We start from the raw sequence: 115,030 nt of genomic DNA, 5'->3' as shown, positions 1-115,030 counted from the left end.
AACCCTGCATCTTCCCTCGGCGCCTACCCGAGCGCACTGGCGTCTTAAACGCTGGTTCAGAAAACGCTGGGATAACAAAATGCAGCAACGCGGACAGCGCTATCGCCGCCGGGAACCCGAGCCATAAACCGGACCAGGCGCAGGCTGCTCACAAAAGCCTTGGCACCACGATAACAGGCCCTAGGCAAAGGTTTCCACGTAGCGCAGCGTATGCCGGTAATCCCCCGCCAGCGCATCATCAATTTTCGGTGCGACCAGCGATACCAGTTTTTTACCCACCAGCGGCACCGAACTGCTTATTTCCACTTCGGTGTGCTGAACCGCTTCCTTGTCATCCCCGGTGAGCACCATGACGCCACTGATTTTCATGGGGACGTTGCCCAATTCAAACCGGTACTCGGCCTGATAGCGACCAGCCTGTGTGGTGGGAGTCCAGAGAAACTCTGTCAGTAAATCGGCGCTTTCCGGCAAGAAACGGCGTGCCATGGACGGCACCTTGTCTGTGCGTATTTCGATGGGCTGGATCAGCTGAATCAGCTTTCCCCGCGGGGTATCCTCAAAGGCCCCAAAACGGTAATTGTCCACCTTGCCCCACTCGTAGCGGGTCTCATAAAACGCTTTGCTCGTCAGGATTTCGTAAAGCCGGTCCACACCGATGGGGTACTGGCGGTCAACCATCACTTTCATACTGTCTCCTGCCCTGAGGCCACCCGCTTCATCAACTGTAACAGCGGTGCCAGCTGGCGTTTCAAATCCGGCAAGGCACTGACAACGGGACGGGATTTCCCCGCACGCAACAGCGCCAATGCCTGTTCAATCGTTAATATGGGGGCCGCGTCATCCACCGACAAGGTGGTGTCAGCATCATCACTGAGTACCGCACCCGGCCCCAGGGTACGGGCCTGTTTCAACTGTTCATCCAGCGTCAGTTGTACCTGACGCGGCGTCAATCCCGCATGAGCGGCCGGGGTCTGGATAATCACGGTCAGAGGCAAACGCTGCACCTTGCCACGGAACTGGAAGGCCAGCTTTTCGCTGACTTTCAATGCCCGTTCCACAAACCGTTTGGCACCCGCCGGGCCGGCACTGGGTAGCAACACAGTAAATTGCGCCACGCTGCTGCGTGCCAGGGAGTCCTCCTTGCGGATCACCCCACGCAGTGATTGCGCAAGCTTCAACAGCACCATATCCGTTCGCTTTTTACCAAGCTGTACGAAAAGTTGATTGAATTGGTAAATCTCCAGTTGCACGACGGATAGCTTGTACTGCTGACGCGCGGCCAATGCCAGCTCCTGGCGCAAGCGGTGCTCCAGGTAACGGCGGTTGCCAAGCCGGGTCAGCGGGTCAATCATTGCCTGCTTGGCCAGTTCCTTGCGCTCGTTCTGGTAATTGGCATGGGCTCTGGCCCGGGCCAGCAAATCCGTGGAATTAAACGGCTTGCTGATAAAATCCGTTCCCCCCAGGCGCAGTGCTTCAGCGCGGGCCTCTTCATCATTTTCCGCACCGGTGACAATGATTACCGGCAAGCCAGCGATACCTTCATCTTCGCTGGTGCGAATTTTTTTCAGCAATGCAAAGCCATCCATCTCCGGCATGGCCAGGTCAGAGAACACCACACTGATGGACGGGTTGTTGGTAATCATGGTCCAGGCCTGGAGACCATTTTCAGCCACCTCGACACGAAACTCGCCACCAAGCATCTTGTCTGCCGCCAGGCGCATTACCTTGGAGTCATCCACAAACAGCAGTAAGGGTTTAGGCGCCTTATCCATGATTGCCGGTTTCCTTTTCCAAAAGCGCCAGCGCACCCTGCGGCCCGGGCTCACGCCCGCGCACATAGCCATAAAGCCGTGACCGGCGCTGACAGAAGTCCCCCCGCACAATAGCAGGCAAATAGTGTTCGTTGAGAAGGTGTCCAGGCCGGGCTGCCATGCAGTAAACCGTACCTGCGGTGCTATCAAGATGGGAAAGGATGCCCAACTGGGCGAGGTAATCGCGTCCGTTGGCAAAGTGCTCCACATACGGCACCGGGTGCCCCGCTGCCAAAGTCAGTTGCGGATCGATATCCAGGCTGTCAGCCACGCCGCCGATGCAATACAGCTCCAGCTTCTTGACCAGAGGGCGGGTACTGGGATGGCGCAACAGTTTGCGAACGATGTAGCTGGCAACAATGGAACCTTGAGAGTGGCACACCAGCACAACGCGATCATTGTTTTCCAGTGCATCCACCAGAATGTGCATTGCCGGCCGTGACAACTTGCCATCCTTGCGCAGTGTTCTGGCGGTAATCGATTCAGCTACATCACGCAACAGCCCCCAGGTCGGGGTGTGGATCAAATGCACGGGGCGCCCGAACAAGCGGGCGATTTCCGACGCATTCAGTAGCGCCACCGGCCCCGCGGTTCCCATTCCATTAATGAAAAACCAGCGACTGCGCGTGTTCTCACGCACCGCACGGGGCGGGTGACACACCAGCGTGCCCTGACTGATGGATTCCCGGGTAGCAGGAACCAGCAGTTGCAGCAAGGAAAGCAGGGCTTCACCACGACTGGAATAGGACGACCAGGAAAGTTCGGAACGAATACCAGGCTCATCCCCTGCCGGCATGACCATGCGGGGAATGTCGGTGAGGTGATTCAGGCTGAGGCGCAGATCCCGACGGATGGCGGAACGGTTATCTATGATGTGGCGTAACCACTGCCGGGGACGGTGCAACATCTTCCTGCCCTGCCTTTCTGTTCTGTTTTTCTTATGTACCGAGCGTGTGTGTCTGCGCTCATGTCGGAGAATGCGCCCGGGGAGGCACTAACGCCGTCGACACACGACAATACGACAATACGACACAGTACGACGAAATCAGCAGATCAAGAATAGCAGGAAATCAGCAAAGAGAGATCACAGAAGTGCAAAGCCAGGGAAAAATCCAGTGAATGGTCAGCGCTTTTGCTTCACCGCACCCTGCGTAACGCTGCCTGCGGCCCGTCGTTTACAAACCGCAGGCAAAGCCGGTCAAACGAAGTACATCAACAACCATTCAGCGGCCAGCGCAGGTTTGTCTTCACCTTCAATATCGACCGTAAAGGCAAACTTGAGCAACCACTGCCCTTCCCGTTTCTCGGTGGTTTCCAGCAAGGTAGCACGCGCACGAATACGCTTGCCTTCTTTCACCGGGGCCATGAATCTCAGCTTGTCGAAGCCATAATTCATCGCCATTTTCATGCCTTTTGGCATCAGGAAATCGTCGATGGATGCCTGTAGATACGGTAGCAGTGACAAGGTCAGGTAACCGTGGGCGATGGTGGTGCCAAACGGTGTACTGCGCGCTTGCTCCGGGTCCACGTGGATGAACTGGTGATCCAGAGTGGCATCAGCAAAGGCATTGATGCGCTCCTGATCGATCTGAAACCAGTCTGAAGTACCCAATTCCTTGCCAACGTAATCGGCCAATCCTGCCACTTCAACCACTTTCATTATACTGCTCCCCTGACGGAATCTGTCTCGATTTCTTCCGAGGATAACCGCACAGCTTCACAGCACCATGACCGATTAAAACCGGATCAATGCGTACCCTGGTGGTTTTGGTCAGTCTTCAATGATTGCATCCGTGGCGCAAAGAAAATCGTTAATGCTGGCGGCTACGCTTTCCGGTGCTTCCATGTGCAAATGATGGCGCCCTGGCAATCGCACAATCGAAGCGCCCTCCAGCCAGCCCAACCGGTGATCGAACATGCCATTCCCTCCCATGCCCTGCTCGCCAATGATCAGACAGGTCGGCGCCTTGATGGCACGTATAAAGCCTTCGACCTGTTCTTCGGTCAGGCGCAAAAAAGAGGTGAGCCGCAGGCGGCTGTCCGCCCGCCAGGTCCACCCCCCTTCCACCGGCATCAAGCCCCGCTCGCTCAGGAGCGCAGAGGCTTCATGGTTCAAACCACCAAACCCTTTAGTACGCGCCTCAATCGCATCATCGACACGGGCATACACCGGCTTGCGCTTCCCGGCCAGGGAAGCAGAATCATCCAGCGCTTTACGCAGGTTGGTAGCCACATCCTTGCCATCAGTGCTGGGCGGCCCCAACCCTTCAATCAGCACTAATCGGGATACCCGTTCCGGGCAGGCCGCCGCGAACAGGCAGGCAATGCCCGCTCCCATGGAGTGCCCCATCAGGGTAAAACGCTCCCAGCCCAACTGGTCCACCACGGCCAGCACATCACGAACGTGATCCACCAAATGGGTGACCACACCATCAGGACGGTGGTCGGAATGGCCATGGCCGGATACGTCCAGCGCCAGCAACGGCCGTTTCAGGTAGGTCGATAGTGGCGAGAATGAGGCCGCGTTATCCAACCAGCCATGCAAGGCCAGAACGGGCTCAGCGGTGCCACCGTCGTCACGGCCCGGCCATTCGAGCGCGCTGAGCGTCTGGCCGTAGACACTGAATTTTCGTTCGATGGCGTCCATTCATCAGGCTCCCTTCGGTTGCAATTCATCCAGCAATTCCCGAAACAGCGACAGGGTCTGCTCGGGTTTTTCCAGCGGATACATGTGCGAACCCTCCGCGATGCGATGCAGCATGCGGTGGCGTTTCACGTGGCGTTTGGCACTGTCATGGAAGGGTGACGGCGAATCCTTGCCGGTTACGATAGCGCCCGGCACTTTCAGCCGCGGCAACCGGGTTGCGTTTGTGGGGGTATGGCGGAAAATTTCCACTTCCACTTCCGGCCGAAAACGCAGCCGCCAGCCGTCTTGCCAGGGTTCCACACCGGCTTTCAGGTAATCGGACAAACAACGGGGATCGAACGCCTTGAACAGTCCGCGAGAAGAAAAATAGCTGACCACGGAATCCCAATCAGACCAGTAATCCAGGCGCCCACGGCTTTTACCTGCCGGGGTCACTTTATCGATTTGCCCCGTCAGTTTCGCTGCGTGCATCAACGCCCCATGCAAACCATTCATCATCGGTGGGTCGAGCATGATCAGGCAGGAAAACCAGTCCGGATGGCGCTGAGCCACCAGGTACATCAATACCGACCCCAGCGAATGCCCTGCCCCCACGATAGGTTTGGGCAACGGCGCCAGCTGAGCCTCCAGTTCCAGGCTAAGGCTGTGCCAGCCATCATCCACCGGGAAGGCAGGATCGTGCCCGGCGCGGTCCAGTATCACCAGCTGATAATCCTCTGCCAGCGGTGCCAGAAAAGTGTCGTAACTGTGCCCGGGTATGCCATTGGCGTGAGCAAAGGCAAGCACCTGACGATGACCTGATTGTTCAGGCATGAACTCTCCCTGGGGCCTGGGTGTCCGGCCCAAACAAAAGGCACATCATAGCGGCACTGGCAACAGCGACACCATGGCCGATAACGCCATACATCCTGGCAAGGCATATGCGGCCGGTGCTTTTCAGGTAGTGTACAATGCCGGCACAAAGGAGGCGCTATGACCCTGATTTCATTCAACATCAATGGCATTCGTGCTCGTCTGCATCAGCTACAGACGGTGATCGACAAGTACCAGCCCGCATTGATCGGCCTGCAGGAAACCAAAGTCCACGATCCGGAATTCCCGGAGCAGGCGGTTCGGGACATGGGCTATCACCCCTATTTTTTTGGCCAGAAAGGCCACTACGGGGTGGCATTGATTACCCGTGAACCACTGGAATCTGTGCAGTACGGTTTTCCCACTGACGAGGAAGATGCCCAGCGGCGCATGATCATCGGCACCCTGAAACATAGCGACGGCAGCTTGATCACCGTACTCAATGGTTATTTCCCGCAAGGAGAAAACCGCGAGCACCCGACAAAATTTCCGGCCAAGAAAAAATTCTACGAAGACCTGCAGCATTATCTGATCAATCATCACCAGCCCAGCGATCAAGTCGCGGTGATGGGGGATTTCAATATTTCCTCCACCGATCTGGATATCGGCATTGGCGAAGCCAACCGCAAGCGCTGGTTGCGCGAAGGCAAGACCAGCTTCCTCCCGGAAGAGAGAGAATGGTGGGAACGACTGGTGGGCTGGGGCCTGACCGACACTTACCGTCACCAGAACCCCTCCACCGACGATGTATTCTCCTGGTTCGACTACCGCTCCAAGGGCTTTGATCGCGAGCCCCGGCGCGGGCTGCGTATCGACACCGTGCTCGCCACCCAGCCGCTCATGGCCAAGCTGGATACCACCGGTGTGGATTACGACATGCGCGGCATGGAAAAACCTTCGGACCATTGCCCGGTATGGGCGCGTTTCAACGGCTGAACAGGGCCTCCCATGAAGATCAGGCTGCACCCGGAAAAGCTGAAAGCCAACCTGGATACCCTTGGCTTTATCATCGACCTGGGCATGATTGTGCTGGTCATCGCCAATCTGGGCCTGATCCTGTTCGACTGGTTGTTTCAGGTTCCTCCCGTTCAGGAACTGCTGGCGTCACTGACGCCGGCATTCCATGATTTTTACCGGGACACCATTCACAACGATTTCCTGTTCTACGATCTCTGCTTCGTGGCGGTTTACCTGACCGAATTCACTATTCGCTGGATCGTCGCCATCGCCCGGCGCACGTACCACCGCTGGTTCTTCTACCCCTTTGCACACTGGTACGACTTGCTTGGCTGCATCCCCGTGGGCAGCTTCCGCTGGTTGCGTATTCTGCGCGTCATCAGCCTGCTGTTCCGGCTGCAGCGCATGGGCATCGTCGACCTGTCGCAAACCTGGCTGGGGCAGACGATCCTCAAATACTACGGCATCGTCGTGGAAGAAATTTCCGACCGCGTGGTGGTCAATGTGCTAAGTGGCGCTCAGCGGGAAATTGGTGGTGGCAGCCCCCTGCTCCATCGTATCGAATCCCAGGTCCTGGCTCCGCGCAAGGAGCAACTGGTGAGCTTTGCCGCCGCCCGCATCGCCAACGCCACCCAGAAAAGCCATGGCCAGTATCGCGATCAACTGGCCGAATACTTTTCTCATCTGACAGACGAATCCCTGGTGCGCACCCAGGCAGGCCGGCGCCTGGCCGCCGTCCCTGTTGCTGGCCCCCGGGCCATCGCCCTGCTGGGCGATGCCGTGCGTGAAACCGGCAGCGCCTTCGTGGACCAACTGGTGGATGACCTGGCTTCCCCCGCCAATCGCCCGCAGCTGGAGCAACTGCTGCACGACCTGATCAACGCCGCCGGCGGTGAAGGTGAGCAACTGGATGCGTTGGTTCGCGACACCCTGCTGGACGTTCTCGAGCAGGTGAAAAACCAGGTTGCCGTTCAGCAGTGGAAGCTGGAAGAAGGAGACGAATCAGTAAAAAGTTGATACGCTCGTATCAGCTTAAAGTATCAACTCAGGCACGGTACGGACCACAGCATGAACAGCATCTCCCCCACTGGTGACGACGACCTCCAGCTCCCCGCTTCCCGGGTGCTTCTGGTGGACGACACCCCACAGAACCTGGTCGCCCTGGAAGTGGTGCTCGAGGACCTGGATTGCCAGGTGGATAGCGTTAGCAGTGGCAACGCAGCCTTGTCCAAACTGCTCAAGGAAGACTACGCCCTGGTCCTGCTGGATGTGCAGATGCCCGAGATGGATGGCTTTGAAGTCGCGGGCATCATGCGTTCTCACAAACGCACCCAGAACGTGCCCATCATCTTTGTTACCGCGATCTCCAAGGAAACCCGCTTTGTGCAACAGGGCTACCGCAGTGGCGCGGTGGATTATCTGTTCAAGCCCATCGATCCCCAGCTACTACAAAGCAAGGTGTCGTTTTTCCTTGGTCTTGATCAGCAGAAAAAACGGCTGGAAGCCAAATTAGCGCGCGCACGCCGATCAGAGGCAGAAATGAATGCCCTGTACGGTGAGCAACCCGAATAGCCCCCGGCTATACTGCGACGGTCAGGACGACCTATAAAAAATATCATGGCCATTTCAATTCCCGGATACAGATTGACCAGCCGGCTGGGCAAAGGCGGCATGTCCCATGTGTTCCTTGCCACCCAGCACTCCTTTGAGCGGCAGGTTGCCATCAAGATTTTGACGCCGACGTTGGCGCTGGAACCTCGCTTCGCCGAGCGCTTCATGCAGGAAGCGCGCACCGTTGCCAGCCTCAACCATCCCCATATCGTGCCGGTTTACGACGTGGGGGAACATCAGGGCTATTATTATCTCACCATGGAATACGTGACCGGCGGCAGCCTCAAACAGCGCCTCGCCGACGACGCCCTTGATGAGAGTCATGCCCTGAGCATCCTGCGCCAGCTGGCCGGCGCGCTGAACTATGCCGGCGAGCACGGTTTTATCCATCGCGATGTCAAACCCGATAATGTGCTGTTCCGCGCCGACGGTTCCGCTCTGCTGGTGGATTTCGGTATCGCCTCCAACGTGCTGCGCGATACCAGCGTGACCCAGTCCAATGCCATCATGGGCACGCCCAAGTACATGAGCCCCGAGCAACATCGCTCCCAGCCGCTGACGCTACAATCGGATCTCTATTCCCTGGGCTGCGTGTTCTACGAAATGCTGGCGGGCAAGCCCCCGTTTAGCGCCCCGGACGCACGCAGCATGGGCCTGGCCCACCTGCGCGACCCAGTCCCCCTGCTGCCAGTGGCATTGCGCCGCTACCAGCCACTGATCCGCCAGTTACTGGCCAAAGACCCGGCAGACCGCCCGGAAAGCGGCAGTGCCCTGATTGCCCAACTGGATAATCTGGAGCCCGGCCCGGGGCACTATACCGCAGACCGCTCCCGCTACCGTCCCCAGGAACAGGGCACCACAACGCCACTGGCCCCGCGTTTGCGCCTGAAAGAGTCCAAGCTGGGTCTGAGCTGGCGAGGCAACCTGTACCAATACGACATCTACCTGGTGGCTGATGATTTTGAGCAGTTTCAGGCTCACTTTCCGGTCATGCGATCCGCACTGATGGACTGGTTCCAGCAACGGGGCGCACGCGGCAAGGCCGTCAGCATCAAGGCAACACTGCACCCCTGGATCAGCGGCCGGGTTAAGCAATATCTGAAAGAATTAAGAAAAACAGAAGGGCTGGAATTTCTGGCCCGCATTCCCATGGCCATCAACCTGGTGGGTTCCGATGGCGACCCCATCGAGAAACTGGCCTGGGGCCCCATGGAAAACAGCACTACGGATACGCAACAGCCCTGAACCACCCCGTAGAAAACAGACAGTAACGATTCAGATCCCGGACCGCTGAACGGCATAAAAAAAGCACCAACCGATGGTTGGTGCTTAATTCGACCTAAGCCTCACGGTGCAAGGAGACACCATGATTTCCCCCCTCAGGTGTGGTTCCGGTGACACGGTTCAGGAGTCTGCCATGCGTTCGTTGTGTCACCAGATTCAGGCTACGACGCCAATCTCTCGTTGCAAAGACCGGATCGGTGAACGGTGCACAGGGGGCTATCAAGGGTGGTGAATCACCGATTAAGGCTAGTGAGCTCCTCGCCAGGACTGCATAACCATAGCAACTGCGCTCCGTCAGCGGCGGTCACATCCACATCGAAACAGGCAACCGTCCCCACATTGAAGCCCACCCGCTCTGGTACCCCGGTCCATTTGGCGGTCAATTGCGACACCAGCGGCATATGACTCACCAGTACCGTATTCGACGCTGGCGGGTTAGCCAGCAGCCAGTCAAACAAGGCCTGGGGCTGGCTATCGGGGGTCAGGTAGGGGCACTCTTGCCGGGATAAGCCACTGTATACCTGGGCAATACAATCTGCGGTCTGCTGGGCGCGCAGGTACGGGCTCACGATCAGGCCATTGATCTGGACACCACGGCCTTGCAAGGATTGCCAATGCGACAGCAGTGCCGCCCGTCCGGCTTCCGTTAGCGGCCGCAGGGCATCCGTGGCCGCCTGGGACACGGCCTGCCCGTGGCGGCTAAGGTAGAGTTTCATGAGCTGAATGCACCCAGCTGAAATTCCACATCGTGTTTGTACTCACCACTCATTAGATTCTGGATTACCAGTTCCAGCGGCTTGCCGTGATAGACAACCTTGTACAACGCGGTGGCCAAAGGCATATAAACATCCAGTTCCGCCGCCTTGTCAGCCACCAGTTTGATGGTATTAATCCCTTCGGCAGTCTGCCCAAGGTGCGCAATCGCTTCCTCCAGGCTTTTACCTTCGCCGAGCTGGAAGCCCACCTGGTAATTGCGTGACAGCGACGAGGTACAGGTAGCAATCAGATCCCCCACCCCGGACAGGCCCAGGAAAGTCATCGGATTGGCGCCAAGTTCCACCGCGAAGCGGCTCATTTCTGCCAGCGCACGGGTGATCAGGAAACTGCGACTGTTCTCACCTACCCCGATGGCAGCGGCCATGCCTGATGCCACCGCATAGATATTTTTTAACGCCCCGCCAAGTTCGACACCATAAATATCCGGGTTGTCGTACACGCGGAAATAGTCGCAGCTCAGCGCGTCCTGCACGGTCTGTCGCAGCTGCTCATCGGGGCTGGCGATCACCGTACCGGTGAATTTCTGCTCCACCACTTCCTTGGCCAGATTGGGGCCACTGAGCACGCCAATACGGGTATGCGGCCAATACTGATGCAGCAGCTCGCTCATCAGCAGGAAACCCTCCGCATAGATCCCCTTGGTACAACTGATCACCAGGGTATTGTCCGGCACCCATTGACGGGCCTGCTCCAGCACCTCGGCAAACGCCTTGCTGGGAATCGCCACAAAAACCATGGAGGCGTGTGTTAAGGCTTCTTCCAGGTTGTCAGTGGCCGTCACCCCTTCCGGTAATTCGGCACCGGGAAGGTAGCGGCTGTTCTCGCGATCAATATTGATCGCGGCCGCAGTTTCCGGATCGCGCACCCACAGGTTCACGCTGTGGCCGTTGGCCGCAAGGATGCTGGCCATGGCAGTACCGAAACTGCCCCCGCCAAGAATGGCGGCATTATGCTTGTTCTGCGTCATAGGAACGCCTTGTTTACGCTTTCGGGCATCATAATTGAAGCCGTGGACAGTTGACAGTTAAGGAGCCGCTGAAAGATTAATCAAAGCACCAGCCAGCCACTTTGCAGGCTTTCGCGTCAGGCGCCCAGCTTCTGGCTCTCACTGCGAAAGATCGGTCAGGCAACCCCGCTCAAGGCCTTGTCACTTTCTGCGTCGCGCCATGAACGAAAACGGCCCCACTTTTCGGGAAAAAGGGGGCCGTCCAGCTTTGCGCGTTCAGATGTCTGCCATCAATTGCTGACTGTCTTCACCAGCATTTCATGCATTCGACGCGCGGTTGCCGCCGGGTCCTTTGGCAGCTGGCCTTCCGCCAACATAGCCTGGTCCAGCAACAGTGCAGCCAGATCATCAAAGCGCTCCCCCGCGTCGATGCTGCTCAGTTTGGCCAACAAATCGTGGCTCAGGTTTACCTCCAGTACCGGCTTGTTCTCCGGAACAGGCTGACCTGCCGCTTCCAGCATTCGACGCATCTGCGGGCCGAGCTGGTCTTCCGCCAGTACCAGACAGGCCGGGGAATCCACCAGACGCGTCGTCGCACGCACCGCTTCCACATGCTCGCTCAGGCTCCCGGACAGGCGTTGAATCAGCGGATCATCGTTGTTCGCCTGTTCATCATCGCCCAGGTCCAGCTCACCACGGGCAGCATTGACCAGCTTCACATCCTTGTAGCTTTCCAGATAGCCCACCATCCATTCATCGACGGGATCACTGAGCAGCAAGACTTCAATGCCTTTTTTGCGGAACACTTCCAGGTGCGGGCTTTGTCGCGCGGCCGACGGGGTGTCCGCCAGCAGGTAGTAGATGCTGTCCTGCTCTGCAGGCTTGTTGTCCAGATAGTGATCCAGGGAGGTAGTCACCGAATCCGGGTTACTACTGGTGGCAAAGCGCAACAAGGCAGCGATGGCTTGCTGGTTATCACGGTCTTCGGCCACCCCTTCCTTGATCACCTGGCCAAACTGGGCCCAGAAGGTGGCGTACTGTTCATCATCATTGCTGAGTTTCTTCAGCATCTGCAGCACACGCTTGGTCAGCGCAGCACGAATCTTCTGTACCGGGCCATAATCCTGCAGCAACTCGCGGCTCACATTCAGCGGCAGATCCGGGGCATCAATCACCCCCTTGATGAAGCGCAAGTACTGGGGCAGGAATTGTTCTGCATCATCCATGATGAAAACGCGCTGGACGTATAACTTCAGGCCACGGTTGGCTTCACGCTGGTACAGATCAAACGGCGCACGGGCCGGAATATAAAGCAGGCTGGTGTACTCCAGCTTGCCTTCCACCTTGTTATGGCTCCAGGTCAGTGCGTCCTGAAAGTCATGACTGATGTGCTTGTAAAAGTTCTGGTATTCCTCATCCGTGACTTCGCTTCGCGGCCGTTGCCAGAGCGCGGTGGCGGAATTCAGCGTTTCCTCTTTGCCCTCGTCATCACCGTCCGGGGCTGTCACCAACACAATCGGGAAAGCCACATGGTCGGAATACTGACCTATCACCTGGCGAATCTTAAAATCATCAAGAAAATCACGGGCGTCGTCACGCAGATGCAGAATCACCGCTGTGCCGGACTCATCACGGGTAAGCGGCTCCACGGAAAACTCACCTTTCCCGTCACTCTCCCAACGCACGCCATCAGCCGCGGCTTCGCCGGCCTTGCGGGTTTCCACGGTGACGGTGTCAGCCACGATAAAGGCCGAATAAAACCCCACACCGAATTGACCAATTAGCTGAGCATCTTTCTTTTGGTCACCGCTCAGGTTGGCGAGGAATTTTTCCGTTCCGGAACGGGCAATCGTGCCCAGGTTATCCACTACCTCATCCTGGCCCATGCCAATGCCGTTGTCGGTAATGGTCAGCGTGCCCGCGTCCTTGTCCACTTGCAGGGTAATGCGGGGTTCATCACCCTGCTCCAGCAGCGCAGGATTATCCAGCGCCTGGAAACGTAGCTTGTCGCACGCATCCGATGCATTGGATATCAACTCCCGCAAAAAGATTTCACGGTTGCTGTAAAGAGAATGAATCATCAAGTGAAGAAGGCGGGATACTTCCGCCTGAAACCCATGGGTTTGTTTTTCTGCTGACACGATTAACTCCTGAACCTGCGGGTAATGTTGAGGAACAGATATGGGCAAACCGTTTTTTTTCAAGGGGGCGAGCTAACGCCTGATCAGATGAGACAGAGCGGAATCCAGGTCCGGAAATCGGAAAATGAAGCCCTGCTGCTCCAGGCGGCGGGGATAAACCCGCTGCCCGCCAATCAGCATGGCCGATTGCTCGCCTAAGCCCGCCTTGAGCGCCGCGGATGGCACACGCAGCAGCGCCGGGCGCTTCACTTTTCGGGCAAGGGTGTGGTGGAACTCGCGTTGGGTCACCGGCGCCGGCGCACAGGCGTTGAACACGCCGTCCACACCCGGGGTTTCCAGCGCCCGCACCAGCACCGCCACCATGTCGTCAATATGCACCCAGCTCAGCCACTGGTTGCCGTCACCGAGCATGGCGCCAAGCCCAAGCCGATATACCGGCAGCAACTTGCTCAGCATGCCGCCATCGCTACCCAGCACGATACCCGTGCGCACCAGGCATAACCTTACCCCCTGGCGCGATACCGGCCGGGCGGCCTGCTCCCAGGCGTCGCAAAGCAAGTAACCGAAATCACGCCTGCGCGCCGGGCTTTCTTCAGACAGTTCGGCGTTATCCGCGTTGCCATAAAACCCCACGGCTGATCCGGAAACCAGCACCGCCGGTTTACGATCCAGCCGGGACACCAGCCCCACCACGCCTTCCGTGACACCGACCCGCGACGCAAACAGCGTTTTCTTGCGCCGTTCAGTCCAGCGGCCGGCAAACAGGCTTTCGCCCGCCAGGTTGACGATGCCGTCAATCGCTGCATCGTTCTCTATGTCATCCAGAGATGTCACCAGGCGCGCCCCTTCCGGCAGCACGCGAGCGGCTTTACGGGGTTTGCGGGTGAGAACGGTCAGCTCGTGGCCGTGGGCAGCCAGTCGCCGGCAAAGATGCTGGCCAATGAACCCACTGCCACCGGTTATCAGTACCTTCAACGGGCAGCCTCTATGTGGCGAATACTGTCGATATCGTAGAAGTACTCCATATTGCCCGCGCCCAACGGCACACTCAAGGTCAGGTGATCGTCAGCCACTGCCTGCAAAATCCCCGTGCGCCGGGGACCCTCATTGGCCTCAATCGTCACGTTTTTCCCTACCAGTGCCTTGAGTTCACTGCTCGCAGCCGGAGTTTGTTCAGCGGGCACGGTCTCTGCGGTATGGCTCGGGGCAGCCGCTGGCTCTGCCGGCTCAACCCCAACGGCCTCCGGCTGATCGCCCTCAGACGCCGTCAGCACCACTTTCTGACCGGAGGACAGAGTCAGGGACTTTAATTCATCCGCCCCCACACTGCGCTCCACATTGCCACTGCCCACATTCCTTACCAGCCACAGGCGATCGCCACCCACCTTGCGCAAGACGCCTTCCAGAGTTCGCCCTCCGGTAGTTTCCAGCACCACCGACTGGTTTTCGTACGCCACCAGTTCCGGGAACGTCTGCGTAATCGGTTCTGGCGCAGCCCGTTCTGGTTCAGCCGGCTTCTCGGCACTTGGTGCCACCAGCTCCAACCCGCCCTCTTTTGCGGCGGTGGTGACACGGGTTTCCATGGAGCCAGCAACCACTGCCCAGCCCACGTCACTCTTCTCCAGACGTACCGTGCGTTCCTGCACGGCACCATTACTCAATTCCACCACGGCCATGACCTGGCCGCTGTTTTCCGTGCGGCGCAGGGTCACATGGCGGGCCTCAATCGTGCTCACGGCCCCTTCTGGAAATTGGGTTCGCAGAAACTCCTCCGCCACATGGGCCAGGGTATCTTCGTGATCAAAGTACAGGTCGACCTGGCCGTTGCGGTAACGCAGATGGTTGGTATGGGCGGTGAAGTCCCCGGTCAGATAGCTCTTGAAACTGTCCGGCATGACCAACACAAGGGAACCGGAAAGCTGCCCGGTATCCAGCGGTGCCAGCGCCAACTCCATACGATAGCCGCCGTCGAAAATACGGGTTTCAGGGTAGTCCTGGTTCTCCGGCTTCCAGGACAGATGCACCACAGGGCCATCCTCATCAGACGGGCCCACAATCAACGTTCGACGTTCGGTAATGTCTTCCGGGTTCCAGCCCAGCAGAACGCGCACTTCCAGATCGGCCAGAAAGCCTTCGCCCTGGCTCAGGGTCAATACCCCATCAATGAGAGCAACCCGGTCGTAGCGGAATGTCTCACCGTGCAAACGCCCGGTCAGGCGCTTACCCTGCCCAGCCACGACCAGCAGAGCGGACTCTTCCGAGGAAACAAAGGCCGTGCTGCTGGCTTTTTTCTCACCACGCAGTACCTGGCCACTCTGGCTGGATACCGGTTGCGCAGAAACGTCCCCCGCCAGGCTCCCGCCTGTGACCACGAACAGGCCTATGCCAACCGCAGTGGTCAGCACCGCTGCCACACGGCCCAGCGCCCACCAGCGATAATATTCCCAATGGCTTTGCACCTGCCCCAGGCTTACCAGCGGCACCAGAAAAAAAAGCGAGCTGTGGCCCCGGCTACCGGCTTCATGCATCAGCCCCAGCGTGGTGATGATGAGCGCGCTTACCCCAACAATAATCAGCAGTTCTGCCATATTCTTATTCTCTCCACGGGTCGTCGCCCTACCGATAACCGGCGAACTTCCCCCACTTTACAAAGCCTTTTGCGGGCATTCCAGCACTTAAGTTACTGATTTTCCTATTAGAGTGAAGGGCATGATATGCATCACATTTAGCCTTCCCGAACCGCCCGCTGCAAGCGGTTATTCATCATTACGCAGACCTTCTGCCCGGACGTTCAGCGCCACTCATCATTGAAAAGAAAAAAAAACTTGTCAGGCTGAAAGTCAGAGGATATACAGGCGCTGAGGACATCGGGAAACCGGGGAACCGGACCCGATGGGCCCGTGTAACAGGTTGTTTGAGGAGGTCAGGAAGGAGGCCACCATGAGTAACCATCGTAATGAGCAAGACCTTGATTCGGAAGATCTGCTGATGAACGAAGATTTCGATATCCTGGATGACAATGTGGATGAGGAAGAGCAGGAAGAGCGTAGTGCTCGCAGCCGCTCCTTCAATATGGACATGCGCCATCGCATCGAAGATCGGCTGGAAGAGCGCCGCCTGAAAAAGGAACTCAATGAATACGAGTCCTTTGACCTGGACGACGACCTCCTCCACTAAGCCCACAAAAAAGGCCGGCAAATGCCGGCCTTTTTTGTATCGCTAACGGCGGTTTTACCAGCCAGTCGCTTCTTTCACGGCTTTGCCGATTTCTGCCGGGTTGCGCACGGTCTTCACACCCGCCGCTTCCAGAACCGCAAACTTTTCATCTGCCGTCCCTTTACCACCGGCAATGATGGCGCCAGCGTGGCCCATGCGTTTGCCCGCCGGAGCCGTTACGCCCGCGATGTAGCTCACCACCGGCTTGGTGACGTTCTCCTTGATATAGGCAGCCGCTTCATCTTCTGCGGTACCGCCGATCTCACCCACCATCACAATGGCTTCGGTCTGCGGGTCATTCTGGAACAATTCCAGCGCATCAATGAATGTCATGCCCGGAATCGGGTCACCGCCAATACCAATACAGGAAGACTGACCAAAGCCCAGCTTGGTGGTTTGGTTAACCGCTTCATAGGTCAGGGTACCGGAACGGGACACGATGCCTACCTTGCCCGGCTTGTGGATATGGCCCGGCATGATCCCGATTTTGCACTCACCCGGAGTAATTACCCCGGGGCAGTTCGGGCCGATCAGACGAACGCCGTCCATTCGGGAGATATACTCTTTGACGAACAGCATATCCAGTGCAGGAACCCCTTCGGTAATGCAGACGATCAGTTCGATGCCGGCGTCTGCGGCTTCCAGAATGGAGTCCTTGCAGAACGGTGCGGGCACATAGATCACGCTGGCGGTGGCGCCGGTTTCAGCCACGGCTTCTGCCACGGTGTTGAATACCGGCAGGCCCAGGTGGGTCTGGCCGCCTTTACCCGGGGTGACACCACCCACCATCTGAGTGCCGTACTCAATGGCCTGTTCAGAGTGGAGTGTGCCCTGGCTGCCGGTGAAGCCCTGGCAGATAACCTTGGTGTTTTTGTCGATCAATACGCTCATGCGGCACCTCCCACTGCTTTCACTACCTGTTCGGCAGCATCATCAAAACTTTGTGCGGCAATGATGTTCATGCCGCTTTCTGCCAGCTTCTGGGAACCCAGCTCCGCATTGTTACCTTCCAGACGAACCACAACCGGGACCGTCACGCCCACTTCTTCCACAGCACCGATAATGCCTTCGGCAATCAGGTCACAACGGACAATACCGCCAAAGATGTTCACCAGAACGCCCTTTACCTGATCATCAGACAGGATGATTTTGAACGCTTCGGTAACGCGCTCTTTGGTAGCACCACCGCCCACGTCGAGGAAGTTGGCCGGCGCACCGCCTTTCAGCTTCACCAGGTCCATGGTGCCCATGGCCAGGCCCGCACCATTCACCATGCAACCGATGTTGCCGTCCAGCGCCACGTAGTTCAGGTCCCATTCGGCAGCACGACGCTCACGCTCGTCTTCCTGACTGGGATCGTCCAGAGCCTTGATGTCCGGATGACGATACAGCGCGGAGCCATCCACGTTGATCTTGGCATCCAGGCAGTGCAGATCGCCCTCATCGGTAATCACCAGCGGGTTCACTTCGATCAGCGCCAGGTCCTTGTCGATGAACAGCTTGGCCAGGCCTACAAAGATCTTGGCAAACTGGTTGACCTGTTTGCCTTCCAGGCCCAGCTGGAACGCAATTTCACGAGCCTGGTAGGGCTGTGCCCCCACCAGCGGGTCGATTTCCGCCTTGAGAATTTTCTCCGGGGTTTCTTCTGCGACCGTTTCGATGTCCACGCCACCTTCGGTGGAGGCCATGAAGACAACACGGCGGCTGGCACGGTCCAGTACCGCACTCAGATACAGCTCTTTGGCAATATCGGTGCAGGTTTCCACCAGGATTTTTGATACCGGCTGGCCGTGTTCATCGGTCTGGAACGTCACCAGGTTTTTGCCCAGCCACTGCTTGGCAAACGCCGCCGCGTCTTCCGGGGTATCCACCAACTTCACACCACCGGCTTTACCGCGACCGCCAGCGTGCACCTGGGCCTTCACGACCCACTTGTCACCACCGATCTCTTTCGCCTTTGCTGCTACCTCTTCCGGGGTATCACAGGCAAAGCCGGTAGAGACTGGCAACCCATAATCAGCAAAAAGCTGTTTTGACTGATACTCATGGAGATTCATGCCAATACTTCCATCATCAATGAATTAGTGGCGCCCTGTTCAAGCGCCGTTATCGCTGCCGTTCAAATGCCGCGCTATTTCTTGCGACGACGCTGCGCCACATGGATTGCTTTAAAGTCCGTGGCCAAGGCTGCTTCATGAACGGTTTCTGACAGGCTTGGGTGACCAAACACCATCAGCTGCAAATCTTCCACGGTAGCCCCAAACTCCATGGCTATAACGCCTTGCTGAATCAGCTCGGACGCCTGCGGGCCTACTACGTGCATTCCCAAAATACGGTCGGTCTTTTCGTCGGCTACAAACTTCACCATGCCACCGGTTTCACCGGCCGCCATGGCTCGCCCATTGGCCGCAAAGGGTACGGCTCCGGTCTTGTAAGCATCACCGGAATCCTTTACTTCTTCTTCGGTCTTGCCGACCCATGCCACTTCCGGGTGGGTATAAATCACCCCGGGAACGGCGTCGTAGTTCACCTGGGTGCTTTCGCCCATGATCACTTCCGCGACCATGACACCTTCTTCGATGGCCTTGTGGGCCAAGGCCGGACCACGCACCAGGTCACCAATGGCGTAAACGCCGGGGACATCAGTGCGGCACTGGCTGTCCACGTAAATATAATTACGCTCATCCAGGCTGACACCGGCGTCCTGGCTAAGCAGGCCTTCGGTATAAGGACGACGGCCCACCGCCACAATCAAGCGATCGAAGGTTTCTTCCTGCTCGCCATCCTTGTCGGTGAAGCTCACCACGACCTGATCCTTCTTCACTTCGGAACCGGTGACGCGGGCGCCCAAGCGAATATCCAGCCCCTGTTTGGTGAACTGCTTCTGGGCATCCTTGGCAATCTGCTTGTCCACTGCAGGCAGGAAGTCATCCACCGCCTCCAGCACAACAACCTCACTGCCCAGACGGCCCCATACACTGCCCAACTCCAGGCCGATCACGCCGGCACCAATCACACCAAGGCGCTTGGGTACCTTGTCAAAATCCAGTGCCCCGGTGGAATCCACAATTACTTTTTGGTCGACGGACGCCACCGGAATATCCACCGGCACAGAACCGGCAGCCAGAATGACGTGCTCGGCCTGCAAGGTCTGTGTGTCACCTTCCAGAGGCTGGAATTCCACCTGCTTGCCGCTTTTCAGCTGGCCTGTGCCCTGCAGCCAGGTCACCTTGTTGGCCTTGAACAGCTGGGCAATACCACCGGTCAAATTCTTGACGATGGTGTCCTTGCGTTTGAGCATGGTCTCAAGGTCCAGGTCTGCACCCTTGATCTTGATGCCATGATCCGCCAGAGCCGATTCGGTTTCGTGGTATTTCCATGAAGAATCCAGCAGCGCCTTGGACGGAATACAGCCCACATTCAGACAGGTACCGCCCAGAGCCGGCTCATCCTGTTTATTGATACGCTTTTCGATACAAGCCGTGTTCAGCCCCAGTTGCGCACACCGGATCGCGGCCACATAGCCACCAGGACCACCACCAATGATGATGACGTCGTAGTTGTCACTCATGCTCTATTCCTTCTATCGCTGGCACGCTTCACGCAACACGCTGGCACGCCATGTCGCGTGTGCGTGCCAGCATGAAGCGTGCAGGCGTACATTCAGATATCCAGCAGCAGGCGCGCCGGATCCTCGATAAAGTTCTTCACTGCAACCAGGAACTGCACCGCTTCCTTGCCATCGATAAGGCGATGATCATAGGACAGGGCCAGATACATCATTGGCAGGATTTCCACTTTGCCGTCCACCGCCATGGGCCGTTCCTGGATCTTGTGCATACCCAGAATCGCCGTTTGCGGCGGGTTCAGAATCGGCGTGGAAATCAGTGAACCAAACACCCCGCCGTTGGAAATGGTGAAGGTGCCGCCGGTCATCTCTTCAATGGACAGCTTGCCCTTCTGGGCTTTCTGGCCGTACTCGATGATCTGCGATTCCACTTCCGCCAGGCCTTTCTGGTCCGCATCGCGAAGCACAGGCACAACCAGCCCCCGTTCGGTGGAGACAGCCACACCGACGTCGTAGTAACCGTGATAAACGATGTCTTCACCGTCGATGGAGGCGTTCACCGCCGGGAAGCGTTTCAGGGCTTCCACACAGGCACGGGTAAAGAACCCCATAAAGCCGAGACGCACGTTATGGGCTTTCTCGAATTCCGGCTGGTAATGCTTGCGCATATCCATAATCGGTTTCATGTTGACCTCGTTGAAGGTGGTCAACATGGCCGAATCCTGCTGGGCCGACACCAGGCGCTCGGCAATCCGCTTGCGCAAACGGGTCATTGGCACCCGACGCTCTTCACGCTCACCCGGTGCTCCCGGTACGTCCAGAGTCGCCGGTTGTTGCGGCGCAGGCTGGCTGGCACGTTTCTCCGCTTTCTCAGTGATGACCTTTTCCACATCACCCTTGGTAATGCGGCCACCACGGCCTGTGCCTTTCACCTGGTCTGCGGCGATACCATGCTCGCTCATCAGCTTACGGGCCGCCGGGCCCGCCTGATCGCCGGCACTGTCATCGTCGTCAACAGGCTCGGACTTCGCGTCCGCTTTCTCTTCCTGCTTGTCGCCCTTCTTGTCCGCAGAGTCATCATCACTCTCTGCCTTTGCCGGCTTCTCATCGCTCTTGCCGGCACTGCCGCTGGCCCCTTCATCGAAGGTGCCCAATACCTGCTGGCTTTCTACGGTTTCACCCTCGGCCGCCATGATCTTGCTGACCACGCCATCGGCCGGTGCCACCACTTCAAGCACAACCTTGTCGGTTTCAATATCGACCAGCAGCTCATCACGCTTCACCGCTTCACCTTCCTGTTTGTGCCAGGTGGCTACGGTGCCGTCTGCTACTGATTCCGGGAACTGCGGGGCTTTGATATCAGTCGCCATGCCTAATCCTTAACTGTTACTTAATCTCGAAGGCGTCCTGAACCAGACGCTGCTGTTGTTCCACGTGCAGTGACATTGAACCTGCCGCCGGGGCGGCCGCCATATCGCGGCCAGCGTAATGCACAGGCCCCACGCCAGCTTTTGTTGCTACACGGTACATATGATGCTGAGAGCAATACCAGGCGCCCTGATTCATGGGCTCTTCCTGACACCAGACCAAATGTTCCAGGTTCGGATAGCTCTCAAGAATCTCCTGCAAGCGCTGCTCCGGGAACGGGTACAACTGCTCAATGCGTACCAGCGCGGTATCGCTCAGATCATCGCCATCGCGTTTTTCCAGCAGGTCGTAGTAGACCTTGCCGGAACACATCACCACGCGCTTGATCTTCTTGCGATCCAGATCAGCCAGGTCATCCAGCACCGAATGGAAGGTGCCATGGGCCAGATCTTCCAGTGCAGATGTGGCCTTTTTATGGCGCAACAGGCTCTTCGGACTCATTATCACCAGCGGTTTACGCAGTGGCCGTACAGCCTGACGGCGCAGCAGGTGATAAATCTGACCGGGAGTGCTCGGCACACAGACCTGCATGTTGTGCTCTGCGCACAGTTGCAGGAACCGTTCCAGCCGTGCAGAAGAGTGCTCCGGGCCCTGCCCTTCATAGCCGTGGGGAAGCAGCATGGTCAGGCCACACAAACGGCCCCACTTGGCCTCGCCGGAAGAGATGAACTGGTCAATTACCACCTGGGCACCGTTGGCGAAATCACCAAACTGGGCTTCCCAAATCACCAGGGATTTTGGCGTGGTAGTCGCGTAGCCATATTCGTACCCCAACACCGCTTCTTCAGACAGCAATGAATCGTAGATATCGAAGCGCGGCTGATCCTCGTAGAGGTGTTGAAGCGGCACATACTGCTCACCGTCTTTCTGGTTGTGCAGCACCGCGTGGCGGTGTGAGAACGTGCCGCGGCCACTATCCTGGCCGGTCAAACGAATGGCAAAACCCTGATCCAGCAGCGTCGCATAGGCCATGGTTTCCCCGTAACCCCAGTTCAGCGGCAAGGCACCGGCGGTCATTTTGCGGCGGTCTTCAAGAATTTTCTTCACCTGACGCTGAACGACCACCCCTTCCGGCGGTGTTTCCAGGCGGGTAGCCAGATCCTGCAACTTCTTCAGCGGGTACGACGTATCCCAGTCATCTTCCACCTTGTGGCCGATGTAGGGAGACCAGTCCACGAACAGTGCCTTGTTTGGCTCACGCACCAGGGATTTCACCACATGGTTACCGGCGTCCAGCATGTCGCGGTAGTCATCCACGGTTTTCTGGGCTTCCTGTTCACTGATCACTTTTTCGTTGATCAGCTGCTCGGCATACAGGGTGCGGGTGGTCGGGTGGCTTTTGATCTTTTTGTACATCATCGGCTGGGTCGAGGACGGCTCGTCCGCCTCGTTATGCCCCGAACGGCGATAACAGATCAGATCAATCACCACGTCTTTCTTGAACTGCATGCGGTAATCCACCGCAAGCTGGGTGACGAAATACACCGCTTCCGGATCATCCGCATTCACGTGGAAGATCGGCGCCTGCACCATTTTTGCCACATCGGTGCAGTACTCGGTGGAGCGGGCATCATCACGCCGGCTGGTGGTAAAGCCTACCTGGTTGTTGATGATCACATGCAGGGTACCACCGGTGTGGAAGCCGCGGGTCTGGGACATCTGGAATGTCTCCATGACCACGCCCTGCCCGGCAAAAGCCGCATCACCGTGCAATATGATCGGAACAACCTGCTCGCCACCTTCGTCATCACGGCGATCCTGACGGGCACGTACCGACCCTTCAACCACCGGAGACACGATCTCCAGGTGTGAGGGGTTGAAGGCCATGGCCAGATGTACTTCACCGCCAGACGTTTGTACGTTGGACGAGAAGCCCTGGTGATACTTCACGTCACCGGAGCCCGTTTCGTTGAAGCTCTTGCCGTCGAATTCTTCGAACAGGTCTTTCGGGCTTTTGCCCAGGGTGTTGACCAGCACATTCAAACGGCCACGGTGGGCCATTCCGATCACCAGTTCCTTGGCGCCATAACTGCCCACGCGCTGGATGATTTCGTCCATCAACGGAATCAGCGATTCGCCGCCTTCCAGGCCGAAACGCTTGGTGCCGGGGTACTTGCTGCCCAGGTATTTTTCCAGGCCCTCGGCGGCGGACAGGCGCTCAAGAATATGTTTCTTGATGTCCGTACCGTATTCCGGGTGACAGCGCACGCCTTCCATGCGCTGCTGCAACCAGCGTTTTTCCGCGGTGTTGACCATGTGCATGTATTCCGCACCCACGCTGGAGCAGTAGGTACTGGTCAGGCAGTCAACGATATCGCGGAGGGAGGTCTCGGGCTTACCAATAAACAGGTTGCCCGTTTGAAATACGGTATCCAGATCAGCCGTGCTGAGACCGTGATGCGCCAGTTCCAGGTCTGGAACGGCTTCGCGCTCCATGATCCCCAGCGGGTCCAGCTTGGCCACCTGGTGGCCACGGTTTCGGTAAGCTGCAATCAAGTGCAGCACACGGACCTGACGACGCTCATGCTCAGTGCTGACCGCACCGGCACCAAACTTCTGCACACGCGAGCGATTCTTCGCCTGCAACAGGAAGTATTCACGCACGGCGGCGTGGGGCACGTCGGATTCAACGGCGGTATCAACACTGGGGAGTTTTTCGAAATAAACGCGCCAGTCTTCCGGCACGGAATTAGGATCGGTCAGGTAGGATTCGTACAGTTCATCGACATAGGCAGCGTTGGCTCCCCCGATATGGGAGGACTGCCATTGCCGCTGCATGGAACTGTCTTGCATGTTAGCTCGTTCCTTCGGCGGGAGGTTGTCACACTCTGTGGTATGAGTAACTGCGACCACAGGGGGGCGACCCTGTTCCCGTACGCTCGTATTTTTCGGAACAACGCCTTTTAAGCCCTGTTCCACCCATGAGATGCAACCTGCTATCTCGCCCATACCGGGTCGGGTCTGGGTAGAAGCTTGCTACCTCTCGTCGAGGGATTACCTCGAACTGCTATCTAGTGTAGCCCTTTTAATTCGGTTTTGTTAGGCACCGAATTCATAAAGTAACTTATGACTCTTTCCGAATGTTTCTGCCATTGGCAAAACGTCGAATAGACAGCACAAAACGCCATCATCGACTTTATTAGATACAAAAAAGGCGGCCTGATGGCCGCCTTTTTTGTTTCGGGTCAGATGCCCCGCTCCAACAGCATGGAACGGATATGGCCGATGGCCCGGGTCGGGTTCAACCCTTTCGGGCAAACGCTGACGCAGTTCATGATGCCGTGGCAGCGGAACAGGCTGAAGGGGTCGTCCAGTTTGGACAGACGCTCTTCAGTCACTGTGTCGCGGCTATCCGCCAGGAAGCGGTAGCTCTGCAACAGGGCTGCCGGCCCCAGGAACTTGTCCGGGTTCCACCAGAAGCTCGGGCAGCTGGTTGAACAGCAGGCACAGAGAATACACTCGTACAGGCCATCCAGCTTCTCGCGCTCTTCCGGGCTCTGCAGGCGCTCGATGGCCGGAGCCGGCGAGCTGTTCTGCAGGTACGGCTGCACTTTTTCGTACTGGTTGTAGAACATACCCATGTCCACCACCAGATCGCGAATGACCGGCAGACCCGGCAGCGGGCGCAGGATCAACGGCTTTTTGCCTTCCAGTACACCCGGCGCCACCTGGGACAGCGGAGTGATACAGGCCAGGCCGTTCTTGCCGTTCATGTTCATGCCGTCGGAACCGCAAACACCTTCACGGCAGGAGCGACGGTAGGACATGGATTCGTCCTGCTCTTTCACCAGAGCGAGAATGTCCAGCACCATGAGGTCTTTACCCTGGGTATCGACCTCATACTCCTTCATGCTCGGCTCGCGATCCGTTTCCGGATTGTAGCGATAGATACTGACTTTCATCGTTAGCTCCCCTTAGTAGGTCCGCGCCTTGGGCTGGAAGGTGTCAACGGTCTTCGGCTTGAAGTTCACGTCACGCTTGCCCAGCTTCTTGGCTTTGGGGTCGAAGATGGAGTGGCACAGCCAGTTCTCATCGTCACGATCCGGGTAATCGTAGCGGGAATGCGCGCCACGACTCTCGGTACGGCCTTCGGCCGCGATGGCAGTGGCTTCCGCCACTTCCAGCAGGTTATCCAGCTCCAGCGCCTCAATACGCGCGGTGTTGAACGGCTTGCTCTTGTCATCCAGGTGCGCCTTGGCAATCCGCTCGCGCAGATCGGCCAGCTTGGCCACGCCTTCTGCCATCAGATCGCCCTTGCGGAACACCCCGAAGTGGTTCTGCATCACACTCTGCAGTTCCTTGCGCAGCGCGGAGACAGATTCACCACCCTTGGAATCGTCCCAACGGCGAACCCGTGACAGCGCTTCATCAATGTCCGCATCGCGTGGCTCGTATTGAGTCATGCCCTGACGCAGTGCATCTTCAATGTATAAGCCAGCTGCGCGACCGAATACCACCAGGTCCAGCAGCGAGTTACCGCCCAGACGGTTGGCGCCGTGTACGGATACACAGGCCACTTCGCCCACCGCGAACAAGCCGTTAACGAACTCGGCGTCACCTTCATGCCCACCGGTCAGCTTGAGCGCCTGACCATGAACATTGGTGGGGATACCGCCCATCATGTAGTGACAGGTCGGCACAACCGGGATCGGCTCTTTTACCGGATCGGTCTGCGCGAAGGTAATGGCCAGTTCACAGATGCCCGGCAGGCGGCTGTGCAGCACCTCTTCACCCAGATGATCGAGCTTCAGATAAACGTGATCGCCATCCGGACCGTCGCCACGACCATCCAGAATTTCCATCATCATGGAACGGGCAACAACGTCGCGGGACGCCAGATCTTTGGCGTTCGGCGCGTAACGCTCCATGAAGCGCTCGCCATCCTTGTTGATCAGATAGCCACCCTCGCCCCGGCACCCTTCGGTTACCAGTACACCGGCGCCGGCGATGCCGGTGGGGTGGAACTGCCACATTTCGATGTCCTGCACCGGCAGACCAGCACGCAGAGCCATGCCAACGCCGTCACCGGTGTTGATCAGGGCATTGGTGGTGGAGGCGTAAATGCGACCGGAACCACCGGTGGCAAAGACGGTTGCCTTGGCCTTGAAGAACACAGTCTCGCCAGTTTCGATGTCGATGGCGATCACACCACAAACATTGCCTTCAGCGTCTTTGACCAGTTCTGCGGCGTACCACTCATTGTAGAACTGGGTGCCGTTCTTCAGGTTTTGCTGGTACAGCGTGTGCAGCAGCGCGTGGCCGGTACGGTCAGCGGCCGCACAGGTACGGGCTGCCTGGCCACCTTCACCGAAGTTCTTGGACTGGCCACCGAATGGACGCTGGTAAATACGCCCTTCTTCGGTACGGGAAAACGGCAGGCCCATGTGGTCCAGCTCGTAGACCGCTTCAGGGCCCACATTACACATGTATTCGATCGCATCCTGGTCACCGATGTAATCGGAACCTTTCACGGTGTCATACATGTGCCAGCGCCAATCATCGTTGGGATCGGCGGACGCGATCGCACAGGTAATACCGCCCTGGGCGGATACAGTGTGCGAACGAGTCGGGAAGACTTTGGAAATCAGCGCAGTCTTGAAACCGGACTGGGCCATTTGCAGTGAGGCGCGCATACCGGCACCACCACCACCTACGACGATAGCGTCAAACGTAATAGTGCGAATGGACATGGATTACGCCCCTCCCCAGATCAGAACCAGACCCCAAAGCAGGTACACAACCAGCGCCAGAGCAATTGCCAACTGGGCAATCAGGCGCACGCCGGTGGCGGCTTTACCAAAGGTCAGGCTGGTCAGGTAGTCCGTGGTTACGCCCCACAGGCCCACCCAGGTGTGTGCAGCGACAGAAATTACCAGCAGGGTGTTGGCTATCTGCATGCAGATAGATCCCATGAAGGCTTTCCAGCTGCCATAGTCCAGATCACCCGCGGTGATCAGATAACCCAGCATGCCGATCATGTAGACACCGATGATGACAGCGGATACGCGCTGAATGAGCCAGTCATACAGGCCGTTACGGCCCAGGCTCGTTACACTGGTTACCATATCCAGACTCCTACCAGCAGAATCAATACCGCAGAGATGATGAAGGCCAGCTTGGCGCCACGACGGCCGCCTTCCAGGCTTTCACCAACACCGGTGTCCATAATCAAGTGACGAATGCCCGCCACCAGGTGGTACAGCAATACAGACAAAATGCCCCATACCACCAGTTTCACCAGCAGTGAGGTCATCATCAGTTCTTTCAGGTCCGCAAAGCTCTCGGGAGACGCCAGGGAGCGATCCAGCATCCACAGCAGAATCGGCAATGCCAAAAAGATGGCAACGCCGGTTACACGATGGGTGATAGATGCTATAGCCGTGACCGGGAACTTGATCGTGCTCAGATCGAGGTTAACGGGTCGCTTATCGTTCACGGTAGCCTACTTATAGCCAGGCCTCAGTTAAGAGGCGGTTGTCGGGAACTTGGCAGAGTTATTGAGATCAAAACGTGAAGCCTGATCTCAATAACTCTGCCCGGGCCGGGGTGGGCCCGTGTGAAACCCCCAGCAGGAGGTTTCTGCCGGGCGGCAGTATATCGCCGCCACTTACGCAAAACAAACGCTCCGACCGACAATTATTGCCCACTTACCGGCTAACGCCTTGATTTACAATGATGCACCTGATCTGAACGCCATGAATTTGTGTTGCACCATGCTGAGGCAAAATTGTCATTCTGCCGTAACAAGCTGTTTACCCTACAAAAGTCTGACTCGCCGGTTCTCGCCTGCGCGTTGACAAAGGTGTGTCAAAACTTTACCTTCCCCCGCGCTTTGGAGGACCTTCCTTACCTTGAGGAACGTTCCCTCGTCCGCCAATGGAGAGATTCCCATGACCGAGAAGAAAGCCACTCTCAAGGTAGAGGGTCAGGACCTGGACCTGCCGATCTACACCCCGACTCTGGGCCGCGACGTTATCGACGTGTCCAAACTGGTAGCTAACGGCGTCTTTACTTTCGACCCGGGTTTCACCTCTACCGCTTCCTGTGAATCCAAGATCACCTTTATCGATGGTGAAGTGGGTAAACTTCTGCACCGCGGCTACTCCATCGAGGAGCTGGCAGGTCAGTCTGATTATCTGGAAGTGTGTTACACCCTGCTGTACGGCGAACTGCCTACCGCAGAGCAACGGGATCAGTTCATCAGCACCGTGAAGAACCACACCATGGTGCACGAACAGATCCGCAACTTCTTCAACGGTTTCCGCCGCGATGCCCACCCGATGGCCATCATGTGTGGTGTAGTTGGCGCCCTGTCCGCCTTCTACCACGACTCACTGGACATCAATAATCCTGAGCACCGTGAAATCACCGCGTACCGCCTGATCGCCAAGATGCCCACCATCGCGGCCATGTGCTACAAGTACGCGCTGGGCCAGCCCTTCATGTACCCGCGCAACGACCTGGGTTACGCAGAAAACTTCCTGCACATGATGTTCGGCAACCCCTGCGAAGAGTCCAAGATCAGCCCGACCCTGGCCAAGGCCATGGATCGCATCTTCATCCTGCATGCGGACCACGAGCAGAACGCCTCCACCTCTACCGTGCGTCTGGCAGGCTCCTCCGGTGCCAACCCGTTCGCCTGTATCGCTGCTGGCATCTCTGCCCTGTGGGGCCCAGCACACGGTGGCGCCAACGAAGCCGTGCTGAACATGCTCGATGAAATCGGTCACATCGATAACATCGACGCCTACATCGCCAAGGCCAAGGACAAGAATGACCCGTTCAAGCTGATGGGCTTCGGTCACCGCGTTTACAAGAACTACGATCCGCGTGCCACCGTGATGCGCGAGTCCTGCCACGACGTTCTGGCCGAACTGGGTGTGAACGATCCGCAGCTGGAACTGGCCATGAAGCTGGAAGAAATCGCGCTGAGCGACCCCTACTTCAAAGAGAAGAAGTTGTTCCCGAACGTGGATTTCTACTCCGGCATCATCCTGAAAGCCATCGGGATCCCGACCTCCATGTTCACCGTAATCTTTGCCCTGTCACGCACCGTAGGCTGGATTGCGCACTGGAACGAAATGATCTCCAACCCGTACAAGATTGGCCGTCCGCGCCAGCTGTATACCGGCGAAGCCGAACGTTCATTCGTTCCGGTCAACGAGCGCAAATAAGCGCCTCGTTATCGCCTGACAAAAAAACCGCCTTCGGGCGGTTTTTTTGTGTCTGCAAAAAGCCGCCACAGTTAAACTTTCACTCCCTTAAACTCACCGCTCACTTCCTGGTAACGACAGTTTCACCCTGCTGATTGGACGCTATTACCACCCTGCATTTGCGTGGTTGCGCCGTGCATGCAAGCATCATCGTCTCGCTAGCCAATGCAGACATGACAATGAAAAAAATCCTCGCACTTCTCATCATCATCGCCATTGCCGCTTACCTGTTATTCTGGCCGGTCAGTATCGAGCCCGTCGCCTGGCAAGCCCCTACAGCCCCCGCCCTTGAAGGCCCCTACGCCACCAACACAACACTCAATGACAGCCGCATACTCGGCAAGGATGAAGGCATTGGCCCGGAAGATGTGGCCATTGATGACGAAGGCTACCTGTACGTGGGCTATGTAGATGGCCGCATTGTTCGCTTTGATCCCGACGGCAAGAACCCGGACCTGATCGCCAACACCGAAGGCCGGCCACTGGGTCTGGATTTTGCGCCCTCCGGCAACCTGATCGTTGCCGATGGGTACAAGGGGCTTTTGAGCATCAGCGCGGCCGGCGCCATCACAACCCTGAGCGACAGCGCTAACGGACTGGCCTACGGTTTCACCGATGACGTGGATGTGGACAGCAACGGCATCGCCTATTTCTCCGATGCCTCCAGCAAATTTGGCCCGGCCATGCATGCCCGCGACGACATCATGGAACACGGCGGCCATGGGCGGCTGTTGCGTTACGACCCGGGCACCGAACAAGCCGAAGTCCTGCTTGATGGCCTGCAGTTCGCCAATGGTATCGCCCTGTCGCAGAATGAAGACTTCGTGCTGGTCACCGAAACGGGCAACTACCGCATCGTTCGCTACTGGCTCAAAGGCGACAAAGCCGGCACCCACGACATCTTCATGGATAACCTGCCCGGCATCCCGGATGGCATCTCGGCCAACGGCGACGGCACCTTTTGGCTCGCCCTGTTCAGCCCCCGCAATGCCATGCTCGACAGCCTTTCCGACAAACCCCTGTTGCGCAAAGTGGCCTTCCGTATGCCCAGCTTCCTGCAGCCGCAACCGGTGCATCACGGCTTTGTACTCGGCCTCGACGAGCAAGGACAGGTCACCCACAATCTGCAAGACAACAGCGACGGCGCCTTCGCCCCGATCACCAGCGCCGAACAGCACGGCAACACCCTCTACCTGGGCAGCCTTACCGAACCTCGCTTTGCCGCTTACCCCCTGGGCGATAACAGCGCCGCCACTCGCAGTAATGACGGAGACAGCAACAAATGAGCGCCCTGAACGCCGCCTTTATCGGACTCGGCACCATGGGCTACCCCATGGCCGGGCACCTGGCCGAAGCGGGTATTACCATGACGGTGTACAACCGCACCGGCCAGCGGGCACAGCAGTGGACCGGGGACTACCCCGGCAGCCATGCCACCACCCCCGCTGAAGCCGCCCAGGGGGCTGATCTGGTTTTTGTCTGTGTCGGTAACGACGACGACCTGCGTCAGGTAACGCTCGGCGATGACGGCGCCCTGCAAGGCCTTGCCAAGGGCGCGATTCTGATCGATCACACCACCGCCAGCGCAGAAATGGCCCGTGAGCTGGATACCGCCTGTCGGAAGCAGGGCAATCATTTTGTGGATGCCCCGGTCTCCGGCGGCCAGCAAGGAGCTGAAAACGGCCAACTGTCGATCATGTGCGGGGGTGAAGAGACGATCTATCAGCGTGTACTGCCTACCCTTCAGCATTACGCCAAAGCCACCAACCTGATGGGACCGGCGGGCAGTGGCCAGCTGACCAAGATGGTCAACCAGATCTGCGTAGCCGGGCTGGTGGAAGGCCTCTCCGAAGGCGTTGCCTTTGCCCTGAACGCCGGCCTGGATGCCAGCAAAGTCTTCGAAACCATCAGCCAGGGGGCCGCCGGCTCCTGGCAAATGGTGAACCGGCACCAGACCATGATCGACGACCAGTATGAGCACGGCTTCGCCGTGGACTGGATGCGCAAGGACCTGGATATTTGCCTGAACGAAGCTGCCCGGAACGGGACCCCCCTGCCCATCACTGAGCAGATAAACGACTTTTACCGGGATATTCAGGCCAGGGGCGGGGGCCGCTGGGACACATCGTCCCTGTTGCGTCGATTGCAGAAAAAACCTGAAGCCTGATGCCGCATGCCTGACGCAATAAAATTGAAACCCACACCACCACCGATGTCATTGTGGGTTTAGGCGTCAGGCACTCCGAAAGGCGAAGAAACAGCCCTCATCAGAAGCCGGGACTTTCCCTTAAATCCACGACAAATCTTCATTCAAGGCAACGTCACTGCCCCTTTTTTGGGCACAAGCGCATCCGCATTCCCGTGTGAAAGCTGCTCTGCCACTTTTTTGGGCAACGCCTCCAGCAACGGATCGTACTCGCCCAGCACCCTCTCCATGCTGTCGAAATGCCCCACGAGGTCGGTTCCCAGGGTAAAACGGTCCGGGAATTCACGGATAAGCGCCAGCCACTCCTCGCTGGGCACGCCGTCATCAATCAGGTAGTGGTCCTTTACGCTCCACGACAGATCAATATACAAATTCTCATAGCGGCTCAGTAATGCCCGCAGGATAGGCGGCAAGGTCCCCAGTGGTGCCTGTCGCTCTTCCACACCACCACTGGTACCTGCGTGGGCCAGCAAAAAACGGGTTTCCGGGTGCTCACTGAGCGCCTCTTCCAGCTCCCCCAGATAGATCGGCGTCTCTTCGCGAAGGGAGGTCAGGTTGCTGTGCAGCAACACGGGAAGATCATAGCGCCCCGCCATTGCATACACTTTCATGAGTGCCGGGTGGTTGGCCCGGGGAGTCTCTCCTTCGGTCAGCGCAGTGAGCTGATCATGCCGGGTGAGAATTTCCCCCACCCCTTGCCACAGGCCTGGATAGCGCTCAATAAGGTGCTCCACCTGTTCCGCTGCATGCATGTCCGTGGGGTTGAAACCACTGATAAACGGCTGCAACCGCGCCTGCTGCTGCTTCGGCAACGACAACACCGCCTGGGCAACAATGTCATCCGTGGCACTGTAGTAATACAGAGGCGCCTCATCGCCCAGATAATACCGGGGGCGGCGTGGCGCCTCTGCCTGCCATTTTTTCATCACCGGCAGACCAAATATCCAGGCTCGCTCCACACCCGCCTCATTCATGGCCGCGATCATCGCCTGGGCGCCCTCACTGTCCTGCATGAAATCCACATAGTGCAGGTGCGCATCAGTCCATTGCCGGCTCGCAACCTCTCCTGCATTGGCACAGCCTGCCGACAGCGCAGCCAACAGCAACACTCCGCTACCCAACACATTAACCCTGTTTCCCATCCAGCCTCTCCAGCAAATGTTCACCAACCCGGCGCCTGGCCATCCAATGACCGCAATACAGTGACTACAGACACCTCAGGTTGTTCATGGATATGACATTTTCTTGCCCTGCATGTCTCAATATAGACAATAACTAAAATATAGATCATTATTGGCACTAACAGGAGGCAAAACATGGAACCGGCAACAGCCTATACCCCACAAGCTCTGGACGATGGCGCCCGCCATGCGGCCTTGCGTGCCGTATTGAAGCTGCTGGAGCACTGGCAGTGCAGTGAAAAGGAGAAAATGGCGCTACTCGGTGTAGGCCGCTCCACCCTGCACAAATACCAGAGCCAGCCAGACAGCGCGCGGGTAAACCAGGATCTGCTGGAACGGCTCAGCTATCTGCTGAATATCCATCAGGCGCTACGTACCTTGTTCGGCAACAAGGAGAACGTGTACGGCTTTGTGCGCATGGCCAACCATAACGCCTTTTTCAATGGTGCGACCCCCATGAGCATTATGGGCAACGGCCGGGTCGCCAGCCTCTATGAAGTACACCGCCAGCTCGACAGCCTGCGGGGCGGCCAATGGGGCTGAGTGAACCGGATACCGATGCCCTGCCGCGCACGACACTACGCGGACAAACCGCCTACCGACTGGTCAATGGCAAATATCCCCCCATCGCCATCTTCGATGATGTGGCGGACCAGGCCGATTTCGATGCGCTGTTTGCCGTGCAGGCACTCACCAATCCCCGCCTGCAAAATGATATTGGCGAGCTGAACCGGGTACCGCCCGATCAACGCCCCTGGGGCATCCCCGGTTGCAACTACGCCCTGGGCCCTTTCGTGCATGTGAACCCGGCCGGTTCGCGCTTCTCTGCGGGCCATTACGGCGTCTTCTATTGTGCTGACCGTATGGCAACGGCCATTGCCGAAACCCGCTATCACCAGCAACGCTACTTCCAGCAGGTGGATGGCCTCAAATATGACCGCATCGTCATGCGCGGCCTGAAGGTCAATTTCACCGCGACACTCATCGATATCACTCCTGCCAGTGATCACCCACACTGGCATGCGCCCGATGATTACAGCGCAGCCCACCTGCTGGGCCAGCACCTAAGGGACCAGCAGCACAGCGGCATTCATTACGAATCGGTGCGGGCTGCCGGCAGCCATTGCTACGCCCTGCTGAGCCCTCAAATTATCGCCAGCATTACCCCCAGCGCTCACTACGAATACATCTGGGACGGCGAAAAAATCGCCCACACCCTCACCATCCGGCGACTGAGCTGACGCAGGCAACAGCATTTCCAGTAAGCGAAGCATCGGAGAGGAAGCATCTACTATTTGCGACTGATCCCGGGACCGCAGGATCAGACCAAGCCTGTAGCATGATGGACTAGTGCGTGAAACGTGATGCGGCCGCAAAGCGGCCATAAAAAAGCCCCACTCTTTCGAGTGAGGCTTTTCTATTTGGCGTCCCCTAGGGGAGTCGAACCCCTGTTACCGCCGTGAAAGGGCGGTGTCCTGGGCCACTAGACGAAGGGGACGTGTTTGGTGGAGCTAAGCGGGATCGAACCGCTGACCTCAACACTGCCAGTGTTGCGCTCTCCCAGCTGAGCTATAGCCCCAAATACCAGTGGGATCAGGTACATCCCGGTAGGTGCGGCGTATTCTACCGGCCACCCCTACCCTGTCAAGCGCCAGCCAGCGGTTTTTTTCAGAATGAAGTCGATTTGACTACATCCTGAGCAAGTTGCTGAAAAACTGGGCAAAACAAGCAGCTTCGAGCTTAAAGGATTGTGGCGGACTAGTTACTGAGCACAACCTGCCAGCCCGCTTGCGGTTTTCCTCACAGCTAGTCGCTAGAAACTCGCAGCTATTTCCCGGTAGGCCTTCTCCAGTTTCTTCATCTGCTTCTTGGATACTCCCCCCAGGACCTCAATGGCATGGCGGATGCGGGCACGACTGATGTCAGAACCGATGATCTCCATGGAGTCGACCACCGAGAAACTGGCACTGGTGCCGGCAATGGCGATGAAGACCGGGAACAGGAAATCCTTGATCTTCACTTCCAGGGCATCGGCGATGGCTTTGGCGTCGGCGAACAGACCGTCACGGTTCCAGTCGTTGCGCGCTTCATAGGTCCAGAGCAGATACTGCAACCACACCTTGATGTCATCGGTGCCGTACTGCTTATGCTCGAAACTGGCTTCGGTGAGCGCCGGCATACCGTTAAAGCAAAACGCTGCCTTGTCTGCCACTTCCGACAAGGTCTCCACCCGCTGACGCAGGTGCGGGATGATTTTCATTGCGTAGTCGCGGTTGTAGGCCCAGCCAAGGAGCGAATCCAGGAATTGCTCATCGCTCTGATCCCGCAACCATTGGCCGTTCAGCCAGCTGAGCTTTTCCACATCGAACACCGGCCCACCCAGAGACACACGCTGGATATCGAACGCGTCCTGCATCTGCGCCAGCGAAAATTTCTCGCTCTCATCCGGCATGGACCACCCCATGCGTCCCAGGTAATTGACCAGCGCCTCAGGCAGGTAGCCCATGCGCTGATAGAACAGGATACTGGTGGGGTTCTTGCGTTTGCTGAGTTTGGATTTATCCGGGTTACGCAGTAGCGGCATGTGACACAGCGCCGGCATTTCCCAGCCAAAATATTCATAGAGCAATTTGTGCTTGGGCGCAGAGTTAAGCCATTCCTCACCACGAATTACATGAGTGATCTCCATCAGGTGATCGTCCACGATATTCGCCAGGTGGTAGGTGGGCATGCCGTCGGATTTCAGCAGAATCTGTGCATCGACCAGCGCCCAGTCCAGCTCGACCGTACCGCGCAGCATATCCTGAATTTCACAGCGACCGTCCGTGGGGACCCGCATGCGAATCACGTAGGGTGCGTTATCAGCCTCACGTTTCGCCTGCTCATCAGCCGGCAGTTCCAGATCCGACGGCTTGAGCGCCCGATTTTCACCCTTCTCTTTCAGCTCGGCCCGTAGCACATCAAGCTCTTCACTGGTGCGGTAGCACTTGAACGCATGGCCCTTTTCGATCAACTCGTCCGCGTACTGGCGGTACATACCCTTACGTTCGCTCTGGCGGTACGGCCCATGCGGCCCGCCCACGTCCGGGCCTTCGTCCCAGGTCAGACCCAGCCATTTCAGAGAATCCAGGATCATCTGTTCGGACTGATCCGTGGAACGGGTCTGATCCGTGTCTTCGATACGCAGAATAAACTGGCCACCATGCTGCTGCGCAAAGCAGCGATTGAACAAGGCAATATAAGCCGTGCCGACGTGGGGATCACCGGTGGGCGACGGGGCGACGCGAGTACGAACAGTCATGCTGACTCCAATAATGCAAACTGGCGCGGATTATACCTGTCAAAGCCGCCACCATGTAGACACGAAGCCCGGGGTTTCTGCTATGGTTATGACAACTTCGTGACTCCGGTTCACTCTGTTGCCCTGTTTTGTCTGGCAGCAGGTCTTCATTGGATTCAACTGCTCAAGGAAAAGACCATGCGTATTCCGTTTCAACGTTCCCTGCTCGTCGCTGTGATTGCCAGCACTACCCTGCTGCAAGCCTGTTCCGACAACAGCGAAGACGCCACCAAAGAAGCTGCGGCTCCAGCTGCAAACGCCCCTGCCGCCACCGATCACAGTAATCACATGAACACCGATGACAGCGCTGAAAAACCTGCTGCCACCGGCATTACCCGCAGCCCCGCCCCGGAAGGCGCTGCCGCTGAAATCGTCAGCCCGGCCAATGGCGCCACCGTCAGCAGCCCGGTGAAGGTTGTCTTTGGTCTGGAAGGCATGGAGGTGGCGCCGGCTGGCAACGAGCAAGACAACAGTGGCCACCACCACCTGCTGATCGACCTGGAAACCCTGCCGGACATGGGCATGCCGCTACCTGCCAACGACCAGGTGGTTCACTTCGGTAAAGGCCAGACTGAAACCGAGCTGGAACTGGAACCGGGTACCCACACCCTGCAGCTACTGCTGGGCGATTACCGCCATGTTCCCCATGAGCCACCGGTCATGTCCGAGAAGATCACCATCACGGTGGAATGACTACCCAGCACAAAAAAGGGCCTCGATTGAGGCCCTTTCATTAATCAATCCAGTTCGGTTGGCCCAATCACAGTTCCATCCATCAACACAGCAGCAAAATTTCCCCCACCCCAAACTCTATTACCGTCGAAAACAGGCAAAAGATCCACTCGGTAATACCAAACATCTTCGGCCAGGGAGCAGCCATGCTCTGTGAGGGCAATTTCCCTTACGTCCACCATGTCATAGCGGCTGTACTGGGATTTTGACCACTCCTTCACCAGCCTGTACGCCTCCGAGACAGGCAAAGGAGGCTCCCCCATTTCAGGATTCCATGATGGGAAAGCATGTATCTGCTGGTTTGAGATAATCAAACCCACTTTGGTGCCATCGGATTTCGTTGCCGACATCACAGAACCACCGCCACAGGCAAGAGAGGCGACAGGCACCATCAGCGTAGCGCCAACAAGAAGTGAAATAATTCGGACCATGCTTCCCCCTGTTTTTGTATTTTTAATATTTTTGCACTCATTTATCGAAGGCCCTATATGAGTGACAAATGATCAGAGCAATTCAATAACGGAATCCACTATCCTGCACAAGCCTCATCAGCCGCTGCCATCTCCTTAACGTAACAACAGGTGCGGCACCTTCGCTTCACGAATCATCTTGTTTGTGGTGCTGCCCACAAAGAATTCGCGGATGCGGGAATGACCATAGGCCCCCATCACCACCAGGTCCACGTTGTGGCTCTGCTGGTACTGGTGCAAAGCAGGCTCCACCTCACCTTCAAGCGTGGCCGTTTGCACGTTATGCCCGGATTGTTCGAGCTGCCGAGCCACCTCATCAAGCCCCTCATGGTTATTGCCAACCGTCACCAGATGACAATCCAGCCCCTGAAACAGCGGACTGTCAGCCAGCATGCTCACTCCCTTACGCGAGGTAGCACTGCCATCGAATGCAAGCATGATGGTTTTCGGTGCCTGAAACTCCCCTGCCGTCACCAGGATTGGGCGATGCAGGCCGCGGATAACACGCTCGACATTGTCTCCCACCTGGGCACCAATACCCTCGTGTTCTTCGCCTTGCTTGCCAATGACCAGCAAACGCATGTCTTCTTCCAGCTCGGCAAGCGTATCCACCAGATCACCGTGACGCTGACGTTGTTGCGGGTCGCTAATGCCAGCTTCGCTGGCGCGCTGACTTGCCGCTTCCAGCATCATCTTGCCTTGTTCCAATGCCAGGCGGTTACGCTTGGCATCCAGGTCGGCCAGCTCTTCCATCAAGTGCTCGCGACCACCCAGCGCCAGATTACCACTGAAATCGGCACTGACCGGGTAGCGCGAATGATCCAGCACATGCAACAAGGTCAGCGGCGCGCTCAGGCGCTGTGACGCCCAGGCAGCGTAGTCACAAACAGCCGTTGCAGCGTTGGAGCCGTCGATACAGGCGATGACATTCGTCATTGTTGTTCTCCTTTGGCGCTTAGTGGCCGCCCATCATTTTTTCAACGGCAGCGGGCTTGTCATGCACACCGAACTTGTCCACCAGCGTAGCACTGGCTTCGTTGAGGCCGACGATATCCACTTCGGTGCCTTCGCGGCGGAACTTGATCACGACCTTGTCCAGGGCGCCGATAGCGGTGATATCCCAGAAGTGGGCACGATGAACATCAATAGTGACTTTATCGATGGCTTCCTTGAAGTCAAACGAGGCGATGAACTGGTCGGAGGAGGTAAAGAATACCTGCCCCACCACATCGTAAACCCGGTGCCCGTCTTCAGCACTTTCGGTCGCTTTCACGTAGAAGATACGCCCCACCTTGTTGGCATAGAACAGGGCACTCAACACCACCCCGATCCCCACACCAATAGCCAGATTGTGGGTCGCCACGGTGGCCGTCACCGTGGCCAGCATAACCACGGTACTGCTGGCCGGATGTTTTGCCATATTGGTAATGGACTCCCAGCTGAAGGTACCGATGGACACCATGATCATCACCGCCACCAACGCGCCCATGGGAATCTGGGAAACCCACTGGCCCAGGAACACCACCAGTACCAACAGGAAACAGCCGGCAAACAGGGTCGACAACCGCTTGCGCCCACCGGATTTCACGTTGATCACCGACTGGCCAATCATGGCGCAACCGGCCATCCCGCCCAGAAAACCGGACGCGATATTGGCCACGCCCTGGCCTTTGCATTCCCGGTTCTTGTTACTGTCAGTGTCGGTCAAGTCATCAACAATGGTGGCCGTCATCATGGATTCCAGCAGACCAACCACGGCCAATGCCAGAGAATACGGCAGGATGATCTTCAGGGTTTCCAGATTCAGCGGAATATCCGGCAACAGGAAGATTGGCAAGCTGTCCGGCAGCTCCCCCTTATCCCCCACCGTGGGCACATCAATGCCCAGATACATCGCCACACCGGTAATGACCACGATGCAGACCAGCGGCGACGGCACCGCCGTGGTCAGCAGAGGCAACAGATAGATAATCCCCAGGCCAGCGGCCACCATGGCGTAAACATGCCAGGTCACGTTCACCAACTCCGGCAACTGCGCCATGAAAATAAGAATCGCCAGGGCATTCACAAACCCCGTGACCACAGAACGCGACACAAATCGCATCAGGTTACCGAGTTTGAGGAACCCCGCGATGATCTGCAGTGCGCCAGTGAGCACCGTGGCCGCCAGCAGGTATTGCAAGCCGTGGTCGGCCACCAGAGTCACCATCACCAGCGCCATGGCGCCAGTGGCTGCAGAAATCATCCCCGGGCGCCCGCCAAAGAAGGCCGTCACCACGGCAATACAGAAAGAGGCATACAAACCCACTTTCGGGTCCACGCCGGCAATGATGGAGAAGGCAATCGCCTCCGGTATCAAGGCAAGTGCCACAACGGCCCCTGCCAGCAAGTCGCCACGGACGTTACTGAACCAGTCCTGCTGAATCGTTCGAAGCATGGATTTCAATCCTGTGTTTGGAAATAACAAGCAAAGGCTGCGCAGCGGCAGCAATAAAATACGAAGAACGGCACCAACAGGCACCGCACGGCAAAGCCATGTAAGGAGGGCGCGCTAGGGCGGACTCAGCCGTGTTTGGGTCATTATGAACACCCGACAGTAAGGAAAGGCGCGGATTCTAGCAGAACCGTTCGGCCAATTACAGGAAGCGCCAGAAGCCTCCCCCCCACCCCACTACGCCCCGAGACCACAACATGCGATAATCCCCGTTTATGTGTACCGCCTTCGCGGCATCCGCAAAGGCCCCAATTATGTGCCCGATACCGTGTTAATGACCGAGTCCACCGCCGCCAACAGCCCATCGCTAATACTGGACCGTCGCCTGAGCGTAGCCCCGATGATGGACTGGACCACCCGGGACTACCGGTTTCTGGCCCGCCTGATCACCCGGCATACGCTGCTGTACACCGAAATGGTGGTAGCCCAGGCCATTCTGCACGGCGATCGTGACCGTTTCTTGAGTTTCAACGACGAAGAGCACCCCGTGGCCCTGCAACTGGGAGGCAGCGACCCACAACAACTGGCCGAGGCCAGCCGCATCGCCGGAGACTACGGCTATGACGAGATCAATCTGAATGTGGGCTGCCCATCCGACCGGGTTCAACAGGGCAAGATCGGCGCGATTCTGATGGCCGAGCCGGAGCTGGTGGCGCGCTGTGTCGAAGCCATGCAGGCGGCGGTCCGCGTACCGGTGACGGTGAAAACCCGTATCGGCATCGATGACCAGGATGACTATGATTTCCTTTACCGGTTTGTGGGCCGCATGGAAGCCGCCGGCTGCACCAGCCTGACCATCCATGCCCGCAAGGCGATCCTTTCCGGCCTCTCCCCCAAGGAAAACCGGGATATCCCGCCGCTGATCTATCAGCGCGCTTATGCCATCAAGCAGGCCTTTCCGCACATCGAAATCATCCTTAACGGCGGCGTAAAGACACTGGATCAGGTACACGAACACATGGGGGAAGTGGATGGCGTCATGATTGGTCGCGAGGCCTACCAAAACCCCTACTTCCTGGCCGCGGCAGACCGGGTGGTATTTGGCGACGACCACGCCATTCCCAGCCGCCAGGCTATTGCCGAACAGTTCCTGCCCTATGTGGAACGCCGTTACGCTCTGGGGCACGCACCCAAGCACTCGCTGCGGCATATCCTTAACCTGTTTCAGGGCCAACCCGGTGCCCGTCGTTTCCGACGCCACCTCAGCGAAAACATGCACAAACCGGAGACGACACCACAAGTGCTCATGGACGCCTTGGCACAACTGCCTTAGCCTGTGGGTACGTTATATCTCCGTAGGAGCGGTGCTCTCTGTGCGCTGTGGGTATGAGCCGCGAATAAAACAGTGTCGAATTACCAGTCGCGAGTTTCGAAAGGCACAAAGCGGGTACGGGTTTTCGTAACTCGTCACTCGTTCCTCGCAACCTGGCAATTCAAACACCGCTCCGACGACACAGAAAACTCCCTGTCATAGTTGGCCTCTACCCTGTCGCCCGCCATGACACTGAAAGGAACGGATACCGTGAACAAACGCGAACAGCTCGCTCAATGGACATCGTTAGTTGCCGACACCGGTGACCTTGAAATGATCGCCCAGCTGCACCCCGAAGACGCCACCACCAATCCCTCCCTGCTGCTGGCCGCGGCCCGGGACGAGCGTTACCGCGATCTGCTGCAGCAAGCGGCAGACTTGTGCCGCACCCTGGGCCACCAGGGAGAAATGGACTGGCTCACCGATACCTACGCCTGCCTGGCCGGCCAGGCTATCCTGGAACGCGTGCCCGGTCTGGTATCCAGCGAAGTGGATGCGCGCCTGTCTTTCGACACCCGCGCCACCGTGGAAAAAGGCCGCCGGCTAATGGCGATCTACCGGGAGCTGGACGTGGATCCAGGCCGCATCCTGATCAAGGTAGCGGCCAGCTGGGAAGGTATCCGTGCCGTGGAGATCCTGGAAGAAGAAGGCATTCGCTGTAATGTGACGCTGGTGTTCAACCAGACCCAGGCCCTGGCCGCCGCCGAAGCCGGCGCTACTCTAATCTCACCGTTTGTAGGCCGCATTTTCGACTGGCACCGCAAAAATGGCATGACCATCGAAACCCCGGAGCAAGACCCGGGCGTGCTATCCGTGCGCGAAATCTTCGCCACCTTCAAGGCCCGCGGCCTAGACACCATCGTCATGGGTGCCAGCTTCCGCAACGCCGGGCAAATCGAAGCGCTGGCCGGCTGCGACAAGCTCACCCTCAGCCCGGCACTGCTTGAGGAACTGGCTGGCGATAACGGCGGTCTTACCCGGGTACTGGACCCTGAACTGGTGGCCCCGCAAGACGACTGGACACCGGTGAACGAAGCCGCATTCCGTTGGCAGCTCAACGATGATGCCATGGCCAGCGACTTGCTCGCCGATGGTATCCGCCGCTTTGCCAAGGATCAGCAGGCACTGGAAACCTTACTGATTGACGAGGGTGTCATTTGAATTGGCTGAACCGACTGTTTCGCCCTGAAAGCGATACACCACAGTACTCTGAACACGATCTGCACCGTGCTGCTGCAGCCCTGCTGTTCGAGGTAGCACGCACCGATGGCACGGTGGATCAGGCAGAAACCCAGCGCCTGACCGCTGCCGTGGAGCAACACTGGCATCTGGATGCCGAGGAAATGCAGGATATTGTGGCGGAGCTGGAAAACCGAGTGGATCAGGCCACCGACCTGTTCGAGTTCACTCTGCCGTTACGCGATCACTGGGGCCCGGAGCAGCGGGTCACGTTGATTGATGAGATGTGGGCCATGGCGGCCGCAGACGGCAAGGCCGATGTACATGAAGAGCACTTGATCCGTCGGGTCAGCGACCTGCTCTACGTCTCCCACGGCGACTACATTCGCGCCAAACTGAAAGCCACCGATCCTCAAGCGCTGGATACCTGATGCCGGCACCCGATGCCGCTGGCATCTGGCAACCGCACAGAACCACTACCAGCCGTCGTCTTCGTACTCGTCATTGAGTTCCGAATCGCGGGCTTCAATCTCGGGAAAGCGCAACGACGGCCGGTCACCGCTTTCAAAACGACGGCGTTGCAGGTAGGCATTGCGCAGGAAGGTATAGCGGTCGCCAACGATATTGCGTTCCAGGTCCAGCAAGTCAGCCCGCAAGTCGACCACATACACCGCGGTAAAACTGTGGCGGGTCAGGTCGTGGGGGATATAGTGACGCAGGCGCATGTAGTCTTCCGGCAGGATAGCCGCAGCATCCCGCCCTGTGGATGGCCCAAAGAACGGCAGCATCATGAACGGGCCTTCCGGCACACCCCAGCGGGCAAACGTCAGGCCCAGGTCAGTATTGCGCTTCTCCAGATCCACCTTGCTGGCCACATCAAACAAGCCACCAATGCCTAGCGTGGTATTGACGGCAAACCGGCCCCAGTTCTGGCCCACATGCCCCCAGCGCCACTGCAAGACACTGTTCAGCCCGCTGCGAAAATCACGCAGGTTTTCATAAAAACGGGTGATGGTGTCGTTCATCCACTGTGGCGTGACCTTGTCGTACCCTTTGGCAACGGGCTTGAGGCCGTATTTGTCCAGCGCTTCGTTGAAAGCAAAAATCTTGCGGTTGATGTCTTCCCAGGGGTCTTCGTACTTGGGTTTGCCGTCCGGGGAGTCAAATGCCGTGGACGCATCTCCCCAGTCTTCTTCCGCCTGAACGGCGAATGGCAGACATAACAGCAAACTCAGCAATAGATAACGCACGGACACCCCGGACAGTAATGGACGCCGCATTATAGCGACGCCCCGGCCCCTACGAACAGGGCCACCGGCAAACCGTTACCCAACCCGCACAGGTTTTACACATTGGAGCGCTCTTGAGGCCAGCAACGACGGGCAATCCAGTAGTCCAGACTAACGAAGCGCCCTGCCCCGGAGAAGAACAGCACCAACAGCATAATCAGGTAAGTAACGGCAAATTCAATACCATTATTCAGCACCACGAAATTGCCTTTACCGGTAAGCCAGTCGTACTGTCCGTGCTCGCGCAGAATAGCCCGCGCCCGGCCCAGGCGCTCGCCCACTGCCTCACTGTTCTGCAAACTTTCCGCGGCCCCCGGAAACCCGACCTCGGCCAGGGGCGCAGCCATACTGGTTGCCGGATTGCCCGGTGCGATGGCGAACCAGCCGTTTTCCCAGTGCACTGTGCCAATGGCAACCAGCATGGTGAACATCAACGGGATGCTGATATAACGGGTGAAAAGGCCCAGTAGCAGCAAGACACCGCCAACCAGCTCAGTGGCCGTCGCCAAAAAGGCCAGTAACGCGGGAAAAGGCAAACCCAGCCCCCATTCACTGTTGCCAAACCAGGACACCGTACTCTCAAAGCTCATGGCCTTGTTATATCCAGCGCTGAACATCACCGGTGCCAGAAACAAACGAAGCGCCAGAGGCGCAAGGAAATCGGCAATACGGGTGTGATTCAATGCCGCATGACAGCGGTGAAACAAAGACAGTAGCGTGGTCATCGTCAGGATCCTTACAGGCGACTCAGTGAGGTTCCTATTAGGATGTCCCGATCACGCATTTGTTGCAGAATATCGCGAGAAAAAGTTTCCAGCGCCGCCACGTCCGCAAACTGCATTTCCTCAGCCAGGCGCCCCACCACCGCTTTACCCGTCTCCGTTGGGTGCTCGCCAATCAACTGCAGCAATCTGGCCGTCGGGGCGTTGATTTCCATAAAGCGCACGCCATCGTCCCGGCCACGATAAACCAGTAACCAGACCGGTTGCTCAAGCGCTTCCTGCGGCTGAAATTCACTACAAATTTTGTGCACAGGAAAGTGGTAGCTCAATATCTCATGCAGAGGGCTAAGCTGGGGAATCGCACGGAGTAGATCGCCATCCGGATGAAACCCGGTTTCCGGGAAGGTTTCTGTGGAGGCGTCCAGCACCAGCTCCATCCACTCGTAATGCGCCAGCTCCAGCATAAAAACCGGGTCGCCGGGCTCAATGCCCTGGCCGCTGGCCAGAAAGCTGACAAACTCCTGGGGAATTTCCAGAAAATAAGGAGTTTGACTGGCATGTTTTTCAAAGAATGCCCTGGCCAGTCTCTGCCAACGCGCACTGTCCAGCAGGCTGTGCAGCACAGGAAACCCCTGGCGCAAAAAACCGTTCACATTGTTGAAAAACAGATTGCGATAAATATCCAGACGCCGCTCTTCGATGCCGTCGGGGGCAGGATACGAATCCGGATTACGCAAGTGCGCAGCAAATTCCCGCTGTAGCGTCTGAAAATCCGGGGTTTTCATGACTGCACAGACTTTCTGGAAGACGTGCCAGGCGCGGATGCCTTTATGGCCGCGCTCGCATAGTGTTGCTGATAACCGCCAATCTTGCGCAACTCGGCAAAAAGGGTTTCGTTATCCGGAATATTGAAGTCCCGCTCCAGCAACGTGGGAAGTGGACCAAACGTCCGATAGGCGTGGTCCAGTAATGCCCACACCGGGTCGATCACATCGCTGCCGTGGGTATCCACTTTCAGATCTTCCGCTTCATCAAAATGGCCTGCGATGTGCAAATAACAAATGCGTTCACCAGGCAATGCGGAAATAAAATCGTAGGGGTCATAGCCGTGATTAATACCGTTTACATAGGCATTATTCACATCCATCAGCAGTTCGCAGTCAGCTTCCTGCAATACCGCATTCACAAAGTCGATTTCCAACATCTGTGAATCGGGGGCCGCATTCCCCAACCGAGCATAGTAGCTAACGTGTTCAATGCCGATCGGTTGTTCAAGAAAGTCCTGCACCTGGCGAATACGATCCGCCACGTAATGCACCGCCTCTTCCGTAAAGGGAATCGGCATCAAATCATAGAGATGACCGTGGTCACTGCAATAACTCAGGTGTTCGGTATAACGGCGAATGTTGTGTTCTTTAAGAAACGACTTCACCGACTTCAGTAATTCGAAATCCAGCGGTTCTGGCCCACCCAGTGACAGACTCAGCCCGTGAGTCACAAAGGGATAGCGCTCGGTAAAAGCACGAAACTCTTTACCCAGACGCCCGCCCATGGGAATCCAGTTCTCTGGCGCCACTTCCATAAAATCAAAGGGGATACTGTCAGGCGCGGAATCATGGGCCTGTGAAAGCGGGCCCATGAGGGCCCGCCGAAGACCCAGGCCCACTCCGGACACTGGTGTCTCAGTTTTCATGATCAGGCGTCCTTATGCGTCACCGCCGCATTTGCCTTCACCACACTTACCTTCGCCTTTCTTGTCTTCACCACATTTACCTTCGGCACCTTTTTCACCACAGCTGCCTTCGGCTTTCTTGTCTTCGCCGCACTTGCCTTCACCACACTTGCCTTCAGCGTGATCTGCGGCCAACTGGTAACCCGCGCTCAGGTCAGCAGCAGCAAACGGATTTTCAGCAGCCTGGGCCACTGGTGCAGACAGCGCAGAAGCGACAACAGCAGCACCAACGGTAGCAGCAAGAGGGTTCAGTTTGGTCAGCTTAGCCATGTTAAGTCTCCATACTTACTTTATTTGAGGGTGTACATTATTGAATGTCATGTCCGAAGCCGTTTTACCGGCTCAGGCACCCGCGCAAATCAAGAGCACCTGACACAGACAATATAGAGATGCGGGCGTGAGGTAAACGTTACGGCTACAGGCCAAAAAAAAAGAAAAAAGGCCGCAAAATGCGGCCCTAGGGGAACCTCTGAATAACTCCTTGCATGCTCAGCGTGGCCTGAAGCGTGCAGCTGTTGTGTCTTGTCTCGATGGTCAGGGTGGTTCCCTTTCCGAGAGGCAAGGCGCAGCAGATGGGCGCTTCAGGCCGTGCCCTTCGGGTCTTCCAGGCTGGCCCGCACTCGTTGTTGCGCTTTTTCGATGGATGGACATACACCTTCAAAAACGCGCCTAGATTGCGAACCAGCCTGAAAGACTGAGTACGCAAGGAGTTATTCAGAGGTTCCCTTAGTGAAGAGCAGGTGAACGCAGCAGTGATTATTTGATGCGGTTCACAATAACGCTGCCGATGGAATAACCGGCACCGAAGGAACAGATAACACCCTTGGTGTCCACCGGCAGATCTTCATTGTATTTGTGAAACGCAATCATGGAGCCCGCTGAACTGGTGTTGGCGTATGCATCCAGAATAACCGGAGCTTCCTCACGGGTGGCGGGACGGCCCAGTACCCGCTTGGAAATCAGTTCATTCATGCTCAGGTTGGCCTGGTGCAGCCACATGCGGCTGACAGAATCGACCGGCACCTGGGTATCGGCCAGGTGCGAGCTGATCTGCTCGGCCACCATGGGGCAGACTTCCTTGAACACCTTGCGCCCTTCCTGGCGAAACAGCTTGTCACGGGCGCCCACACCGCGCTCATCAGCCCGGTTCAGAAAGCCAAAGTTGTTACGGATGTTGTTGGAAAACTTGGTTTGCAGGCGAGTGCCCAGAATCTCCCATTGATTGCCAGAGGTCGCATCTTCCTTGCGCTCCAGAATCACGGCCGTGGCCACGTCACCGAAAATGAAGTGGCAGTCACGGTCTTCCCAGGCCAGGTGTGCCGAGCAGATTTCCGGGTTCACCATCAGCACCCGGCGGGCACTGCCATTGCGGATCGCATCCACGCCGGCCTGAATACCGAAAGTGGCACTGGAACAGGCCACGTTCATGTCGTAACCCCAGCCGTGGTCCATACCCAGGGCCGCTTGCACTTCCACTGCCATGGCCGGGTAGGCACGCTGCATGTTGGAACAGGCCACCAAAACAGCATCCAGGTCATTGGCTGTCAGGCCGGCATTGTCCAGTGCCTGTTTGGCTGCCTTGACCGCGATCTCCGCCTGAATGGACACCTCGTCATCGGTGCGCTCATCAATGCGGGGAGCGAGGCGGTCAGGATCCAGAATGCCTGTTTTATCAATTACATAACGCTGCTTGATGCCTGACGCTTTTTCGATGAAAGCACTGTTGGACGGGCCCAGAGCCTCCAGCTCGCCGGCTTCGATGGCTTGTGCATTGCGGGCGTTATAACGCTCCACGTATTCATTGAATGATTCCACCAGTTCGTCGTTGGTGATGGTCTGGCCCGGGGTCCACAGGCCGGTCCCACTGATTACAACCGAATAGCTCACAAGCGAGTCCTCGCACTAATGCAGGGCCAGCCGCCCTGCTACAGCAAATTAGATAATGGGTCGATTATCCGGATTCAGTGGGCCCGGCGCAAAGGCACCAGGGCCCATTTTGTTGGTTATTACGGTCGTTCAGAGGCCCGTTTACGTCTTGTGCTGTGCCTGGAGCGCCGTAAGCAAGCCTATTCGCCCTTCAGCATTGCTCCCACTGTTTATTCAGTCGCTTCGCTGAAACCGACAGTTTGGTGCCCAGTTGCTGGGCAAACAGGCTCACCCGGTATTCCTGCAGCATCCAGAAAAACTGCTGCAAGGGCTCGGGTTGCTTCCATAACGGGGCGCCAGCAGCCCGGGTTTCATGCTGTTTGCTGTAAGCCTCCAGCTCCGCACTGAGAGTGCGATCCTTGCCGATCTGCCCGCCCAGCTTATCCAGGCGGTGGTCGATGGCCCCCAATAGCCGCGGGTATTCCTGTAACCAGGCCCAGGGCACCTGTAACAGCACGTCATCGGGAAATAATTGCCCAAGCTGCTGCTTCAGGTCGCGGTGGGCATGGGCCCAGGCCAGCGGAAAGTTTTTTTCCAGTGTTCCCATCAGCTGCCGGTAGTGCGCAAACAGTTTCCCCAGCGTGGCCAGTTGCTGCTGGGCCCAGGGCACAAAGTCCCCACGGTGGGCATTGAGTCGGTCCCGAAACGCCGCCTCGTTACGCACCGGCTCATCCAGCTGGAAATGTTCGGCCAATAACCGCAGCAAGGCATGATCCAGCGCATTACGGGCCATGGCGCCTTTCTCGGTTTTCAGCTTCTGGAAACCCGCCATTTGCGAGGCCTGCTTGCGCAGATCCCGTAGCTGCACCGACAATTTGAAGCTCAACAAGCGGGCCGTGCCCCATCGGTGTGCCCAGGCACCCTCGACTTCATCGTCCCGATACTGCAGCTCTACCTCGGTGCCGACATCCACCAGGGCCGGGAAACGGCGTACGGTCATGCCCCCCAGATCCTGATCCTCGGTTTCCGGCAGCTCACCAAACAACCACTCCTGACCACGCAATGCCGGCGCGGCTTCGCGAGGCTTGGGCAAGTCCCGGGTGACGCCGGCAAGCCGGTCTTTTACGTCATCCAGGCTACGGCCCTGGGCGAGCACCTTGCGTTTGCCGTCAACACGGTCCACCACCTGAATAAACATGCGCAGATGGTCCGGCAAGGTGGCCGCCTGCCATTCCTCGAGTTCGATACGAAGGCCACTCATGCGCTGCAGTTCCCGGGTCATGGCTGGCAGCAACGGCTCATCCGGCGTCAGAGTTTCCATCAAGGCGCTAACATAATCCGGCACCGGCACAAAATGGCGGCGGCGCGCCTTCGGCAAGGCCCGAATCAACGCTTCCAGTTTTTCACGCAGCAAACCGGGCACCAGCCAGTCCAGTCGCGCCTCGGACACCTGATTCAACGCAGCCAACGGCACGATCAGGGTGACGCCGTCGCGCTCCCCGGTGGGATCAAAGCTGTATTCCAGCGGCAGGCGAAGCCCATCGAGTTTAAGCTGATCGGGAAACTGATCGCTGCCCAGATCCGGGCTTCGCGAAAGCAGGAAACTCTCATCCATGAGCAACGCAGTTTTCTGTTCCTCGCTGGCCTGTTTGTTGTACCAGTTCATCAGCCCGGCGACAGTGTGAAGGTCACTGGGCAGGCGCGCATCGTAGAAAGCCACGCGCGCTTCTTCATCCACCAAAATGTCCCGACGGCGCAGTTTATGCTCCATCTCTTCCAGTGTTTCAAAACGCTCGCGATTGGTTTTCACAAACGGCGGCTCTCGGGTCAGCTGCCCCATGACCAAGCCTTCACGGATCATCAGCTCACGGGCTTCTTCCGGCTGAATGGGCCCATAGTTAACCGGCCTGCCGCTGGCCAGAATCAGGCCGAACAGATTGACCTGTTCCTTTGCCATGGCGCAGCCACGCTTTTTCGACCAGTGCGGCTCAAAATATTGGCGCTTGAGCAGGTGCCCCGCCGCCTGTTCGATCCACAATGGATCGGTTTTTGCCACGGTCCGGGCAAACAACCGGCTGGTTTCCACCTGCTCTGCCGCCATCAACCAGCGCGCCTTGGTCTTCGACAGCGACGACCCCGGCCATACCAGGGGTTTGCGGTTTCGCGTCGACAACCATTCGCCCTCTTCCGTGCGTTGCATGACATTGGCCAGCAACCCGGTGAGCAACGCCTGATGTAAGGGCGCATAGAGCGGGGACGGAGGATCCTTATCACCGTTCTTGCTCTTTGCCTTATCAGGTTCCCTTAACGCCAACCCGGATTCCACTGGCGCGTTCAGCTCCCAGCCCTGCTCTTTACTCAGCAATAAAAGCTGGCGGTGGGTGTCGCGCCATTCGCGCATTCGCGTGGGAGACAGGAAGGTTTTCTTGAGCAGTTTCTCGTACTGATTGCGGCTCAGGGATTCGCGTTGGGAATCCGCCCACTGCCACAGCTTCACAAAGAACAGGAAATCCGATTCCTTGTCGGTGAAAGGCTGGTGGGCCTGATCTGCCTGTTGCTGCTTATCGTGGGGGCGTTCCCGGGGATCCTGGGCGGCCAGTGCGGACACCACAATCAAGGCCTCGCGCAACACTTTCTTTTCTGCCGCCGCGACCAACATTCGGCCCAGGGTGGGGTCCAGCGGGAAACGAGCCAGCTGCCGCCCCAGTGTTGTCAGCGTCTGTTTCTCTGTCAGCGCGCCCAGCTCATCCAGCAACCGGTAACCATCGCGGATCAGCCGGCCATCCGGCGGTTCGATAAAGGGGAAATCTTCGACCTTGCCCAGGCGAAGGTCTGCCATCTGCAGAATCACCGCCCCCAGATTGGTGCGCTGAATTTCCGGGTCGGTGAACGCCGGCCGATTGAGAAAATCGTCTTCATCAAACAGGCGGAAACAGATACCCGGCATTACGCGGCCGCTACGGCCGGCCCGCTGATTGGCACTGGCCTGACTCACCGGCTCCACCGGCAGGCGCTGCACCTTGGAGTGCACGCTATAACGGCTGATACGCGCGGTACCGGCATCGATCACATAGCGAATGCCGGGCACCGTGAGTGAGGTCTCTGCCACATTGGTACTGAGCACCACGCGGCGCCCGCGGTGGGCAGAGAAAATCCGATGCTGCTCGGCCTGGCTGAGTCGTGCATACAGCGGCAGAATTTCCGTGTCGCGCAGGCTGGAACCATGAGTCGCACAGCGTTTCAAATGGTGGTGCACATCGCGGATATCCCGTTCACCGGCCAGAAACACCAGTACGTCGCGCGCCATGGGCAGGCCATCGCGACGCTCATCACGCTGAATTTCCAGCAGGATGTCTTCCACCTGCCGGGACAGCTCCTGCCCGTCTGCGGGTGGCCGGTAACGCATCTCCACCGGGAAAGTACGCCCGGACACTTCCAGCACCGGGGCGCCACCGAAATGTTCGGCAAACCGTTGGTGATCGATGGTGGCCGAGGTGATGATCACTTTCAGATCTGGCCGGCGCGGCAACAGCTGCTTGAGATAGCCAAGCAGAAAATCGATGTTCAGGCTGCGCTCGTGGGCCTCATCAATAATCAGGGTATCGTATTGATTAAGAAAACGGTCCTGCTGAATTTCGTTTAGCAGCATGCCATCGGTGAGCACCTTGATCAGCGAATGTTCACTGACCTGCTCAGAGAACCGCACCTTGAACCCCACGGCGCTTCCCAGCGGGCTATGCAGCTCTTCCGCTACCCGGGTTGCCACCGCCCTGGCCGCCAACCGCCGTGGCTGGGTATGGCCAATAGTGCCTTCAATACCCCGCCCCAGCTCCAGGCAAATTTTGGGTAACTGGGTGGTTTTGCCGGAGCCGGTTTCACCAGCAATTACCACCACCTGGTGGTCGCTGATCGCCTGCTTGATATCCTCCCGGCTGGCCACAACCGGGAGATCCGGCCACTCCAGTGCCGGTACGGATGCCAGACGCTTATCCCGGCTGGCCATGGAGGTGGCCATGGCCTCGGCGACTTTATCTACAGCTTTAGGGTTACGTTTCCCGGCCGGCGTTCGTGCCAGGCCATCAACCCGTTTCTTCAGACGGAAACGGTCAGCCCGACGTACTTTGTCGAGCTGCTGGTAAAGCGGTTTCAGGGTATCGGTCATTAAAGGAGCCTCTAAAAAACGCCTTGCATGCTCAGTCTTTCAGGCTGGTTCGCAATCTAGGCGCCCTTTTGAAGGTGTATGTCGATCCATCGAAAAAGGTCAACAACGAGTGCGGACCAGCCTGGAAGACCCGAAGGGCGCGGCCTGAAGCGCACATCTGCTGCGCCTTGCCTCTAGGAAAGGGAACCACCCTGTCCGTCGAGACAAGACACAACAGCTGCACGCTTCAGGCCACGCTGAGCACGTAAGGAGTTTTTCAGAGGCTCCTTCAGCGCCATTGGGCAGGAGCCCTTCTCAAGTCACTCCTACGGGTAACAAACGAATTTTCGTGCCGCTATTTTGCGTGCAGCCACGCACGGCCTTTTTCTGTCAGCCCGCCTTTGGCGATAGTCAGGAATGCGGTGCTGGCTTCGGTGACTTCCACCTGAACCTTGAACCGCATCAACTCATCACGCCGGAAAGCATGAATCTCCATGACTTCACCGGGCAGGAAACCCGACAGCAGATTATCAATATTGCTGGTGGTGGCCTGCAGGCCATCCACGGCAATAATCACATCACCAGCGGATAGTCCCGCCGCCATGGCGGCCCCTTGCTCAAACGCCACCGCGATTTTCGCCCCCATGGTATCCGGCACCAATCTGGCTCCCAGATGAGGAATGCCATCCTTGCCAGCTCTGCCGCCGTTATCGCCATGCCCGGCAGCACTACGCCAGTGCAGCTCCACGCCCCGGTCGGCCAGCAATTCTGCCAGTGGCAAATCCTCTGTGCTGTACAGGGCCTGATTAAAGAAGTCACTCATGTCGCAACCGGCGATTTCTTCCGCCAGTGGCTGAATGCCCTGCTCCGGCACGCCCTCACCGGTCTGGCCGTAGCGCTGCCATAACACCCGCATCAGATCATCCAGCGTCTTTTGCTCCGCGGTCAGGTTGCGCAGGGTCAAATCCAGTGCCAGCGCCACCAGTGATCCCTTGGTGTAGTAGCTGACAATGGCATTAGGCGCGTTTTCATCCTGCTTGTAGAAGCGAGTCCAGGCATCAAAGCTGGATTCCGTCACCGTTTGTTTATGGCGGCCCTGCCCCCTGTATACCCGCGTCAGCGTCTGCCCCAGCAGCTCCAGATAGCTCTGCGGCGAGATCAGTCCGGTACGAGCGAGGGACAGGTCGTCGTAATAACTGGTAATTCCTTCAAACGCCCACAGCAATTCGGTATGCACTTCCTGTGACAGATCAAACGGCGTAAACGCGGCAGGCTTGATTCGTTTCACGTTCCAGGTATGGAAATACTCATGGCTGCACAGCCCCAGATAAGAGCGGTAACCATCGCGGACTTTGCCCGGTTCATCGGTACGGCGTGGCAAATCATCACGGGGACACATCAGGCTGGTGGAATTACGGTGCTCCAAGCCGCCATAACCATTGCCGGTCACCAGGGTCATGAAGACATATCGATCCATGGGAGCCGGCTCACCGAACATGCGGATATGGTGTTCACAGATCGGTTTCAGGTCACGACAGAGGCGCGCCATATCGGCTTTATGACGCCCTGCCAACACCACCCAGTGCGGCACACCACAGGCTTCGAACTGGGCATACTCAAACGGCCCCATTTCCACCGGGTGGTCGATCAGGGCATCGTAGTTATCCGCCTGGAACACACCGAAACCCAGCTCCGAGCCGGACTCCCGTGTCAGCCCGGTCGCCACTTGCCAACCGTTGTAGCCATGCCCTTGCGGGGCCTCTATCGCAACGTGGCAGGGTTGATCTTCATGACCCATGGCGGCCAGAAACACGCAGCTGCCGTTAAAATAACCGTGGGTGGTGTCCAGGTGCGCGCCACGCACGGACAAATCCCAGGCATAAACGTGATAGAGCAGTTGTACCGGGCCATCACAGGGCGGCACTTGCCAGGTCTGCTTGTCCCGTTTGGCCACAGGCAAGGTTTCGCCATGGCTGCTGGCTTGCACATGCACAATATGGCGAGCGAAATCGCGAATCATATAACTGCCAGGAATCCAGGCGGGCAAGCTGAACGCCTGCCCCTCCGGGGTCGGGTCCGCCACCGTCAGGGTCACTTCAAACAGGTGCGCCTCGGGGCGCAGCGGGCGAATCCGGTATTCGATCATGGTTACTCCTGAAAGGTGTGTCGCGTTCATTCAATCGGGATTTAGCTCACGCATCACAAACAAAACCGGGAGCCCAAGGCTCCCGGTAAACGGCGCAGGCCAGGGGTTAAATCATGTCATCCTTGGCCATTCGGTCCACAACAGCATCAGCCACACCGCTGGTCCCTGCCTGCAGGTCACTGGGGTTTACCGTGGTGGATTTGGCTCTCCATAGTAGCCCTTCCGGCTGAAGCCGGTACAGATTGGACTCCAGGAAGTACTTCTTGTCATTGCTGAAATAGCCGGGCTCGTAGGTGGCATTCTGGCGTACGTAATAGGTCTGGCCCATGGCACCGGACACCGCGATATCCGGGGCAAAATTGGTGCCCCCCTGGGTGTAGTGCATTTCTTCCTTGATATCGATGACGCTGATTACCAGTGCCGCTTCATAACCTTTCGAGGCGATATCGGCGGCCATTTGCTTGCGGGTTTTCCCTTCACTGTAATGGTCCCCCAATACCGGGGCGGATGCCGTTGCTTCCACTCCCTGCGCTTTCAAGGCAGCCACAACATTGGACTCCAGCGAGTCGCGGGCCTGCTTGTCATTGACCACCGCCACCACCATGACCTTGTTAACATGCTCACCGGTCTGGTGATCCTTGGCCCGGGCGGAACTGCTAACCATGGTGTTATGGGCCGTACAGGCCGTCGCCAGCACCGCCACCGCGAAAACCATCAGGAGACCTTTTATTCTTGCTATCATCTCTCTTCCTCGTTGAGTTTCTTGACCTTGCCTCGGCAATGACGCACGTTTTGCGCAGCCGGAGACTATTATGACCGAACAGATGATCCATCACACCACGGATGATAACCATGTTGTCGCCATCCACCACTGGCCCTGCGAACCGGCAGCGGCCAGAGGCACGGTAATCTGGCTGCACGGCATGTCCGAACACGGCTCACGTTACCAGAATCTGGCCCGTACCTTGAATGCTGCCGGCTGGCACCTGTATTGCCCGGACCATCGCGGTCATGGCGACAGTATCAACGAGGCCAGCCCCGCGGGCCACATTGGCGATCAGCACGGCTGGCAACATCTGGTCAATGACGCCGCCAGCGTCATTCATCTGGCCAAAGAGCAACACCCGCAGTTACCGGTCGTGCTGGGCGGCCACAGCATGGGGTCCTTTATTGCACTGGGCGCAGCTGAGCAACACGGTGATGCCCTGGCCGGCCTGGTGTTGTGTGCCAGCAGTTATCATCCTGGTGCCTACTACCGGTTAATGTCTCTGCCCATCCTCTTCGAGCGCATGCGCCGGGGCAAACGCAACCCCAGCCCGCTGATACGCAAGCTCACCTTTGGTGCCTGGGCCACCCAGGTACCGGAACCCGCCACCGATTTCGACTGGCTGAGCAACGATGCGGAAGAAGTGAAACGTTATATCGATGATCCACTGTGCGGGTTCGATTGCAGTACGGAAACCTGGGTGCAGCTGGTTACCGCCATGCGTCGCATCCAGAGCATTTCGGGGTTGTCCGAGCTGCCGGAAGACCTGCCCGTGCTGTTGTTAGGCGGTGAACAGGATCCCATGAGCGACAACGGCAAAGGCATGATGGCCCTGGAGAAAGTGTTGCATGCCATGGAGCAACCGCTGACCACGCACTTCTGGCCGCAAGGTCGACATGAAATTCTCAACGATGACTGCCGTGACGAAGTGCACCAGGCGATCACCGAGTGGTTGGGAGGTCTCTGAAAAAACGGGTCAGGTGCGGCATAAAAGAGGGTTCATCGCGGGATTGAGGGAATAGTAAAAGTTGGATGTCTTGCCGGACGAATTCACTGAGGAGAGGACCCGACGCCTGATGCCCGGTGCCTGGGGAAATAACCGAAAGCCTTGTGACTGTGAGCGATGTGTCAACTGCACCCGTTCTTTAAATCGCCAGGCAGCGATTATCAGGCAGGCGTCCGACTTTATCTGCGGGAAGGGCCTGCCTGCTGGAAATTCCCTCGCTTCGCGAGGTTCGTCCCTCAAGAGAAATTATTCGCTTCGCTCACCCTTTGGCCAGCACGGAACTCGTGCGTTACTCCGCATTGATACGTTCCTACAGCGGCGCTGTAGCAGGGTTTTGTTTACTGTTTGTGTGGTTTTCGCGCTTGGTATTCGGCGTTAAGCGTCATGCAAAGTGCGAAAGGTTGGCGGTACGCCTATTAAAAGGCCAGAACGAGTTTTTCACTCGAATCCGCGATGAACCATAAAAAAACCGGGCAAAAAGCCCGGTTTTTTTCAAACGCCTAGCGTTACTTGAACAGGCTGTTCTTGATGTCCTTCAGCCCATCCAGGGTGCTATCCCAGGTTTTTTCCACGCTATCTTTGACGTCTTCCCAGCGCGAATTGCTGTCGTTGCGCACTTCGTCCAGCTGTGCGGACAGCTCTTTGCGCTTCTCTTTCAATTCCAGCTTGCGGGTTTCCCACTGATGGCGGACATCCTCACCTGCTTTGTCCGCTTTGACTTGCAGCTGGTCGAATTCATTATCCAGCTCGTCCAGCTTGCCTTTTACCTTTTCGATGAAAGTGTTGCGATCCATCACAATCTCCTTCAATGAGTGGTACCCCAGATAATGGGGCCCATTTCCGGCTTTTCCATGACCGGGTTGTAAAATTCCGGTTAAAGCTGAGACTGCTCCTGCTCACCCAGCGCGGCGACATAGCCCAAATAGCGGTTCTTGATTTCCCGCACGTATTTGACCGGCTCGGAGCCGCGCACATACCCATAGCGGGCCTGACGGGCATATTGGGGCTTGGACAAGAGCAACATGGCCTCCTCCACATGGCCGAACCACTTGTCCGGATCCTTGCCAAGGCGCTGCGCCAGGCGCCGGGCATCTTCCACATGGCCATGGCCGGCATTGTACGCGGCCAGCGTAAAGTACAGTTTTTCCGCCAGGTCCAGGCGCGCGGGAAAGCGTTGTTCCAGCCAGTCGATATAAGCCAGCCCCGCTTCCACGCCATTCTTCGGGTTAGTCAGATTACTGTAACCAAATTGCCGGCCGGTACGGGGCATCACTTGCAGCAGCCCCTGAGCACCGGCAAAAGAGCGGGCGTTCGGATTAAAACGGCTTTCCTGGTACATCTGCGAGGTAATCAGGCGCCAGTCCAGGCCATACTTGAGCGACTCGCCACGCACCAGCTCATCGTAGGGCGAAATATCCCGGCCCGCTTCCACCCGATAGGCCTCATGGGTCGCAATGGTTTTCTTTTCCTTGAAATAGCGGTTGTAGGTCACGTTGTAAAACAGCCCACGATAACCACGTTTTATATAGCGGTTGAGCTGCTCACGCAGTGCCTGCTGGGGTTCCCGGGTCACCCAGGCAATCTCTTTGGCTGGCTCAAACTGGAACAACACAGCGATGTCATCCCGGTAGGTGGATTCCATGGCAGCCAGATGGCTATCGGCCATGGTCAGGTCGTAATCGCCGTTGGCCACGCCATCGATCAACATTTCCGTACTGGCGTTTTCCACTTCCAGAATCTCGAACGTGCTCCCCGCCTCTTGCAACGCCTTGAGCGTATCGTAATAGGCGGTTTCCGGGTTCACCGCCACCGTGCGCCCTGCCAGTTCTTCAACGGTCTCCAGCGGTGTATCACCCGCCTCGCCGATGAGCTGCTCATTCACTTCCAGATAACGTTCACTGAAGGACCAGCCTGCGCTCTGCCGCTCTGCCGTGACAGTCATGGAGGCGGCGATGACATCCCCTTCCCCCGCTTCCAGGGCCGCAAACATGGAGGATGGGGTATCGTGTACAACAACCCGGACACGCAAACGATGCTGCTTGGCAAAGTCCTTGATCAGGTCGTAATCAAAACCCATCAATTCCCCACGCCACATAAAATAGCTGGCCGGGTTATTGGAGGTGATGACTCGCAACACCCCTTTTTCACGAATCTCGGCCCAGTCACGCTCTTCCTCGCTGTCCACGGAGGTAATGACCCGCTCGCTGGTAATGTACTGGTTGATCTGATCCAGCAATTCACTGCTATCCGGGCGCACAGCCCAGGCGATACGGCGTTTACGATTGACCACCGGTCCGGCCACAGCCTCCCCGTCCTCTTCAAGCAGCGCATCGAGCATATTGCTGTCGACGATACTCGCCGCCAGTTCACCATTGGCCACGCCGTTGACCAATTCCTCATCCGAAACATTGCTTTCCAGCACTTCCAGGCTGATGTTGTCGTGGCGCTTGGCCAGTTTGGTGGCGGTTTCCTGATAGGCGGACCCTTCCGGTACCGACAGCGTCACCTCCCCCATCTCCGTGAGCGGCAGGTCCGCCAGCGCCCGCGGCACCACCAAGCGCTCCTGTACGGCGTTTACCGGGGTGGAAAAGGCGAGGCTTTTCTGGCGCTCCTTGGTCACCGAATAATTGGTGATGATGATGTCGGCCATACCCTGATTGATGAGAGCGCTCAGCTCACCAAAATTGTCGGCATACACCCAGCGCGGCTCCAGCCCCAGGTGCTCAACAAATTCTTCCGCCTGCTGCTGGTATTCGCTGGCCGGGATGCCATCGCGGGGCAGGCCGGAGGGCTCGTCAAACCGGGGGGCCAGTAACCGAACGAAGCCCCGCTCCTTCAGCGCAGGCAAATCACCGGTTTCCTGGTAGTTTTCAAAGGTGCTGACGACCTCCCCCACCTCTGGCTCCTTGTCACAACCGGCCAGCAGCGTGAAACCGAGACATATGAGCATGAATATGCCTGTTCGCATGGGCGCCCCCCTTTTCCGTTCTAGTGTTTATTTCTTAGCTCAGGTTACCAGCCTATGCCCATCAGGCGATACTTTTTAGGTGATCCGTACTTACCTGCGAAAACGGCGTTTGCTGATATACGCCTTAAAAGCGGTTAACCAGCACGCTATTTTTGCTCGAGACGGCTAGCAGGCTGTTGAAAAACGCCTGCGCCCGGAACAAAAAAAGGCCTGAACCTCCCTGGTGACAACGCATTCTTTTCAGAATCATTGCAACCGGTTTGGTTCAGGCCTTTCACGTGCCCCGAAGCGCTATTGCTAACGTTCGGGGCGGCGACCCGAAGGTCCTTTCCTTATTACCCTGTTTTGCCGATCAGGGCGTACCGACACAAACATCGTGAACACGGAACGCTTTGTTGGCATTCACAAGGCCAGCATAGTCCAGCTGAATGGAATCGAACGGCTGGCTAGATGCCGGGGCAGCAATGAAACGCTGATCCGAGTTGGCACCCAGACCCAGCAAGTCCAGATCCAGCAACCCGCCGCCTACGGTAGCGCTATCCACTTCCACGCCGTCATTGAAGAAACGAACGGTAGTGAAGTTGCCAAGCAGTTCCAGATTGAGCAGCTGGGAGCTCGGGTCGCTGACCACAAAGCCAACAACGCTGTCTGCAATATCCACGGACTGGTCAATGGCGTCCGCTGCCACAAACCCGCCACCGTAGATCAGGGCCGCGCCGATATTGATCTGTGCGAAGGTGGCGTTATTTCCGTCAATCGCATTGCCTTCGTCATCGACGGAACAACCCAGGCACACGCCCAACACGCCGCTGTCTGCCGTGTAATCGGTATTGGCCAACTGCTGGTAAGTGGTGGTAGCGGAGCAAGTGAAGCCATCGTCGTCACAGACATCGCCTTTGCCATCGCCATCGCCATCAGCCTGATCCGCATTGGCAATCAGAGGGCAGTTGTCAGTGGCATCGGGAACACCATCACCATCGGTGTCAGTGGGATCACCGCCACCGCCATCACAAACGTCACCGATGCCATCACCGTCGCTGTCTGCCTGGTCCGCATTGGCCGCCAGTGGGCAGTTATCGGTATCGTTATCCACGCCGTCACCATCACGGTCGTCGTCACACACATCACCAATGCCATCCAGATCCAGGTCAGCCTGGTCGGTGTTAGGAATGTTCAGGCAGTTGTCATTGGTATCAAGGATGGTGTCACCGTCACGGTCGTCTTCGCAGACATCACCAATACCATCGGTATCGGTATCTTTCTGATCCGCATTTGCCGTGAACACACAGTTGTCATTGGTGTTATCCACACCATCGCCATCCGCGTCGTCATCACAGACATCACCGATACCATCGTTATCCACATCACCCTGTTCCGGGTTGAAGATGGCAGGACAGTTATCTACCCCATCATCGATACCGTCGTTGTCCTGATCATTGTCCTGATCACAGGCATCGCCGATACCATCGCCATCGCTATCATCCTGGGTCGGGTTGGCTACCAGCGGACAGTTATCGGTGGGGTTGTCTTCCCCGTCACCATCACGGTCGTCATCACATACATCGCCGATGCCATCACCATCCTGATCTTCCTGCATGGCATTGGGGTTAGCGGGACAGTTGTCCACGTTATCGGGTACACCATCATTATCCTGGTCAGCATTGTTACCAACCGGCGTGTTGCCACCGCCACTGCTACCATCTCCATCAGCTTCACAACCAGCCAATCCAAGACCCAGCAAAGCAGCCAGCATGATTACAAAAAACGGTTTGCTATACATATTCATGACTATTCTCCTACTGCTCGCTAACGCGGAATTCAACGCGACGGTTCATGGCACGGCCTGATGAGGTCTCATTGCTGGCAACCGGAACCACTTCACCATACCCACGAGCGGTCAGACGCTCTGCTGCTACGCCATTATCAATCAGGTATTGGCGTACGGCCTTGGCACGTTCATCGGAAAGGGTTTCGTTGTATTCAGCGCTACCGGTGCTATCCGTGTGGCCTGCAATCTCAACATCGAAGTTCGTCTGAGATTTCAGCGCTTTGACAAGACGGTCCACAAGCGGACGGGAGGTTGCGGTGAGCTTGGCAGAATTAAGCTCGAAGCCAATGTTGTTGAAGGTAATGGTCTGGTTGGTCAACAGACAGCCATCGCCATCGACTTTGGCGCCCTGGATGGTGTTCGGGCACTTGTCACGGTTGTCCGGAATACCGTCGCCATCACTGTCGGCAGCGGCCACTTCCACAACTTTCTCGACTTCACGAGTTTCGTAGACAATTTTTTCCACTTCGACGGTCTTGGTCTGACCGAGAGGCACTTCCAGGCCCAGAGAGAAGCGCCAGTCGTTAAACCCGCCTTCATCTTCAGACACCGTACCGGTAATACCGTCGAAATCGTCATACATATAACGGGCTTCAGCGCGCAACTTCAGGCCGTTATCAAAAATAGGACCAGTAACCGCACCCAACCCCACATTGGCGTGCAAATCAAAGCCGTCATCATCGTCTGGCACTACATCGTTGTAGATGCCACCGATCTGGGCCAGCACGAAAGGCGTAAACCCTTCGCGGTCGCCAAAGGCATAGGCCACACCGGTGCTTACCGTGTACTGGTAATAATCCGCAGCGCCTTCGACCCCGGAATCCAGGCCATACCCGGCACCTTCGGTCTCCCACCACCAATGTTCGGATAATTCACGGCCATAGACCAAACCAGCACCCAGCCCCTTGCGAGACAGATCCCGATCTTCGTCCAGTACCAGATAGTGCAGCATAGGCGCGACATACTGCCGCGTGTTGGGCTCTTTCATGTCCTCTGCGGCAATCGCTTGCGTCGCTAACGCGACACTCGCTGCCAGCATGGATATACGCGTGCTTCCTTTCATGACTACCCCCCTTGGGTATGAATGATCTGTGCAACCATTGGAATAGGTGGGGAAAGAAAAAAAAATAGGCGTCCGGTGCCGTTGCGTTGGAATATTGTTGTGAACCCGTTCATGTTCCTGCTTTCTGTATCTAAGCGTATCTTTTCGTATCCTTCACGCCCGTTCAGCAACAAAATGCACCCGTTTGCACCAATGGGAACAAATTGGTACTTTGGTGCAAACTATAAGAAAGCCGGATTATGAAGCCCACACACTCACATCGTATGCGCCGCTGGCTGCTCGCCATTGTCGCTCTCATCGTTATCGCCGCCCTGACTCATACCGCCTGGCCGTTTCTGTTTTTCCCCCGTCAGCAGGTCGATATTCACCTTAACGCACCGCTTGCGCCCAACCAGGTCAGCACTGCTGTGGCTGGCATTGCCGAACGGGACATTACGCCGCCAACAGGAATACCCAAGTTCGGCTATTCCGCCTGGGCCAAGGTTGCTGACGGCTTTCGCACCCGCCTGAAAGCACGAGCGTTTTACCTGCATGCTCCCGGGCAGACACCCATGGCCATTGTGCAATTGGACCTGGGCACCGGCTCCCTGCCCCTTCATCATCGCGTGGCAGAGCGCATCGCAGAGAAAACCGATGTCCCCGCCCACGCCTTGTCCTTGCTGGTGACCCATACCCATTCCGGCCCGGGGCAGTATCTGGGCAGTGACTTCTATAATGTCTTTGGCAGCAACAAACCCGGTTTCGACCCGGCCTTGTTTGAATACCTGAGCGAACAGATTGCCGACGCGGTCATCGCGGCCTATGCATCCCGACAGGAAGCCCGCTTCGCCGTGGGTCAAAGCGACATCCGGGGCTATACCCGTAACCGTTCCATGGGCGCCTGGGCGAACAATTTCCCTGACGGCCAGCACCTGGATGACGACCCGATGATGGCGGTCAACCCCACCATGACCCTGCTACGCATCGACCAGAAGCAAGGTGACCGCTTTGTTCCTGCCGGTGCGCTTAGCCTGTACTCCATTCATGGCACCGCCATTCCCCCCTTTACCCGTCCTTACCACGCCGACGTCTGGCACTGGATCAGTGGCACTCTGGAAGATGAACTGGCAGGCACAGCTCCCGGCTTTATCCATGGCGCCGCCCAGGCCACCCACGCGGACAATAATCCAGCCTGGCACACAGACCAGCGTGGCGACCTGGAAGCACAGCGTATCGGCATGGCCCTGGGCGAACACGCCATCCAATTGTTTCACTCACTGGATGGGCAGCTCACCAATAAATTGGACACTGCCGTCGCCAGCCGCCAACTGAACCTGCTGGACCAGATCGACACAGGGCGCTTCGGACTCTGTGAGCGTGCCATTGCCGGGGCCGCCGTCGCCGGGGCCGCCAATGGCGATGAAGTGTTTCCTATTTCCTACTTGCCCTTTCTCAAGGAAGACTGGCCTCGACGCTTTTTCACCGACAACTGCCAGGGCGTGAAACAGTGGATGCTCTCCAAGCTGCAACTGCTGTTACCCGCAGAACGCTTCCCCCATCAGGCCCTGTTCCAGATCGTACGGATCAACGAGCTGGTCATCGTGCCGCTGCCCTGGGAAATCACCCTGGAAAGCGGCAATCGCCTGCGCAATGCCGTTACCGATACCCTGCCCGCCGGCACGAACTGGAAAGTAGAAGTCTCCAGCCTGGCCAACGGCTATTTCGGCTATGCCGTCACCCCCGAGGAATACCAGCGGCAATACTACGAAGGGGGCCACACGCTCTACGGCCCTCATACGCTGGATTTCCTGATTGCCCAGAGCAGCGAACTGAGCCGCGACCTGCAACAGAGCGGCGACATCAACGACATTCCCCGCAAGCAGACCTTCTCCCTGCTTTCGCATCAATATTTTCCTGAAGCACAGCAAACCGCAGCGCCTGCCTCTCTCACGGCAGCCCAGTGGAATGGTCATCCTGCCCACGAGCCCGGCGACCCCACCACCGGCCCTTACTGGCGCATGTCCCTGCTGGCCGCCCCCGCCGAACAGCTGGCCCTCGACACGCTGGAGCTTGCTATCCACTGCCGGGGGCAGCGCGCGGCCACCGATGACGGCGCCTCGCTGCAACTGCAATGGCAGGAACAACAAAACAGTCAGGACAAATACGAAGTGCGCTGGTACCCCGCCCCCGGGCAGCCGCAAACAGGCTGCCGTTTTGCTTTTTCAGCCGACCCGGCCGCAGCTCCGGCACAGCACTCTCCGCCGATCCCCTAGCGGGCGATTAAAAGTGGGCGGCTAAAGGCCCGCCAGGACACAAGAGATTGTGCACCAGTTGATGTGGCGCCTGCGTGGCGCTGTTACACTGGGCGCAGCCATTGAAGGCACCGCTCTTGCCGCCGGAGATTTCCATGCGACCGCTTTTTCGATACCTGTTACCCGCCCTCTTCGTTGCCGGCTGCGCCAGCACCACGGACGTGACCACTCGCTTCACCGATGAGGGCAGCCACCCGCCGCAAGATACCCTGCTGCTGGTCGCCCACACCCCGGAAGGCAACATCCGCGAAACCTGGGAATTAACCTGCAGGGATATATTTTCAAGTGATTCGTTGACCGTTTTGCTCAGCCATCAGGAATTACCGTTATGGTATGAAGGCGGAAAAGAACGCATCCTCGACTGGGCGCAAGAAAACGATGTAGAGCGGATTCTGGTGGTCGAGCTGACCCACTTGCTGATAGACGCTGCCGCACCGCCTGCGGCCGGCAACCAGCTCAACCCCATGGAGCAATCCGCCGGCGACGTACAACCGACCTGGAAAATCGGGATCGGCGGCGACCTGGCCAAAGACGAGGTACCCGACGCCCTGCGGCAACATGGCGCAGAGCTGATCAATGCCGACGGCAAACCTCTCTGGACCGGTATCGCTACCACCCACGAAGCCAGCAACGCCGTTGCCATCGCCAAAAGCCAGTGCTCGGCCCTGCGTCGCAGCTTGCGTGAACAAGCCCTTGTTCCCTGACCGGCCAATGTCCGTCAGGGAACGGTAAAACGGACTCTGACAACGGACATGAACATTATGACAGGCCCACTTAACGGACTGACCTTCATCGAACTGGCCGGCATTGGCCCCGGCCCCTTCTGCGGCATGATGCTTGCCGACATGGGCGCCACCGTTATCCGCATCGACCGCCCCGGCGGTAACCCGCATTCCGCCATCGGCCACACCGTCCTTTTCCGCAATCGCCAGAACCTGGCCGTGGACCTGAAAAGCGCCGAAGGCATCGAAACCGTTCTGAAACTGTGTGAAACCGCTGATGGTATTTTCGAAGGCTTTCGTCCCGGCGTCACCGAGCGCCTGGGCGTGGGCCCGGAGCAATGCCTGGCCCGCAACCCGAAACTGGTCTACGGCCGCATGACCGGCTGGGGCCAGACCGGGCCACTGGCCCAGGCCGCCGGCCACGACATGAACTACATCTCCCTGTCCGGCGCCCTGCATGCCATGGGCCGTGAAGGCGAAAAGCCCGCCATCCCGCTCAACCTGGTCGGCGATTTCGGCGGCGGCGGCATGATGCTCGCCTTTGGCATGGTCTGCGCCGCACTGGAAGCCCAGCGCAGCGGCAAAGGCCAGGTGGTCGACTCGTCCATGGTAGAAGGTTCCGCCGCCCTCATGGCCATGTTCTACGGGCTCAAATCCCAGGGCATGTTTACCGATAATCGCGGCACGCACATGCTCGATTCCGGCGCACACTTCTATGAAGTGTATGAAACTGCGGACGGCAAATACGTCTCCATCGGCAGCATCGAACCGCAGTTCTATGCCCAGCTCTGCCAACTGGCCGAACTGCCCGCCGAGGACTTTGGCCATCAGATCAACCCGCCCAAATGGCCGGAAATGAAACAAAAGCTCGCCGCCGTCATCAAACAGAAGACACGGGACGAGTGGTCCGCGCTGATGGAGGGCACCGATGTCTGTTTTGCACCGGTACTCAGCCTTGAAGAAGCCCCCTCGCACCCGCATAACGTAGCCAGAGGGTCCTTCGTTACCGTCAACGGCGCCGCACAACCGGCACCGACCCCGCGCTTCTCTCGCACCGCAGCCGGCGAAATAAAACCCGCCACCACTGCCGGGGCAGATAGCCGGGCCGTACTGAGCCAGGCCGGCTTCAGTGACAGTGACATCGATGGCCTGATCGCCAGTGGTGCCGTCAAGCAGGACTGATCCCTGCTTGTGCTCTCCACTGGCTGCATTGACCTGTAACACCTGTCTGGCCACAAGCCCGGCAGGTGTTGACGCCCCATTGGAGGAACCATGAACGCAGTGATCCCCGGCACATCCCTGGCCATTCACCCGGAACGTTTTCCTGACCCCATCGACGACCTGCCCGCCAGTGGCACGGCCAAAGCGGTTCTTGCCGGCGGTTGTTTCTGGTGTGTGGAAGCGGTCTATCTGAATCTGGAAGGCGTGAACGCCGTGGTCTCCGGTTATGCCGGCGGCCATGCTGCCCGCGCTAATTACGAGGCCGTCTGTACCGGCACCACCGGTCATGCGGAAGTCATCGAAGTAGAATACGACAGCACCGTAATCAGCTTCGGCGAGCTGCTGAAAGTGTTCTTCTCCGTCGCCCACGACCCCACCCAGAAAGATCGCCAGGGTAACGACCGGGGCACCCAGTACCGCTCCGCGATTTTTTATCACGATGACACCGAGAAAGCGGTGGCCGAGGCGTACATCCAGCAGTTGAACAACGCCGGTGCCTTTATTGCTCCCATTGCCACCACCGTGGAACCGCTGGACGCCTTTTACCGCGCCGAGGATTGCCACCAGGATTTCGCCCGTCGCAATCCCAATCAAGGCTACATTACCCATATAGCCAAACCGAAAGTGGAAAAGCTGATCCAGGCCTTTCCCGACAAGCTCAAAACCCGAACACCTTAACCAGACAAACTCAAGGGAGTGCCTGATGACCCAAGCACTGTCCGCCAGCGGCTTCGACCTGACGCCCCTGAGCGAAGAAGAAAAACAGGCCCGCGCACAATCGCTGACCGAAGAAGAGCGCCGCATCCTGCTCAACCAGGGCACCGAGCCCCCGTTTTGCGGCGGCCTGCTGGATAACAAGGACGACGGCACCTACCACTGCAAACTGTGCGACCTGCCACTGTTCACCTCCAGCGCCAAGTTCGAATCCGGCACCGGCTGGCCCAGCTTTTACGAACCCTTCGATCCTCAACACATCCGTGAACTGCACGACAGCAGCCACGGCATGGTCCGAGTGGAGATTCGCTGTGCCCGCTGCGACGGCCACCAGGGCCACGTCTTCCCCGACGGCCCGCCCCCCACCGGCCAGCGCTACTGCCTGAACTCTGCCTCCATGGTGTTCAAGGCAGAATAGCCCCTGCCAACCGTAGGGCGGAAATCGGCAACGCCGATCTCCGCCGAAAGAGCGAGTTGAAAGTTCAAAGTGTAAAGTTGAAACGCGAAGCCAGGCCTCCGCCAACGAAACCTCGTGGTTCCGCGCTGAACCTCTGCGCGCGGGCACGACCTGAAAGAATATGATGCGCTCTCCCGCGCTTTTGAACTTTACACTTTGAACTTTCAACTGCTTTTAATCGCGCCGCCAGCGACGCTCCTACAGCAGCTCGTTCCCGCCCTTAGCGCCACCCTGACTTGACCACAGAGCACAGCGACACTTTCAGTCATTGCCTTGGATTACACACTGTTTACCATCGGAGATGACTCCCAAGTCACCCTATTTACGATGATATTGCTTCCCGCGCCACCCATGGCGCAGAGCAGAACAACATGATCCCAGGAGGCACCATGAACGCCGCGACCCCGGCTCCAGCCCGTGAAGAATCCGCCCAGACCCGCTGGGACCGCATTCCCGTCATCAAGACCGGTGACGACTACCTGGCCAGCCTGCGCAACCGCGGCACTCGCCTGTTCCTGTTCGGTGAGCTGATTGATGAGCCTGCGGATCACCCCATCATCAAACCCAGCATCAATGCCCTTCGCGCCAGCTATGACCTAGCCATTGATGATCCGGAACTGGCCACCGCCTGGTCACCGTTGATCGACGCCCAGGTAAACCGTTTTCTGCACATCGTGGAATCCCCCGGCGACCTGGTAAAAAAGAACAAGATGCAACGGCGCATGGGCCAGATCACCGGCACCTGCTTCCAGCGCTGTACCGGCCTGGACACCATCAGCGTACTGCACTCCGTTACTTATGAGATGGACGAAAAGCACGGCACCCAGTACCACCAGCGTTATCTGGACTTTCTCAAGGAAGCCCAGCGCAAGAACATCCTGATTGCCGCCGGCATGACCGACCCAAAGGGTGACCGCAGCAAGCGGCCCGCCGAGCAGGCCGATCCGGACATGTTCATGCGCGTAACCCGCCGCACCGACAAGGGCATCTACGTAAAAGGCGTCAAGGCGCACATGACCGGTGGCTGGAACCAGCACTGGATCTGCGTGTTGCCCACCATGAACCTTACCGAAGGCGACAAGGACTACGCCGTGGTCGGCATGATTCCCGGCGACGCCGTCGGCATTACCTATATCTACGGGCGCCAGAGCTGCGACACCCGAGCCATGGAAGGCGGCGACATCGATCAGGGCAACGCCCAATACGGCGGCCAGGAAGTGCTGGTGTACTTTGATGACGTCTTCATTCCCCACGAGCATGTATTCATGGACGGCGAATACGAATTCGCCCAGGAACTGGTCACCCGCTTCACCGCCTATCACCGTGCCAGCTATGTGTGCAAAACCGGCCTGGGCGACGTCATGGTCGGTGCGGCGGCCTCCATCGTGGAGTACAACGGGCTGGAAAAAGTCAGCCACATCCGCGACAAGCTGGTGGAGATGACCCACCTGAACGAGACTATCTACTCGTCCGGCATCGCCAGTTCCCACGAAGCCACACAGATGCCCAGCGGCATCTACATGAATGACACCATGCTGGCCAACGTGTGCAAGCACAACGTGACCCGCTTCCCCTACGAGATTTCCCGTCTCGCCCAGGATCTGGCCGGCGGCATCATGGTCACCATGCCCAGTGAACAGGACCTGGAAAACGAAGAAGCCGGTGACATCATCCGTCGCTTCCTCAAGGGCCGAGAGGACATCCCCACCGAAGATCGCATGCGCATCCTACGGCTGATCGAAAACATGACCCTGGGGCGCAACGCCGTGGGTTACCTCACCGAGTCCATGCACGGCGCTGGCAGTCCCCAGGCCCAGCGTATTCAGATTCTGCGCGGCATGGATGTGGAGACCAAGAAGTGGCACGCCCGCAAACTGGCGGGCATCAAGCAGGAAGCCTGATTCCTGCTTGCCTGCAGCCGGCGGCCTGCTAAACTAGCGCCCGCCCAACACAACGGGCATGCCGGGATAGCTCAGTCGGTAGAGCAACTGATTCGTAATCAGTAGGTCCGCGGTTCGATTCCGCGTTCCGGCACCATTTCGAATTCCATAAAAAAGCCGCTCCTGATTATCAGGAGCGGCTTTTTTATGGGCGCAAATCGCCACAATTTATCCGTAGGAGCGTCGCTGGCTGCGCGATTTCAGACGCTGGATTATCGCGCCGCCAGCGACGCTCCTACGGCAGGGTTATTTCCCGCCGAAGGCTTTCTGCCAACCTACCGTAAAGGTGTAATCGGTTTCCATTTGGATACCATGCAGGGATTCCTGCACTGGCGCCTTGTATTCCATCGCCAGGCGGTGGCCTTTCAGCGCGCCGTTCTTGCCTAGCAGGTTCAAACCCACGCCAATATCCAGACGCTGCCCACCCTTGGCATCCGGGTCTGCCGCCGGGTTCATCATCGGTGAGATAGTCAGATCTTCAGCAGAACCGTTAATACTGGTCCACCAGCTTTTGTAGGCTGCCACAGACACCGATGCCCACGGCGAGACCGGCTTGGCCGCCCAGGCAGTCAGGTACTTGCTCGACCCTAACTGGTAACCCTGATCATTATCGTCCAAAGGAATTTTGGCACTAACCTGCGCGCCCCAGCTCCAGCTGGCGTATTGCTTGTTCAGAGTCAGCCCCGGGCGCAGTTCATAACTACCGGAGCCCAGCTGCATGGGGTAAGGCAGCTGCAGCTCCTGGCCCGCCATGGGAATGTAGTCTTCTTCCTCGATAGAACCGGTGGGCAGCCCAAACACCATATTCAGGTGCAAGCGGTAGCCGTTCTCGTCGTAGAACTTGTAGAGGCCGCCGATACTCGCATCACCAATGCCTGAGGTTTCCGTATCAAACTCGCCCTGGGTGGTGTTACCCATCATGGTCATGCGGGTCTTGGTGGTCATCTCGTTGGTGCTGTACGGCAACATCGCCATCAGGGTGAGGTTATCCGTGGGGGCGTACATGGCGCCAAGCATATGCATGTGCATGGTCATCTCGTACGGCAGGGCTTTCATGTTCATCATGCCCATGCCCGGGATCTCGGCAAATGCCTCATCCGTGCTCAGCGAGTCACTACCGGATTTCGCCCCACTCATCCCCATGCCCATATAACGGTAGGAAAGCATCCACTCACCCTTGCCGTGCGTGTGGTCACCCATCACGGAAATCGGCGCATGGCTGTCAGCGCGCCCGCCATCATAGTGGGCAAGCACTGCAGGGCTGGCAGCAAGCAGCGACAGCGATATCGCAGTGGACAAAACGGAACGAGACATGACATTTCCCCGGCATTGAATATTCGCCCGCAAGGATACGGACCCGAGGGGAAATACCAATGTGGCAAAATGTCACACCGCTCAGACGTGAGAGCCGTGAACCGGCGGCTTGCCTGACTCCGGCTGAAACGCGCTCTGGTATGCCTTGCGGTATTGGCCCGGCGCGCAGCCCTGCCAGCGCTTGAAGGCATGATAAAAGTTGGCCGTATCGGAAAAGCCCAATTCCGTTGCCAGGCTCTGCATGTCGCAACGGTGCTGACGCAGCGCCTTGCAGGCATGCTGATGGCGCACTTGATCACGCAAATTTGCAAACCGCGCGCCTTCTTCCTGGAGGCGGCGCTGGAGGGTGCGCGGCGTCATGGCCAGGGCATCCGCCACCGCCTCCATGGTCACCGTATGCTCACCGAGCAGGCGCTCCAGGTGCTTGACCACTTGCCCGGTTATCCCCCCCGCCCGGGATAACCCGGCCAACACCTGGTCAGCGGATTTACGCAGGCGCTCGTTGTACTTCGGGTAGGCTCGGGGTAACGGAGCGCCAAGCAACTCAGCGCTGAAGCGAATGGCATTCTGCCCGGCAGAAAACGACATGGGGCACTGGAAAAATGCCCCATAGCTTTCCAGTTGCTCGGCACAGGGCTCAGCATGGAGAAAACAGGCCCCGGTCAACGGCATATCTGCGCCCAGCAAGGATCGCCCAATGGACAACATGGTAGCGACCACCACTTCGTTGTGAGTACGTGTCGCCGTAAAGCGCAAGGTCGGGTCTTTGCTGATCACCGACAGCTGCACGCTCTTGCCGTAAAGATCCAGCGAGAAATCCAGGTAAGGCACCACCAGGTCCTTATAGCGAAACAGCATGCCAATGCCCTGTTCCAGGCTATTGGCGGTGGCCATCAGGTTCCCCAGCAAATCCAGGTTGCCATAGTGATTATCCGCCCCCACATGCAGCCCAAACAGCGGATCATCGCTTTCTGTAAAGGCCGCATAAAGCAACGCATCAAGTTGCTCAAGGCTGATGAAGCGATCGCTGCGGCCGACAATATCCGCATCAATGCCCACCTGCTCGAACAGGGCCTGCACATCCAGCTGGTTACGTAACGAGACTTCAAGAAGCCCCGGCAATATGGACGCCGGTAACAGTGTTGTTGTCATGCTGACTCCTCGCAATCACCCGAAACTAGGCAAAGCCCTCTGACAGGTCAACAACGCCCGCCGAATTGGCCCGTTTTACCGACTGGAGGTTGCCCCTTACTGTGCGTAATCTAGGGAGCCTTGAATAGTGCAATGGCCTGCGTTTGCGCTTCCCGCAGGCGCCTTCTGCCAATAAAAACACGGATACAGCATGCTAAAACGTTATCTGGTCGACGAAGTCACCGACACCCGCGCCTCCCGCAAACAGGCCTTCAAACTGTTTGCCGACGCTAACAACTGGGCCAGCTGGTGCTCGGTAGTCCGCCACGCCCGGCTCCTCAATGGCGGCTGGCGTCCCGGCGCGCTGCTGCTGTTTGTGGCGGACCTGCCCCGCCTGCCGCCAGCGCCGGTGGTCGTGAAGGTGCTGGAGTACAAGGAAAACGAACGCATCACCTGGGGCCTGCAACTGCCCTTCGCCCGCATTACCCATCGCTTCACCTTTATCGACGATGGCCAGGGCGGCTGCCGGGTACACCAGGAAGAATGGACTGAGGGCTTGTTGACGCTGTTGACCTGGCCCGCCGGCAAACTGATTCACCGTTTCGATACGCGATTCGCGGCAGAATACGCAGCCATGTTCTGAAACCGTCTGTTCGCTGTATACATAACAAAATTGCAGACCCCCTGTAACGCAAACCGGATACGTCATGACCCATCGATTGTTTAACGCCTATTGCCGGGCTGTACTGGCACACCCTGTTTTCTGGCTGGTGCTGCTGGTGCTGCTTTGTGGCGTGGCCGCCACGCAGGCCCGCAACTTCAAGATCGATGCGTCAGCGGATTCCATGGTGCTGGAAAACGACAAAGCGCTGGAGTACTACCGCAAGGTCTCCAAGCAATATGGTGGCAGTGATTTCCTGATCATCACCTACAGCCCCAAAGACAACCCCCTGTTTCAACAGAACAGCCTGGATCACCTGCAATCCCTGCAGCAATCGCTCAAGGATGTGGATCGGGTCAGCTCGGTGTACAGCATGCTGGACGTGCCGCTGCTGTTCAGCCCCCAGGTGGAATTCAGCGACCTGGCCAACGACTACCGCACCCTCACCAGTGACGGCGTGGACCTGTCGCTGGCCGAAAAGGAATTTACCGACGAAAACCCGCTCTACGAAGACTTACTGGTCAGTGACGACGGCAATACCACCGCCCTGCTGGTGAGCTTCGAGCGCGACCAGAAATATTACGACCTGCTCTACAAGCGCAACGACCTGCGCGACCAGGAAAACAACGGCGAACTGGACGAACAAGGCCAGCAGGCGCTGGAAGACGCCACTCGCGCCTTCAGTGATTACAGCAGCCAGATCCAGCAACGCACCGCCGGGGAAATCGACCAGGTGCGCGAGATCATGGACAGCTACCGGGACGACGCCAACTTGTTCCTTGGCGGCGTCCCCATGATCACCACCGACCTGGTGCGCTTTATTCGCTCGGACCTGAAAGTGTTCGGCGTCGGCGTGCTGGTCTTCCTGATCCTCACCCTGTTCCTGATTTTCCGCCGTCCCCGCTGGGTAATCGTGCCGCTGGCCTGCTGCGGCGTCACCGTGCTGGCAGTGACTGGCTGGCTGGGCTGGATGGACTGGAAGGTGTCCGTTATCAGCAGCAACTATATTTCCCTGCTGCTGATCATCACCATGTCCATCACCATTCACCTCACCGTGCGCTTCCGCGAGCTGCACGAAGAGAACCCGGACGCCAGCCAGAAATGGCTGATCCGCGAAACCGCCGCCCACATGATGCGCCCCAGCATCTACATGATTCTCACCACCATGGTGGGCTTCTCCTCCCTGGTGATCAGCGGCATTCGCCCGGTGATCGACTTTGGCTGGATGATGACCCTGGGCCTGGGCGTGTCGCTGATCGTCTGCTTTCTGGTGTTCCCCGCCCTGCTGGCCCCGCTTTCCGCCGGCAAACCCCGGCAAGGGCGTGATCTCAGCCGGGAGCTGACCCTCGCCTTTGCCGGCTTTACCGAACGCCGTCGCCCCATTCTGCTGATCGTCGCCCTGGCCGTGATCGTCGCGTCCCTGTGGGGCGTCAGCCGGCTGACCGTGGAAAATCGCTTTATTGATTACTTCCAGAAAGACACGGAAATCTATCAGGGCATGCTGCAGATCGACCGCAAACTGGGCGGCACCACCCCGCTGGATATCGTCATCGATGCGCCCAAGGCCACAACCGCGCAGAAAGCTGCCCTCAACCAACCCGCCACCGGCTGGGATGGCGACAGCATGGACGACAGCCCCGGCGACCCGTTTGCCTCGGACAGCGCTGACGAGACCGGCAACGCGGATCCCTTTGCCAACAGCGACACTGCCACCGCAGACAGCGCCGATCCTTTTGCCGACAGTGATCCCTTTGCCAGCGAGGCCGGTGCAGACCCCTTCGCCACCCCGAAAAAAGCCGAACCCAACCCGCTCAAGGGGTCCTACTGGTTCACCCCGGCCCGGCTGGGCCAGCTGGTGGACATTCAGGACTACCTGGAATCCCTGCCGGAAACCGGCAAGGTGCTCTCCATCGCTACCACCTACGAAGTAGCGGAAAAGCTCAACGGCCGCCCGCTCAGCTATGTGCAGCTGATGTTGCTGGCCAGTTTTATTCCGGATGACTTGCGCAGCCAGCTGGTCAAGCCCTACCTGTCTGACGACGGTAACCAGGTGCGCATCAGCGTACGGGTGATCGATTCCGACAAGAACCTGAACCGTAACGAACTGCTCGCCAAGGTCCGCACCGACCTGCAAAGCGACTTCGGCCTGCAGCCAGAACAGGTGCACCTCACCGGCGCCATGGTGCTCTACAACAACATGCTGCAGAGTCTGTTCGACTCCCAGATCAAGACCCTGGGTTATGTCTTTGCCGCCATCCTGTTCATGCTGCTGATCCTGTTCCGCAGCATCCCGGTGGCACTGATCAGCATGGTGCCCAGCCTGATCTCCGCGTCACTGGTACTGGGTCTCATGGGCTGGATCGGCCTGCCGCTGGACCTGATGACCATCACCATCACCGCCATCACCATTGGCATCGCCGTGGATGACACCATTCACTACATCCACCGCTTCCACGAAGAGCTACCCAAAGACAACGACTACGTGGCCACCATGAAGCGTTGCCATGGCTCCATCGGTAAAGCGATGTACTACACCTCGCTCACCATCATCGCCGGCTTCTCCATCCTGGCTCTGTCCAGCTTCAACCCCACCGTCTACTTCGGCCTGCTCACCGGCCTGGCCATGCTGGTCGCCCTGCTCAGCAACCTGACCCTGCTGCCGGCACTGCTGATCACCGTCAAACCGAAACTGAGGGCGGGCTGAGCCTACCGCCACCGCAGGAACTTGCCTGAAAGCGATCCTGCAGGTGGCGCAAGCGAGTTGCGAAGATCAAAACCCAAAGGTGCCCTGCCAGCAACGGGATTAAGGTTTGGGGGTTGAGGTTTTGCCTTTCGCCACTCGCGACTCGTAACTGACCTTATTTGACCACTGGCCAAATGAACAGTATATTGGTCGTCCGGGTAGCCCCAGGCCTTCATACTGTGACCCCAGGAAAGCCTGACGATTGATCTCCGCGCCCCAAGGATGGGGCCGGGCTCCCGGACTAATTCAAGCTTATGACGGAACGGTGTTTGTGGGAGCGGCGGTTCCACCGCGAATGCCCCACGCTCCTCAGACCACAACCCCAACGATAAAAAACCCCGGCCACAGCCTTTGAAACAAAGGCCCCAACCGGGGTTCTTTAATCGATACTCCCTATCAATCAGCAACCGGCAATCGCTCACCGGCACCGCTTACTTCGCTTTCATGATCTCCGCCAGTTCGGAGACATTCTCAACCACGTAATCCGGCTTTTTCGCCAGCGGGTAGAGGGCCTTGCCGGGCCGGGCAATAAAGGCCGTCTGCAAACCTGCTTCCTTTGCGCCAGCCACGTCCCAGCCGTGGGCCGCCACCATCAAGGCCTCTTCAGGCTGTACGCCAAGCTGCTCCAGCACCCACTCATAGGCACGCAGGTCCGGCTTGTAGATCTTGATATCCTCGATGCTGTAACGGGCATCGAAGAAATTCGTCAGGCCCGCATTTTCAAACTGGGTCTTCACCCCGTCGTTGGACGAGTTCGTCAGGCTGACAATCTTGAAACCCTGCTCATTCAGTGAAGTGAGCCCCGGTTTCACATCCGGGTGAGGCGGCAGGCTGAGAATGGACGACACAATAGCCGTTTTCGCCTTTTCCTCACTCAAGGGAATATCATTGTTCTCGGCCACCATCAGCAACGAGGCGACACCGATCTGGCCAAAGTCGTGATATTCCCCAGTCACCGTGGTGACCAGGGAGTTATGCAGCATGGTCGAGAACCACAGCGGCAACAGCTCCTCCCTGCCCCCCAGCGCCTCGCCAACCGATGAGCGCATGGACTCCAGGTCCAGCAGCGTTTCGTTCACATCAAAGATAATGACCTTGGGTCTGGGCGGTTCCGCGCCAGCAGACGCGTCTTGCGGGGCTGTATCAGCCATGGCAGTACCTCCAAGAAACAAAATGGCAGCAAGAAGGGGAAACGTTTTCAACAGGGTTCGGGGCATGACAAAGAGCACCTAAGGGAAAATGAATGCCTGGCTAACCAATAATTCAGCGCCAACCTTTGTGGTGGGAGGTCACAACAAAGGGAAAGTTCCTGAGATTGCTGCCCGCCCCCTAGCCCACAACAAAATCTAACCGTGGCAAAGAAGGCCCTGCCACGATCGCCTTACACTTCCGGCTTCTCCAGTTCCTGCATCACATAGCCCACCTCGTCCATCTTCTCGGTGAGCTCCTGCTGGGCATCAAACAGAGCCAGGGAACCTCTGAATAACTCCTTGCATGCTCAGCGTGACCTTAAGCGCACAGCTGCTGTGCCTTGTCTCGACAGACAGGGTGGTTCCCTTTCTTAGAGGCAAGGCGCAGCAGATGTGCGCTTAAGGCCGCGCCCTCCAGGTCTTCCAGGCTGGCCCGCACTCGTTGTTGCACTTTTTCGGTGGATGGACATACACCTTCAAAAGCGCGCCTAGATTGCGAACCAGCCTGAAAGACTGAGCACGCAAGGAGTTATTCAGAGGTTCCCCAGATTATAGAAATGTGGCCCCAGCTCTTTGGCAAAGAAATCAATCAGAAACTCCGCCTCGAAGCCGCCGATATCCTGCTGGAGCTCCTCATCAAAGTAGGCCTTGATCTTGCTGACCATCCGGGCTTTTTGGTCCGGGGAAAACGTAATGTCACTCATCATCAACTCTATCTAGATTGGGAGTACCAAAGGCACACTTGCAGGAGCGGCGGTTTCACCCTGGCCACAACCTCCAGCCCCCTTCCTAATTGCGGGTATATACCGACCTGGGCCAATAAAGCGTTTACTCTAGTCTCTACGAATCCAGCAACGCCCCCAAAGGTAGGCGACACCAAACAACGCAGCACCAAAAATCAGAGTATTGGAGAGAATTCCCGCAAAGGTATAGTGCGGCAGCCCACTAAAGGCCACATGCAAACCGGCATGAACCACCAAAAACACCGACACCCAGAACTGCCCCTGCACCGCCCGCTCCGGCAACCTGCTGGTCAGCCAACCCAACACCAGCGCAAAAATAGGCACATGCAACGCCACAAACACCAGACGACCCACCCCCGGCGCCATCCAGCTAGTCAGCGGAAGCACACGCCATTCGTTGTGGGTCATGGCATCCAGTTCGTGGGTGAATAGCAGGCTCACCCCAAGCAGAAAGAGTGATTTAAGCCAGAGAGGCTGGAAAGTGTCGGTCATTAGTGAGTCCAGGAAGACGTTAACGAGTTAACCTGATTGCTCTTTCTATAGTGAACTTGATGCACGAGGCAAGGGGAAAATCTGATTTAACGTCACTCTCAAGAAGCGTTCCCGCATTACGGGATATTATAATCAAAGTCCTCCTTTTCAACGCTTTCAGGAAGAATACCCGAATTAACGCCAAACACTTCATCCTCAAAGGAGGTGCACGTTTTATTGAAAACGACGTCGCTTTTGTTCAGCACGACAAGTCCGGCGAAATCTGACTTGCTCCTCTGGTTCTCGCCAATTCCGCCTGAATGGCACATGACATCGTAAACGATGTAGCTGTAGTTTCCGTTCTTGAACCTCAATCGGCTTATTCCACCACCTGGGCAAGCCGCGCTACTGAAGAGTGGCGAGTTCAATTCTAATTCGACTGTGTCGCCAGCCCCGTATACATACTCAATCCGGCCCTTTTCAGTCATGCATACTGAAACATTTTTGCTTCCGATTTCACATAAAAAAACCAATTCATCCTCAGGCTCACATAAGGAATTAGCTGACACAGGAAGACATACAGACAACAAAGCAATCAATAGAAGTACAGATCTCACTCATTTTCCCCACGTTGTGACAGCGACGTTCTCGATGGAAATTCACGCGTATAATGGGTTAGCTCTTTCATATTTTCCTCATATGCACGATGCAAGACCTTACCCTCGGGATCTTTAATGCCTGACATGGGCACTAGCATGAGAAGAGTGGTGCACCGGATTATGAAGTGCAGAAATAGCGATGGTAGAGTTTGAAATTCGGGAGGGCATCTGAGCCCGAACTTCTCATTGCAGGCGCAGCAAGGAGTTTGCCCGCCATCATGCTCTTGTCACATGTATGGCATTGTTATGCGATGCTCCCCATTGCTCCGAGGTCAATCGGTATAACCTTACAGGCCGACCATGAAATTCCACGGCATCGAAGCAAGAAAACCCTGCCTTCTCAGCGACCTTAAGCGATGCCGCATGCTCAGGCTCTATGATAACGACCACTGAATTGAACAGGTCCTTACCGAAAACATAGTCAAGGACGGATCTGGCCGCTTCAGATGCCAACCCTTTATTCCAATAGCGACGAGCCAGTCGATAACCAAGATTAATTTCCTCAACATCATTGACCCATTCTGGCCCAACACCGCAGAAGCCGATCAGTTCAGAAGATGTCTTATCGATGAGAGCCCATGGACCAACGCCATGTGAGTCGTAACAAGCCAAACACCACTCGATAAACTTGTGTGTGGCGGCTTCATCACAAACACCTCGAACCGAGTATTTCATCACATCAGGGTCGCTGAGAATTTCGGCCAACGCGGGAACGTCATCAAGGGACAACCGCCGCAGAATCAATCTATCAGCCTCACAAATATGCACCACAACTCCCTATGTATGAGCAAGCAGCGCCGCTGCTTCACTGGCTCGTTATAAGGCCACAAGCTTATTCAAAGCCTCTTGCCTGGAAAGCTCCCCGCCCACCCACAGCAATACACGCTTGGCCCCGGCACCGTGCGCCATCTCCATGATTACACGTTCCTCCACCTGGCTAAGGCCTCCGTCTGTCATTTCCATAGGCTGGACTATGAGCTCCGGCCCAGGCTTCAGCCATGCATTTTCGCCAAGCCGCTTCAAACCTTGCTGCAGGCAATGCTCCGCCACATCGAACTGCCCAACCAAAAGACGGCGGGTAGTAAAGGGCTGGACCGGCAATGCCTCGTACGGACGCCCACCAACTTCGAGACTTTCAATAGTCATCCGGTCCCTGAAAACCTTAACGTACGCTCGGTCAGATCGAAGGGCTCTAATCACTTAAACCTCAACGCCGCAAATCACCGGCGTAAAAAGTTGCAGAGCGAAGCGTCGCAGCTTTTGCCGTCCGAGTGAATTTTCCTTGTTATGCATATTGCAAATAAATATATAAACCTCGCAGCCCTACGAAAAGCAAACCCAAACCAACCAAACAACCCAAAGGTAAAAATATTGATTTTGTTAAAGATGCTGTTTTTTCTATTCCGAACTTATTTACCCAGAGCTTTGCTTTTGGGCTAGTTTCTAGATAATCCATCATCTTCTGCTTATTTGTTAAATGGATTATATTTCTCACAAGAAAGAACCCTCCAGCTAGAGTAGCTATAAGGGGGAACACTAAAGCTTCCATGCTTTACTCCTAAATTTAAGTTTTGATGCATAACGCCCGGCTCACCGAGTAAATTTTTGGTGGCGGCTTTTGTGCGGCTTAATGCACAAAAGGTGACAGCGGAAATTTATCCGGTGCAGCCGATTGTTAGAGGCATTGACCACAGAGAACCCCCAAAGTAAAAAGCGCCGCCAAGAAGATGAAGTGCTTAACTTGAGCATTATTCCAGAGCCAAGAAAACGACATCTGAGGATGTCTATTAGAGTAATGCACTATACGTCGATGCTTAGAGTGGTGGGCCACAACAATCAGGTCAATTGCCAGTGCCAAGAGAATGAAAAAAGCCAAAGTTAGAGCCACCATAGCAGATACCAGATTCTGGAAGGAATCTTCGTAACCAGGAAAGAGCCTTTCAGAATTTTCAAGTATGAGCCAGAAAGTGCCTGCCGGCGCGGTCAGTAGAGAAACCAACAGAACACGAGAAAGCGGGGTTGGGAAATACCTTTCCAGCCCCCTCAATTCTCCATCAGCGTAGTCTCGTGGCCGATCCATGGTTTACCTCTAACGCTGGCGTAACGGGCCGCTTTGTGGAGCGGCAGCGGAACAAAGCGGTCCCGTTGACGCGTTGGTTAGGTGATTTAGCGACCAAACAGCTTCCGATAGACATCTTGGTCCCAAGGGTTCGTTAGTTTATTTGGCGTTGCTACTGCTTTCGAAAAACCAATCTGCTCAGACTCAGCCACCAATGCAATTGGATCGCCACGGAATACCAGAACAGCCGAATTACCATCTGCCGACCATTCAAAAGAAAAACTGCTCTCCTCTACATCAGTGATAACCGCTTGGTCTGAGGCGAACTCTTCAGAAAGTATTGGCGGGTTACCGTTTTCCGCCATTGCCTTCCAATCTACCTCTTTTGGAGGCTGCACCCGCATGTAAGCAATGGCATCTCGCATTGGTTGCTGTGAACCTTTTTGGGTTAAATAGAGAAAGGCCACTTGATCAGTTTCATCCAGTATCGCAAATCGATCAGAAACCGAGCTATGAGAATGCAGAAAAAGTCCCTCTGCCATTGCAACTCCCGAGGTCAAAAAGAAAACTATAGTGGCCAGATACTTCAAAACGACTTCACCTAACGCCAGCCATCATGCGCTCGTCGCATGCATAGCATTGTTATGTCTTGACTGCAAGATGAACCCAAAAACCCAGAAAAGACAATGCGAAGACTAGCACCCCAATACCGCGACATATCCTCACATTACTTAAATCTCTTTCGCTAGACCATGGGTCTGACTTGAGCTTATCCTGCCGCCAAGTAAAGTATGTGCTCACTGAAAAAGAGACGAAGGCTACGGCAATATAAATATCATTATGCTCGTAGAGCCAATAGCCAAGAAAAGCCAAAAGAAGACTGTTATAAACTAGACCACTCTTAGCTTTATATCGCCCCATCCCAGATTTCATAACCACCTAAAGACATAACGCCAGCCATCATGCGCTCGTCGCATGCATGGCATTGTTAAACGTTCATTCCCTTGGGCTGACAAAAGTGAGAGCCCCATTTTGATTTTCCCAAACGTAGGCGATCTGCTGGATCTCAGGTTCAACCCTGCCAAAACCGATCATGATTGAATCCACATCTGGGCGAACTTCTAAAGCAGCATTGGCAATTCCAAGGGCCAACTCTTTCCTCTTAGCAGCACTCAGATCAAAGGCTTTTTGGCCATTCACATTCACAACCATTTGCCCAAATCTATAAATTGCCACCACTTTTCCATTATCTACAACCTCCGCAACAGCGGCCTTAACCTCCGCATCCTCAGCAGTTCCTGGCGAGCACCCAGCAAGAAACACAAATACGAACAATAATGTTAATCGCAGAGCTCTCACCTTCACCCCTTCCGTTTAACGCTGCCAGCAGGCGCGCCGTATTTTGGCGTCGCCCTGCCTGGCCTTGTTATGTGACAGCTTCAGTTTCAACACTAGCAATCCTTTATCTAGAAGCTGCCAAACCTATAATTTCACCGGCGGCCCAGCCAACCACAATACCTGCAGCAATACCTTCTTCGGAGAACCCGAAAAAAAAGCTCAGCAAGCCACCAGCCAAACAGCCAACTCCGCCACCAATTAGAAAAGCCTTTTTATGCACAGACCCTTCCTGCTACTTACACACATGGCCTCAAACACTAATCCACATAACGCCGAGTTCAGCGGCGGTTTGTAAGTTAAGCGTTGTGCGACAGTGGCGAAGCCACGCACATTAAGCGCAACTTACAAACTGTCCAGCGCACGAAGTGCGCGAGCTGCAACGACTTGTTAGCCATAATGTTTTTGCCGATGACAGTTGGGACACAAGGCTTCTGAATTCTCAACTGAATCTTCTCCATCATTTGCCAGAAAAATTTTGTGATGGATTTCCAAATAAGGCTTATTGTCTTTTGCTTTATTAAAAGGAGCTGCTTTTTTACAGCATTCACATTTTCCATCTGCTCGTTCGAGCACTTCAGCTACAACGTCAGGGTTTCTTTTAAATGATTGGCTATACGTAAAAATTATTTCAGGTTTAACGTTTGCGTTCCTTAGTCGTTCTTTTCGTGCCAAAGGATTATTAGTAGATTCTTCAATTGATCTTTCAAATTCAATTGATTGCTCTGGCTGCCCCTTAAGGCTAATAAATGAAAGCTGTAGATTGCGCATGGCAGATTTCATTTGGTCTGTTGTAAATTCTACTGGGGGCACATTTGCAGCTAAAGCATAGGTATATTTTAGCGGGTAAAGTTTGGAGTTATATAAAATAAACCAATCAACTCTATTTAATGTTTGCCGCCACGGCCTCTCTCCTGCCTCGTAACGAGAAATGCCGCGCTCTATATCGCTCAATTCAATTTTAGGTGCTGGCATATCTTTCCTTGTGGCTAACAGTTTATTCAATTGCAGATGCGATATATCACTTTGCTGTATATCCCCGACCCGGCCCTGCTCAAAAGCCACATAAAACCATTACTCAATCAGTGACTTACCCCATGGGCAGGAATCACTCTCAACGGACTTTTCTTGCACTTGCGTGTTGAACAGGCATTTTTACTCGGATTTTTCTTGCATCCGTTTTTCTGAAAATTCACCTTATCTCAGCAACTTACAAAAATCTGTAAGCCATATCCTACATATTCAATTTGTGCGCGGGTGAAAAAGGGGATTTAGGGCGGGGTGATCAGGTTGGTGGGGAAGTTAAACCTTCGAGGTTGATTGCCAGGTTTATCGTGTTATCTGGGGTGGGATTCGTCCCTCGAGTGGGACTCCTACACGGTTTGGAATCGCGCCGCGAGCGACGCTCCTACGGTTTAGTGTTGCTTGTTGCGTGAGGCGTGTTGCAGCCGTTCGCCCACAAAAAAACCGCGCTGGAAGCACGGTTTTTTGGGGCGAGCGGCGTAGTACCTACTACGCGCTCTTTTCGGCGATCTTCTGTTTCCAGATGACCGGGCCGGTCTTGTGTACGGATTCGCCGGTGGAATCCACCGCCACGGTGACGGGCATGTCTTCCACTTCGAATTCGTAGATGGCTTCCATGCCCAGATCTTCAAAGGCTGCTACGCGGGATTTGCGGATGGCTTTGGAGACCAGGTAGGCGGCGCCGCCTACGGCCATCAGGTACACAGCCTTGTTGTCCTTGATGGCTTCGATGGCGGTGTCGCCACGCTCGGCCTTGCCGACCATGCCGATAAGACCAGTTTCTTCCAGCATGGTGCGGGTGAACTTGTCCATGCGGGTAGCAGTCGTCGGGCCTGCCGGGCCAACCACTTCGTCACCTACTGGATCCACCGGGCCTACGTAATAGATAAAGCGGTTGGTGAAGTCCACGGGCAGTTTCTCGCCTTTGGAGATCATGTCCACCATGCGCTTGTGAGCAGCATCGCGGCCGGTGAGCAACTTGCCGGACAGCAGCAAGGTGTCGCCCGGTTCCCAGGTCTGCACTTCTTCCGGGGTCACGGTATCCAGGTTCACACGCTTGGCGCCTTCGTCGTTGCCCCAGGCAATGTCCGGCCATTCTTCCAGGTCCGGTGCTTTCAGGTCGGCCGGGCCGGTGCCATCCAGAACGAAGTGGGCATGACGGGTCGCCGCACAGTTGGGGATCAGGGCTACCGGTTTGTTGGCCGCGTGGGTGGGGTAATCCACCACTTTCACGTCTAGCACGGTGGTCAGGCCACCCAGGCCCTGGGCACCCACACCAAGGGCATTCACTTTCTCGAACAGTTCCAGACGCAGCTCTTCAGAGCGGGTCTGGGCACCACGGGCCTGCAGCTCGTGGATGTCGATGGGGTCCATGAGGGATTCTTTGGCGATCAGCATGGCTTTCTCGGCGGTGCCGCCAATGCCAATACCCAGCATGCCCGGCGGGCACCAGCCAGCGCCCATCTTGGGAATTTGTTCCAGCACCCAGTCCACCACGGAATCAGACGGGTTGAGCATGGCGAACTTGGATTTCGCTTCGGAACCGCCGCCTTTGGCCGCCACATCGATTTCCAGGGTGTCGCCGGGGACGATGGAGTAATTGATCACCGCCGGGGTGTTGTCCTTGGTGTTGGCACGCTTGCCATCCGGGTCCGCCAGCACCGAGGCACGCAGGACATTGTCCGGGTGGTTGTAGGCGCGACGCACCCCTTCGTTGATCATGTCGTCCAGGCTCATACTTTCACCTTCAGGGGACGCTTCAATAGTGACATTCATGCCCACCTTGGCAAACACGGTCACGATGCCGGTGTCCTGGCAGATCGGGCGACGACCCATGGCAGCCATGCGGGAGTTGACCAGGATCTGCGCCATGGCGTCCTTGGCGGCCTTGCTCTCTTCCTTCTCGTAGGCTTCTTTCACCGCGCGGATGAAATCCACCGGGTGGTAGTACGAGATGTACTGCAAGGCATCTGCCACGCTCTGAATCAGGTCATCCTGGCGAATCACCGTCATGGGATCACTCCTGCTGGGAAAATAGGGGCGCGTAGTATAGCGCAGAGTATGAAGGGGGCGAAAACCCGACACGCGGAGGGTCGGGTTTGGCGTTACCGGTACCTTCCCGCTTGCCGGCTCATTGAGCCGGTTTCAGTCGCAGCGGGTGTTATTGAGCAACCGAATCAGATGGCGGTTTACCGCTTCCGGTTGCTCCAGATGCAGAAAATGCCCGGCATCGGCCAGGGTTTGCAGCTCCACGCCACCACTGAAGTCGCTTCCTACCAGCGTGTGCTCCAGCAATTTGGGGCTCATGCAGCCATCATTCTCGCCGATCAGGATCTGGGTGGGGGTGGCAATATCCTGCCCCAGCCAGGCCCTTGCCTTGCGATGTTCTTTTTTCCACACCTTGAACAGGGACCGGTACCAGGCCAGGGCCGCACTGATCACCCCGGGCTCCGCCAGGGTGTGTTTGGCATTGTCCAGATAGAGCTCCGGCTCCCAATCCGGCGACCAGCGCCGCCACAGGGCTTCAACGCCATCCAGGTCGCCACGTTTGAGCCAGGCTTCCGGGGCCAGCGGCAGCTGGAAAAACTGCATGTAGCCGCTCAGCAATACTTGCTCCGGCACTTTCAATAACGCTTGAGGAATACGCCGGATAGGCGGAATAGACAAGGCACTGAACGAGCAGAAGGTCTCCGGGGACTGGGCGCAGGCCAGATACCCCACCGCGGCCCCCCAGTCGTGCCCAACCAGATGCACACGGCCGCCCAGCTGCGCAGCAAAGACCATCAGATCGTCCACCGCAGCATAGAGGGAATAATCGCCGTTACCGGGCTGGCAACTGGGCGCATAGCCGCGCAAGGCCGGTGCGATAGCCGTATAACCGGCATCCGCCAGGGCATTGATCTGCACCGCCCAGTTTTCGTGGGTATCGGGAAAACCATGCAACAGAATCACCGGCTCACCATTGCCGGCCATCAGGGCAGGAAAACGCAGGTCACCATTGACCAGCTCAACCTGTTTCATCGGGTTACCTCAAAGTGATTGGAACGGGGGGCATCGTCATGATCGCTACCCTCTTCCACCAGAATCCTTTCCACCTGTGCCAGCGCCGGCCCCTGATGCATGGCATCGAGCATGTCATCCACCGCACCGCTTTCGCCTTCCAGCAACGCTTCTACCCGGCCGTCTGCACAATTGCGTACCCAGCCTGTGAGATTGCGACGTATGGCTTCCTGGCGCGTCCAGGCCCGGTAGCCTACACCCTGCACAATACCGCTCACCAGTACATGCTTAACCGTCATGCTTGTCCTCGTGGTCAATGTCGGCAGAGGCCCTGTTCGGCTCTGCGTTGTCGTCTGTTGGATTCTCCGGCTTGCTGAATAGCGTATCCAGGCTGATATCCAGCGGTGCCATCATGCCTTCCCGGGCCTGATCCATTCGTGTCTTCAGCGCAGCCTCCCAGGGCAACGGCGCCTGCTGTTGCCGCACTCTTAGCTGGGTATGGGCCGGCCACGGCAGCATGGCCACCAACTGCCCCAGAGACAGATTACGCAGATCCCGGCTAAGCATGTAACCGCCTTCTTCCGTGCGCCGGATCAGCTTCGCATTCACCAGCAGGTTGCGAAATTCATCCCACTGGCTGATTCCGGATTCCTGCATCACCTTGCGAACTTCCTTGCTGCGCAGCACCTTGCCATTTTGCTGGCGCTGCCAGAATACATTGAGCAGGCGCACCAAAGCGTGCATGCGCGGCACCTGGCGACGGTGTTCCTGAAAGACCACTAACGCACGCACCAGCTCCGCACCACCGAGCACAATGGTCCAGGAAATATAAATCCACAGCAGAAACACCGGCACGGCAGCGAAGGCGCCATACACCACTTCATAACTGGGCGCCTGCTTGATGAAAAAAGTGAAGCCCCCTTTCGCCAGTTCGAACAGCAGCGCGGCCACCGCGGCCCCCAGCACCCCTTGGCGTAACGGAATCTTGGTATTGGGCACCACGGTGTACATCAGTGTCAGCATGGCGGTGGTGAACAGGAACGGCAGCAAGGACAGCCATAACCGCACTCCGCCCAGGTAGCCCACCGTGTCGCTGAAGATGGCCTGCGAGGTGAGATACGACGAGATCGCCAGCCCCAGACCCAGACAAATCGGCCCCAATGACAGCACCGCCCAATACATCAACAAACTGGTCAGGCCTTTACGCGGGGTCTGCACTTTCCAGATACGGTTCAGGGTTTGTTCAACCGTGCTCAGCATCAGGATGGAAGTGACCACCAGAAACACAATACCCAACCCGGTCAGGTTCGCCGCCTGTTTGGCGAAGGACTGCAGGTGATCGAGCAACATATTGCCTGCGGACGGCACAAAATATTCGAACGCCCAAGTCTGGAACTGGGTGCCCTTGTCTTTCAGGGCGGGCACCGACGACAGCACCGCAAAACTCACGGTCATCACCGGGACGATGGCAAACAGGGTGGTATACGTCAGCGCCGCAGCACTTTGCCGGCAACCGTCTTCATTGAACTGGCGCACCAGCAGGGCAAAAAACGCCTTGATGGAATCGAACCGGGCGTGCACCGGAATTACCGGTTGCTCATTCTCCATGCTCTACGCGTCCTCTCTGGTTGACCCCTTGCCACCGCACGTGTGCAGCTTACAATGGCAGCGTTACGAAACAGGATATGCAATCCCATGAGCGACTACATTATCTTCCACAACCCGCGCTGTTCAAAATCACGTCAGACGCTGGCGTTACTGGAAGAGAACGGTGTTACCCCCACTATCGTAAAGTATCTGGACGATATTCCGGATACCGCCACATTGAAAAGCCTGATCAGCAAGCTGGGGTTTGCCCATGCCCATGATCTGGTACGCAACAAGGAAGCGGACTACAAGACCGCAGGCCTGTCTGCGCAAAGCAGCGATGCTGACGTTATCGCAGCAATGATTCAGTACCCGAAATTGATTGAACGCCCCATCGTCGTCAAAGGCGATCAGGCGGTGCTTGGTCGCCCCCCGGAAAACGCCCTGCAGTTACTGGATTGAATCGCCCATGACCGATTATGTGCTGGTGCTTTACTACAGCCGCAACGGCAGTGTTGCCAACCTGGCGCAACAGGTCGCTCGCGGTATCGAAAGCACCGGAATGGAAGCACGCCTGCGCACGGTCCCGGCCGTGTCCGCCAACTGCGAAGCCAGCGAGCCGGCGGTACCGGATCAAGGTGCGCCCTACGCGACGCTGGATGATCTGGCCGGTTGCCAGGGCCTGGCTCTGGGTTCACCCACCCGCTTTGGCAACATGGCGGCACCATTAAAATATTTCATCGACCAGACCAGCGAGCTGTGGATGAAAGGCACCCTGATCGGCAAACCCGCCGGCGTGTTCAGCGCCACCGGTAGCCTGCACGGCGGCCAGGAAAGCACGCTGCTTTCCATGATGACGCCCCTGCTCCACCACGGTATGGTGCTGGCCGGTGTGCCGTACTCCGAAGCCGCCTTGCTGGATACCCAAAGCGGCGGCACGCCCTATGGCCCCACTCACGTTTCCGGCAGCCAGGGTGACCCGGCGCTGACGGAACACGAAATCACCCTGGCACGCGCACTGGGCAAACGCCTGGCGTTACTGGCCCGCCAACTGAAGGCTTCCTGATGAATCTTGTTTTACTCCGTATCAGCTACGCGTTACTCCTGCTCGTCGGCATCAGCGGCCTGTTCACTCTGGCACCGCCGGACGCGCACATTGTCTCCAGCCTTATCATCGCGCTAGTGCTGTACGGCCCCCTGCTATTGATGATGCCTGCTGCTATCAGCGGCAACCGGCGCCAGGCCACCTGGTTGTGTTTCTTGCTGCTGTTTTATTTCTGTGGCTATGCGGTCCAGCTGCTGGATCCGCCCCCGGTGCGCACCCTGGCGATTGCCAAAACGACCCTGACTGTCATGCTCTTTGTGTTTGCCGCACTACAAATTCGTCAGGGCCAGAATGCTGATTGATGAACGCCTGGAAGTAGAAACACCGGAAGGCGCCATGCTCAGCCTGTCGCTGGCCGGACCGGTGCCCCGGGCGCTGGCCTACGCCATCGATCTGGCTATTCGGCTGGTGATTTACGGTGCACTGGCCGCGGTGTTCGCGGCACTGGGCAAAGCCGGCATGGGCCTGCTGCTGATCATGGCGTTCGTGCTGGAATGGTTTTACCCCACCCTGTTTGAAGCCTTCCGCCACGGGCAAACACCGGGCAAGAAAGCCATGGGGCTGGTGGTGGTTCATGCCAATGGCAGCCCGCTGAGCTTCAACGGCAGCCTGATTCGCAACCTGCTGCGCACTGCCGATGCGTTCCCGCTGTTCTATCTTCTCGGGTTTATCTGCACGCTGATCAGCCCTCGTTACCAGCGGCTTGGCGACATGGCCGCCAACACCCTGGTTGTCCATATCGAAGAAACCCCACAGATTCAGGAACAGGCCCAGGGCGACACCCTCGCCCCTGACTGGTCCTTGAGCCGGGATGACCAGCTTGCCCTGCTCGCCTTCCATGAACGCCATGACCGCTTTTCCGAAGCCCGCCAGCAGGAGCTGGCGCAACTGGCGTACCCCGAACTGGCACCGGCACTGGCGTTGCAGCGTCTGAATGCCGTCAGCCGTTACCTGGTACAGGGGCCCACATGAAACAGGCCCGTTTCGAACAGCAATACCGGCCGGAATGGCAAGCACTGGAACGCCAGCTCGAGCAGCTGGAGTCCCTGCATGTGAGCAAGAAGAACAAGCTCACCCTGGACACCTTTGTCACCGATTACCGCAAGCTCTGCCACCAACTGGCGCTGGCACGGGAACGAGGCTACAGCGTGCAGCTGCAGCAATTCCTCAACAATCTGGTATTACGTGCCCACCGCCAGCTGTACCGCTATAACCCATCCCTGGCAGATCGCATCGGCACCTTTATCGCCAGCGGCTTCCCCCAGGCGGTGCGCCGGCAGTGGCGCTGGCACCTGGTCAGCGCCCTGGCCTTTGTACTCTCGATGGCGCTGGTGTGGGTGCTGGTGCATCAACAACCGGAAATGATCTACACCGTGGTCGACGAAGCCAGCATTACCAATCTGGAAAGCATGTATCAGCCGGAAAATCAGGCGGACATGAAGAACGAGCGTAGCGGCGATGACGACGTGATGATGTTCGGCCACTACATCCAGAATAATATTGGCATCGCCTTCCGCACCTTTGCCAGCGGGCTACTGCTGGGCGTGGGCGCACTGGTAGTGATGCTGTTCAACGGCAGCTTCTTCGGCGCCGCCGCCGGGCACCTGATCAACGTGGGCGCACAGGAACCGTTCTTTACCTTTGTGATTGCCCACGGCGCGCCAGAGCTGACCGCCATTGTATTGGCCGGTGGGGCCGGGTTGCGCCTCGGCTGGGCCATTATTGCCCCCGGGCCCTGGTCACGGCTGGACGCCCTGCGCCTAGCCGCCCGGGATGCGCTGCCCACCATGTACGGGGTCTTTGCCCTGTTACTGCTGGCCGCCTTTATCGAAGCCTTCTGGTCACCACGGGACCTGGCGCCAACCATCAAATACAGCGTGGGCGCAGCCTGTTGGGCGCTTTTGTATCTGTATCTTTTCTTCGGGGGACGGGATGGAACTCGAAAAGGCTAGCGCCCGGCTGGCACCACGCAGCCCCTGGCAAGCTGCGGACCTGGGCACGCAGTTTTACCGCCACTGGGCTGGTTCCATTACCCGCGTCTGGCTGCTGTTTACCGCCGTACCCTATGCCCTGCTGTTAACCATGGCTGCCCTGAACAACAGCCTGTGGCCCTTGTTCATATTCTGGTGGCTCAAACCCCTTTGGGAGCGGCCGCTGCTGGCTTTTTACAGCCACGCACTGTTCGGTGAAACCCTCACCCTGAGGGCCCTGCTGAAACGCTGGCGTCATTACGCGCTACCGGGGCTGGCTGGCCAGCTCACCTGGCGACGCCTGAGCCCCATGCGCAGCTTCAATGCCAGCGTCTGGCAACTTGAACAAGTCAAAGGTGACACCGCCAGCCAGCGGCTGAAAGTACTCAACAGCTATCCGTCCAACCGGGCGGGCATGCTGACCCTGCTGGTGCTGCACCTGGAGCAATTCATGACGCTCGGGCTGATGGCGTTGCTGTATATGCTGGTGCCCTGGCAGTTCAACCTGGAACTGAGCGACTGGTTCTACGACCAGAGTGCGCTGCAGCTGGCTATCTCCGGGCTGTGCTTTTACCTGGTGCTGTGCATCACCGAACCCCTCTATGTGGCCTGTGGCTTTGCCCTGTATCTGAACAAACGCACCTGGCTGGAAGGCTGGGACCTGCAGCTGGGGCTCACCCGGCTGGGCAAGCGGCGCCGGGCGGCCAGCGCGGCCAGAAGAGTGGTCGGTGCTTTGTTGATCCTGCTGTTGGTGCCGTCCATGGAACCCGCCAAAGCCGAAACAACACCGCCAGCCCACAGCTCGCAAGCCGAGCAACAGCAAGTCATCGAGCTGCTGGCCAGCCCGGAGTTCATGCCGCTGCAAGAAAAGACCGAGCGGCAGTGGATTGATCAGGACGACAGCGAATCCGAGAGCCTGATGGAGAAAATCTGGCGGTTCCTGTTTGATAATCTGGACGATGAGGACGTCGAGACTAACAGCACGCCGCTGAATATTCCCGATGCCTTGCTGTGGACCATTTTCTGGGCCCTCTTTATTGCGCTAGCCCTTTGGTTAATCCTCAAGGTGGCCAACCAATTTGGCCTGCGCGGGCACAGCACCCGCAACCGCCCTGTTATCCCCACCCACGTGGCCGGGCTGGATATCCGCAAACGCAGCCTGCCGAAAAACCTGAACCGTGCCGTGGACGGTGCGCTCAAGGCCGGGGACATCCGCGGCGCCCTGGCCATACTGATGCGCGCCGCCCTGGCCGGCATTCTGGCCCGCTACCCGGTAGCTCTGGCCGCAGGCAGCACCGAGCAGCAGTGCCTGCGCACCCTGCAACAGCATCACGGCGACCCGCTACCCATTGCCTACCTCCAGCGCCTGACCCAGGCCTGGATCAGCACCGCCTGGGCTCACCGCCCGGTCAGCGACGAGCAGGTGCGCACGCTGATGCAGCATTGGCAGCAAATGGACAGGCTGGAGGCAAACCATGCGTAAGGCCCACCTGCGCCGTGCTTTCCCCTGGCTGCTTGCCACCCTGCTGGTCGCCATGATCGCGGGCTACTACGCCCTGACCGAACCGGTCACCTACATGCAGCGGGTCGCCCCGGACAGCAGCATCACCCGCAACCCCTACAGCGCAGCACAACGCTGGCTGGCGCAACGGGGCCAGCCCTCTGAACGCATTCTCAGTGCTGCGGCCCTGTTCCCGTTACCCGACACCCGCACCACCCTGGTGATCGATAAACACCGCGGCATGCTCACCCCCAACCAGGTGAACACCCTGCTGGAATGGGTCCAGGACGGTGGCGAACTGGTGGTGGAAGCCCGCCCGCTGCCGTCGCTTATCGAGGCATCCGATGCCAGTGACGCAGACTGGCAGGACAATGACCCACTGCTGTTCCCGCTCGGCATCACCGTCTGGGACTCCCCCGTGCCCAGCGAATCCATTGAAGAGGATCCGGTCCGAGATCTGATCATGGCCTTGCCCGTTTTTGTGGACAGCCCCTTGCAGTACTGCCTGCAAAGCGACAACGAGGAATTGCGTGAAGGTTGTGCACGGCTGGTCTGTGACGCGCCGCCGGAGCCCGCGCCTCTTGGGCTGCATGTGGGTGACAACGCACCTGACCGACGTGTGCAGCTATTCAGCGATTACGTTATCTGGCATGACAGCTGGGATGATGAAGAAGGCGAGACGCCACACCTGGAATGGCCGGTGGAGGTGACCGCCTACGCAGACAACGATTACGGTAGCCAGCTGGTGCAACTGGGCCTGGGCAGCGGACAGATTTCCGTGCTGACCGACTTGAGCCTGTGGTCCAACGAACGTCTGCTCTATTTCGATCATGCCTGGCTACTGGCCTGGCTCACCGCGGATGAGCCGGTGTGGTTTGTGCGCTCCGTGGCCATGCCGCCGCTGGCACAGTGGCTGTGGCTGAAAGCCCCGGCACTGGGCGTTGCCCTGCTTGTGCTACTGGCCCTGTGGTTGTGGTATCGCATTCCCCGCCAGGGGCCGCGCCAGGAAGCCCGCGAAGAAAGCAGCCGCGACTACCTGCAACACCTGCACGCCAGTGGCTATTTCCAGTGGCGCACCAACCAGCAGGCAGCCCTGGTAGACGTTTTGCGCAAGCAGGCAGAACAACACCTGGTCCGTTTTCATCACCAGCGTGACAAGGCGTTGGCACTGGCCGCAAAAACATTATCGGTGCCAGCCAAAGAACTGGAAGCGGCCCTGCAGATGCAACCGGAAACCCGGGACCAGTTCACGCAGCAGGTTTCATTATTACAATCGCTGAAAAATTGCAGTCACTGATACGCTCTCACAGGTGCAGTGGCGCGGACATACACGTCAACGTCGTCAGTTGAAACGCAAAAGGACAACAGCATGAGCCAACCCGCCACCCTCGCCGATGCGGCCGCCCTGGCCCACGACATTGAAAGCCGGCTCAATCAGGTATTGATTGGCCAGCAACAGGTCGTCCGTGAAGTGTTGATCGCACTGATTTCCGGCGGCCACGTTCTTATTGAAGGCGTGCCCGGCCTGGGCAAGACGTTGCTGGTGCGCAGCCTCGGGCGAGTACTGGAGCTGGACTTCAATCGCATCCAGTTCACCCCGGACCTGATGCCCACCGACGTGACCGGCCACGCCATGTACGACCAGAAAACCGAACAATTCCGCATCCGGCGCGGCCCGGCGTTCACCCAGCTGTTGCTGGCTGACGAGATTAACCGTGCCCCGGCCAAGACCCAGGCGGCACTGCTGGAAGTCATGCAGGAACGGCAGATCACCATCGAAGGCAAAGCCTTTACCCTGAACGAACCCTACATGGTGCTCGCTACCCAGAACCCGCTGGACCAGGAAGGCACCTACCCGCTGCCGGAAGCAGAGCTGGACCGGTTTCTGTTCAAGGTGCTGATTGATTACCCCGGTCATGACGACGAAACCCGCCTGGTGAATATGGTGCTCGACGGCACCATCCGCGCCAGCCTGGACGTGGACAGCCTGAGCCCGGCCACCGATGCGGCCGGCTTGCAGGCCATGAAAGCACTCAGCAACGACGTACTGATTGACGCCGAAGTGCTGGACTATGCCTTGCGCATCGTCCGTGCCACACGCGATTTCAACGGCCTGAGCCATGGCGCCAGCCCCCGCGCCAGTATTGCGCTGGCCCGGGCGGCCCGCGTGCAAGCCCTGTTCGAAGGCCGGGATTTCGTCACCCCGGACGACATCCAGCAAGTGGCCCGCCCGGTACTGCGCCATCGCATCCAGCTCAGCGCCGACGCAGAAATCGAAGGCCAGACCCCGGAAACCGCCCTGGCCCGTCTGCTCGACCAGGTGGAAGCACCACGGCAATGAAGCCCGCTCCGCGCCTGCTTATCGCCGTTGCCCTCTGGGCCCTGAGCGCGATCTCCCTGCTGTTCTTCAGCGGCAGTATCGCGAGCCTGCTGTGGTGGGCGGCCGGGGCGATTCTGGCGGCCTTTGCCCTGCTCGACCTGCTCCACGGCTGGCGCCGGCCGGCACCGTCGGCAGAGCGTATCGTGCCCAATGCCCTGTCCGTGCAACAGCCCCACGCGATCAAGGTACGCATTCCCTCCGCCGAACTGCCGGCGCGGGCCACACTGGCGGACCACCACCCCGGCGATGATCCGCTCACCGGCCTGCCCTGCCTGCTAACCCGTGCGGAGAATGAACTCACCGAATTCACTTACCACTACCGGCCCAGCCGGCGTGGCCCGGTGGCGTTCGGCGATTTGGAATTCTGGTTCCCCAGCCAGCTGGGCTTCTGGTCGCTACGCAAAACCTGCCCGGCCCATTGCATCGTGCCGGTGTACCCGGATTTTTCCCGCATCAGCCAGACGCAGCTGGATGCCAACCACTCCTTCCTGCTTACCGGCAGCCGGCTCAAGCCCCGCCGTGGCGAAGGCATGGAGTTCCACCAGCTCCGCGAGTATCACCCCGGCGACAGCCTGCGTCAGATCGACTGGAAAGCCACTGCCCGCCGCCGCAGTTTGATCAGCCGTGAATATCAGGATGAGCAGAATCAGCAAGTACTGATCATGCTGGATGGCGGCCGGCGCCTGGGCATGCCGGTGGGCAAGCTCACCGGCTTCGACCATGCGCTCAATGCCTCGCTGCTGCTGGCCTGGAGTGCGCTCAAACAGAAAGACAAGGCCGGCGCCATGCTGTTCTCCGGTGATCAGCCACGCTGGCTACCGCCAGTGCAGGGCCAGAATGGTCTCAATCATTTGCTGAACGGGCTCTACGATCTGCACCCCAGCCAGCACGCCAGCGACTTCAGCCTGGCCGCCCGCCAACTGGTTCGCCACAGCCGCCGACGGGCGCTGGTAGTGCTGGTGACACGGCTGCAACACGAGGATCTGGATGACCTGCTCAGCGCCGTCGGCTTGATGCGCCGCCACCATCTGGTGCTGATTGCCGACATGCTGCTGCCCGAACAGGAAGCCCTGGCCCGTAAGCCGGTGGAGGATTTCGATCAGGCGCTGACCGTCTGTGCCGATGCCCAGGAACAGAAACAGCGCGAGCAGCTGCACACCCGCCTGCGGCACGCCGGCGCCCTGGTCACCAGCGCCACACCGCAAAACATGCCGCAGCAATTGAACCATCTATACCTGGCGTTAAAACGCAGCGGGCGGCTTTAGTCGGATTACGCCTTTCAGGCTAATTCGACCTACTTGAGAAGTTGGGTTTTGTAGGTCGAATTCACCCAAGGGCACAGAGAGCCTGAAAGGCGTAATCCGACAACCCATCGCCTACGCAAACAGCGGCTGCAAAGCTTGACGCAAAGACACGCCCTCGCGGCCATACGCCGCTTTTAGCACCTCACACCAGCGAGCCGGTCGTTCGGCAAGGCCTTCGGCCAACAAGCGCTCGGCTTTCGCCTTTACCTTCAAGGCGAAGGCCACTTCATCACCGCCATCGCCATTCAGGTTATCCAGCGACACCCGGAAATCATGCCCACAAGCGGCACAGAAAAGCGCCTCTAAAGCCTGAGGATAGACTTCCACCTGGGCAAACTCCGCCTGCTGATCCGCACTGCGGCCATCCGGCGCATACCAGTAACCGTAGTCTTCCTGTTGCCGCCGCGCTGCGCCGGCCACGCACCAGTGGGCGATTTCGTGCAGGGCACTGCGAAAATAATCATGGCTATAGCAAATTTGGTGGGGGTGGCCTGGCAGGTAAACCGGTTCACTGGCACCGCCTACCAGCACGGTGTGGTGGGAATCGAAAAAAGTCGCCCGAAACAGGCGCTCCAGCTCACCACTGGCGTACACCTGTGAAGCGCTTTGCGGTATGGTAGCCGCCTTCGTCTGAACCTGATTCTGATCTATTTCGTTCACCACACCCGTTCCGTTTACAACAGTAGCACTTGCCTATGTTATCCCGCCGTCAGGAACTTGCCGCCCAACTCACCCTCGCACTGCCGATTCTGGGTGGGCAACTGGCGCAGACGGCCAACGGCTTTGTGGACACCATGATGGCCGGGCGGGTCAGCGCCAATGACCTGGCCGCGGTGGCCGTGGGCGCCAGTATCTGGGTGCCCCTGTTCCTGTTCATGACCGGCGTGCTGATGAGCGCCACCCCGGTGCTGTCGCGACATCTGGGCGGCGAAGCTTATCATCGCATCAACCCCCTCGCCCAGCAGGGGCTCTGGTTGGGCCTGGGGCTGGGTGTCCTGTGTGCGCTGATTTTGCGCAGCGTTGCCCCGGTGCTGGTATGGATGGACGTGGACCCGGCCATTCGGCCCATGGTCAGCGGCTACCTGGATGCACTTAGCTGGGGCATGCCCGGGGCCGCCATCATGCTGGCGTTACGCAGCTATACCGAAGCCATGAACCATACCCGGCCGGTACTGCTGATCAGCGTGATCGGCCTGATGATCAACATCCCCAGTAACTATGTGCTGATCTACGGCAAGCTCGGCTTCCCGGCCATGGGCGGCGTGGGCTGCGGCTGGGCCACCTCGCTGGTGATGTGGTCCATGGCGTTGATGATGATGATCTACACGCACCGCCACCCGGTCTATCAGCACGCGCCATTGAACCTGCGGCAACGGCATTTTGAACGCACCAGTCTGGGCTACATGCTGCGCCTGGGCTTACCGGTGGGGCTGACGATTTTCTTTGAGGTGAGCATCTTTGCGGTCATCGCCCTGCTGATCGGCAGCCTGGGCGCCCAGGTCGTCGCCAGCCACCAGATCGCGCTCAACTTCACCTCCCTGATTTTCATGGTGCCACTGAGTTTCGCCCTGGCCGCCACCGTGCGGGTGGGCCACGCCCGGGGGCGCAGCGACCGGGACGGCATCCGCGTGGCGGTGCAGGTGGCCATGGCCATTACCCTGGTCGTGGGCATCACCGCCGCCTCCAGCCTGGTGCTGGCCCGCCACTGGATTCCCCGTATTTATACCGACAACGGCTCGGTGATTGCACTGGCCAGCTACCTGTTGCTGTTCGCCGCCCTGTACCAGGTTTCCGACGCCCTGCAGGTGTGCGCCAATGGTTGCCTGCGCGGTTTCGAAGACACCGGTTGGCCCATGATGATGACCTTGCTGGCCTACTGGGGCATCGGCCTGCCCATCGGCTATGGTCTGGCGCTGACGCACTGGTGGGTGGAACCCATGGGCCCCGCCGGGTTCTGGATCGGCCTGGTGGCAGGCTTGACCAGTGCCGCCGTATTCCTGGGCTGGCGCTTGCGCTGGCGCCTCGCCCAGCCATTGCCGGTACCGCCAACAACCTCGCAGAAAGACCTGGCCGCCTGACCCGGATACCCCTCGCCTTACAGTTTTTACACCCTGGCAGCGCTTTCATTGTGTCATTTGCATTTTCTTTGCATCGTTTCTGTAGATAATAACGATTCTCATTTTGGTTGGCTTGCCTCTACATTCCTATGACTCCACTTTCGATTACCTCCCGCACCCTGGCCGCGGCTCTGGGTGGCTATGGTCTAGGTGCCCTTGCGGCCATGGCCCTGGCCGTTACCCTGCCCGTGGCCCGAGATCAGGCCGTGATCATCGGCATCATGGTGGCGTTCCTGTTATGTAGCGGCGCGGCGATTTGGGCGTTTTCCGCCCGCTCAGCCTGGCGGGCCTGGGCCGGCATTCTGGCCCCCAGCCTGCTGCTGGCTGGGCTGTATCTGTGGGGTCTGCCCGCATGAATAAATCATTTCGCCAATCCATGGCCTGGCTACACACCTGGACCGGCCTGTTACTCGGCTGGTTGCTGGTGGCCATTTTTATTACTGGCACCAGCGCTTATTTTCGGGAAGAAATTACCCTGTGGATGCAGCCGGAAGTGCATGACTCCACCCTGCAGCCGGGTACGGTCGAGCTGGCAATGGCAGCCCTGAATGCCAAGGCCCCGGATGCCAAATCCTGGGACATCAACTTGCCAGGGGCCCGTCAGACCGCCGTCGAGTTGCGCTGGCAACCCGCCAAACAGCCGGAAAACGGGGGCCGGCGGCGTGGCGAACAAATGCTCATGGATGCGGACAGCGGCGAGGTCGTTGCACCACGCGCCACCCGCGGCGGCAACTTTCTTTACCGTTTCCATTTTGAACTCTACGGCATCGACCGCCTGTGGGCCCGCTTGCTGGTCTGCCTGGCCACCATGTTCATGCTGATCGCCATTATCAGCGGGGTGATCACCCACAAGAAAATCTTCAAGGACTTCTTTACCTTCCGGCCGGGCAAGGGGCAGCGTTCCTGGCTGGACGCCCACAACGCTACCGCGGTCCTCGCGCTGCCCTACCATTTCATGATCACCTATTCCGGCCTGCTGCTGTTTATGACCCTGATCATGCCCTGGGGAATCGACGCAGCCTATGAGAATGACCGCCGCGCGTTTTTCTCCGAGGTATTTTCTCGCGGAGAAGACGCGGCGCAACCTGGCTCGCCGGGTCAGATGGTGCCGGTCGGGCCATTGATCGAGCAAACCGAAACCCGTTTCGGCAAACCGGTAGAACGCATCCAGATCACCAATCCCAACCGGGACAACGCGCAAATCACCTTGCGGGTAAACCGGGATCCGGCGGTCACCGACCGCCAGCGCGGTGGCGATCCAACGCAAGTATTCCAGGGCAATACCGGTGAACTGATCGACACGCGCATCCCCGCCAATGATCCGGTCTCACCGGGCTGGCGGATCTATAATTTCTTTACCAGTGTGCACATGGCTCGCTTCGCCGATCCGCTAACCCGCTGGCTGTTCTTTCTGTTCGGGGTCGCAGGTTCCGCCATGACCGTGACCGGCATGCTGCTGTGGGTGAGCAAACGCACCCAGCAATTACGCCGGGACCAGCAGCCCGACCGGGCCCTGAAAATGGTAAACGGACTGAACATGGCCTCCATCACCGGGCTGATGCTGGCCATCGCCGCCTACTTCCTTGCCAACCGTTTGCTACCGGTCACGCTGGCTGCCCGCGAAGACCGTGAGATTCAGGTCTTCTTCATTGTCTGGCTGGTGTCACTGGTGCATGGTCTGCTGCGCCCGAACCGCCACGGCTGGATTGAGCAGGTCGCTGCCGCCTCGCTACTCTGGCTTGCCATACCGGCAGTCAACATTTTCACCACGGCGTCGCACCTGTTTACGAGCCTAGCTTGGCAACATGCGGCCATCGCCAGTTTCGACCTGGTCTGCCTGATCCTTGCTGCCCTGGGCGGGTATACCCTGTGGCGTTTGCAGCGCAAACCGCTGCCGGCAAAAGCACGCGGTGCCCGTGCGCCGCGCCGTGCCAACACGGCCAGTGAGCAACCTGCCGGAGAATCCCCATGACGATGGCCCCGCCATTGTTTCTGGCGCTGGCTCTGGCCTATGCCGGCCTGACCAGCCTGTCTCTGGCCATGAAACGCCACCATGACCAGGTCATGGGCCGCAAGCTGCAACCGGAACGCGTGCACTATTACCGATGGCCCGGCTGGTTGCTGTTGGCGTTATCGCTGTGGGTCACGTTGACGGTCTGGCCCCTGGGGTTGGCGCTGTTTATGGCCGTGGGGCTGGTGGCAATAGCCGGCTTGCCACTGGTGTTTTTGCTGCCGTATCGCGCACGGTTGGCCGGACGACTGGCTGTCGCCTTGCCCGTGTTGGCCATGCTGACCTGGTCGACGGTGGCACTGGCTTAGCAGCCTGCTAGGGCGCTGTCAGGAGGGTTGGCGGATCATCCACACAGGTTGTGGCCAGCAAGTACCGGTAATAGTCGGCACTGAGCCAGGGACGTCCACTGAGCAAGTGATTCAGGTACCAGCGCTCCGGACGCAGATCATCGGCTTGCCACTCGGTATTGGCGATATAAACCCAGGTGTGCCGTTCACCCTCATCGGTCTGCACCAACAGTCGCTCACGGCAATAACGGACCGGGTGGCCCTCGAACGGATCCATACGCTCGATTTCCCGGTGGTCCCATAACTGGTACAAGACGCCCTGCACCTCCGCCCCGCTATGCTCCGCCTTCACGATGTTCGCGTAGGCAATCCCTTCTTTGCCATGGGCGCGCTTGTTAAATGCCAGTTGCCAACCGGGCAATTGCGCCCGCAACGATTGCCGATAGCGCATGCCCCGCACCGCCATTCGTGCCGGGTTCATGTTCGACCCATAGGCAAAGTAATAATCACACTCCACATATCGCTCCTGGTTATTGCTGGACGCCAGATGCCCGACGACGTACGCCTTCATTCAAAACCTGAAAAACTTAAACCTTTCGCCATGCTCTCTGCACAAAACACATTACCCATTATTTCCTGAATAATGGCCCTCCTTCAAAAGGAGGCACCGCAATATCGAGAGCCTCTCAGCCTATGGGGTTTTACGTCAGGCATCCGGCCTCGAGCGTTAGGCAAAGTGCGGAACATGGCTGTCAGGAAATATCACCTGCAGACAGGCGCTCTCTTGCCCCACGGCGAGCCCGTTTTATCCCACACAAACCGGTTATCTGCACCCGCTTGCATGGCATCGCATGACAGGCTAACGTGAATTAACGGGCCGTGCTGAACGATCCGCTGTGATCGTGCTCGCGTCCCCCCAAGGAAACGTACCGGGAGGTGCCCATGTCTCAGGCGAACCGGCAACACCCTGGCGGAAACAATGTTGTTTCCTTCTCTCCACGCCGCAAAGCGGCCAAGCCCCCCATTTTGCGTTTATCCCCGGAATACGATGGCATTGAGCTGTTGTATGCCAACGATCATCACCCCGACAAACTGTTCTCACTGAAGATACTGGCCTGGGCGAGACTGGCCAATGGCGACACCGTGGCCATGGTTCCCTGGCTCAAGGAACCGGTCACCGCCATGGCCCTGGCCGACCCGCTGAATGGCCGCTGGGAAGGCTACCGCCTGCCCGGCAGCGATTACCTGTTCGTGGAGGCGCCAGAGCACAAGGTGCAGGAAATGGATGCGGCCCTGTCGTTCTTTGGCAAGCCACAACCCGGCGAACAGGCCATTCAGGAAATCCCGGATACCATCGGCACCCATGCGGTCTTTTCGGAAGACAACTTCCACACCATCAGCCTGATGGAAGTGGTGAGCTGGAAGCTGTTTGCCGATGGCACCCTGTCAGCCATGGTGGCACAGGAGAACGACCCGGTTGAGACACCGATTCTGCCCGGCGCAGAATGCCTGACCACCGCACAATCGCTGCCGGCCTTCCGGTATTTCTTCCAGCACGGCATTGCCAACAAGTTAAAGGAGAGAGACCCGGAAGCGCTGGCGGCGGTGGCCATGCTGGCGACGGAAAGGTAAAGGCAATTAATAGTTAATAATGAATAATTAATAACGGCGCGGAGAGGCGCTAGTTGGGACTTCAACGCATGAGGCCGCGACCAAAGGTTGGTCGCGGCCTCTTGCGCTTTTTACTGAGGCGCTATCTCGCGCAGCTATTAACTATTCATTGTTCATTGCTTTTTACGTATCCAGTACAGATACACTTCCCCCCGCTGTTCCTGCCCTTCCAGGGTATGACCCAGAAACAGACAGAACTTGGGGATGTCCCGTTCGGTGGAGGGGTCGGTGGCGCGTACTTCAAGCAATTCTCCTGGGGCCATATCACGTACCTTGTTATGGAGCATCATGACCGGCTCCGGGCATAGCAGGCCGGTGGCATCAAGGTGGTGTTGCGCATCCATGGGGAAGGCTCCGCAGCGAACAAATCGGGCGGCCATTATAACGATTATGTGCGTTTTCGCAGCCCCGAAGTCCTGCGCCCTTTTTCCCCGCAAGCGGAATCAGGGCGATGCTGCGCAGTTGGATGCCGGAGGAACCCCCGCCATGACCTGGTCGATAAACTGGTTAACCCCCTCATTCCCCCGATAGGCCAGATTGATATGGCGAATGACGCCACTGCTCCCTTCGGTATCCTGTGCCTGCCAGGTCAGGTTCACCCCCGCATTGCAGTATTGATTACGCAGGCTGACAGCCTGGCCATAGGCCACCAGCCCGTCCTCCACCTCATGGTACTGATAAACCGGCACGCCAATGCCCGCGCTGCCTAACTCGTTTTCCGCAATGCGCTGCAAGCGCGGACCGGTGAGCGGGTTGATATCCGTCACGTCGGCCAGGGAGACACCCTGAAAATCCTGCAGCAATTCCAGTACGCACATGTCGCTAACCATGTCGGCTACGGCCTGCTGACCCTGGGCATTCAGAAATGGCGCCAGGGATAATTCCGGGTAAAGATTGTCCTGCCCCAGCAACGCATAAAGCAGGACCCCAAACCCGTCCTGCCCATTCAAGGGAAGCGCCACCTGGGCCAGGTTGGCAGGCACTCCACCTGCTGCAATACCGCGCAAATTCAATTCCGGGGCATAACTGCCCAGCATCTCCCCGGCCCACATGGCAGCACCGCCGCCCTGGGAGTAACCACGTAACATGACCGGGGCGGACTCAGACAGGCCAGCCTCGGGTAACCGTTGCGCTGCACGCACCACATTAAGCAATGCCGCGCCCATGGATTCGCCAACGATATACGTGGTGGCAGGGTTCGGGTGGTACCCCACGTAATCCGTCACCGCCACCGCATACCCCCGCGCCAGCATGTCGTTGATGGCCGGCTGCTCGTAATAGGCGCCCTTGTCGATCATCTTCGAGGGCGCGCAACGAAAGGCAGGCCCAGCCGTTCCCGGAGCCAGACCGATGATGGGTACCGCTGCCGGGTCTTCCCCTTTCGGTACCAAAACGGTACCCGTCACCACGGCCGGGTTACCCAGCCCATCGGTGGACATGTACATAACCTGCCAGGCGTCAGCCAGCTCCCTAGCCCCAGGAGGGCCAGCCAGGGAAGGTCGGGATCGTATAACATCGCCGGGCAAGCCGGCGGGCAAGGGTTCAGGTGGCAGGTAGAAGCTGTCATCGGCATGTACAGGATTAACCGGCATCAACATCACCAGGCCCCACAAGCTGACCGCCATTGCAGCGGAGAGAAGTCGTCGCTCAATATGAATCATCATGCCATGCCTTCCTGGGTTTTTCGGGTATCGGAGAATTTGCCTGTCAGCTTCATGGCTGCGGGCTCATCATGATGTTCAGGGTATTGTCCGGGCCGGCCAGAAACAGGTTTACCAGTTCCGTCATCACCCCGCAGCCGGCAAACGCGGGTAGCGTGTATTTTCCGGTCAAACGCCCGCCGGTGAGTGGATCAAAACTTTCCCCTGCCGGCGTGGACAGAGACAGGGCAACCGGTTCGCCGGTCGTACAGCTTTGACCATTGCTCTGACTGATTGGGAAACCGAACACTTTCAGGCGCAGGTTATTCAGCGTCATGCTGACCGCTTGCTGCACAGTCATATTGCCGTTGCTCACCGTACCGCCGAGCTCACCCACCGTGTCGAAGCTCACACGGGCATCCAGGCTCAGGGTTTTGAAAAAACGGATAATGCTCACGTCGATGCTGGAATCTTCCAGCTGCAGCTCACCGCTCAGGCTGGAGCCTCCCGCTGTACTGCTGATCTGCAGCATTCCCTCCAGGGGTAACACAACGCCCTCCTTGATCAGGCTTTCACCTGCAAACTCAAAATCTTGTTCGGTGTTGTTGCTGCCAGTAACCGTCAAGGTGTGTAGTACGTCATCCTGACCCGGCATCAATGTGCATTCGCTTTCGAAATCCCCAAGCCCGGTAGGATTGCCATTCCCGTCCCTGGGCTGAAGGAACATGACCAAGTCGCCAACCCGGATATTCACCCCACCCTGATTGGCTTCAGTGAACGTCAGCGGTGGCGTTTCGCCAGAGGCCGCCACGGTAAAAGTCCCTATTTCGTCAGGCAGGGTTTTATCTGTGATTGTCATTGGCAAGGTCAGAGGAAGATCAACACCCTGACCACTGATGGAAGATTGTGCCTCAACCTTACCGGCCAGCGCGTGGGTACCGACAAAGCTCAGACCATTCCAGGATTCGGCGCTGACCTGCGCGTTTGCCTGAATCTGGAAAGCGCCGGTGGATTGGCCCGGAGCAATGATTTCTGGCATATCGGCAGTGATCTCCACACTGAGCGGCTGTTCCTCAATCAGCGGGAAAACACAGCTGTATTCCAGCGAAGCGTTAACCGGGACGGCCATGACCTGCCTCGCCATCATCAATATCGCCGCCGCCAGAAATACGGGGTACAGCCTGTTAAGGGATAAAGATGTCATAGTTATTTCCGTATAAATTGCTGCCTAAAACAAAGCCCAGGCATCTGGCTTAGGCAGCAATTCGTGAGCTAGAAAAGACGCTGTGCCCGGCCGGGCACAGCGTGTTGCTTGTTCCGAATCCGTAATGGGCGCCCCGCTTACGCGAGACACCCTTGTCATTACTGTTACGGCAGGTTCGGAGTCAGGGACAGGTCAATGGTGTTGCCGCTGCCAGCCATAAAGACATTCAGCAGATCGGTCAGGCCACCACAGTTCTCCAGACCCGGCAGGTCATACGTACCGGTGAGGTTGCCACCGGTTCCCAGCGGATCGAAGCTTTCGCCTTCCGGAGTGTTGAGCTGGATGGAAACCGGCTCGGAGGTGCGGCACTCATCGCCACCACCAACCGGCAGTGACCAGCCGAAGATAGACATCTTCACGGTCGGCAGCTTGATGTACATCTGGGTTTCTGCCGTCAGCGCACCGCCATTCAGGTTACCGGTGGTTTCACCCACTGTTTCAAACTCGATGTCAGCTTCGGCAGTCACACGCTTCCAGCCGTACAGGATACGGAAGCTGCCACTGGTGGGCTCAAGAGAGAGATCCGCAGTGAAGTCGCCGGTAGCCAGGTTCAGCATGGCGTTAATGGCACCGGACAGATCAACGTCGCCGTAGGCTTTCTTGATCAGCGTGCTGCCAGTCAGGGCATAGGGAACCTCAACTTCGCCACCACCGTCGCTGATACCAGAACCGCTCAGCGCAACGTCTACGCTCGGCTCATCCATATCGCTGGACTGGATAGTAAGAGTGGCGCCTTTGGAGCCTTCACCTGCAGGAGTAAAGGTCAGATCCACATCACAGGAATCACCGGCTGCAATGGTTGCACACTGGTGGCTCTGGATGAACTCGCTGGCATTGGCACCACCAACAGACACGCTGTTGATGTTCAGGGCAGCAGTACCTTCGTTAAGGATGCTGACGCTGCCGTCCTTGCTGGAGCCCACGGTGACAGAACCAAAGTTGACGGACGCAGGATCTACTGCGATGTCAGCTTCAGCAGCCATGACACTCTGGCCCATCAGCGCAACAGAGGCTGTCGGGGTATCCGGATCATCAGACTGAATTTCCAGAGCCGCGTTGCGAGCGCCTTCGCCGGTAGGCATAAAGGTCACATCGACGCTACAGCTTTCGCCTGCAGCGACAGTGGTACAGTCGTTGGTCTGCATGAAGGAGCCAGCATCGGCACCGGTGATGGAGATACCGTTGATACCCAGGGTTTCGCCACCCGAGTTTTCAACCGTAACGCTCAGGTTTTCAGTCAGACCACCTTGCACCTGACCAAAGTCCAGCTCTTCCGGGTTGACGGCAATATTCTGCTCGGCCACACCGGCTTCAACGTCAAAGGAATGCAGCAGATTGGTCACGCCATTTTCATCCATGCGCGCCTGGTCCATGGCACATTCCACCAGGAAGACTTCAGGATTGTTCGGGTCATGCCAGGCAGAACCGAAGTCCACATAGGAGCCGTCAGCCTTGCGGGCAATCATGGCCAGAGTCATGTTCTCTTCCACGAAGATATCAACCACGCCCACATTGTCTTCAGTGAAGGTCAGCGATGGCGTATCCCCGGTGGCGACCAGATCAAAGGGACCGGAAACCCCGGCAATATCGGTAACCGGAATATTGAGAGGAATGGTCAACGGCAAGCTGAGAGAGTTACCACTCACGGTAGAGTCTGCCTCGGCAGTCCCTTCGATGGTGGTAGCGCCAACAAGGCTCAGGCCCTGCCAGGTATTCCCTTCGGCAGTAGCAGTGATGTTCAGGGTGAAAGCCCCTGTGGCTTCACCAACACCAATGCTTTCAGGCATATCCGTTGCAATGTCGGCTGTCAGCGGCTGCTGACCAATCAGAGGATATGTACATTGAAAGTACATATCGGATTGAACCGGTACCGCTGATGCTGCACCACTGGCGGCCAGCAAACCTGCTGCTGCCAGTGACCGCATCTTGAACGGTCCGAAGGTCATGTTTTGGGGGATCATGAGTAACTCCTCGTTTGGATTTATTCTCAATATTTTTAGGCGTATATCGCAGCGCATAAATGGCGTCTTGGCAGCCTGACTGCGATCCATGTACCCGCAGCGTTAAAACGCTGAGCAGTTTTCTCACAGGCAACAGTGAATTTGCTCACGAGCACATGAATGCCATTATTCGCAAGCCACATTCAGGTGCATTGTTGTGAGTGACGTATTTTTTGTTAAAAGAGTCAGCTGTGATGTTTTACTCATGAAACCTGAGACAGCGGACCACAAATAAAAACAGCAGCATCAGGGCTTCTGATGCTGCTGTTATAAAGATAATCACACTGTGGAATATTAACGTTGGGACGATTGTGCAACACCACGGCGCATATCGCCCGGGGTTTCACCTGTCCAGCTCCGGTAGGCCTTGGTAAAACTGGCTTGATCACTGTAACCCAGCACTTCAGCGATTTTCTGCAAAGGCATATTGGTGTCTTTCAGGTAACGGTTGGCAAACGTCTTCCTGACCTGACTTCGAATAAGATGAAACGACACCCCTGCACTTTTCAAATGATGTCGTAAAGAACGGGCGCTCATCCCCAGGCGCTCACCAACACGCTCCAGAGAGCCTTCCCGACCAGGATATTTCATGACCAGCTGGCGAACTCTGGCCACTACTTCCATGTGTTCATCGTCGATTACCTCTTCTTTTGAGCGGGCACTGGCCAGATAATAGGCGAGCTCATTATTACCATCCCGGGCAGGCCGACCAGATAGAGGAACCACCACCTGATTACTCTTCTCACCAAAGGATAAAAAGGCTGAAGGCGCAATTTTTTTCCATTTCTCCTTACTTGTCGCAGTACAAAAATCAAACTCGAAATGGAAGCGCCGGCCAATGAGCGAGGTCAGCGTATAAATGCTGCCCATATAGACTTGAACCATAAAGGGACGCAGCTCGTTGAGCTCCCAGACATCCTGCAGTGCAATACGTAGATCTTCACCACTGCAAGAGACTTTCATGTCGAGAATCGGCAAGGAGACACGCAGGTATTGCACCACCATGCTGGCCAGTTCGCGGTAATCTTTCTGTTTTAATAACGCAAATCCAAGCAGACCATGCCCCTGCAGATCCAGCTGTTGCCCAAATTCGAAACCGGCCTGTTCATCCGGGAGAAAACGCTGGGCATTACCCATCAGTTCAATTACCTGTTTCATGGTTAGTAACACACCCTGCGGCTGTGCCAGAACGGCTTCTAGGGAGGTCCCTTCCAGCAAGGCCTGCCGGCTTATCCCCCGCCCTTCCATGAATTCAACAAAGCGCTCGGCATAACGTCCGGAAACCAGCGGAACTTCGTAAGCCATACTGTTGATTTTAAACATTTATCAATCCCTCGACCGTATCCCTTTTTATTCTCTTGTTTGAAAAAGGACCGTGACCTGTAAAAAACCATCCCGTGGTTACTACAGTATAAGCTGCCCGCCAAACACGACTTCCGGCTCTCCTTAACGAACAGGCAGGACAAAGTTACAAGCATCCATATAGCGTATTGTTATTTTCAATGAGCCTAATGGGCCGATTGATCAGCCCTCCACACCTAACTGTATGGATTTTATTGATGGCGCCTCATTCAAACGGCGTACTTTAATTTTCGGCCACTCACCAATGTCTTTTTCGCCCTGATTTTATGCATGCAAAAAAAGAGCTTTTCCAGCAGTTGACCGCTAATGACAAAACTTCGGCCGCTTTGTCATCTTTCTTATCATCGCCGACAGAATTAACGTGATCTGATTCAAAGTTTATTTGTGACTGCCTTTTAAGGGCGGCGATATTCATCGATTCTCCCTGCCACGCTTGATAAATGAATAGAGCATCAGTCAGTCTTTTTTCTCACTGACAAAAGGTCGAATTACAAAGAGGTCGTATTTCGCGCAACAGCGGGTTTATAACAATAATTCAAGGAGCCATAACGATGACGTCCCTTCGCTACCCGGTGGCCGGTCTTATTCTCGTTTTTTTGCTTGCCTTCGGAATCTTTCTGGTTGCCCTGATGCCAGCGGCCGTCATGACGCCACTGCTACCCACTCCGGCCACAGAAAATGCTTCGCTCCCGCCTCCCAAACTCTATGGACTCTGGTGGAATGGACAGGGGCAAGCGCAATGGGAAGGGCAACAGCTGGACATCACATGGCGCCTGGACTGGCGCGGCCTGACCCCCGGGCTGGAATTAGGGTTTGAGTCCGGTCAGGTCAATGCCACCGGGTGGGCCGGAGCAGACTGGGGGGACTGGCGTTTCGAGCATTGGCAAGCCAGTATCCCGATCGCCTTGCTCAATGACTTTTTGCCGCAAGGTAAAGCCGAGGGGCAGCTCGATATTTCACTGCCCCAGCTGTCACTGGCAGGCACCGAGATCAGCGCCATCAGCGGCAAACTTGCCTACAGTGGTGGCACCGTAACTCTGGGACCGGGAATGGACCGTCAGGTACCGGCCATTGATGGAAAACTGGAGATGGAAAAAGGCGTCCCCGTACTCACCGTTACCGGACCGGATCAACAATCGCTGGCCCATGCCAACCTGACAGGCAAAACCCTGACACTGGAGGTGTTCCGCGCCCTGCCCGCCCTCCTGGAAATGAGTGAAGGCGGCAACGCCACCGATGTGGTCTTCAGCACCCGTCAGGACCTGCCGGTATCGGCCCATTCCGGCTGAGCCGGGGGCGTCCAGAACGTCGCCAGGCCGATCACGGCTGCACTGAGTGCGGCCGCCAGCAGGAAATGCGACGCGTAGCCCAGCCAGGCCACACTGAAACCGCTGGCCAGCGTGAACGCCCCTACCGCGAACAGTTGCACGGACGCTTGCACCGTATAGTCACTGCCTTCATGACCGGCGCGGCAGTAATCCATCATCACCACAAACAGCGCCACCGTAGACAGGCCGTCCGCCAATTGTTCGAACAGCGCCACCGCCCAGATCCATACCTCCGGCGGCGGGGTGTCTGCCCCCCAGCTTGCCACCCACCACCAGCCAATAAACGACAGCGCCTGCAAGCCGGCAAACCCGAACAGCGCCACACGACGACTTAACCGCATCATTATCAGCCCCGCCAACCCGGCACCCGCCAGCCCGACCAATGAAGCCACCAGGTCCAGAGTGCCGATTTCTGCCAGGGTCCAGTGACTATCGACCAGGAATGGTTTGATCATGCGGGTGCCAAAACCATCCCCCACTTTGTAGCCAAGCAGGATCACCAGCCAGACAACCAATCCTGGCCGCCGCCAAAACAGGGCCAACTGGCGTAGCCACCACCGCAGGGTCACCGGTTTGCGTGGGCGCACCGGTTCAAGAGGCTCATCAAATCGCCAGGCAGTGAGCGCCACCAACAGCAACATCGCAATAACGGTAAACAGCGTAGCTTGCCAGCCCAGCCAGCCGACCAGAATCAACAAGGCGCCGCTACCCAGAATCATGCCAACCTTGTAACCACTGACCTGAACGCTGTTACCCAGGCCACGCAACCTCGGCGTCAGTAGCCGGGCGGCCAGACCATCGGTGGCAATGTCCTGGGTGGCACTGAACAGGTTGAGCAGAAACAGCATCACGATCAGGACGGCGAACCCTGCGCCGAACAACCAGGCCTGAGGCAGCATGGCGGCCGCTGTCAGTACGCTCATCACTCCGGTCAGGCAGACCAGGATCCAGCGTTTTCGGTGATTGGGGCGGCCGCTTCCCCAGCGATCGACCCAGGGCGCCCAGATAAACTTCAGCGCCCACGGCAAGGCAGGCAAAGCCAGCAGGCCAATCCATTCCGGCGACAGCCCTGCATCACGGGCCAGCGCCGGCATGGATTTTCCCAGTAACCCTGCGGGCAGACCCTGAGCGAAATACAACATGCCCAGGGTGGCAAACAAAGGGGCGGCCCGGCCGCGCCCGGTACTCACCGTCAGTAATCCCGGTGGAAGCTGGCCCACACGGTGATTTCTTCCCGGTCGTAATACAGATGGGCGGCTTTGATCACTGGTTCACCCAAATGCTCCATGCGCTCCATGGCCGTGGTGAGCTTTTCCAGCAGCTGCCAGGTTTCCTGGAAACGACGTTTCATCGGCAATTTCAGATTAAACAGGGCAGCATTGGCCCAGCCTTGCGTGAGCCACTTTTCCATTTGCTGCAGGGTACGGGCGGGCTTGTCCACCACATCGCATACCACCAGATCCACCTTGCTGCGCGGGCGCCAGGTGAACGCATCTCCGGACACATGCTGCACCGGGTATTCATCCAGCAGGCGCGGATCCATCTTGCCGTGGTCCACCGCCTGAACACGAATCCCCCGCCGTGCCAGCTGCCAGCTCCAGCCGCCCGGAGCGGCGCCCAGATCCACCGCCGTCCTGGCGTTCAGTGCATCGGCACTGCCGAAGAAGCGAATCAGGGCTTCTTCCACTTTCAACGCAGAGCGGCTGGGCGCCTCTGCAGGTAATCGCAAGCGCAGCACGCCGCCTTCCACCAGTGGTATGGCGCTGGGGCTGGTGCTGACCCAGCCGTTGTGGGAGTCACTGAAGAAAAGGTGAACCCGTTGTTTTGCCTTTGCTCGCAGCAAACCGGCTTTTTTCAAGCGGGGTTCCAGTGCCTTGCGGAATCCCCGCAGGAAACGCTGTAATTCCCGGCCTTCATTGGTATCCGGGTGCTCCAGATAGAGCTCGGAAAACGGCCCGGCCTGCTCCAGCAGAGGCCACAGCGCGGTAATACGGTCATCCCCGATATCCGAAAACTCGCCCACACACACGCTCAAGGTGCGCGCAAAGATCAGCCCGCTATCCTGCAGGCTGGCCAGCGACCCCTGCTGGCTGTGCCACAGCACGTACCCGCTGTTGGCGGTGGCGCGGGGGTAACCCGCCACCATCTGGTCTGCCGCATGGAAATTCAGTTCGGCGGCCAGGTCCGTTTCAAAACCCGGCCGGCACAGGGCCAGCAGGGTCTCGGACTGGGAATTCAACAAGTCACTGTGCATGAAGGTCTCGCGCTGGTTACAATGTGGCCCATTGTCCTTATCACAACGGCTGGATCAATAATGAAAATAACACTGCCGCTGACTCTGGGCCTCTGTGCCTTGATTCCCCTCGCTCACGCTGACGAAGAATTGGCCCCACCGGATGTGGATTTCTACGCTGAAGCCCAGATGCTCCGGGCCGATATGGACCCGTACGGATTCGATACGGCGGACGGGCTGAATATTAAGATAGGTATGTGGCTAAACAGTGTAACGCTGGGAAAAAACAGCCGTTTCGGGCTGGAAGGCGGTTTCGTCAGCCAAAGCGAAATCTCCAATGACAGCCAGTTTACCCGCGCACCCAGTGTTTCCGAGCAAAACGCCGGGGCAAGCTCCGTCCGGGTACAGGAAGAAAACTCTCTGGATCTGGGCGGTTTTACGGTCGGGGCGCTGTGGCAATCGCCTTACTGGTTCTACCTCCGAGGCGGCGGCTACATTTACAATTTCAAGCAAGAGAATCGTCAGGACAGAATATTGCTGGACGGTAGCGGCAACACTGTCAACACGGTAAATGACGCCCCCGTTAGCGACAGCCAGAGCGGCATTGCTCCCTATCTGGGTGCCGGCCTTGCCGTGCCCCTGCTCGACAATCTTTCCCTGACCGTGGATTACCAGCAGACCCAGCTTGAGTCTGAAAGCTACGGCACCATGGGCATTGGCCTGCGTTATAGCAATTAAGCCGCAACACGCAGCATGCTTCACGCTTGCACGCGATGGGATTCTCTTAGCGTGATGCGTGTAGCGTGCCGCCTGGCCGCGTTACTTCACAAACACCACGGTTTTGTTGCCATCCACGATCACCCGGTCTTCCAGGTGCCAGCGCACCGCACGCAACATCACCTGCCGCTCCACATCCTGCCCCAATGAGCGCAATTCCGCCGCTGAATGACGGTGGCTCACTCGCTGCACGTTCTGCTCGATAATCGGCCCCTGATCCAGATCTTCCGTCACGTAGTGGCTGGTGGCACCGATCAGCTTTACGCCCTTGTCGTGAGCCTGCTGATAAGGGTTCGCCCCCACAAAGGCCGGCAGGAAGGAGTGATGAATATTGATCACTCGATGCGGGTAATGGGAAACAAAATTCGAACTGAGGATCTGCATGTAACGGGCCAGCACCACCACATCCACCTTGCCGTCGAGTTTGGCCAGGGTCTCGGCTTCCGCCTCGGCCTTATTGTCTGCATTGACCGGAATATGATGGTACTCGATGCCGAAGCGCTCCACTTCATCGCGCAAATCATCATGATTACTGATCACCATGGGAATGGTGGCAGGCAGATCGCCCCGGGAGGTACGCCAGAGCAGATCCATCAGCACATGATCGTGCCGTGACACCAACACCGCCATGCGTTTTTTCTCACTGGCGTAACTGATTTGCCACTGCATGCCATAGGGTTCAGCCACCCGGCTGGCAAAGTTATTGCGCAGCGCTTCCCGGGAGCAATCCAGTTCTGGTGTCTGGAACTCCAGGCGCAGGAAGAAGGTGCCGCCATGGGCGTCGCTGGAGTGCTGATCGAAATCGGTAATGTTGGCGCCGTGGTTGTACAGGAAGGTACTCACCGCGCTGATAATTCCCGGCTTATCCGGGCAGGTCACCAGCAGGCGTGCCGTGTCGGCATCATTAACTGTCATGGACGTCTCAGGGCTAATCGTTAGTGAGAGCAAGCATGGCGAACCTGTTACAGATTGACGCCAAAATGCTCTCGACGGAAATTGGACGGCGTTTTCCCGGTCCACTTTTTGAAGGCCCGGTGGAACGAGCTGGCTTCACTAAAGCCCATCAGCAACGCGATTTCGTCGATGCTCAGATCCGGCTTGGAGAGATAATACACCGACGCATCCTTGCGGATGGCATCCTTGATCTCCTGGTAGCTGGTGTTGGCTTCCTTGAGCCGACGCCGCAGGGTCTGCGGGGTCATGTTCAATTTGCCGCAGATTTCCGTGAAATCCGGGAAGCTGTTGCCGTATTCGTTGGAAATGATCGCGCGAATCTGTGCCGGCAGCCCCACATTATGAATGTTGCCGTCGAATAGCTGGGCCAGCGACTCCTTCAGGAACTTGGACAAAGACAGCTCGTTCTGCACCAGCGGCAAATCCAGGAAGTCCGCCCGGAACGTCACCGCATTCTGATCGGACATATACTCGATGGGGCAATCGAACAGAAAGCGATGCTCCTCATCATTGCGCACATCCGAGTAATCCAGTTTAACCTGCTGAGGCTCGATGGCCTTGCCCACCAGCCAGCTCATGAAGCGCAGCCAGATAAACAGGGACGCTTCGATAATCACTTCACGGAAGTCCAGCCGCGGATCAGCGACCACAACGAGCCTGGCCACCTCACCATCGCGCTCGATCCGGGACTGCAGGCTCAACTCGAACAGGTCATAAAAGCGGATGCCCCGTTCCACGGCAGAGCCTAGGTTCGGGCAGTTGATCACTGCATGGGCCATCATGGAAAAGGTGCCGGGCTTCGATTTGCGGCCCTGCCCAAACCCCAGGAACTCATCCTGAGTCTGAGTCATGATCAGCAGCATCATCCGGATGAAGGTATCCCGCTCGATGGTTCCATCCGGATCATCCAGCATTTGCCGGGGAATATTACACTTGTCCAGAATCTCGGGAATGCTGGCACCGGAGCGAGCCGCGCCCTGCAACAGCTTCACCACCCGATTAATATTGATCGTTCTGCGATGGTACATCGACCTCCACCCTCACACCTTAGGGGAACCTTTGGATAACACCGTGTATCTTCAGCAGGCCCGGAAGGAGCGTTATCCTTCAGACCTCACACTCGCTGGCTTTCAGCCTGGCACACACCCGTTTTGCAAGGTCCTGGGAGGCATACAAACACCGCCAAAACCGCGTTTTGATGTGAGCACGCCTGAAAGCCTGAGCCTGCGTGGCGTTATTCAGAAACTCCAGGCATTACCATTAAGCGAAACCGCGCCCGTCAGCATTGTCATCGGCACGTTTATTGTTTGCCGGCCTGCTGTTTTCAAAGAGCCCGGGAGCGTCAATCATAAAGAAACTGGCCGGAATTAACATACTGTCTACCGCTGCAAAACCGTTGCAAGGTGATTCTGGCGTGAAAAACCGCCCTTCACACAGATTTCACCCTTGTTATCCCGCGCTGTCTACGATAAAAATCACTAATGAATGTTCTCGTCGTTGAAGACAACAAGGCTGTCAGCCTGATCATCTGCCGCATCATCGAAGAGCTCGGCCACCAGTATGTGCTGGCCGCAGACGGTGAGGCCGCACTGCGTCTATACCATCAACGGGACATCGACCTGCTGATCCTGGACGTGGAACTGCCCATTCTGGATGGTTTCACCGTGGCCCGGGACGTGCGTAATGGAAATGCCCATATCCCCATCCTGTTTATTTCCGGCAACAGCAGTGAAGCCTGCTTCCAGCAGTGTCTGGATGCCGGCGGCGACACCCTGATGCCCAAACCCTTACGCCCCAGTGAATTGCGCACCTGGCTGAACAGCAGGCTTGTTACCCACCACAACAGCGCCCCTGCCTCCCCCGCCGCTGGCTGACAATGCCTGGCGCAACAAACAAGAAGCCTGAGCCTGCCC

General features: G+C 57.5%; 110 protein-coding genes and 3 tRNA genes (1 of these 113 only partly in view). 43 read left to right on the top strand and 70 right to left on the bottom strand.

Translation table 11 applies throughout. From position 1 onward, the window contains the following. On the top strand, window positions 1–127 hold the 3' portion of the coding sequence (locus F1529_RS12530; RefSeq protein ID WP_155135204.1) for an SDR family NAD(P)-dependent oxidoreductase. The gene continues 692 nt to the left of window position 1, outside the view; only the last 127 of its 819 coding nucleotides appear in the window; its start codon lies off the left edge, out of view; its stop codon occupies window positions 125–127. Window positions 128–180: 53 nt separating this feature from the next. Here the strand turns inward: F1529_RS12530 and F1529_RS12525 are convergent, their stop codons facing one another. The 6 genes from F1529_RS12525 to F1529_RS12500 form a co-directional block, all read right to left on the bottom strand. After that, entirely contained in the window at window positions 181–687 is a 507-nt protein-coding gene (locus F1529_RS12525) for a DUF2505 domain-containing protein (RefSeq protein WP_007151245.1), read from the bottom strand. After that, entirely contained in the window at window positions 684–1,772 is a 1,089-nt protein-coding gene (locus tag F1529_RS12520; RefSeq protein WP_007150823.1) for a diguanylate cyclase domain-containing protein, read from the bottom strand. Before F1529_RS12520 ends, F1529_RS12525 begins: the two co-directional genes overlap by 4 nt. Then, window positions 1,765–2,718 (bottom strand): hypothetical protein, encoded by a 954-nt coding sequence (locus F1529_RS12515; RefSeq protein WP_155135202.1) that lies wholly within the window; start codon window positions 2,716–2,718, stop codon window positions 1,765–1,767. Before F1529_RS12515 ends, F1529_RS12520 begins: the two co-directional genes overlap by 8 nt. Window positions 2,719–3,009: 291 nt before the next feature. Then, window positions 3,010–3,471 (bottom strand): MaoC family dehydratase, encoded by a 462-nt coding sequence (locus F1529_RS12510; RefSeq protein ID WP_007149958.1) that lies wholly within the window; start codon window positions 3,469–3,471, stop codon window positions 3,010–3,012. 111 nt (window positions 3,472–3,582) lie between these two features. Continuing rightward, window positions 3,583–4,458, bottom strand: a complete 876-nt coding sequence (locus tag F1529_RS12505) for an alpha/beta fold hydrolase (RefSeq protein WP_007148549.1) — start codon at window positions 4,456–4,458, stop codon at window positions 3,583–3,585. 3 nt (window positions 4,459–4,461) lie between these two features. Further along, window positions 4,462–5,271 (bottom strand): alpha/beta fold hydrolase, encoded by an 810-nt coding sequence (locus F1529_RS12500; RefSeq protein ID WP_155135200.1) that lies wholly within the window; start codon window positions 5,269–5,271, stop codon window positions 4,462–4,464. A gap of 159 nt (window positions 5,272–5,430) precedes the next feature. On the opposite strand from F1529_RS12500, the gene xthA reads away from it, so the two are divergent. From xthA to F1529_RS12480, 4 genes are all read left to right on the top strand, one after another. Further along, window positions 5,431–6,246, top strand: a complete 816-nt coding sequence (gene xthA, locus F1529_RS12495; protein WP_007150217.1) for an exodeoxyribonuclease III — start codon at window positions 5,431–5,433, stop codon at window positions 6,244–6,246. 12 nt (window positions 6,247–6,258) lie between these two features. Next, window positions 6,259–7,284, top strand: coding sequence for an ion transporter (locus F1529_RS12490; RefSeq protein ID WP_155135198.1), 1,026 nt, complete (start codon window positions 6,259–6,261; stop codon window positions 7,282–7,284). A gap of 51 nt (window positions 7,285–7,335) precedes the next feature. After that, on the top strand, window positions 7,336–7,839 hold the full coding sequence (locus tag F1529_RS12485; protein WP_007151590.1) for a two-component system response regulator: 504 nt from the start codon (window positions 7,336–7,338) through the stop codon (window positions 7,837–7,839). A 72-nt stretch (window positions 7,840–7,911) separates the two neighbouring features. Next, window positions 7,912–9,123 (top strand): serine/threonine-protein kinase, encoded by a 1,212-nt coding sequence (locus F1529_RS12480; RefSeq protein WP_155135196.1) that lies wholly within the window; start codon window positions 7,912–7,914, stop codon window positions 9,121–9,123. Window positions 9,124–9,395: 272 nt separating this feature from the next. On the opposite strand, the gene sixA is transcribed toward F1529_RS12480, so the two are convergent. The 5 genes from sixA to F1529_RS12455 form a co-directional block, all read right to left on the bottom strand. Further along, window positions 9,396–9,878, bottom strand: a complete 483-nt coding sequence (sixA, locus tag F1529_RS12475) for a phosphohistidine phosphatase SixA (RefSeq protein WP_155135194.1) — start codon at window positions 9,876–9,878, stop codon at window positions 9,396–9,398. Further along, on the bottom strand, window positions 9,875–10,906 hold the full coding sequence (locus F1529_RS12470) for an NAD(P)H-dependent glycerol-3-phosphate dehydrogenase (RefSeq protein ID WP_007150965.1): 1,032 nt from the start codon (window positions 10,904–10,906) through the stop codon (window positions 9,875–9,877). Before F1529_RS12470 ends, sixA begins: the two co-directional genes overlap by 4 nt. 269 nt (window positions 10,907–11,175) lie before the next feature. Next, window positions 11,176–13,026 carry a molecular chaperone HtpG gene (gene htpG / locus F1529_RS12465; RefSeq protein ID WP_290518296.1) on the bottom strand — a complete coding sequence of 617 codons (1,851 nt, stop codon included), beginning with the start codon at window positions 13,024–13,026 and terminating at the stop codon, window positions 11,176–11,178. Between the two features lie 72 nt (window positions 13,027–13,098). Next, window positions 13,099–14,001 (bottom strand): TIGR01777 family oxidoreductase, encoded by a 903-nt coding sequence (locus F1529_RS12460; protein WP_155135190.1) that lies wholly within the window; start codon window positions 13,999–14,001, stop codon window positions 13,099–13,101. Next, window positions 13,998–15,614: a hypothetical protein gene (locus F1529_RS12455; RefSeq protein WP_155135188.1), complete on the bottom strand. Its 1,617-nt coding sequence runs from the start codon at window positions 15,612–15,614 to the stop codon at window positions 13,998–14,000. The genes F1529_RS12460 and F1529_RS12455 overlap by 4 nt, the downstream gene beginning before the upstream one ends. A 352-nt stretch (window positions 15,615–15,966) precedes the next feature. On the opposite strand from F1529_RS12455, the gene F1529_RS12450 reads away from it, so the two are divergent. Further along, entirely contained in the window at window positions 15,967–16,203 is a 237-nt protein-coding gene (locus F1529_RS12450) for a PA3496 family putative envelope integrity protein (protein WP_007150109.1), read from the top strand. Window positions 16,204–16,257: 54 nt separating this feature from the next. On the opposite strand, the gene sucD is transcribed toward F1529_RS12450, so the two are convergent. The 9 genes from sucD to sdhC form a co-directional block, all read right to left on the bottom strand. Then, entirely contained in the window at window positions 16,258–17,133 is an 876-nt protein-coding gene (sucD, locus tag F1529_RS12445; RefSeq protein ID WP_007150875.1) for a succinate--CoA ligase subunit alpha, read from the bottom strand. Further along, on the bottom strand, window positions 17,130–18,299 hold the full coding sequence (sucC, locus tag F1529_RS12440) for an ADP-forming succinate--CoA ligase subunit beta (RefSeq protein ID WP_007149713.1): 1,170 nt from the start codon (window positions 18,297–18,299) through the stop codon (window positions 17,130–17,132). Before sucC ends, sucD begins: the two co-directional genes overlap by 4 nt. Before the next feature lie 74 nt (window positions 18,300–18,373). Next, window positions 18,374–19,813, bottom strand: coding sequence for a dihydrolipoyl dehydrogenase (lpdA, locus tag F1529_RS12435; RefSeq protein ID WP_007150308.1), 1,440 nt, complete (start codon window positions 19,811–19,813; stop codon window positions 18,374–18,376). Window positions 19,814–19,905: 92 nt separating this feature from the next. Next, window positions 19,906–21,180, bottom strand: coding sequence for a 2-oxoglutarate dehydrogenase complex dihydrolipoyllysine-residue succinyltransferase (odhB, locus tag F1529_RS12430; RefSeq protein ID WP_155135186.1), 1,275 nt, complete (start codon window positions 21,178–21,180; stop codon window positions 19,906–19,908). A 16-nt stretch (window positions 21,181–21,196) separates the two neighbouring features. Continuing rightward, window positions 21,197–24,031: a 2-oxoglutarate dehydrogenase E1 component gene (locus F1529_RS12425; RefSeq protein ID WP_039926009.1), complete on the bottom strand. Its 2,835-nt coding sequence runs from the start codon at window positions 24,029–24,031 to the stop codon at window positions 21,197–21,199. A gap of 392 nt (window positions 24,032–24,423) precedes the next feature. Then, window positions 24,424–25,140: a succinate dehydrogenase iron-sulfur subunit gene (locus tag F1529_RS12420; RefSeq protein WP_007151181.1), complete on the bottom strand. Its 717-nt coding sequence runs from the start codon at window positions 25,138–25,140 to the stop codon at window positions 24,424–24,426. Between the two features lie 12 nt (window positions 25,141–25,152). Further along, window positions 25,153–26,928: a succinate dehydrogenase flavoprotein subunit gene (sdhA, locus tag F1529_RS12415; RefSeq protein WP_155135184.1), complete on the bottom strand. Its 1,776-nt coding sequence runs from the start codon at window positions 26,926–26,928 to the stop codon at window positions 25,153–25,155. A 3-nt stretch (window positions 26,929–26,931) separates the two neighbouring features. Next, on the bottom strand, window positions 26,932–27,303 hold the full coding sequence (gene sdhD, locus F1529_RS12410; RefSeq protein ID WP_007150974.1) for a succinate dehydrogenase, hydrophobic membrane anchor protein: 372 nt from the start codon (window positions 27,301–27,303) through the stop codon (window positions 26,932–26,934). After that, window positions 27,297–27,674: a succinate dehydrogenase, cytochrome b556 subunit gene (gene sdhC / locus F1529_RS12405; protein WP_039926010.1), complete on the bottom strand. Its 378-nt coding sequence runs from the start codon at window positions 27,672–27,674 to the stop codon at window positions 27,297–27,299. The genes sdhD and sdhC overlap by 7 nt, the downstream gene beginning before the upstream one ends. Window positions 27,675–28,128: 454 nt before the next feature. Between sdhC and gltA the strand changes: the two genes are divergently transcribed. The 3 genes from gltA (at window position 28,129) to F1529_RS12390 (ending at window position 31,618) form a co-directional block, all read left to right on the top strand. Next, window positions 28,129–29,412, top strand: a complete 1,284-nt coding sequence (gene gltA / locus F1529_RS12400; RefSeq protein WP_155135182.1) for a citrate synthase — start codon at window positions 28,129–28,131, stop codon at window positions 29,410–29,412. A gap of 218 nt (window positions 29,413–29,630) precedes the next feature. Beyond that, a complete protein-coding gene (locus F1529_RS12395) occupies window positions 29,631–30,737 on the top strand; it encodes an SMP-30/gluconolactonase/LRE family protein (protein WP_230457786.1) in 1,107 nt (368 codons plus the stop codon). After that, window positions 30,734–31,618: an NAD(P)-dependent oxidoreductase gene (locus F1529_RS12390; protein WP_155135178.1), complete on the top strand. Its 885-nt coding sequence runs from the start codon at window positions 30,734–30,736 to the stop codon at window positions 31,616–31,618. The genes F1529_RS12395 and F1529_RS12390 overlap by 4 nt, the downstream gene beginning before the upstream one ends. 143 nt (window positions 31,619–31,761) lie before the next feature. Here the strand turns inward: F1529_RS12390 and F1529_RS12385 are convergent, their stop codons facing one another. After that, window positions 31,762–32,799: an amidohydrolase family protein gene (locus tag F1529_RS12385; RefSeq protein ID WP_155135176.1), complete on the bottom strand. Its 1,038-nt coding sequence runs from the start codon at window positions 32,797–32,799 to the stop codon at window positions 31,762–31,764. Between the two features lie 174 nt (window positions 32,800–32,973). Here F1529_RS12385 and F1529_RS12380 point away from each other — a divergent pair, with 174 nt between their 5' ends. Together F1529_RS12380 and F1529_RS12375 are read left to right on the top strand one after the other, a co-directional pair. Next, window positions 32,974–33,381, top strand: coding sequence for an MbcA/ParS/Xre antitoxin family protein (locus F1529_RS12380; RefSeq protein WP_007149390.1), 408 nt, complete (start codon window positions 32,974–32,976; stop codon window positions 33,379–33,381). Then, complete coding sequence (locus F1529_RS12375) at window positions 33,372–34,079, top strand: RES family NAD+ phosphorylase (RefSeq protein ID WP_155135174.1); 708 nt, start codon at window positions 33,372–33,374, stop codon at window positions 34,077–34,079. The genes F1529_RS12380 and F1529_RS12375 overlap by 10 nt, the downstream gene beginning before the upstream one ends. A gap of 181 nt (window positions 34,080–34,260) precedes the next feature. Here F1529_RS12375 and F1529_RS12370 read toward each other — a convergent pair. The 3 genes from F1529_RS12370 to gltX all read right to left on the bottom strand — a co-directional run bounded on the left by F1529_RS12370 (window position 34,261) and on the right by gltX (window position 36,139). Continuing rightward, window positions 34,261–34,336: transfer RNA gene (locus F1529_RS12370), tRNA-Glu, on the bottom strand. A 5-nt stretch (window positions 34,337–34,341) separates the two neighbouring features. Further along, a tRNA-Ala gene (locus F1529_RS12365) sits at window positions 34,342–34,417 on the bottom strand. A gap of 234 nt (window positions 34,418–34,651) precedes the next feature. After that, the gene (gene gltX, locus F1529_RS12360; protein WP_155135172.1) at window positions 34,652–36,139 is read right to left on the bottom strand and encodes a glutamate--tRNA ligase; all 1,488 of its coding nucleotides are present in this window, start codon (window positions 36,137–36,139) and stop codon (window positions 34,652–34,654) included. 177 nt (window positions 36,140–36,316) lie between these two features. Between gltX and F1529_RS12355 the strand changes: the two genes are divergently transcribed. Beyond that, on the top strand, window positions 36,317–36,871 hold the full coding sequence (locus tag F1529_RS12355; RefSeq protein WP_155135170.1) for a DUF4399 domain-containing protein: 555 nt from the start codon (window positions 36,317–36,319) through the stop codon (window positions 36,869–36,871). A gap of 44 nt (window positions 36,872–36,915) precedes the next feature. Here F1529_RS12355 and F1529_RS12350 read toward each other — a convergent pair whose 3' ends face one another. The 3 genes from F1529_RS12350 to F1529_RS12340 form a co-directional block, all read right to left on the bottom strand. Beyond that, complete coding sequence (locus F1529_RS12350; RefSeq protein WP_155135168.1) at window positions 36,916–37,341, bottom strand: hypothetical protein; 426 nt, start codon at window positions 37,339–37,341, stop codon at window positions 36,916–36,918. Window positions 37,342–37,476: 135 nt separating this feature from the next. Beyond that, window positions 37,477–38,316, bottom strand: a complete 840-nt coding sequence (locus F1529_RS12345) for a universal stress protein (protein ID WP_155135165.1) — start codon at window positions 38,314–38,316, stop codon at window positions 37,477–37,479. A gap of 19 nt (window positions 38,317–38,335) precedes the next feature. Beyond that, complete coding sequence (locus F1529_RS12340; RefSeq protein ID WP_007150267.1) at window positions 38,336–39,817, bottom strand: SulP family inorganic anion transporter; 1,482 nt, start codon at window positions 39,815–39,817, stop codon at window positions 38,336–38,338. Window positions 39,818–40,148: 331 nt separating this feature from the next. Here F1529_RS12340 and dusA point away from each other — a divergent pair, with 331 nt between their 5' ends. The 3 genes from dusA (at window position 40,149) to F1529_RS12325 (ending at window position 42,796) form a co-directional block, all read left to right on the top strand. After that, window positions 40,149–41,147 (top strand): tRNA dihydrouridine(20/20a) synthase DusA, encoded by a 999-nt coding sequence (gene dusA / locus F1529_RS12335; RefSeq protein ID WP_155135162.1) that lies wholly within the window; start codon window positions 40,149–40,151, stop codon window positions 41,145–41,147. A 225-nt stretch (window positions 41,148–41,372) separates the two neighbouring features. After that, window positions 41,373–42,347 (top strand): transaldolase, encoded by a 975-nt coding sequence (locus F1529_RS12330; RefSeq protein ID WP_155135159.1) that lies wholly within the window; start codon window positions 41,373–41,375, stop codon window positions 42,345–42,347. Beyond that, entirely contained in the window at window positions 42,344–42,796 is a 453-nt protein-coding gene (locus F1529_RS12325) for a TerB family tellurite resistance protein (protein WP_155135156.1), read from the top strand. The genes F1529_RS12330 and F1529_RS12325 overlap by 4 nt, the downstream gene beginning before the upstream one ends. 45 nt (window positions 42,797–42,841) lie before the next feature. Here the strand turns inward: F1529_RS12325 and F1529_RS12320 are convergent, their stop codons facing one another. The 9 genes from F1529_RS12320 to F1529_RS12280 all read right to left on the bottom strand — a co-directional run bounded on the left by F1529_RS12320 (window position 42,842) and on the right by F1529_RS12280 (window position 55,003). Then, a complete protein-coding gene (locus F1529_RS12320) occupies window positions 42,842–43,645 on the bottom strand; it encodes a VacJ family lipoprotein (RefSeq protein ID WP_007149382.1) in 804 nt (267 codons plus the stop codon). 65 nt (window positions 43,646–43,710) lie between these two features. Beyond that, window positions 43,711–44,379: a DoxX family protein gene (locus F1529_RS12315; RefSeq protein WP_155135153.1), complete on the bottom strand. Its 669-nt coding sequence runs from the start codon at window positions 44,377–44,379 to the stop codon at window positions 43,711–43,713. A gap of 11 nt (window positions 44,380–44,390) precedes the next feature. Next, complete coding sequence (locus F1529_RS12310) at window positions 44,391–45,161, bottom strand: DUF2063 domain-containing protein (RefSeq protein WP_155135150.1); 771 nt, start codon at window positions 45,159–45,161, stop codon at window positions 44,391–44,393. Beyond that, complete coding sequence (locus F1529_RS12305) at window positions 45,158–46,069, bottom strand: DUF692 domain-containing protein (RefSeq protein ID WP_155135147.1); 912 nt, start codon at window positions 46,067–46,069, stop codon at window positions 45,158–45,160. Before F1529_RS12305 ends, F1529_RS12310 begins: the two co-directional genes overlap by 4 nt. 12 nt (window positions 46,070–46,081) lie before the next feature. Beyond that, entirely contained in the window at window positions 46,082–46,378 is a 297-nt protein-coding gene (locus F1529_RS12300) for a hypothetical protein (protein ID WP_007150356.1), read from the bottom strand. A 486-nt stretch (window positions 46,379–46,864) separates the two neighbouring features. After that, a complete protein-coding gene (locus tag F1529_RS12295; RefSeq protein ID WP_007148801.1) occupies window positions 46,865–47,995 on the bottom strand; it encodes a beta-ketoacyl-ACP synthase III in 1,131 nt (376 codons plus the stop codon). A 190-nt stretch (window positions 47,996–48,185) separates the two neighbouring features. Next, complete coding sequence (hrpA, locus tag F1529_RS12290) at window positions 48,186–52,136, bottom strand: ATP-dependent RNA helicase HrpA (protein WP_155135144.1); 3,951 nt, start codon at window positions 52,134–52,136, stop codon at window positions 48,186–48,188. 334 nt (window positions 52,137–52,470) lie between these two features. Beyond that, window positions 52,471–54,261 (bottom strand): M61 family metallopeptidase, encoded by a 1,791-nt coding sequence (locus F1529_RS12285; RefSeq protein ID WP_155135141.1) that lies wholly within the window; start codon window positions 54,259–54,261, stop codon window positions 52,471–52,473. A gap of 106 nt (window positions 54,262–54,367) precedes the next feature. After that, entirely contained in the window at window positions 54,368–55,003 is a 636-nt protein-coding gene (locus F1529_RS12280; protein ID WP_230457785.1) for a hypothetical protein, read from the bottom strand. Between the two features lie 70 nt (window positions 55,004–55,073). Between F1529_RS12280 and F1529_RS12275 the strand changes: the two genes are divergently transcribed. Next, complete coding sequence (locus F1529_RS12275) at window positions 55,074–55,994, top strand: alpha/beta hydrolase (RefSeq protein ID WP_007148377.1); 921 nt, start codon at window positions 55,074–55,076, stop codon at window positions 55,992–55,994. A gap of 545 nt (window positions 55,995–56,539) precedes the next feature. Here F1529_RS12275 and F1529_RS12270 read toward each other — a convergent pair. From F1529_RS12270 to F1529_RS12255, 4 genes are all read right to left on the bottom strand, one after another. Beyond that, a complete protein-coding gene (locus tag F1529_RS12270) occupies window positions 56,540–56,827 on the bottom strand; it encodes a hypothetical protein (RefSeq protein ID WP_007150438.1) in 288 nt (95 codons plus the stop codon). 80 nt (window positions 56,828–56,907) lie between these two features. Next, window positions 56,908–58,983 (bottom strand): transporter substrate-binding domain-containing protein, encoded by a 2,076-nt coding sequence (locus F1529_RS12265; protein ID WP_230457784.1) that lies wholly within the window; start codon window positions 58,981–58,983, stop codon window positions 56,908–56,910. Window positions 58,984–59,353: 370 nt separating this feature from the next. Next, the gene (locus F1529_RS12260) at window positions 59,354–60,787 is read right to left on the bottom strand and encodes a thrombospondin type 3 repeat-containing protein (RefSeq protein ID WP_230457783.1); all 1,434 of its coding nucleotides are present in this window, start codon (window positions 60,785–60,787) and stop codon (window positions 59,354–59,356) included. Between the two features lie 10 nt (window positions 60,788–60,797). Then, on the bottom strand, window positions 60,798–61,892 hold the full coding sequence (locus F1529_RS12255) for an OmpA family protein (RefSeq protein WP_039926015.1): 1,095 nt from the start codon (window positions 61,890–61,892) through the stop codon (window positions 60,798–60,800). 239 nt (window positions 61,893–62,131) lie between these two features. On the opposite strand from F1529_RS12255, the gene F1529_RS12250 reads away from it, so the two are divergent. From F1529_RS12250 to F1529_RS12220, 7 genes are all read left to right on the top strand, one after another. Continuing rightward, window positions 62,132–64,144, top strand: a complete 2,013-nt coding sequence (locus F1529_RS12250; RefSeq protein WP_155135132.1) for a neutral/alkaline non-lysosomal ceramidase N-terminal domain-containing protein — start codon at window positions 62,132–62,134, stop codon at window positions 64,142–64,144. Between the two features lie 134 nt (window positions 64,145–64,278). Further along, window positions 64,279–64,887 (top strand): hypothetical protein, encoded by a 609-nt coding sequence (locus F1529_RS12245; protein WP_155135129.1) that lies wholly within the window; start codon window positions 64,279–64,281, stop codon window positions 64,885–64,887. Between the two features lie 48 nt (window positions 64,888–64,935). Further along, window positions 64,936–66,087, top strand: coding sequence for a CaiB/BaiF CoA-transferase family protein (locus F1529_RS12240; RefSeq protein WP_155135126.1), 1,152 nt, complete (start codon window positions 64,936–64,938; stop codon window positions 66,085–66,087). Between the two features lie 90 nt (window positions 66,088–66,177). Beyond that, the gene (msrA, locus tag F1529_RS12235) at window positions 66,178–66,804 is read left to right on the top strand and encodes a peptide-methionine (S)-S-oxide reductase MsrA (protein WP_155135123.1); all 627 of its coding nucleotides are present in this window, start codon (window positions 66,178–66,180) and stop codon (window positions 66,802–66,804) included. A gap of 25 nt (window positions 66,805–66,829) precedes the next feature. Then, window positions 66,830–67,258 (top strand): peptide-methionine (R)-S-oxide reductase MsrB, encoded by a 429-nt coding sequence (msrB, locus tag F1529_RS12230; RefSeq protein WP_155135120.1) that lies wholly within the window; start codon window positions 66,830–66,832, stop codon window positions 67,256–67,258. A gap of 428 nt (window positions 67,259–67,686) precedes the next feature. Next, window positions 67,687–69,198 carry a 4-hydroxyphenylacetate 3-hydroxylase family protein gene (locus tag F1529_RS12225; RefSeq protein WP_155135117.1) on the top strand — a complete coding sequence of 504 codons (1,512 nt, stop codon included), beginning with the start codon at window positions 67,687–67,689 and terminating at the stop codon, window positions 69,196–69,198. A gap of 60 nt (window positions 69,199–69,258) precedes the next feature. Next, a tRNA-Thr gene (locus tag F1529_RS12220) sits at window positions 69,259–69,334 on the top strand. 149 nt (window positions 69,335–69,483) lie between these two features. Here the strand turns inward: F1529_RS12220 and F1529_RS12215 are convergent. Further along, window positions 69,484–70,551, bottom strand: coding sequence for a transporter (locus tag F1529_RS12215; protein ID WP_155135114.1), 1,068 nt, complete (start codon window positions 70,549–70,551; stop codon window positions 69,484–69,486). Between the two features lie 81 nt (window positions 70,552–70,632). Continuing rightward, the gene (locus tag F1529_RS12210) at window positions 70,633–71,703 is read right to left on the bottom strand and encodes an AraC family transcriptional regulator (protein WP_155135111.1); all 1,071 of its coding nucleotides are present in this window, start codon (window positions 71,701–71,703) and stop codon (window positions 70,633–70,635) included. 190 nt (window positions 71,704–71,893) lie between these two features. On the opposite strand from F1529_RS12210, the gene F1529_RS12205 reads away from it, so the two are divergent. Next, window positions 71,894–72,325, top strand: coding sequence for an SRPBCC domain-containing protein (locus tag F1529_RS12205; protein ID WP_007150276.1), 432 nt, complete (start codon window positions 71,894–71,896; stop codon window positions 72,323–72,325). 64 nt (window positions 72,326–72,389) lie between these two features. Further along, the gene (locus F1529_RS12200) at window positions 72,390–75,047 is read left to right on the top strand and encodes an RND family transporter (protein ID WP_155135108.1); all 2,658 of its coding nucleotides are present in this window, start codon (window positions 72,390–72,392) and stop codon (window positions 75,045–75,047) included. A 470-nt stretch (window positions 75,048–75,517) separates the two neighbouring features. Here the strand turns inward: F1529_RS12200 and F1529_RS12195 are convergent, their stop codons facing one another. The 16 genes from F1529_RS12195 to F1529_RS12120 all read right to left on the bottom strand — a co-directional run bounded on the left by F1529_RS12195 (window position 75,518) and on the right by F1529_RS12120 (window position 87,234). Beyond that, window positions 75,518–76,237, bottom strand: coding sequence for a haloacid dehalogenase type II (locus F1529_RS12195; RefSeq protein ID WP_155135105.1), 720 nt, complete (start codon window positions 76,235–76,237; stop codon window positions 75,518–75,520). A gap of 572 nt (window positions 76,238–76,809) precedes the next feature. Further along, window positions 76,810–76,980, bottom strand: coding sequence for a DUF2164 domain-containing protein (locus F1529_RS12190; RefSeq protein WP_230457782.1), 171 nt, complete (start codon window positions 76,978–76,980; stop codon window positions 76,810–76,812). 129 nt (window positions 76,981–77,109) lie between these two features. Continuing rightward, the gene (locus F1529_RS12185; RefSeq protein ID WP_155135102.1) at window positions 77,110–77,511 is read right to left on the bottom strand and encodes a DUF6713 family protein; all 402 of its coding nucleotides are present in this window, start codon (window positions 77,509–77,511) and stop codon (window positions 77,110–77,112) included. Window positions 77,512–77,627: 116 nt separating this feature from the next. Then, window positions 77,628–78,107, bottom strand: coding sequence for a hypothetical protein (locus F1529_RS12180; protein WP_230457781.1), 480 nt, complete (start codon window positions 78,105–78,107; stop codon window positions 77,628–77,630). Between the two features lie 258 nt (window positions 78,108–78,365). Continuing rightward, the gene (locus tag F1529_RS12175) at window positions 78,366–78,917 is read right to left on the bottom strand and encodes a GNAT family N-acetyltransferase (RefSeq protein WP_370457014.1); all 552 of its coding nucleotides are present in this window, start codon (window positions 78,915–78,917) and stop codon (window positions 78,366–78,368) included. Between the two features lie 48 nt (window positions 78,918–78,965). Further along, window positions 78,966–79,295 (bottom strand): hypothetical protein, encoded by a 330-nt coding sequence (locus F1529_RS12170; RefSeq protein WP_155135099.1) that lies wholly within the window; start codon window positions 79,293–79,295, stop codon window positions 78,966–78,968. A 139-nt stretch (window positions 79,296–79,434) separates the two neighbouring features. Further along, window positions 79,435–79,698 carry a hypothetical protein gene (locus F1529_RS12165; protein WP_155135096.1) on the bottom strand — a complete coding sequence of 88 codons (264 nt, stop codon included), beginning with the start codon at window positions 79,696–79,698 and terminating at the stop codon, window positions 79,435–79,437. A gap of 126 nt (window positions 79,699–79,824) precedes the next feature. Next, window positions 79,825–80,229 carry a hypothetical protein gene (locus tag F1529_RS12160; protein WP_155135093.1) on the bottom strand — a complete coding sequence of 135 codons (405 nt, stop codon included), beginning with the start codon at window positions 80,227–80,229 and terminating at the stop codon, window positions 79,825–79,827. 86 nt (window positions 80,230–80,315) lie between these two features. Continuing rightward, entirely contained in the window at window positions 80,316–80,750 is a 435-nt protein-coding gene (locus F1529_RS12155; RefSeq protein WP_155135090.1) for a hypothetical protein, read from the bottom strand. A gap of 454 nt (window positions 80,751–81,204) precedes the next feature. After that, window positions 81,205–81,567: a hypothetical protein gene (locus F1529_RS12150; protein WP_155135087.1), complete on the bottom strand. Its 363-nt coding sequence runs from the start codon at window positions 81,565–81,567 to the stop codon at window positions 81,205–81,207. Window positions 81,568–81,670: 103 nt separating this feature from the next. Beyond that, window positions 81,671–81,826 (bottom strand): hypothetical protein, encoded by a 156-nt coding sequence (locus tag F1529_RS12145; protein WP_155135084.1) that lies wholly within the window; start codon window positions 81,824–81,826, stop codon window positions 81,671–81,673. Between the two features lie 167 nt (window positions 81,827–81,993). Further along, window positions 81,994–82,578, bottom strand: coding sequence for an HNH endonuclease signature motif containing protein (locus F1529_RS12140; protein ID WP_155135081.1), 585 nt, complete (start codon window positions 82,576–82,578; stop codon window positions 81,994–81,996). A 537-nt stretch (window positions 82,579–83,115) separates the two neighbouring features. Next, on the bottom strand, window positions 83,116–84,639 hold the full coding sequence (locus tag F1529_RS12135) for a fumarate hydratase (protein ID WP_155135078.1): 1,524 nt from the start codon (window positions 84,637–84,639) through the stop codon (window positions 83,116–83,118). Window positions 84,640–84,771: 132 nt separating this feature from the next. Then, entirely contained in the window at window positions 84,772–85,647 is an 876-nt protein-coding gene (locus F1529_RS12130; protein ID WP_155135075.1) for an alpha/beta fold hydrolase, read from the bottom strand. Beyond that, a complete protein-coding gene (locus tag F1529_RS12125) occupies window positions 85,644–85,925 on the bottom strand; it encodes an acylphosphatase (protein ID WP_007150262.1) in 282 nt (93 codons plus the stop codon). The genes F1529_RS12130 and F1529_RS12125 overlap by 4 nt, the downstream gene beginning before the upstream one ends. Then, complete coding sequence (locus tag F1529_RS12120) at window positions 85,915–87,234, bottom strand: YihY family inner membrane protein (RefSeq protein ID WP_155135072.1); 1,320 nt, start codon at window positions 87,232–87,234, stop codon at window positions 85,915–85,917. Before F1529_RS12120 ends, F1529_RS12125 begins: the two co-directional genes overlap by 11 nt. 87 nt (window positions 87,235–87,321) lie before the next feature. Here F1529_RS12120 and arsC point away from each other — a divergent pair, with 87 nt between their 5' ends. The 9 genes from arsC to F1529_RS12075 all read left to right on the top strand — a co-directional run bounded on the left by arsC (window position 87,322) and on the right by F1529_RS12075 (window position 95,434). Beyond that, window positions 87,322–87,675, top strand: a complete 354-nt coding sequence (gene arsC, locus F1529_RS12115; RefSeq protein ID WP_155135069.1) for an arsenate reductase (glutaredoxin) — start codon at window positions 87,322–87,324, stop codon at window positions 87,673–87,675. Between the two features lie 7 nt (window positions 87,676–87,682). Continuing rightward, window positions 87,683–88,279 (top strand): NAD(P)H:quinone oxidoreductase, encoded by a 597-nt coding sequence (gene wrbA / locus F1529_RS12110; RefSeq protein ID WP_155135066.1) that lies wholly within the window; start codon window positions 87,683–87,685, stop codon window positions 88,277–88,279. Continuing rightward, complete coding sequence (locus tag F1529_RS12105) at window positions 88,279–88,620, top strand: DUF2069 domain-containing protein (protein WP_007149050.1); 342 nt, start codon at window positions 88,279–88,281, stop codon at window positions 88,618–88,620. The genes wrbA and F1529_RS12105 overlap by 1 nt, the downstream gene beginning before the upstream one ends. Beyond that, window positions 88,610–89,290, top strand: coding sequence for an RDD family protein (locus F1529_RS12100; RefSeq protein ID WP_007149210.1), 681 nt, complete (start codon window positions 88,610–88,612; stop codon window positions 89,288–89,290). The genes F1529_RS12105 and F1529_RS12100 overlap by 11 nt, the downstream gene beginning before the upstream one ends. Further along, a complete protein-coding gene (locus tag F1529_RS12095) occupies window positions 89,287–90,270 on the top strand; it encodes a stage II sporulation protein M (protein WP_155135060.1) in 984 nt (327 codons plus the stop codon). Before F1529_RS12100 ends, F1529_RS12095 begins: the two co-directional genes overlap by 4 nt. After that, window positions 90,251–91,771 carry a DUF4129 domain-containing protein gene (locus F1529_RS12090; RefSeq protein ID WP_155135057.1) on the top strand — a complete coding sequence of 507 codons (1,521 nt, stop codon included), beginning with the start codon at window positions 90,251–90,253 and terminating at the stop codon, window positions 91,769–91,771. Before F1529_RS12095 ends, F1529_RS12090 begins: the two co-directional genes overlap by 20 nt. Next, window positions 91,764–93,086: a DUF4350 domain-containing protein gene (locus F1529_RS12085; protein WP_007148572.1), complete on the top strand. Its 1,323-nt coding sequence runs from the start codon at window positions 91,764–91,766 to the stop codon at window positions 93,084–93,086. Before F1529_RS12090 ends, F1529_RS12085 begins: the two co-directional genes overlap by 8 nt. A gap of 72 nt (window positions 93,087–93,158) precedes the next feature. Then, entirely contained in the window at window positions 93,159–94,130 is a 972-nt protein-coding gene (locus F1529_RS12080; RefSeq protein WP_007151047.1) for a MoxR family ATPase, read from the top strand. Further along, on the top strand, window positions 94,127–95,434 hold the full coding sequence (locus tag F1529_RS12075) for a DUF58 domain-containing protein (protein ID WP_155135054.1): 1,308 nt from the start codon (window positions 94,127–94,129) through the stop codon (window positions 95,432–95,434). The genes F1529_RS12080 and F1529_RS12075 overlap by 4 nt, the downstream gene beginning before the upstream one ends. A 111-nt stretch (window positions 95,435–95,545) precedes the next feature. On the opposite strand, the gene F1529_RS12070 is transcribed toward F1529_RS12075, so the two are convergent. Next, the gene (locus F1529_RS12070; protein WP_370457071.1) at window positions 95,546–96,067 is read right to left on the bottom strand and encodes an elongation factor P hydroxylase; all 522 of its coding nucleotides are present in this window, start codon (window positions 96,065–96,067) and stop codon (window positions 95,546–95,548) included. 101 nt (window positions 96,068–96,168) lie between these two features. On the opposite strand from F1529_RS12070, the gene F1529_RS12065 reads away from it, so the two are divergent. The 4 genes from F1529_RS12065 to F1529_RS12050 all read left to right on the top strand — a co-directional run bounded on the left by F1529_RS12065 (window position 96,169) and on the right by F1529_RS12050 (window position 99,909). Beyond that, a complete protein-coding gene (locus F1529_RS12065; protein WP_155135051.1) occupies window positions 96,169–97,551 on the top strand; it encodes an MATE family efflux transporter in 1,383 nt (460 codons plus the stop codon). A gap of 128 nt (window positions 97,552–97,679) precedes the next feature. Then, complete coding sequence (locus F1529_RS12060) at window positions 97,680–97,946, top strand: DUF3649 domain-containing protein (protein ID WP_007149092.1); 267 nt, start codon at window positions 97,680–97,682, stop codon at window positions 97,944–97,946. Then, window positions 97,943–99,562 carry a PepSY domain-containing protein gene (locus F1529_RS12055; protein ID WP_155135047.1) on the top strand — a complete coding sequence of 540 codons (1,620 nt, stop codon included), beginning with the start codon at window positions 97,943–97,945 and terminating at the stop codon, window positions 99,560–99,562. The genes F1529_RS12060 and F1529_RS12055 overlap by 4 nt, the downstream gene beginning before the upstream one ends. Continuing rightward, window positions 99,559–99,909: a DUF3325 domain-containing protein gene (locus F1529_RS12050; protein WP_196220400.1), complete on the top strand. Its 351-nt coding sequence runs from the start codon at window positions 99,559–99,561 to the stop codon at window positions 99,907–99,909. Before F1529_RS12055 ends, F1529_RS12050 begins: the two co-directional genes overlap by 4 nt. Window positions 99,910–99,916: 7 nt before the next feature. Here the strand turns inward: F1529_RS12050 and F1529_RS12045 are convergent, their stop codons facing one another. Continuing rightward, window positions 99,917–100,459 carry a gamma-glutamylcyclotransferase family protein gene (locus F1529_RS12045; RefSeq protein WP_155135044.1) on the bottom strand — a complete coding sequence of 181 codons (543 nt, stop codon included), beginning with the start codon at window positions 100,457–100,459 and terminating at the stop codon, window positions 99,917–99,919. A gap of 371 nt (window positions 100,460–100,830) precedes the next feature. On the opposite strand from F1529_RS12045, the gene F1529_RS12040 reads away from it, so the two are divergent. After that, entirely contained in the window at window positions 100,831–101,520 is a 690-nt protein-coding gene (locus tag F1529_RS12040) for a hypothetical protein (protein WP_007148318.1), read from the top strand. Window positions 101,521–101,672: 152 nt separating this feature from the next. On the opposite strand, the gene tusA is transcribed toward F1529_RS12040, so the two are convergent. The 6 genes from tusA to F1529_RS12010 form a co-directional block, all read right to left on the bottom strand. After that, a complete protein-coding gene (gene tusA / locus F1529_RS12035) occupies window positions 101,673–101,903 on the bottom strand; it encodes a sulfurtransferase TusA (RefSeq protein WP_155135041.1) in 231 nt (76 codons plus the stop codon). A gap of 99 nt (window positions 101,904–102,002) precedes the next feature. Beyond that, window positions 102,003–103,223: a lipase family protein gene (locus F1529_RS12030; protein ID WP_230457780.1), complete on the bottom strand. Its 1,221-nt coding sequence runs from the start codon at window positions 103,221–103,223 to the stop codon at window positions 102,003–102,005. A 49-nt stretch (window positions 103,224–103,272) separates the two neighbouring features. Next, window positions 103,273–104,403, bottom strand: a complete 1,131-nt coding sequence (locus F1529_RS12025; protein ID WP_155135038.1) for a DUF6801 domain-containing protein — start codon at window positions 104,401–104,403, stop codon at window positions 103,273–103,275. A gap of 164 nt (window positions 104,404–104,567) precedes the next feature. Then, window positions 104,568–106,424 carry a choice-of-anchor D domain-containing protein gene (locus F1529_RS12020; protein ID WP_230457779.1) on the bottom strand — a complete coding sequence of 619 codons (1,857 nt, stop codon included), beginning with the start codon at window positions 106,422–106,424 and terminating at the stop codon, window positions 104,568–104,570. Between the two features lie 333 nt (window positions 106,425–106,757). Next, a complete protein-coding gene (locus tag F1529_RS12015; RefSeq protein WP_155135035.1) occupies window positions 106,758–107,786 on the bottom strand; it encodes an AraC family transcriptional regulator in 1,029 nt (342 codons plus the stop codon). A 277-nt stretch (window positions 107,787–108,063) separates the two neighbouring features. Further along, window positions 108,064–108,240, bottom strand: coding sequence for a hypothetical protein (locus tag F1529_RS12010; protein ID WP_155135032.1), 177 nt, complete (start codon window positions 108,238–108,240; stop codon window positions 108,064–108,066). A 136-nt stretch (window positions 108,241–108,376) separates the two neighbouring features. Between F1529_RS12010 and gspN the strand changes: the two genes are divergently transcribed. After that, entirely contained in the window at window positions 108,377–109,114 is a 738-nt protein-coding gene (gene gspN, locus F1529_RS12005) for a type II secretion system protein N (protein ID WP_155135029.1), read from the top strand. Here gspN and F1529_RS12000 read toward each other — a convergent pair. Both F1529_RS12000 and rlmM read right to left on the bottom strand, forming a co-directional pair. Then, complete coding sequence (locus F1529_RS12000; protein WP_370457013.1) at window positions 109,081–110,373, bottom strand: MFS transporter; 1,293 nt, start codon at window positions 110,371–110,373, stop codon at window positions 109,081–109,083. The genes gspN and F1529_RS12000 overlap by 34 nt on opposite strands. Further along, window positions 110,346–111,407, bottom strand: coding sequence for a 23S rRNA (cytidine(2498)-2'-O)-methyltransferase RlmM (gene rlmM / locus F1529_RS11995; RefSeq protein ID WP_155135026.1), 1,062 nt, complete (start codon window positions 111,405–111,407; stop codon window positions 110,346–110,348). Before rlmM ends, F1529_RS12000 begins: the two co-directional genes overlap by 28 nt. Window positions 111,408–111,467: 60 nt before the next feature. Between rlmM and F1529_RS11990 the strand changes: the two genes are divergently transcribed. Next, complete coding sequence (locus F1529_RS11990; RefSeq protein ID WP_196220399.1) at window positions 111,468–112,124, top strand: outer membrane protein; 657 nt, start codon at window positions 111,468–111,470, stop codon at window positions 112,122–112,124. Window positions 112,125–112,205: 81 nt separating this feature from the next. On the opposite strand, the gene purU is transcribed toward F1529_RS11990, so the two are convergent. Together purU and F1529_RS11980 are read right to left on the bottom strand one after the other, a co-directional pair. Beyond that, window positions 112,206–113,078 carry a formyltetrahydrofolate deformylase gene (gene purU / locus F1529_RS11985; RefSeq protein ID WP_007149965.1) on the bottom strand — a complete coding sequence of 291 codons (873 nt, stop codon included), beginning with the start codon at window positions 113,076–113,078 and terminating at the stop codon, window positions 112,206–112,208. Between the two features lie 47 nt (window positions 113,079–113,125). After that, window positions 113,126–114,145, bottom strand: coding sequence for an AraC family transcriptional regulator (locus F1529_RS11980; RefSeq protein WP_007148680.1), 1,020 nt, complete (start codon window positions 114,143–114,145; stop codon window positions 113,126–113,128). A gap of 31 nt (window positions 114,146–114,176) precedes the next feature. Here F1529_RS11980 and F1529_RS11975 point away from each other — a divergent pair, with 31 nt between their 5' ends. Both F1529_RS11975 and F1529_RS11970 read left to right on the top strand, forming a co-directional pair. Then, a complete protein-coding gene (locus tag F1529_RS11975) occupies window positions 114,177–114,488 on the top strand; it encodes a hypothetical protein (RefSeq protein ID WP_155135020.1) in 312 nt (103 codons plus the stop codon). A gap of 110 nt (window positions 114,489–114,598) precedes the next feature. Continuing rightward, the gene (locus F1529_RS11970; protein WP_007148876.1) at window positions 114,599–114,991 is read left to right on the top strand and encodes a response regulator; all 393 of its coding nucleotides are present in this window, start codon (window positions 114,599–114,601) and stop codon (window positions 114,989–114,991) included. Window positions 114,992–115,030 lie beyond the last annotated feature (39 nt).

This window comes from Alcanivorax sp. VBW004, assembly GCF_009718865.1.
Taxonomy (GTDB): domain Bacteria; phylum Pseudomonadota; class Gammaproteobacteria; order Pseudomonadales; family Alcanivoracaceae; genus Alcanivorax.
This window is presented reverse-complemented; position numbering and strand designations above follow the sequence as displayed.

Coding starts and splice junctions, on each gene's coding strand:
- dusA (WP_155135162.1), top strand. CDS start 40,149: ATGACCGAGTCCACCGCCGCCAACAGCCCATCGCTAATACTGGACCGT.
- F1529_RS12395 (WP_230457786.1), top strand. CDS start 29,631: ATGAAAAAAATCCTCGCACTTCTCATCATCATCGCCATTGCCGCTTAC.
- gltX (WP_155135172.1), bottom strand. CDS start 36,139: ATGACTGTTCGTACTCGCGTCGCCCCGTCGCCCACCGGTGATCCCCAC.
- rlmM (WP_155135026.1), bottom strand. CDS start 111,407: ATGCACAGTGACTTGTTGAATTCCCAGTCCGAGACCCTGCTGGCCCTG.
- F1529_RS12380 (WP_007149390.1), top strand. CDS start 32,974: ATGGAACCGGCAACAGCCTATACCCCACAAGCTCTGGACGATGGCGCC.
- F1529_RS12390 (WP_155135178.1), top strand. CDS start 30,734: ATGAGCGCCCTGAACGCCGCCTTTATCGGACTCGGCACCATGGGCTAC.
- F1529_RS12490 (WP_155135198.1), top strand. CDS start 6,259: ATGAAGATCAGGCTGCACCCGGAAAAGCTGAAAGCCAACCTGGATACC.
- lpdA (WP_007150308.1), bottom strand. CDS start 19,813: ATGAGTGACAACTACGACGTCATCATCATTGGTGGTGGTCCTGGTGGC.
- F1529_RS12420 (WP_007151181.1), bottom strand. CDS start 25,140: ATGAAAGTCAGTATCTATCGCTACAATCCGGAAACGGATCGCGAGCCG.
- F1529_RS12285 (WP_155135141.1), bottom strand. CDS start 54,261: ATGATCGAATACCGGATTCGCCCGCTGCGCCCCGAGGCGCACCTGTTT.
- F1529_RS12255 (WP_039926015.1), bottom strand. CDS start 61,892: ATGAAAGGAAGCACGCGTATATCCATGCTGGCAGCGAGTGTCGCGTTA.
- F1529_RS12510 (WP_007149958.1), bottom strand. CDS start 3,471: ATGAAAGTGGTTGAAGTGGCAGGATTGGCCGATTACGTTGGCAAGGAA.
- F1529_RS12065 (WP_155135051.1), top strand. CDS start 96,169: ATGTTATCCCGCCGTCAGGAACTTGCCGCCCAACTCACCCTCGCACTG.
- F1529_RS12130 (WP_155135075.1), bottom strand. CDS start 85,647: ATGAAACAGGTTGAGCTGGTCAATGGTGACCTGCGTTTTCCTGCCCTG.
- F1529_RS12040 (WP_007148318.1), top strand. CDS start 100,831: ATGTCTCAGGCGAACCGGCAACACCCTGGCGGAAACAATGTTGTTTCC.
- F1529_RS12160 (WP_155135093.1), bottom strand. CDS start 80,229: ATGGATCGGCCACGAGACTACGCTGATGGAGAATTGAGGGGGCTGGAA.
- F1529_RS12330 (WP_155135159.1), top strand. CDS start 41,373: ATGACACTGAAAGGAACGGATACCGTGAACAAACGCGAACAGCTCGCT.
- F1529_RS12210 (WP_155135111.1), bottom strand. CDS start 71,703: ATGACAACAACACTGTTACCGGCGTCCATATTGCCGGGGCTTCTTGAA.
- sdhD (WP_007150974.1), bottom strand. CDS start 27,303: ATGGTAACCAGTGTAACGAGCCTGGGCCGTAACGGCCTGTATGACTGG.
- sdhA (WP_155135184.1), bottom strand. CDS start 26,928: ATGTCCATTCGCACTATTACGTTTGACGCTATCGTCGTAGGTGGTGGT.
- F1529_RS12010 (WP_155135032.1), bottom strand. CDS start 108,240: ATGAATATCGCCGCCCTTAAAAGGCAGTCACAAATAAACTTTGAATCA.
- F1529_RS12265 (WP_230457784.1), bottom strand. CDS start 58,983: ATGCTCATATGTCTCGGTTTCACGCTGCTGGCCGGTTGTGACAAGGAG.
- F1529_RS12185 (WP_155135102.1), bottom strand. CDS start 77,511: ATGACCGACACTTTCCAGCCTCTCTGGCTTAAATCACTCTTTCTGCTT.
- F1529_RS12315 (WP_155135153.1), bottom strand. CDS start 44,379: ATGACCACGCTACTGTCTTTGTTTCACCGCTGTCATGCGGCATTGAAT.
- purU (WP_007149965.1), bottom strand. CDS start 113,078: ATGACAGTTAATGATGCCGACACGGCACGCCTGCTGGTGACCTGCCCG.
- F1529_RS12030 (WP_230457780.1), bottom strand. CDS start 103,223: ATGATGATTCATATTGAGCGACGACTTCTCTCCGCTGCAATGGCGGTC.
- msrB (WP_155135120.1), top strand. CDS start 66,830: ATGACCCAAGCACTGTCCGCCAGCGGCTTCGACCTGACGCCCCTGAGC.
- F1529_RS12125 (WP_007150262.1), bottom strand. CDS start 85,925: ATGACGGTTAAGCATGTACTGGTGAGCGGTATTGTGCAGGGTGTAGGC.
- F1529_RS12300 (WP_007150356.1), bottom strand. CDS start 46,378: ATGGCTAAGCTGACCAAACTGAACCCTCTTGCTGCTACCGTTGGTGCT.
- F1529_RS12450 (WP_007150109.1), top strand. CDS start 15,967: ATGAGTAACCATCGTAATGAGCAAGACCTTGATTCGGAAGATCTGCTG.
- msrA (WP_155135123.1), top strand. CDS start 66,178: ATGAACGCAGTGATCCCCGGCACATCCCTGGCCATTCACCCGGAACGT.
- arsC (WP_155135069.1), top strand. CDS start 87,322: ATGAGCGACTACATTATCTTCCACAACCCGCGCTGTTCAAAATCACGT.
- F1529_RS12385 (WP_155135176.1), bottom strand. CDS start 32,799: ATGGGAAACAGGGTTAATGTGTTGGGTAGCGGAGTGTTGCTGTTGGCT.
- F1529_RS12135 (WP_155135078.1), bottom strand. CDS start 84,639: ATGACGGTGATTCGCCAGGATGACCTGATTCAGAGCGTGGCAGATGCC.
- hrpA (WP_155135144.1), bottom strand. CDS start 52,136: ATGACCGATACCCTGAAACCGCTTTACCAGCAGCTCGACAAAGTACGT.
- F1529_RS12355 (WP_155135170.1), top strand. CDS start 36,317: ATGCGTATTCCGTTTCAACGTTCCCTGCTCGTCGCTGTGATTGCCAGC.
- F1529_RS12425 (WP_039926009.1), bottom strand. CDS start 24,031: ATGCAAGACAGTTCCATGCAGCGGCAATGGCAGTCCTCCCATATCGGG.
- F1529_RS12320 (WP_007149382.1), bottom strand. CDS start 43,645: ATGCGGCGTCCATTACTGTCCGGGGTGTCCGTGCGTTATCTATTGCTG.
- F1529_RS11970 (WP_007148876.1), top strand. CDS start 114,599: ATGAATGTTCTCGTCGTTGAAGACAACAAGGCTGTCAGCCTGATCATC.
- F1529_RS12085 (WP_007148572.1), top strand. CDS start 91,764: ATGCGTAAGGCCCACCTGCGCCGTGCTTTCCCCTGGCTGCTTGCCACC.
- odhB (WP_155135186.1), bottom strand. CDS start 21,180: ATGGCGACTGATATCAAAGCCCCGCAGTTCCCGGAATCAGTAGCAGAC.
- F1529_RS12105 (WP_007149050.1), top strand. CDS start 88,279: ATGAATCTTGTTTTACTCCGTATCAGCTACGCGTTACTCCTGCTCGTC.
- F1529_RS12455 (WP_155135188.1), bottom strand. CDS start 15,614: ATGGCAGAACTGCTGATTATTGTTGGGGTAAGCGCGCTCATCATCACC.
- F1529_RS12375 (WP_155135174.1), top strand. CDS start 33,372: ATGGGGCTGAGTGAACCGGATACCGATGCCCTGCCGCGCACGACACTA.
- F1529_RS12100 (WP_007149210.1), top strand. CDS start 88,610: ATGCTGATTGATGAACGCCTGGAAGTAGAAACACCGGAAGGCGCCATG.
- sixA (WP_155135194.1), bottom strand. CDS start 9,878: ATGAAACTCTACCTTAGCCGCCACGGGCAGGCCGTGTCCCAGGCGGCC.
- F1529_RS12080 (WP_007151047.1), top strand. CDS start 93,159: ATGAGCCAACCCGCCACCCTCGCCGATGCGGCCGCCCTGGCCCACGAC.
- F1529_RS12190 (WP_230457782.1), bottom strand. CDS start 76,980: ATGAGTGACATTACGTTTTCCCCGGACCAAAAAGCCCGGATGGTCAGC.
- F1529_RS12270 (WP_007150438.1), bottom strand. CDS start 56,827: ATGGATCGCAACACTTTCATCGAAAAGGTAAAAGGCAAGCTGGACGAG.
- F1529_RS12500 (WP_155135200.1), bottom strand. CDS start 5,271: ATGCCTGAACAATCAGGTCATCGTCAGGTGCTTGCCTTTGCTCACGCC.
- F1529_RS12280 (WP_230457785.1), bottom strand. CDS start 55,003: ATGATAGCAAGAATAAAAGGTCTCCTGATGGTTTTCGCGGTGGCGGTG.
- F1529_RS12275 (WP_007148377.1), top strand. CDS start 55,074: ATGACCGAACAGATGATCCATCACACCACGGATGATAACCATGTTGTC.
- F1529_RS12045 (WP_155135044.1), bottom strand. CDS start 100,459: ATGAAGGCGTACGTCGTCGGGCATCTGGCGTCCAGCAATAACCAGGAG.
- F1529_RS12470 (WP_007150965.1), bottom strand. CDS start 10,906: ATGACGCAGAACAAGCATAATGCCGCCATTCTTGGCGGGGGCAGTTTC.
- F1529_RS12155 (WP_155135090.1), bottom strand. CDS start 80,750: ATGGCAGAGGGACTTTTTCTGCATTCTCATAGCTCGGTTTCTGATCGA.
- F1529_RS12345 (WP_155135165.1), bottom strand. CDS start 38,316: ATGACGAATGTCATCGCCTGTATCGACGGCTCCAACGCTGCAACGGCT.
- F1529_RS12245 (WP_155135129.1), top strand. CDS start 64,279: ATGCGACCGCTTTTTCGATACCTGTTACCCGCCCTCTTCGTTGCCGGC.
- F1529_RS12090 (WP_155135057.1), top strand. CDS start 90,251: ATGGAACTCGAAAAGGCTAGCGCCCGGCTGGCACCACGCAGCCCCTGG.
- sucC (WP_007149713.1), bottom strand. CDS start 18,299: ATGAATCTCCATGAGTATCAGTCAAAACAGCTTTTTGCTGATTATGGG.
- tusA (WP_155135041.1), bottom strand. CDS start 101,903: ATGGATGCGCAACACCACCTTGATGCCACCGGCCTGCTATGCCCGGAG.
- wrbA (WP_155135066.1), top strand. CDS start 87,683: ATGACCGATTATGTGCTGGTGCTTTACTACAGCCGCAACGGCAGTGTT.
- F1529_RS11980 (WP_007148680.1), bottom strand. CDS start 114,145: ATGTACCATCGCAGAACGATCAATATTAATCGGGTGGTGAAGCTGTTG.
- F1529_RS12055 (WP_155135047.1), top strand. CDS start 97,943: ATGAATAAATCATTTCGCCAATCCATGGCCTGGCTACACACCTGGACC.
- F1529_RS12520 (WP_007150823.1), bottom strand. CDS start 1,772: ATGGATAAGGCGCCTAAACCCTTACTGCTGTTTGTGGATGACTCCAAG.
- xthA (WP_007150217.1), top strand. CDS start 5,431: ATGACCCTGATTTCATTCAACATCAATGGCATTCGTGCTCGTCTGCAT.
- F1529_RS12015 (WP_155135035.1), bottom strand. CDS start 107,786: ATGTTTAAAATCAACAGTATGGCTTACGAAGTTCCGCTGGTTTCCGGA.
- F1529_RS12075 (WP_155135054.1), top strand. CDS start 94,127: ATGAAGCCCGCTCCGCGCCTGCTTATCGCCGTTGCCCTCTGGGCCCTG.
- gltA (WP_155135182.1), top strand. CDS start 28,129: ATGACCGAGAAGAAAGCCACTCTCAAGGTAGAGGGTCAGGACCTGGAC.
- gspN (WP_155135029.1), top strand. CDS start 108,377: ATGACGTCCCTTCGCTACCCGGTGGCCGGTCTTATTCTCGTTTTTTTG.
- F1529_RS12340 (WP_007150267.1), bottom strand. CDS start 39,817: ATGCTTCGAACGATTCAGCAGGACTGGTTCAGTAACGTCCGTGGCGAC.
- F1529_RS12025 (WP_155135038.1), bottom strand. CDS start 104,403: ATGACATCTTTATCCCTTAACAGGCTGTACCCCGTATTTCTGGCGGCG.
- F1529_RS12240 (WP_155135126.1), top strand. CDS start 64,936: ATGAACATTATGACAGGCCCACTTAACGGACTGACCTTCATCGAACTG.
- F1529_RS12165 (WP_155135096.1), bottom strand. CDS start 79,698: ATGGAAGCTTTAGTGTTCCCCCTTATAGCTACTCTAGCTGGAGGGTTC.
- F1529_RS12200 (WP_155135108.1), top strand. CDS start 72,390: ATGACCCATCGATTGTTTAACGCCTATTGCCGGGCTGTACTGGCACAC.
- F1529_RS12140 (WP_155135081.1), bottom strand. CDS start 82,578: ATGCCAGCACCTAAAATTGAATTGAGCGATATAGAGCGCGGCATTTCT.
- F1529_RS12120 (WP_155135072.1), bottom strand. CDS start 87,234: ATGGAGAATGAGCAACCGGTAATTCCGGTGCACGCCCGGTTCGATTCC.
- F1529_RS12310 (WP_155135150.1), bottom strand. CDS start 45,161: ATGAAAACCCCGGATTTTCAGACGCTACAGCGGGAATTTGCTGCGCAC.
- F1529_RS12525 (WP_007151245.1), bottom strand. CDS start 687: ATGAAAGTGATGGTTGACCGCCAGTACCCCATCGGTGTGGACCGGCTT.
- sucD (WP_007150875.1), bottom strand. CDS start 17,133: ATGAGCGTATTGATCGACAAAAACACCAAGGTTATCTGCCAGGGCTTC.
- F1529_RS11990 (WP_196220399.1), top strand. CDS start 111,468: ATGAAAATAACACTGCCGCTGACTCTGGGCCTCTGTGCCTTGATTCCC.
- F1529_RS12215 (WP_155135114.1), bottom strand. CDS start 70,551: ATGTCTCGTTCCGTTTTGTCCACTGCGATATCGCTGTCGCTGCTTGCT.
- F1529_RS12050 (WP_196220400.1), top strand. CDS start 99,559: ATGACGATGGCCCCGCCATTGTTTCTGGCGCTGGCTCTGGCCTATGCC.
- F1529_RS12515 (WP_155135202.1), bottom strand. CDS start 2,718: ATGTTGCACCGTCCCCGGCAGTGGTTACGCCACATCATAGATAACCGT.
- F1529_RS12020 (WP_230457779.1), bottom strand. CDS start 106,424: ATGATCCCCCAAAACATGACCTTCGGACCGTTCAAGATGCGGTCACTG.
- F1529_RS12505 (WP_007148549.1), bottom strand. CDS start 4,458: ATGGACGCCATCGAACGAAAATTCAGTGTCTACGGCCAGACGCTCAGC.
- F1529_RS12225 (WP_155135117.1), top strand. CDS start 67,687: ATGAACGCCGCGACCCCGGCTCCAGCCCGTGAAGAATCCGCCCAGACC.
- F1529_RS12350 (WP_155135168.1), bottom strand. CDS start 37,341: ATGGTCCGAATTATTTCACTTCTTGTTGGCGCTACGCTGATGGTGCCT.
- F1529_RS12205 (WP_007150276.1), top strand. CDS start 71,894: ATGCTAAAACGTTATCTGGTCGACGAAGTCACCGACACCCGCGCCTCC.
- F1529_RS12305 (WP_155135147.1), bottom strand. CDS start 46,069: ATGAAAACTGAGACACCAGTGTCCGGAGTGGGCCTGGGTCTTCGGCGG.
- F1529_RS12485 (WP_007151590.1), top strand. CDS start 7,336: ATGAACAGCATCTCCCCCACTGGTGACGACGACCTCCAGCTCCCCGCT.
- F1529_RS12060 (WP_007149092.1), top strand. CDS start 97,680: ATGACTCCACTTTCGATTACCTCCCGCACCCTGGCCGCGGCTCTGGGT.
- F1529_RS12195 (WP_155135105.1), bottom strand. CDS start 76,237: ATGGCTGATACAGCCCCGCAAGACGCGTCTGCTGGCGCGGAACCGCCC.
- F1529_RS12170 (WP_155135099.1), bottom strand. CDS start 79,295: ATGACTATTGAAAGTCTCGAAGTTGGTGGGCGTCCGTACGAGGCATTG.
- F1529_RS12260 (WP_230457783.1), bottom strand. CDS start 60,787: ATGAATATGTATAGCAAACCGTTTTTTGTAATCATGCTGGCTGCTTTG.
- F1529_RS12095 (WP_155135060.1), top strand. CDS start 89,287: ATGAAACAGGCCCGTTTCGAACAGCAATACCGGCCGGAATGGCAAGCA.
- F1529_RS12250 (WP_155135132.1), top strand. CDS start 62,132: ATGAAGCCCACACACTCACATCGTATGCGCCGCTGGCTGCTCGCCATT.